Genomic DNA, 113209 nt, shown 5'->3' on the forward strand with positions numbered 1-113209 from the left:
AGGAGGTGCTCGCGCACCCGGTCGCGGTCCTTGCCCGCCGTCCGGCGGACCAGCTCGACCAGCCGCGCGAAGGCGTCCTCGACGTGACCGCCGAGCATGTCGAGGTCGGCGACCATGGTCTGTGCGTCGATGTCGTCGGGGTTCGCCGCCGCGGCCGCCCGGGCCGCGTTGAGGTCGACGCCCTGGGTCCGCTGGAGGACCTTGGCCATCGCCAGCCCGGCTGCGGCCTCGTGGTCGGCGGGGTTGGCGTCGGCGAGCTTCTGGTACTCCGCGACCGCCGCGTCGATGTCGCCGGCGGCCAGCGCCTCCTGCGCGGGCGCGTAGCGCGGGTCGAGGTCGGCCTCGCCGTCCTCGCCCTCGGCGCCGTCGCCCGCAGGCCCGGCACTGCCGAAGGCGTTGGGCTGGTGGCGCCCCGCGATGCCCTGCGCGGTGAGCTGCTGGGCGAGCTGGTTGAACAGCGCCCGGATGTCGTCGATGGGCGCCGCGCCCGGGATGGGCTGGGTGGCCGGGCGACCGTCGAGGATCACCAGCATCAGCGGCACCTGCGGGATCTGCATCGCCTGCGCGATCTGGGGCGCCGCGTCGACGTCGATGGACGCGGCGAGGAACCGGCCGTCGTACTCGTCGGCGACGGTGGCGACGTCGCGCGCCATCTCGGTGCTCTCGGGCGACTGGGTCGGCGAGTGGAAGACCAGCACCACCGGCGCCGTCATCGACGCCTCGAGCACCGACTGGAAGTTCGCCTCGTCCACCGTCACCGAGTACGCCGACCCGGCGTTGCCACCGGTCGGGGCACCTCCGGCGGGCGCGCCGCCGGCGGGGGCGGCGGGCCGCTGCTGCTTCAGTGCGGACAGGTCGATCGCACCGGGGCGGGAGAACGGCTGCTGCGTCATGGGCGCAATCCTACGGATCCGGCGCGCCCCGGCTGCGACGAGGCCGCGGGAGTTTCGCCGGTCGACCGGCGAAACTCGCACCTGACCGATGAAGTTCCGTCGGTCAAGCGTGAGTTTCGTCGGTCCAGTACGACGTCCGCGCGCTAGTTCGGCACGCGGGGACCCCGCAGGCCCGCGCGCTGGACGACGCGCTGGATGGCGAGGTCCCGCTCGTCGGGGCGCCCGACGTACCGGATGTCGCGCAGCCCCTGCTCCTGGGCGGCCGACTCGAAGCAGAAGTGCCCGAAGCCGAGCATCCGCCCGTGCAGCGGCTTCTTGACCGAGATGTCGAGGATCCGGCTCAGCGGCATGGTGGCGAGGCTCTGGGAGAGGACGCCGTGCACCCGGAAGACGCGCATGTTGGTGATCACGAACCGGTCGCGCAGGACGGCGAGCCAGCCCCATCCCGCATGCAGCAGCACGGCGACGGCGACGATGATGAGGAACCAGGCGACCTGGACCGAGACGAACCAGCTGCCCACGAGCAGGGCCAGGGTGAGCCCGAGCTCGAGGGCCGGGCGGGTGTAGGCGAACCAGTGGTGGGTCACCTCGTCGACGACGACCTCCCCCTCCTCGCGGAGCAGGTGCTTGCCGATCTTGGGGTCCCCGAGCCGGCCGAGCAGGTCGGTGACGAACGCCACGGCAGGCGTCCCGTCAGCCCATCGCGCCGACGAAGTCGATGACCCCGCGGAAGGCCTGGGTGGCGAGGTCCCAGCCGCCGCCGGCGGCTTCCTTCGACGTGGTCGCCAGGCCCGAGGGGTCGGTGAACATCCAGAAGCCGAGGAAGACGATCACGACGACACCGATGAGCTTCTTGGCGTCCATGTGCGGGTGTCTCCATCCTGGGTACGAGCGTGCCGGAGGGGCACAGGTCGACACATTGGTACCAAAGTCCCCACCCGTCACCCGGGAGGCGCGCCCGGGAGGAGTCAGCGGCAGGCGCCGCCCAGCCCGTTGTCCGCCGTCCCGGCGGGGGCGCGGCCGCTGCTGAGCCAGGCGCGGAAGAAGGCGTCGAGCGACTCGCCGGAGACCGACTCCGCGAGCGCCACGAACTGCTCCACGGTGGCGTTGCCGCCGCGGTGGTCGCGCACCCAGGTGCGCAGCAGCGTGGTCAGGTCGGCGGCACCGATCCGGTTGCGCAGCGCCGCGATGACCATCGCGCCGCGGTCGTAGACGGCGTCGTCGAAGACCCGGGCGGCACCGGGGTCGGCGATGTCGAGGCGCCAGAACGAGTCCGTGGCGCACGTGGTGCGCCAGCGGTCGGCGAGCCAGGACTCGACGCTCGGCCCGCCGTGCGCGGCGGCGTAGTCGACCTCGAGGTACGACGCGAAGCCCTCGTTGAGCCAGATGTCGCGCCAGCGCCGGACGGCGACGCTGTCGCCGAACCACTGGTGGGCGAGCTCGTGGACCATCACGCTCGGGTAGATCCAGGAGCCGTACGTCGGCCGCGTCTGGTTCTCGAGCGCGAAGCCGACGTCGAGGCCGGTGACCAGGCCGCCGGTCGAGGCGAACGGGTAGGTGCCGAGCCGGCGCTGGAGCCAGTCGGTCATCCCCGCCGTGCGCCGCAGCATCCGCACCGACTGCGCCCGCTGGCCGGCCGGCAGCTGCTTCGAGACCGCGTTGTAGAACGGGATGCCCGCCGCCGAGCGTCCCTTCTCGACCACGAAGTCGCCCGCCGCGAAGAACGCGAGGTAGGTCGCCATCGGGTCGGTCATCCGCCACCGGGTCGTCGCCCGGGCGCCGGCGACCTTGCGCGAGACGCGGAGGCCGTTGCTGACCACCTGCTTGCCGCGCGGCGCGGTCACCCGGATGTCGAAGGTCGCCTTGTCGGACGGGTGGTCGTTCGACGGGAACCACCACGGCGCCATGTGCGGCTGGTTCATGGCGACCACCTCGTGGCGATCGGCCAGCCAGTTGCGCTCGCCCGCGTAGCCGTAGGAGGCGGGGCGCCCGGCGTACTTCACGACGACCTTGAACCGGGCGCCCTTCGCGATCGGGCGCTTCGGGACGACGCGCAGCTCGTGCTTGCTCGGCTTGCGGAACCGCGCCGGGCGTCCGTCGACCTTGACGGAGGTGACCGGCAGCAGGAGGTCGAGCGAGAAGCTCTTCAGGTCCGCGGTGGCGACCATCGTCGCGGCGGTGCGGCCCGTCAGGCGGCCGGTGCCGAAGTCGTAGGCCACCCGGACGTCGTAGTGGCGCGCGTCGGTGCCCCCGTTGCCGTCGAGCGGCCAGTACGGATCGCCGCCGCGGTCGGAGCCGGCGGACGGCGTCCCCTCCGCGGCACGCGCGTCGGCCGCCCGGGCGCCGGGCGCCGCGGTCAGGCCCGGCAGGCAGAGGGCGAGCAGGAGCACCAGCAGGATCCGAGTACGCACCGGCTCAACCTATGTCGCCGGAAAATCGGTTGTCAGCCGATCCCGGCATCCGTCAGGCTGGGCCGGTTCCGTCCGCGACCCGCGCGGACCCCCTCGAGAGGAGCGTGACATGTCGATCGCTGTCGTCGGCCTGCCCTCAGACCGCATCCTCCTCTCGACCTCAAGGAACCACCGTGTCCCAGGAGCACCCCTCCTCCCCTGACCTCACCTCCGACCTCGACGACCGCTTCGTCTTCGACTTCGTCGCCTACGACGACCTCGGCGCCGGGCAGCGCTGGTCCACCTGGCTCTCCGTCGAGCCGCTCTCCCGCGGCCCCGAGCCGCGTCCCGACTGGCTCGTCACGTCCCAGGGCGCGATCGACACCGATCTCGGCGTCCTGAAGACCGGCAAGGAGGCCGACGTCTTCCTGCTCGACCGCACCGACCCCCACGACCCGGCGCAGTCGGTGGTGATGGCGGCCAAGCGCTACCGCTCCACCGAGCACCGCACCTTCCACCGGGCCGCCACCTACACCGAGGGCCGCAGCATGCGCCGCTCCCGCGACGAGCGGGCGCTCAAGCGCAAGAGCACCTTCGGCCGCGAGGTCGCCGCCGGCGAGTGGGCCGTCTCCGAGTGGACGGCGCTCAACCGGTGCTGGTCGCTCGGCCTCCCCGTCCCCTACCCGGTACAGATCGACGGCACCGAGATCCTGATGGAGTGGATCACCGGGCCCGACGGCGAGAGCGCCCCACGCCTCGCCCAGACCCGGCCCGACCCCACGCTGCTGGCGTCGTACTACGAGCAGCTGCGGGAGGCGATGCTGACGCTCGTCCAGTCGGGACTGGTGCACGGCGACCTGTCGCCGTACAACATCCTGGCGGCGGGCGAGCGGCTCGTGATCATCGACCTGCCCCAGCTGGTCGACCTGGTCGGCAACGCCCAGGGCTTCGACTTCCTGCTGCGCGACTGCACCAACATCTGCACGTGGTTCGCGCGGCGGGGGCTCGAGATCGACCCGCAGGAGCTGTTCGGCGAGCTGATGGCGCACGCGTTCTAGCGACGGCGGCGCAGGGCGAGGTGGCCGCCGAGGAAGCCGGCGCCCACCATCACCACGTTGCCGGCCGCGGCGAGCCGGGCGCCGCGGCCGTGCTCGCCGCGCAGGCGTGCGGTCAGCGAGCCGACGAACAGGAAGGTCGCGACGTCCGCGCCGAGCGCGTGGACGGCGACGACGCGACGCTCGGCCCCGGACAGCTCCGCCCCGTCGGCGGCGCCCGCGAGCGCCGTCGGCAGGGAGGCCAGCAGCCCGGCCCCCGCGAGGAGGGTGGCGCCGCGGCGCGACTCCACTCCGCCGGCCAGGTCGAGCAGCGTCGCGCCGAGCCAGCACCCGAGGGTCACGTCGGTGAGCGGCGGGTGCAGCGGGTGGCCGAGGACGTCGGAGTGCAGGGGGCTGCGGCGCACCCGGTCGATCAGCGGTGCGTAGGCGAGCTCCTGGACGCGCGCGACCCGCTCGGCGAGCGGGCTCTCGCCGATGCGGTGGACCGTGCGCTGCGGCAGGGACGCCACCCCTCACACCGTACGCGCGGGCTGCGGCGCCGTCAGCCCACGACGGCGCCCGCCAGCGCACCCACCCCGCTGAGCAGGACGAGCACCACCGTCAGCAGGTCGAACCGGCGCGCGTCCAGGCGTCCGGCCAGGCGCAGCCCGGCGGCGTTGCCGGCGATCCCGGCGACGAGCCAGGCCGCGGTGGCCGCCGAGACCGGGACGACGAGGCCCGCATCGCCGTTCGTGGCCGCGAGGGCGGCGAGGGTGAGGCAGTTGCCCACCGCGAAGAACACGCTGAGGTCGGCCAACCGGGTCCGGACCGTCGCACCGCTGCGGGCCATCAGCACCGCCGGCGGGATGCCGTTGAGGCTCGTGGTGATCCCCATCAGCCCGCTGCAGGCGCCGGTGAGCGCGGTGGCCGGGGCCGAGACGCCCGGGTGGTCCGCGGGCAGCTCCCGGGCGGCGAGCAGGTAGCCGCCGCTCGCCAGCACGAGGACGCCGGCCGCGACCTCCAGCGTGTGCTGCGGCACCGCCCGCGTGGTGACCACGCCCAGGGCGATGCCGGGCACCGAGCCGGCGAGCAGCACCGCTGTTCGTCGTACGTCGACGTGGGAGCGCAGGGCCACGACGGTCGGGAGCCGGGTGACGATCGCCAGCACCAGGTTGAGCGCGACCGCCTCCGGGAGGGGCACGTCGAGCAGGAGCAGCACCGGGAGGAAGAGCAGCGAGCTGGCGAAGCCGACGAGTCCGCCGACGGCGTACGCGAGGAAGGCGCCGGCCGCACCGACGACGAGCGTCACCATGCGGCGGACGCTAGGGGTGCCCGGGTGGGCCGCCCGGGGTGCTTCCCGGTGAGCGGGATCGTGCGAAGAGGCTCGGCGCGCGGCGCTCCTAGCGTGACGCGCAACACACCTCCGGACGCCGTCTCCCGGCGCTCCGGACGAACCCTCTGGAGGATCAGTGCGGAACCGCATCACGACACGGAGCCGGGTCGCCGTCGCTCTCCTGGCGACCACGCTGCTGGCTGCCGGATGCGCCGGCTCGGGCGGCTCGGACGACAAGGACGGCGAGGGCTCCTCGGCGTCGAGCAAGGCGGACATCTACGCGGCAGGCGTGGTCGGCGACCAGAAGGACGCCGGCGACCCCGTCGACGGCGGCACGCTGACGGTCGCCGACTACTCCGAGGCCCGCAGCCTCGACCCCACCAAGACCATCCCCAACGGCGCCGCGGGCGGCAACGCGCTCGCCGCCGTCTACGACGTGCTCATGCGCTACGACCAGCCGACCAACTCCTTCGAGCCGTGGCTCGCGAAGTCGCTGACCACCGACGACAACGTCACCTGGACGCTGGAGCTGCGCGACGGCGTGACGTTCTCGGACGGGACGCCGCTCGACGCCCGCGCGGTCGTCGGCAGCCTCGGCTACTACATGCAGAACGCGGGCTACAACACGCTGCTGCTCGCCACCAACATCAAGGACATGAAGCCGCAGGGCGAGAGCACCGTCGTCTTCACCCTCAACCAGCCGTGGATCACGTTCCCGAACATGCTGGCCAGCGGTCCCGGCATGATCATGGCGCCCGCGGCGTACCAGGGCGGGCCGGACAAGTTCCGCCCGATCGGTGCCGGCCCGTTCTCGCTCGACGAGTACAAGCCCGCCGAGGAGATGATCCTCAAGGCGAATCCCCAGTACTGGGGCGGGAAGCCGCACCTCGAGTCGGTTCGCTTCGTGTGGCTCGGCAGTGACGACGACCGGCTGAAGTCGCTCACCGACGGCTCCGTCGACGTCGCCAACATCCGCGCCCCGCAGACGCTGGAGAAGGCCCGCAAGGACGGCTTCGCCGGCATCATGGCGCCCAGCGGCCTCGGCGGCCTCTACTGGCTCAACAACCGCGAGGGACGCGCGGCGGCCGACGTCCGCGTGCGCCAGGCGATCAACTACGCCATCGACCCGAAGGTCGTCGCCGAGCGCGTCAACGGTGGCGCCGGCCTGCCCGGGCGCAACATCTTCTCCCCCAGTGCGCCGTACTACTCGGACGTCGCGACGTCCGACTACGACCCCGAGAAGGCCAAGGAGCTGCTCAAGGCCGCGAAGGCCGACGGGTACGACGGGACGCTCACCTACATCGGCCAGTCCGACCAGGCCTCCCAGACCCAGGCTGTCACCGTGCAGGCCCTCCTCGAGGCCGTCGGCTTCACCGTGAAGACCGACCTGCTCCGCAACATCGCCGACCAGACCCAGCGGATCTACGTCACCCACGACTACGACCTCGCCGTGTCCGCGATGAGCATCCCCGACGAGGACCCCTACTCCCGCCTCGCCACCAACCTCAACAGCAAGTCCCCGCAGAACCCCTCGGGCTACGCCGACCCGGAGATGGACGACCTGATCGCCCAGCTCCAGGCCGCCTCCGGCGACGACGCCACCGCCCTCCTCAAGCAGATCAACGAGCGCTGGCAGGAGACCGTCCCCGGCGTCGCCATGGGCGCCGGCGCGTTCTTCATGCCGTGGAACGACGACGTGCACGGCGTCGACTCCACCTCCGAGACGCTGCTGCTGCTCGGCAAGGCCTGGAAGAGCTGACCCTTCCCCCTCCCGAGAGCCCCCGTCCGACAGCCGTCGGGCGGGGGCTCGCTCCTGCCTGTGGGGGCGAAGTGCGCGGGTTGCGGGCGCGAAGTGCGCGGGTTGCGGGCGCGAAGTGCGCGGGTTGCGGACGCGAGATGGCGTTCAGCGGCTCCGCGCCCGCCACCGGTACGACGTCCCGGACGGCCCCCGCGCATAACGGCGCCGGTACGACGGCTCGGGCGACCGCGCGGCGAGAGCGCCGTCGAGCTCGCGCAGCCACACGGTCCTCTGCGCCGCCGCCAGGTCACCGCGGCGAAGCACGAGCACGATCCAGCCCGCCGCGTCGAGCGCTGCCCGGCGGGCATCGTCCCGCTCCCGGTCCTCGACGCGCGAGTGGAACTGCTCGCCGTCGTACTCGACGGCGATCCGGAGGTGCTCGTAGGCGTTCTCGAGCCGGGCTTCACCCCACCCGGGCACGACCAGGTCGACCTGTGCGGCCGGCATCGGCAGTCCGTCGTCGTGGATCATGAGGCGCACCCACGACTCCGGCGGCGAGTCCACCCGGTCGGCGGACAGCGCGATGAGCTCGCGGAGCTGGATCACCCCGCGCCGTCCCCGATAGCGCGGCAGGATGGCGTGGAAGTCGGTCACCGTCAGGCCGTAGGAACGACGGAACGCGTCGATCGTCGCGATCGCCCGGTAGCGGCCCCGCAGGCAGCCGACATCGCACGCAGTCCGCAGCGGCCCGGTCGTCCGCACGCCGTTCGGCAGGGTCACCACCTCGTCCGCACGGAGGTCCCGCTTGCCCCCGAGCAGCCCGGTCCGGCTCGACGGCCCCTTGCCTCCAGCAGAGACGACCTCGAGAACCGGCGCGAGGTCGTGCTCCTCCGGATCGAGGACGTCGACACCGAGGAGCCAGGCCGCGCACCGGTCGCTGACCACCGCATGCTCCGGGAGGACGAGGGCGGCCGCCCGCGCGCGGAGGTCCACCGAGTCGGGTGCGGCGGCGCCGACGTACACGCCGTAGAGGACGACGCGGAGCCGGCCGCCCGACACCCAGTCCCGCACCTGGTGCCGGCTGATCCCGCCGGCGCGTGCCATGAGGGAGGTGAACGGCTGGCCGTCGAACGGATCGAAGCTGGACATCGGCCCAGGCTCGCCGCCATGGGCCGGCTCCGTCGCCCAGGTCACGACGACCTGTGGAGGAGCGCGCCGCTCCATCAGACCGGTGGATCACCGACGGACAGTTGTGGGACTCCTGGGGCGTCTCGGACCCGCAACCTCCGCACTTCGCGCGCCGTCACCGGTAGCCCGGCGCCACCCGCTCCCACGGCCGGGCGGCCTCGAGCTGCGCGGCGAGGGCCAGGAGGGTGCCCTCGGCGCCGAGATCGCCGACGAAGTGCGCGCCGAGCGGGAGTCCGGCGGTGTCGAGGCCGCAGGGCACGGACATGGCGGGCATGCCGGTGGCGTTGGCGACGGCGGTGAAGGACGAGTAGTCGCCGCCGCGCTGCCACATCACGGCCGGGTCGGTGGTGTCGAGGACGCCGAGCTCCGGGACGGGCAGCGGGAGGGTGGGCGTCAGCAGCAGGTCGTACGACGTGAACGCCGCCCCGAGCTGCCAGCCCACGGTCTGCACGGCGGCGAGCGCGTCGTACACGTGCACGGGCGTCATGGTGGCGCGGTAGTGGTCGTGGATCATCCGGGTGAACGGCTCGAGGTCGTCGTCGCGCAGGTCGCGGCCGAGCTCGGCGAGGCGGTGCTCGACGTCCGCGAGGAGCGAGACGCCCATCAGGGTGCCGAAACCGCTCATCAGCAGCTCGGCGTCGTACCCCGGCTCGACCTCCTCGACGACGTGCCCGAGCTCCTCGCAGAGCGCGGCCGTCGCGCGGACGGCGGCGACCACCTCCGGCGACACGACGCCGCCGTCGGCGCGCCGGGTGACCAGGCCGATCCGCAGCCGCAGCGGCGCGTGGGCGGCCTGCTCGACGAAGGGCGAGGACGGCGTGGGCGCGGCAAGGGCGTCGCCGTGCCGCGGAGCCGAGGAGAGGTCGAGCAGGAGCGCCGAGTCGCGGACCGACCGGCTCAGCACGTGGTTGGCCGACAGGGGCGCAGCCAGCGTCCCCGCGACCGGGTACGTCGTCACGCGGCCCCGACTGGGCTTGAGCCCGAAGAGCCCGCAGGCCGAGGCGGGGATGCGGATCGAGCCGCCGCCGTCGTTGCCGTGCGCCACCGGCACCAGCCCCGCGGAGACCGCCGCCGCGGCGCCGCCCGACGAGCCGCCGGGCGAGTGCGCGAGCGACCACGGGTTGCGGGTCGGGCCGTGCAGGAGGGGCTCGGTGCTGGCGTTCTTGCCGAGCTCGGGGCTGTTGGTCACGCCGAGCACGACCATGCCGGCCCGCCGGTAGCGCTGCACGAGCTCGCTGTCGACCGTGGAGACGTCCCCCGCCCACAGCCGGCTCCCCCGGGTCAGCGGCAGCCCGGCGACCTGCATGCCGAGGTCCTTCACCAGCGTGGGGACGCCGTGCAGCGGGCCGCCCGGCAGCCCGGCGTCCACCTCGGCCAGGGCCTCGTCGAAGCGCCGTGCGACGACCGCGTTGAGCGCAGGGTCGTGCTTCTCGATCCGGGCGATGGCGTCCTCGACGACCTCGCGCGCGGACACCTCCCCCGACCGTACGGCGGCGGCGGTCGCGATCGCGTCGTCGAACATCAGCTCTCCTCGGGGGCGTCGACGTGGTGGCAGGCGGTGAACTGTCCGGGACGGACCTCGCGCAGCACCGGCTCCTCGATGGTGCACCGCTCGGTGGCGAGCGGGCAACGGGTCCGGAAGCGGCAGCCGGACGGCGGCGCGAGCGGTGACGGAAGCTCACCCACGACCGCCGGAGCGTCGGCCCCACCGGCATCGGCGGCGTCGGGCACCGAGGCCAGCAGCAGCCGCGTGTACGGGTGAAGGGCGGCCTCCAGCGACGCCGACGGCAGCACCTCGCACGTCTTCCCGAGGTACATCACGAGCACCCGGTCGCTGATGTTCTTCACCACGGCGATGTCGTGGGCGATGAAGATCATGCTCAACCGCAGCCGCTCCCGCGCGCGCTCCAGCAGGTTGAGGATCTGCGCCTGCACGGACACGTCGAGGCTCGACACGGGCTCGTCGCAGATCAGCACGTCGGGATCGAGCGCGAGCGAGCGGGCGATGCACACTCGCTGGCACTGCCCGCCGGACAGCTCGTGGGGACGCCGCTCGCGCACGGTCTCCGGGTCGAGGCCCACCGACGACAGCAGCTCGTCGACGAACGTGTCGCGCTCGCGCGTCCCCCAGCCCCAGATCTCCAGACCCTCGACGACGAGGTCCTTCACCCGGCGCCGCGGGTTGAGCGCGGACACCGGGTCCTGCAGCACCAGCTGCATCCGGGAGCGCGCGGCGCGCATCCGCCGCGCCCGCAGCCCGGTCAGCTCGACGTCGCCGAGCCGCACGGAGCCGGACGTCGGCGACGGCAGCTGCATGACGGCCCGCCCGGCGCTCGACTTGCCGCAGCCGGACTCCCCCAGGATGCCGAGGGTCTCCCCCGGCAGCAGGTCGAGGCTGAGCCCCGAGACGGCGTGCACCTTGCCGCGCCCGGCGGGGTACTCGACCACGAGGTCGTCGACGACGACCACGCGCTCCGCATCCGGGCGCAGGTGCGCGGTTCCGCTACCGGCCACGAGAGACCTCCAGGATCGGGTGGTGGCAGGCGACCTCCCGGCCGCCGGGGACGACGGCCGCGACCGGCTGCTCCTCGGCGCACCGCGCGGAGGCGAACCCGCAGCGGGGCGCGAACCGGCAGCCCTCCGGCGGCCGCCCCATGTCGGGCGGGTTCCCCTCGATCGTGCGCAGGAGGGTGTGCGGAGGGTTGCCCAGTCGCGGGATCGACGCGAGCAGCGCGTCGGTGTAGGGGTGGTCGGGTGCGGCGAAGACCGGCCGGGTGGGCCCGGACTCGACGGTGCGGCCGGCGTACATGACCTGCACCCGGTCGGTCCGCCCGGCGACCGCACCCAGATCGTGGCTGACCAGCACCATCGCCATCGTCCGCTCGGCGACGAGCGAGGCGAGCAGGTCGAGGATCTGCTTCTGCACGGTGACGTCGAGCGCGGTGGTCGGCTCGTCGGCGATGAGCAAGCGCGGGTCGCACGCGAGCGCCGTCGCGATGACGACGCGCTGCCGCATGCCGCCGGACAGCTCGTGGGGGTACTGGCGCATCCGCCGCGCCGGCTCGGGGATCCCCACCTGGCGGAGCAGGTCGATCCCCCGCTCCACGGCGTCGGCTCGCGAGCACCGCAGGTGTCGGCGCAGGGTCTCGGTGAGGTGCGTGCCGACCCGCTTGACCGGGTTGAGCGACGTCATCGGGTCCTGGAAGACCATCGCGACCTCGGGCCCCCAGAGCCGGCGCCGCTCGGCCGGCCTCAGGTCGTGGACGGAGCGCCCGCCGAGGAGCACCGATCCCGACACGGTCGTCGTCGCGCCGGAGCCGATCAGGCCCATCACGGTGCGCCCGAGAACGGACTTGCCGGAGCCCGATTCCCCCACCAGGCCGAGGGATTCTCCCGGCGCGAGCGAGAACGAGACGCCGTCGACGGCGTGCACGTCGCCGCGCGGGGTGTGGAAGACGGTACGGAGGTCGGTGACCTCCAGCAGCGGCGTGCTCACAGCTTCGCGCTCCTCGGGTCCCAGCGCTTCTGCGCCTTCTCCCCCAGCAGGTTGAAGGAGAACACGGTCAGGAACAAGCAGATCCCCGGCACCACCACGATGTACGGGTGCTCCTGCATGACGCCGCCCTGCCCCTCGGCGATCATGTTCCCCCAGGTGGGCTGGGGCTGCTCGATGCCGATGCCGAGGAACGACAGCGACGCCTCCGCCACGACGAGCACCGAGATCATCACCACCGACAGCGACAGCACCGGCAGGACGACATTCGGCAGCACCTCGCGCAGCATCAGCCGCACCCGCCCGGCGCCGAGCGCCCGCGCGGCGAGCACGTACTCGCGCTGCGCGACGGTGATGGTGTTCGCCCGCGCGAGCCGCACCATGCTCGGGATCGTCAGCAGGGACAGGGCGAACGCGATGCTGCGCACGCTCGGGTCGAGCACCGTGCCGAGCGCGATGAGCAGGATGAGCGGGGGTACGGCGAGCAGCGCGTTCGCGAGGATGCCGACGACGCGGTCGGTGGTGCCGCGCACGAAGCCCGACACCAGCCCCACCAGGCCGCCCACCGCGGTGCCGATCAGCACGGCCAGGAGCGCGATGACGACCGACGTGCGGGCGCCGTACACGGCGCGGGCGAGGACGTCGAGGCCGTAGTTGTTGGTGCCGAGCGGGTGCGCGGCGCCCAGCCCGCCGGGGGCGGCGAAGACCGGCTGGGTGAGGCCGGCGACGGAGTCGTCGTGGTTGCCCAGCGGGAGCAGCGGCGCGAGCAGCGCCGCGCCGAGGATCAGCGTCAGCCAGGTCATGCCCAGCCAGAAGACGACATCGGGCCGGCGGCGACGGGTCCGGCTAGGCGTGCGCACGGCGGGTCCTCGGGTCGAGCAGCCCGTAGCTGCGGTCGATCAGGGCATTGCTCGCGACGTACACGAGCGCGATGACGAGCACGGCGCCCTGCACGACCGGGTAGTTGCCCTGGTTGGCGGCGTCGATGACGAGCTTGCCCATGCCGGGCAGCGCGAAGAGGTACTCCACGATCACCGTGCTCCCCACCAGCCGGCCGATGCTGAGGCCGAGCACGGTGACGAGCGAGAACGACGAAGGACGGAGCGCGTCGCTGAGCATGATGCGCAGCGGCGACATCCCCCGCGCCCGCGCGGCGAGGATGAAGTCCTCGTGCAGCGTCGTGACGAGGTCTCCGCGCAGGATGCGGGTGAACATCGCCGCCTCCATCAGCGCGATCGTGAGTGCGGGCAGGAAGGCGTGGTGCAGGTTGCCACCGATGCTGTCGCCGATCCGGACCCACTCGTTGCGGGCGAAGAGGCCGAGCCCGTCGACGAGCAGCGCGATGAGCACGATGCCGATCAGGAACGACGGCATCGACAGCAGCCCGAAGGTCGCCGCGCTGATCGCGCGGTCCGCGCGCCCACCCTGGTGGTACGCCGACCACATCGCCAGCGGCAGCGCGATGAGGAGCGCCAGCACCAGGCCGAGCACGGCGAGCTCGAGGCTCACCGGCAGCGCGGAGCCGATCCGCTCCAGGACGCCGGTCTGCGGCGGCACCAGCGACGTGCCGAGGTCACCGTGCAGGACGCCGCCGAGCCAGTCGCCGTACCGGGCGAGGAGGGGCTGGTCGAGCCCGAGCTCGTGGCGCATCGCGGCGTACTCCTGGGGCGTGCGGCCCTCGCCGAGCACGGCCACGGCCGGGTCGCCGGGGACCAGCGACAGGAGCAGGAAGACACCGATGCTGACCAGGAACAGGACCGCGGCCAGCTCCAGCACGGAGAGGAGAAGTCGTCGAGCCACAGGAGGAACCTCGCACCCGTCTCAGCCGGCGCGGTGTGACGCGTCCCACTCACCGGAAGGCTCGGCGGGCGTGCCCGCGTAGCCCTCCGGCTTGCCCCAGCTCGCGCTGCGGGTGGTCCGGCGGTCGACCAGCACGCAGCGGGTCCCGGTGTAGTTGGTGGGCATGCACTTGTTGCAGTGGATGCACAGCGACGTGCGGTCGGCGTCGGCCTGCATCCGGTGGACGAGGTCGGGCTCGCGCAGCAGCGCGCGGGCCATCGCGACGAAGCCGAATCCCTCCGCCATGGCGGTGTCCATGACCGCACGGCTGGTGACGCCGCCGAGGAGGATCATCGGCAGGTCGACGGCGGCGCGGATCTGCTTGGCGTCCTCGAGCAGGAAGCCGTCGGAGTACGGGTAGCTCTTGAGCAGCCGGTGCCCGATCAGCTTGACGCCGGCCTTGACGGGCTGCGGCATGACGCCGGCGAACTCGTCGAGCGGCACGTCGCCCTTGAAGAGGTACATCGGGTTGAGCAGCGAGCTGCCGGAGGTCATCTCCAGCGCGTCGAGCGTGCCGTCGGCCTCCAGCCACTGGGCGACGGGGATCGCCTCGTCGAGCCAGAAGCCGCCGGGGGCGCCGTCGTCCATGTTCATCTTGGCGACGATCGCGATCCGGTCGCCGACGGCGTCGCGGACCGCGCGCATGATCTCCCGCGCGAGCCGGGCCCGGTTGCGCAGGCCGCCGCCGTAGCCGTCCTCGCGGTGGTTGAGCTTGGGGCTGAGGAACGCGCTGGCGAGGTAGTTGTGGCCGAGGTGGACCTCGACCGCGTCGAACCCGGCCTCGACCGCGCGGGCCGCCGCGCGTCCGTGCGCCGCGACGATCCGGTCGAGGTCGGCGACGGTCGCCTCCTGCGACCTGTTCATCGCGATGACGTTGTAGCGCGCGGACGGCGCGAGCGCGGGCGCCCGGTTGCCGCGCGGCTCGGCGACGGGACCGCCGTGGCCGATCTGCGCGCTGACCGCCGCGCCCTCCGCGTGGACGGCGTCGGTGAGCGCGCGCAGGCCGGGCATCGCCTCGTCCGTCCAGAGGACCTGGTGGCGGTCGGTCCGGCCGTCGCGGTCGACCGCGAGGTAGGCGACCGTCGTCATGCCGACCCCGCCCCTGGCGTAGGCGACGTGGAAGTCGATGAGGTCCTGGGTGACCCGGCCGCGGTGGCTCAGCCCCTCGTAGGTCGCCGCCTTGATCGTGCGGTTGCGCAGGGTGACGGGGCCGAGCCGGCCGGGGCTGAAGACGTCGGGGGCGCTCACGGCGCGACCGCCGTCCGGATGACCTTGCCGGTGGCGTTGCGGGGCAGCGGCGCGGAGCCGATCCGCCAGTGCGACGGCACCTTGTAGTGCGCGAGCTCGGTGGCGGCGTGGGCCCGCAGCGTCGCCTCGAGCGCGGCGGCGTCCGCGTCCGGGTCGGCCGGGACGACGACCGCGGCGACCTCCTGGCCGAGGTCGTCGTGCGGCACCCCCAGGACCACGCACTCGCGCACGTCCGGATGGTCGGTGAGGACCGCCTCGACCTCCGCCGGGTAGACGTTCTCGCCGCCCCGGATGATCAGGTCGGTACGCCGCGCGACCAGCCGGATCCGGCCCTTCTCGTCGAAGATGCCGAGGTCGCCGGTGTGCAGCCAGCGCTCGTCGTCGATCGCCGCGGCGGTGGCCTCGGGGTTCTCCCAGTAGCCGAGCATGTTGTACGCGCTGCGGACGCAGATCTCCCCCTCCTCACCGGGTGGGAGGACGTTGCCGAGTGCGTCGCGGACCTCCATCTCGACGCCGACGATCGGCGTCCCGAGGGTGCCCGGCGACTCGGCGAGGTCGAGCGGCGTGGCGAGCGCGACCGCCGTGCAGGACTCGGTCAGCCCGTAGCTGTCGACCAGCGCGCCCGCGAACGGCAGGTGGGCGCGCAGCCGTTCCTTGAACGCGGTGCTCGACGGCGCCGAGGCGAGCGAGAAGGCGTAGAGGGACGACGTGTCGTAGTCGCCGACCCGGTCGAACTCCAGCAGCCGGTTGGCCATCGTCGGCACCGCGCCCCAGTGGGTGACGCGCGCGTCCTGGACGAGCTGCAGCACCCGCGCGGGCTCGAAGGCCCCGACGTGCAGGGCGACCGTGCTGCCGTTGGCGAGGCGCGGCACCGCGAGGTTGTGCAGGCTGCCGACGTGGAAGAGGGGCATCGCCAGCAGGTAGACCTTGTCCTGCGGCGCGACCGGATCGCCGTACTGGGCGGCCATCGCGTCCATGCTGCGGTGGAAGCCGATCACCGAGCAGAGGTTGCGGTGCGTGTGGACTGCGCCCTTGGGGCGGCCCGACGTACCGGACGTGAACAGGATGACCGCGGGGTCGTCCTCGGCGACGTCGGCGCTGGGGAGCGCGGCGTCGGGGTACCGGGCGGCGAGGTCGTTGTCGATGTCGATCGTCGGCGCTGCCGCCACCGTGGGCGTCGCCGGGTCGAGGAGGGCGCGGCGCCGCTCGTCGGCGACCACCAGCACCGGCCGGGTCAGCTCGAGGGCCTGGCGCAGCTCGCGCGCCGACCACCAGGCGTTGCAGCCGACGGCGATCGCGCCGATCGACACGGTCGCCCAGAACGTCTCGATCCAGGCCTGGGAGTTGGCCGCCGCGATCGCGACGCGATCGCCCTTCTCCACCCCGTGCTCGGTGCGGAGCGCGTGGGCGATCGACGAGACGCGACGGGCGTGCTCGGCGAACGTGAGCCGCCCGTCGAGCGTCACGATGTAGGGCCGGTCGCCGTGCGCCAGGGACGCGGCGAGCACCTCGTGCAGCGCGCGGAATCGGTCCGGGAAGACCTGAACGGGCGCGCCCAGAACGGTCTCCACCTGCAGCTCGGTCACTGTCGTCGACGTCATGGCGGGGAGTATTCGGCGGCGTTCTCGGGACGGGCCGCGGAGGCTCCCGGTGACCGGGATGCGACGGCGCCGGGCGGCCGTCGTACCGGTGAGGGTGGCGGCCATGAACGCACTGCAGGGGAAAGTCGCCGTCGTCACCGGAGCCGGCCAGGGGGTGGGCCAGGGCATCGCGCTCGCCCTGGCGACCGAGGGGGTCTCGGTGGCCGTCGTCGGCCGGACCGTGGCCAAGCTCGACGAGACGTGCGCCCTGCTGCGCGAGCGCGGCGTCCGGGCGGAGGCCTACGCCCTCGACCTGCTCGACACCGACGCCATCGCGCCGCTCGTCGACCGGATCGCCGGCGACTTCGGGCGTCTCGACGTCCTCGTCAACAACGCGTACGACGGCGTGATGATGCCCCTGCTCGACATGAGCCAGAAGAACTTCACCAAGGGCTTCGTGACCGGCCCCTTCGCCGCCTTCGCCTTCATGAAGGCCGCCCACCCGCACCTCGTCGCCGCCGGCGGAGGTTCGATCGTCAACCTCGTCACCTCCGCCATGGTCCGCTGGGACCCCACCAACTACGGCGCCTACGCCGCCGCCAAGACCGCCCTGCGCTCCCTCACCCGCACCGCCGCGGTCGAGTGGGCGCCCGACGGCATCCGGGTCAACAGCGTCGCGCCCCACGCCCTCTCCCCCGGCCTGAAGTGGTGGACCGAGACCCACCCCGAGGAGGCCGCCGAGTTCGTCGCCGCCATCCCCATGAAGCGGATCGGCGACCCGGAGGCGGACATCGGCCGCGCCGTCGTCGCACTCGTCGGGCCGGACCTGGCGTACCTGACCGGGGCGACCGTGCCCCTGGACGGCGGGCAGGCGCACTTCTGAGGCCGGGCGGCAGTTTCACCGCCTAGGCGGTGAAACTGCCGTCACCCCGCAGCGGTGAGCGCCGCAGCCCCGCCGTCGACGAACACCACCTGCCCCGCCATGTGCGAGTTCTCCGCCGCCACGAGCCACAGCAGCGCGTGCGCGATCGCCTCGGGCGGTGCGTAGCCGTTGAGCGGCATCGGGACGGCGGCGTCCATCACCCGCTTCCAGTCGGGGTTCGCGACGAGCTCGGCCGTCATGGGCGTCAGGACGACGCCGGGCGCGATCGCGTTCACGGCGATCCCCGCACCGGCGAAGTCGGCGGACACCGCGGCGCCGCGCAGCCACCGGTTGAGCGCGAGCTTCGTCGAGGAGTAGATCTCGTGGGGCCGGCCGGCAGCCACGGCCGCCTCGGCGGCATCGAGTGCGGCGGACTCGTCACCGGCCAGGCAGGCCGCGACGATCGCGGGGTCGCTGGGCTGGGTCGAGGAGATCGAGCTGACCAGCGCCACCCGTGGGGCCGGCGCGGCGGCCAGGAGCGGTCGGAGGCCGAGCACGAGGTCGACCGTGCCGAAGTAGTTGACGCTGACCTGGGGAGCACCGGCGCGGCTCAGCCCGGCGCAGGTGATCAGCCCGTCAAGGGCACCCCCCTCGGGCCCTGCAGGCCCATCGGCCCCATCGGCCCCGGCGAGCGCGGCGATCCCGGCGACGGCCTCGGCGCGTCCGTCGGCCGTCGAGAGGTCGGCGCACACCTCGGCGTCGCGCAGGTCGACGCCGATCACGCGGTCGCCGCGGGCGCGCAGCATCGCGGCGGTGGTCGCGCCTATCCCGGACGCCGAGCCGGTGACGGCGAGCAGCCGGCCGGTCACGACGCGGCTCCCGTGCCGTCGTAGCGCGGGCCGAGCAGGAGGCGCGTGGCCAGCCGGATGTCGGCGTCGGCCTGCTCGGCGGTGATGACGCCGTTGAGGACCGACACCAGGACGCCGTACCAGGTCTGCTCGGTGATCCGGACCATCCGGTAGTCCTCGTCCTCGGGCTCCGGCACGCCGAGCGCGGCGAGCAGCACCCGGTGGAAGGCCGCGTTGGCCTCGGTGTACTCGCGCCCACCCTGCAGCTGGGCGGCGTTGTTGGCCTGCAGCATCGCGGTGGCGAGCTGGGGGCGCTCGAGCATCCGCTGCCCCGCCCCGATCAGGACGTCGGCGACGGCGTCGGCACGGCGCCCCGATCCGACGGGAGCAGCCGAGCCGGCGCCGGCGCCGGCGGCGCTGAGCCGCTGGATCTGGCTGTGCAGGACGCCGACGAAGAGGTCCGTCTTGGACGGGAAGTACCGGTAGAGCGTGGCGATCGCGACGCCGGCCTCCTTGGCCACGTCGTTCATCTGCATGCGCTCGAGGCCGTGCTCGGCGCCGAGCTTGCTGGCGGCGCGGAGGATCCGCCGGTAGCGGTCCTTCTGCTCCGCGGAGGTGGGCTCGGCGGGCTGCCGGGCCTCGGCGATTCGCGGCACGCGTCTCTCCTGATCGTGGGTCGTGGCGCCCGAGTGGCCGGACGGCTCCATCCTGCGACCGCCGGCACCGCGACGCCCCAGCAGGCTACCGCTGAGTGGGACGACGGCCCGCGCGCCGCGCGCCCGGCGGCACAGACTCCGACCATGACGCACAACGACCACGTCCGGCAGATCGAGGTGGACGCGAGCCCGCGCCGGTTCGCCCGCGGATGGCACTGCCTGGGCCTGGCCCGCGACCTCGTCGACGGGCAGCCGCACCAGGTGACCGCGTTCGGCCAGAAGCTCGTCGTCTTCGCCGGCGAGGACGGCGTCGTCAACGTCCTCGACGCGTACTGCCGGCACATGGGGGGCGACCTCTCGCAGGGCACGGTCAAGGGCAACGAGATCGCCTGCCCGTTCCACGACTGGCGCTGGGGCGGCGACGGTCGCTGCAAGCAGATCCCCTATGCGCGGCGCGTCCCCCTCCGTGCCCGGACGGCGTCGTGGCCGACGCTCGTGCAGGACGGCATGGTCTTCGTCTGGAACGACCCCGAGGGCAACCCGCCGCCCGCCGACGTGACGATCCCGCGGATCCCCCAGGTCGACGACGACAGGTGGACCGACTGGCTCTGGTACGAGACGGTGATCGAGGGCGCGAACTGCCGCGAGATCGTCGACAACGTCGTGGACATGGCGCACTTCTTCTACATCCACTACTCGTTCCCGACGTACTTCAAGAACGTCTTCGAGGGCACCAGCGCGTACCAGTACATGAACGGCGACGGCCGCGAGGACGTCCGGCCCGCCAAGCCCTCGACGAGCAACCCCGCCGTGCTGGGCACGACGAGCGTCGCCGCGTACCACGGGCCGAGCTTCATGATCGACGAGGTGACGTACCACTACGAGGACCTCGACGTGGACACCATCCTGATCAACTGCCACTACCCGATCGACGAGAACTCGTTCGTGCTGCAGTACGGGATCATCGTGGAGAAGAAGGACGGCATCTCCGACGAGGACGCCGCCCTGATGGCCGAGAAGACCGGCAGGTTCATCAAGTACGGCTTCGAGCAGGACGTCGCGATCTGGAAGAACAAGGCGCGCATCGACAACCCGCTGCTGTGCGAGGAGGACGGTCCGGTCTACCAGCTGCGCCGGTGGTACCAGCAGTTCTACGTCGACGCCGCCGACGTCACGCCGGAGATGACCGACAGGTTCGAGTTCGAGATCGACACGACGCGGCCCAACGAGGCGTGGCGTGCCGAGGTCGAGCAGAACCTCGTCGCCCGGCGCTCATGATCCGCCCCCGGCCGGACGTCCGGCTCGCGACCGCGCCGATGCAGCCGGTCTCGTGCGGGACGTGCGGCGCCGAGGTGCTCGCCCGCAAGAGCAGCTGGGACCAGACCACCGTGCAGTGGGACGCCGCCGCGCTCGCCGCGTGCGCCGAGCGCCGTATGACGGAGGGCGCCGTGGCGCCGTCCGACCGCCCGAACCGCAACGCCTTCCCCGGCTGCGACGCCCTGCGCGCCTCGCTGCGCGCGGCCGCCGTGGCGGGCACGCTCGACGTGCAGTCCGGTGAGCCGTTGAAGACCAATCACGAGCAGGAGCACCCATGACGACCGACCTCTCCTCCTACGGCCCGTGGGCCGTCATCGCCGGCGGCTCCGAGGGTGTCGGTGCGGAGTTCGCGCGCGCCCTGGCCGCCGCGGGCATCGACCTGGTGCTCGTCGCGCGCAAGCCGGGCCCGCTGGAGGAGACGGCCGCGTCCGTCCGGGAGCTCGGCGTCGAGGTCCGGACCGTCGCGGCCGACCTCACCGACCCCGCCGCGATCGACGCGATCACGGCCGCCACCGCCGACGTCGAGGTCGGCCTGCTGATCTACAACGCCGGTGCCAACACGCACGGCCGTGCCTTCACCCAGGGCACGCTCGCAGGATTCGGGTCGGTGATCGACCTCAACATCACCGCGCTGCTCGCGCTGACCCACCACTACGCCGTCCCGATGCGGGAGCGGGGCCGCGGCGGCATCCTGCTGGTCGGCTCGCTCGCCGGCTACGTCGGCACGTCGACCGAGGCCGTGTACGGCGGCGTGAAGGCGTTCAGCCGGATCTTCGCCGAGGGACTCTGGGCCGAGCTGCGCACGCACGGCGTCGACGTCCTCGAGCTCGTGCTCGGCGTCACCCGCACGCCAGCGATGGAGCGGGCCGGGCTCAACTTCGACGTCCCCGGCATGCACGTCTCCGCGCCCGTGGACGTCGCGCGGGAGGGTCTCGCCGCGCTCGCCCACGGTCCAGTGCACGTGGTCAGCGGCAACGAGGGCATCGTCGCGTCGCGCTCGACCGACGACCGGGCCCGGCTCGTCGCCGGGACCGAGAAGGTCATGCGCCTGCTGCTCAGTCGTCGGTGACGTGCAGCCGCTGGCGGCGCAGGTCGAGGTCCGGGTAGAGGTCCTCGGAGATCCGGCGGGCGGCGTCCACGACCAGCGGAGCGACCCGCTCCAGCGCCGTCCCGACGGCGGCGACCACCGAGAGCGCACCGACCGGTCCCTGCGGCCCGCGGATGGCGGAGGCCAGGCAGGCGATGTCGGGGAAGCACTCGCCGCGCTCGAACGCGAGCCCGCCGCGGGCCCGGATCCGCCCGAGCTCGCCGTGCAGCGCGTCCAGCTCGGCGATGGTGGCGGTGGTGCGGGTGCGCAGCTGGTCCCCGACGAGCTCGTCGACGCGCTCGGGCTCGAGCCAGGCGAGCATCGCCTTGCCGAGGCCGGTGCAGTGCGTCGGCGCGGAGCCGCCGACCCGGGAGGGGACGGTGGCGGCGAACGGGCCGCCGAGCTTGTCGAGGTAGCGCACCCGGGCGCCGTCGAGCACCGCGAGGTGGATCACCGCGCCGGTGCGCAGCAGCAGGTCGTGCAGGTACGGCGACGCGGCCGACCGCAGGTCCGCCTCCCCCGCCGAGCCACCCCCGAGCACGAGCGAGCGGCGGCCGAGGCCGTACCCGCTGGTGCCGTGCTCGAGCCAGTCCAGCCGCACGAGCTGGTCGAGGATCCGGTGTGCGGTGGAGCGCGGGAGCCCGGTGGACCGGGCGATCTCCTCGAGGCTGAGCCAGGTCTGACGGGTGGTGAACCGGTCGAGGATGAGCGTCATCCGCTCGACCATCGACGGCGGCAGCTCCCGTGCCGGACCGGTGGTGACGACGTCCGACTGCTCCATGACCAGCGCCGACATGATTCCTCCCAGGGATGCAAAACTGAAATGAATTCTAGTGACGACGCTAACACCGCGGCGCGGCCCTCGGGAAGAGGTTTTCTGAAATTCATTCTACTTCCGGTCATCGAGACGAGCGCGCGCACGGCGCCGGCCGGGCCGCTTGGATGAGCCGGTCCGCCCAGCGAGAGGAGTCGTCCATGCGCGTCGGCATCACCACCCCGGTCGTCACCGCCCTGCCCGGGTTCTTCTCCCCCTGGGAGCGGGCGGCCGGCGTGGCCGACCTGGTCGCGGTCGCCCGGGCGGCCGACGAGCTCGGCTTCGACCACCTCACCTGCTCCGAGCACGTCGCCGTGCCGGTCGCCGTCGCCGCCGAGCGCGGCGGCACCTACTGGGACCCGCTCGCCACGCTCAGCCACCTCGCCGCGCACACCACGCGGATCCGGCTCGCCACGCAGGTCCTCGTCCTCGGCTACCACCACCCGCTCGCCATCGCGAAGCGCTACGGCACGCTCGACCTGCTCAGCGGCGGTCGGCTCGTGCTCGGCCTGGGCGTCGGCTCGCTCGAGGAGGAGTTCGACCTCCTCGAGGCGGCGTACGACGAGCGGGGCGCCGTCGCCGACGACGCCCTCCCCGCGCTCCGGGCCGCCCTCGGCAGCGCCCGCCCGACGTACGCCGGCGCGCGGTTCGCGTTCGACGACGTCGTCGTCGAGCCGCACGCCGTCCAGCCGCGGGTGCCGCTCTGGATCGGCGGCCACACGGCGCGCAGCCTGCGCCGCGCCCGCGAGCACGGCGACGGCTGGGTGCCGTTCGGGCTCCCCCACGACCGGCTCCGCACGATGCTCGACGGCACCGACCTGCCCGACGACTTCGAGGTCGTCCTCGGCGCCGGCCGTCCCGTCGACCCGCTCGGCGAGCCGGACCGGACCCGCCGCGCCCTCGACCGCACCGTCGCGGCGGGCGCCACCGTCGTCAACGTGCACGTCGCCGCGACGTCCGCGACCCACTACACCGACCAGCTCGCCGCCCTGGCCGACCTGGCCGGGCTCGCCACCACCCCCACCGTCCAGGAGGACGCATGACCACCGTCGAGGAACGCCTGCAGCGCCTGGAGGACATCCAGGAGATCACCCAGCTGATCGCGTCGTACGGCCCGCTGGTCGACGCCGGCGAGGCCGAGCGGGTCGCCGCCATGTGGACTGAGGACGGCGTCTACGACGTCGACGAGATCTACATGGGAGACCGGGCCGCGATCGACGCGATGGTGCGCGGCGACCGGCACCAGGGACTGATCCAGAACGGCTGCTGCCACTTCCTGGGCCCCGCCCACGTCACCGTGGACGGCGACCGCGCGGTCGCCGTCTGCCCGTCGGTGCTGCTCGTGCGCCACGAGGGCCGGAACTTCCCGGCCCGGATCGGCGCCAACCACTTCGACCTGGTCCGCACACCCGAGGGCTGGCGGTTCGCGCACCGCACCATCCGGCAGCTCGACGGTGACGCGGCGGCGCGGGGGCTGTTCGCGCGTGCCGGCAGTTTCACCGCCTAGGCGGTGAAACTGCCGCCACCCGAAGCCTCGAACCGCGACCGCACCTCCGGCCCCGCGACCCTCACCCGCCCCGGCTCGTCCAGGCTCCAGGTCATCTCGAACGTCCGCCGGTAACCCGTTCGCACGATCCGCCACCCGTCCGCACCGCGCACGTAGACGTCCGAGTAGATCGCCCCGCCCTCCAGCGCGAACCGGTGCGCGTCGACGATCACCTTGTCGTGCAGGTACCACGTCCCGCTCGCCCGGTCGGGGTCGTCGGGGTCGAGGTCGATCTCCGGGTGGTGCGCCTGGTGCATCGTCAGCACGCCCGCCCCCATGTTGGCGCGCATGTAGCCGACGAGCGGGCCCGGCGAGTCGAAGACGAGGCCGTTGTAGTCGGCGGTCGCGTCCGGCGCGAAGCAGGCCGCGAAGTCCTCCCACTGCTTGGTGTCGAGGCAGCGCAGGTAGCGGTACTTCAGGCGGGTGATCGCCGCGACGTCGGCGGCCGGGTCGGTTCTCATGGCGCCGAACGTAGGGACGGGCGGCGCCGCGGCGCCGGCCGTCGTACCGGTCACCGGGATCCTCAGTCGAGGAAGGACCGGATCGCCTCGTGGTAGCCGGGTGGCTGCAGCAGGAACGAGTCGTGCCCCCACGGCGAGGCGAGCTCGGTGTGCTCGACGGCGACCCCGCGCGCGGCCAGCTCGTCGCGGATCCGCAGCGAGTGCGCGGTCGGGAACCGCCAGTCGGTGTCGAACGAGATCAGCCGGAACCGGGTCGACGGGACGACGTCCGGGTGGGCGCCGAACGGGTCGAAGTAGTCCATCGGCCGGGTCAGGTGGAGGTACGACAGCGCGTCGAAGCGCTCCAGGAACGAGGTGCCCTGGTGCTGCAGGTAGTGCTCGACCTCGAAGTCGGCGTCCAGCCGCTTGTCACTGCCGGCGGTGTCGCGCCGGTGGCCGAACTTCTCCTCGAGCGAGACCTCGGAGACATAGGTGATGTGGGCCATCATGCGGGCGATCTTCATGCCGTGGCGCGGCGTGACGCCGTGGTCGGCGTACCGGCCGCCGTGGAAGTCGGGGTCCTCGAGGATCGCCGCACGCGCGACCGACGAGAACGCGATGTTCTCGGGCGTGAGCCGCGCGCTGGCCGCGACGACGACCGCGCGGTCGATCCGGTCCGGCTCCTGCAGCGCCCACTCCAGGACCTGCATGCCCCCGAGCGAGCCGCCGACCGCGGCGTGCAGGCGCTCGACGCCGAGGTGGTCGAGCAGGCCGCGCTGGGCGGTGACGAAGTCGGCGATGTCGAGCAGCGGGAAGTCCGGCCCGTAGGGACGTCCGGTCACCGGGTCGAGCGAGGACGGCCCGGTGGTGCCGGAGCAGCCGCCCAGCAGGTTCGACGCGATCACGAAGAAGCGGTCGGTGTCGAGGGCCTTCCCGGGCCCGATCAGGTTGTCCCACCAGCCCGGACGGCGGGCACCCTCGTGCCAACCGGCGGCGTGGGCGTCACCGGTGAGGGCATGGCAGACGACGACGGCGTTGTCCCGCGCGGGGTTCAACGCGCCGTAGGTCTCGTAGGCGACCTCGACGTGGGGCAGCTTCGCCCCGGACGCGAGCACCAGCGGGCCGTTCTCGGTGAGAACGGCCCGCTGGGTCGCGACGATGCCGAGGCCGCCGTCGGCGGCGGTCACGTCGTCGGCGTCACTTCGCGGCGGTCAGCGCCTGGTCGAGGTCGGCGATCAGGTCGTCGACGTGCTCGATGCCGACCGACAGCCGGACCAGCTCCTCGGGCACGCCGGCCGCCTCGAGCTCCTCGGGCGTGAGCTGCGAGTGCGTCGTCGTGGCGTTGTGCACGGCCAGGGACTTCGCGTCGCCGATGTTGACGAGGTGGCTGAACAGCTCGAGCGACTCGATGAACCGCTTGCCGCCGTCCCGGCCGGACTTGAGGCCGAACGACACGAGGCCGCCGTAGCCCCGGCCGGTGAAGTAGCTGTCGGCGACGGCCTTGTAGGGGCTGTCGTCGAGACCCGGGTAGGACACCCAGGCGACCGAGTCGTGGCCCTGGAGGTACTTCGCGATGGCCAGCGCGTTCTGGCTGTGCCGCTCCATCCGCAGGTGCAGCGTCTCGAGGCCCTGCAGGAACAGCCACGAGTTGAGCGGTGCGATCGCGGCGCCGGTGTTGCGCAGCAGCACCGTGCGGGCCCGGATGATGTAGGCCAGGTTGCCGACGGCCTCGGTCCACACGACACCGTGGTAGGCGCTGTCGGGCTGGGTCAGGCCGGGGAACCGCTCGGCGTGCGCGGCCCAGTCGAAGTTGCCGGAGTCGACGATGATGCCGCCTACCGAAGTGCCGTGGCCGCCGATGTACTTGGTCGCGGAGTGCACCGCGACGTCGGCGCCGTGCTCGAAGACGCGCGCCAGCAGCGGCGTCGTGGCCGTGGCGTCGATGATCAGCGGCAGGCCGTGCGCGTGGGCGGCGTCGGCCCAGGCGCGCACGTCGACGACGTTGACCTTCGGGTTGCCGATGGTCTCGGCGAAGACCAGCTTGGTCTTGTCGTCGACCAGCGCGGCCAGGTCCTCGGGGCGGTCGGGGTCGACGAAGCGGACCTCGATGCCGTACTGCGGCAGCGTGTGGGCGAACAGCGCGTACGTGCCGCCGTACAGGGTGGAGACGGCGACGATGTTGTCGCCGGCGTAGGTCAGGTTGAGCACCGAGTAGGTGATCGCGGCCGAGCCCGAGGCCGTCGCAAGCGCGCCGGCGCCGCCCTCGAGCTGGGCCACCCGCTCCTCGAAGACCGACTGGGTCGGGTTCATGATCCGGGTGTAGATGTTTCCCGGCTCGGAGAGGGCGAACAGGTTCGCCGCGTGCTCGGTGTCGTTGAAGACGTACGACGTGGTCTGGTAGATCGGGACCGCGCGGGCGTTGGTCGCGGGGTCGGGCTGCTCCTGGCCGGCGTGGACGGCAAGGGTCTCGGGACGATGGGTCATCGTGCGCTGCTCCTGATTCGGGTGCGTCGCTGGGGGGAAACCCTCAGCCTAATGTCGAGTAACTCGCTTGAGATTGTATATGTCCGCCATGTGGCCGCACTCGCTACCGTGCGATCCGTGAGAAGCAGACGCGGCCGGGTCGTCGTCGTGACCACGCTGGCCGAGTTCGACCGGCGGCGGGCCGACGGCGCGCGCCGGCTCCAGGGGTGGCGGCTGGTCGGCGTCGACCTCACCGAGCGCTCCGAGGCCCTCGCCGCCTCCGACGTCAGCCGGACGACGTTCGTCGGCTGCGCGTTCGCGCCCGGCGACCGCGACCGGGTCGCCGCCCGCGGCGCGCTCGTGCTGCCCGCGATCGGCTCTCCCCCGGTCGACCCGCAGCGCGAGCGGCTCTACACCTGCGACGAGCTCTACGACACCGCTCCCTACGCCGACACCGTCGACGCCCGCGCCTACGCGTGGGCCCAGCGCCGCAACGGCTCGTCCGACGCGCTCGCCCAGACGCTGCACGACGAGTCCGTCGACCGTGCCCTCGCCACCTGGATCCGGGACCGCTCGCTGGTGGGCGTCATGGGCGGCCACGCGGCCGACCGCGGCACGCCGGCGTACACCGACGCGGCCCGGCTGGGCGCCCTGCTCGGCCGAGCTCACGTCGTCGCTACCGGCGGCGGGCCGGGTGCGATGGAGGCGGCCAACCTCGGTGGCCGGATGGCCACCGCTCCCCCGGACGCCCTCGACGAGGCGCTCGCCCGGGTGGCCGCCGTCCCGTCGTTCCGGCCCTCGATCGACGCCTGGGTCGCGACCGCCCACGAGTCCCTCGCCCTCAGCCCCGACCCCCGCCCCTCGCTCGGCGTTCCCACCTGGCACTACGGCCACGAGCCGCCGAACCTCTTCGCCACCGCGATCGCGAAGTACTTCCGCAACGCGCTGCGCGAGGCGATCCTGCTCCAGGTCTGCGACGCCGGCATCGTCTTCCTGCCGGGCGCCGGCGGCACCGTGCAGGAGATCTTCCAGGACGCCTGCGAGAACTACTACGCGACCGAGCAGACCATCGCCCCGATGGTCCTCGTCGGCCGCGCGCACTGGACCGAGGAGCTGCCCGCCTGGCCGCTCCTGCGGGCGCTCTCGCGCGGGCGGCCGATGGAGGCGCACGTGCACCTGGTCGACACCGTCGAGGAGGCGGCCGCGCTCTTCGCCTAGGCGGGCCCTAGGCCGCCCGGAGCCCGGCGCGGGCGCCGATGACCGCGCGGTAGTGCGTCACCAGCTGCTCGTTGATCGCGAACCACGACCGCTCCTGCACGGCCCGCAGCGCGGTCAGCGCCATCGCCCGGCGCAGCTCGACGTCGCTCGCCAGCCGGTCGACCGCGGCCGCCAGCGCGGCGCCGTCACCGGGCCGGTAGAGCAGCCCCGAGGCGCCGTCCGCCACGACGTCGACCGGACCGCCCGCGTTGGGCGCGACCACCGGCACGCCGGACGCGAGCGCCTCCTGCGCCGACTGGCAGTAGGTCTCGTAGCGCCCCGTGTGCACGAAGAGGTCGAGCGACGCGTACGCCCGGCTCAGGTCGGCACCGTGCAGCAGCCCCAGGAACGTCGCCCGGGAGCCCAGGAGCCCGCGGAGCCGCTGCTCCTCCGGGCCCCCGCCGACGAGCACGAGGGCGTACCTCGGGTCGTCGGCGAGGTGCGTGAGGAGGTCCAGCTCCTTCTCGGCGGCCAGCCGGCCGACGTACCCCACGAGGAGACGGCCGTCCGGCGCGATCCGCTGCCGCAGCCCCTCGTCACGGTGCCGCGGGTGGAAGGCCACGAGATCGACCCCGCGCCCCCACCGGTGCACCTCCGGCACCCCCAGCGCCCGCAGCTGCGCGATGCTCGCCGTCGACGGCGCCAGCGTCCGGTCGACGTGGTGGTGAATCCGCCGGGTCAGCCCCGCCGCCGCCCGCGCCCCGCCCGGGACGTCGTACCGCTCGGCGAAGCCGACGAGATCGGTCTGGTAGATCGCCACCGTCGGGATCCCCAGCTCCTCCGCCGCCCGCGACGCCTGGTACCCCAACGTCGCCGGCGACGCGATGTGGACGACGTCCGGCCGGTACTGCGCCATCACCTGGCGCAGCCGCCGCCGCGTCTCCAGGCCCAGCCGGAAGTCCGGGTAGAACGGCAGGTTCGCACCGCGCGCCCGCCGTACCCGGAAGCCGGCGTAGGTGTCCGGCCCCGTCGGCGCCACCAGCTCGGCCTCGTGGCCCTCGGCGGCGAGATGCTCCAGGACCCGGCGCACGGAGTTCGTGACGCCGTTGATCTGCGGGAGGAACGACTCGGCAACCACCAGAACCCGGAGCTTGGTCATGCTCCGGACGCTAGGGACGGCGCGTCAACGCTCCGTCACGGTTGCGGAAGTGTCGGGCGACGGGCGTGTGAACGGCAGGCGGCTCGCTCAGGGCGCTCCCGGCGTCGCCCCCGCCCCGGTCCGGTCCTGCGCCCGCCGGAACGCCTCCTCGAGGGCCTTCACGTTCGGGCAGCCCCCGACGAACCCGTCGCTCGGGAGCGGGGCACGGCCGAGGCGCTCCTGGACCGCCCTGACCTCCGGTCGCTCGAAGAACCTCATCACCTCGGGGCAGTCGGCCAGCGGTGTGCCCAGGTCGGGCCCGGGCTGCCGAGCGGGAGCCGTGGTGCTCGCGGCCGGCGTCGGGGCGACGTCCGGCGCTCGGCCCTCGGCGCCGCCCTTGGCCGACGCGATCGCGAAGCCGACCAGCGCCGCAGTCACTGCCACGACCGCCAGCGCGATCCACCGCCCGTACCGCCTCGACTGCTCCATCTCACTGATGGTCCGCGGCCGCTCGGCGGCGTCAACGGAACCACCCGAACCGTGCGCGAAACGCCGATGATCTCCCCACGTGACCCACCTCACCCCCGCGTCGTTGCCCGTTCGTGGAGATCACTCGCCGAAACCTGGTCCGCAACGCCGTCACCGCCGGAGGCCTCGCCATCGCGGCGACCACGATGCCGGGCGTCCTGCGCTCCGCGACCGCATCCGCGACGCCCGCGCTGGCCGCCGCACCCCTGGCGCCCGTCGCCCCGCCGAGCGGCTCCACACTGGTCCAGACCTTCACCACGGGCACCCCCGGCGCCGGCGGCTACCGGCCGGTGATCTCCGCGTCGGGCGAGCCGCACGTCGTCCGCGAGGGTCTGGGCGTCGCCGCCGAGGCCGGCCGGGCGAGCCGGCGCCAGGCGCTGATCTCGTTCGTCCAGCTCAGCGACGTGCACATCGTCGACGCCCAGTCGCCGCTGCGCCTGGAGTGGACCGACCGCCTCGACGATCCGAGCCCGCTGCCGGCGCTCGGGCTGTTCTCGTCGGCGTACCGGCCGCAGGAGATGCTCACCGGTCACGTCGCCGACTCGATGGTCCGCGCGATCAACCGGATCGGCAGCGGCCCGGTGACCGGCAAGCCGTTCGCGCTCGCCATCCAGACCGGCGACAACTCCGACAACTCGCAGTTCAACGAGGTGCGCTGGAACATCAACGTCCTCAACGGCGGCCAGGTGCGCGTCGACTCCGGCAACCTCACCCGCTGGGAGGGCGTCGCCGACAGCACGCCGCTGACGTACGACACGGCGTACTGGCACCCGCACGGCGCGCCCGCGGGCAAGCCGGTCGACCGTCCGCGCGGGGAGTACGGGTTCCCCGTCGTCCCGGGCCTCCTGGACGCCGCTCGCCGGCCGTTCACCGCGGAGGGCCTCGACATCCCCTGGTACTCGGTCTTCGGCAACCACGACGGCCTCGCCCAGGGCAACTTCCCCGCCAGCACCCTCCAGCTCAACCTGATCGCGCTCGGCGCGCTCAAGATCGTCTCGCCGCCGCTCGGCCTCAACCCGGCGCAGCTCCTCGACGACCTCACCACCGACCCCGCCGCGCTCCTCACCAACCTCCTCGGCGGCGCGCTCAACACCGTCGTCCGGGCCGTCGCCCCCGACCTCAACCGCCGCCTGCTCACCCGCCGCCAGATCGTCGAGCAGCACTTCGCCCTCGGGGGTGCGCCCTTCGGGCACGGCTTCACGGCCACCAACCGCCAGCAGGGGACGGCGTACTACACGTTCGACCAGGGCTCGTTCCGGTTCATCGTGCTCGACACGGTCAACCCCAACGGCTACTCCGACGGCTCCCTCGACAAGCCGCAGTTCACGTGGCTCCAGGAGCTGCTCGCGCGCTCGACCGACAAGGCCGTCCTGGTCTTCAGCCACCACACCTCCGACACGATGGGCAACCCCCTCATCGGGACGGGCGGCCAGATCCAGCAGCGCATCACCGGCGGCGCCGTCCTCGACGCGCTCCTCGCCGCTCCCCAGGTCATCGCCTGGATCAACGGCCACACCCACCGCAACAAGATCACCCCGCGCCCCCGCCCCACCGGCGGCGGCCTCTGGGAGATCACCACCGCCTCCCACATCGACTGGCCCCAGCAGGCGCGGATCATCGAGGTCGCCGACAACGCCGACGGCACCCTGTCGATCTTCACCACCATGGTCGACCACGCCGGCCCGGCGTCGGCCGGCGCCGGCACCACCGACGCTCCCGCCCTTGCCGGCCTCGCCCGTGAGCTCGCCGCCAACGACTGGCACGAGAACCGGGGTGGGCTCGGCACGCTCGACGACCGCAACGTCGAGCTGCTGGTGGTGAACCCGCTGACCTGACCGGGCCCGGTCCCCCTACGCTGGCCCGATGCTGAGACGGGGCCTCATCCGCACGCTGGCGCTGGTGTCGCTGATGACCGCCGCCTCGGCCTGCTCGTCGGCCCCGGACAGTGATGCTCCCACCCGGTTCACGATCCGCCCCGACGACTACCACGTCCCCTACGCCGGTACGGCGGCCGACGGCCGCCGCTTCTTCCTCAGCGAGGAGCTCGGCACGCCCGAGGACCCGGACACCTGGTACGTCGGCCTGTTCCTCTGGCACCCCGACGGCTCCTTCGACGAGGTCGTCGCCGAGCGCGTGGCAACCGCCCCCGCCTCGGACCGCCTCCGCGAGACCTACCTGGCCTCGCTCGGCGACTACGTCCTCGAGCCCGTCGAGGTCACGCCGTTCACGACCGAGATCGACGGCATCACGTTCGGCTGGGCCGTCTCCGAGTACCAGGGCATCTGGTCGATCAACATCGAGCCGGGCGACTTCATCGCCTACAACGAGCCCTGGGACGGCGTCGACTACGACACCTAGGCCGCCGGGTCACTCCTTGGCGGCGAGCTGCCCGCAGGCCCCGTCGATCTCCTGGCCCCGCGTGTCGCGCACCGTGGTCGCGACACCCTTGGCCTCGAGCCGGCGCACGAACTCCCGCTCGTCGGCCGGGTCGGACGCCGTCCACTTCGAGCCCGGGGTCGGGTTGAGCGGGATCAGGTTGACGTGCACCCAGCCGTGCGCGCGCTCGTTGAGCAGGTCGGCGAGGAGGTCGGCACGCCAGGCGTGGTCGTTGATGCCGCGCATCATGGCGTACTCGATCGAGACGCGGCGGCCGGTCTTCGTGAAGTACTCGTACGCCGCGTCGAGCGTCTCGGCCACGGAGAAGCGGGTGTTGATCGGGACGAGCTCGTTGCGCAGCTCGTCGTCCGGCGCGTGCAGCGAGAGGGCGAGCGTGACGGGGATGCCCTCGTCGGCGAGCTGCTTGATCCGCGGGACGAGACCGACGGTCGAGACGGTGATGCCGCGGGCGGACATGCCGTAGCCGTCGGGGGCCGGCTCGGTGAGGCGGCGGACGGCGCCGATCACGGCCTTGTAGTTGGCCATCGGCTCGCCCATGCCCATGAAGACGACGTTGTTGACCCGCCCGGTGCCGCCGGGGATCTCGTCGCGGTCGAGGGCGCGGGCGCCGGCGAGGACCTGCTCGACGATCTCGGCGGTCGACATGTTGCGCTGCAGGCCGCCCTGGCCGGTCGCACAGAAGGGGCAGGCCATGCCGCAGCCGGCCTGGCTCGACACGCACATCGTCGTCCGGCCGGGGTAGCGCATGAGGACGGACTCGACGAGCGCGCCGTCGAACAGCTTCCACAGCGTCTTGCGGGTGGTGCCCTTGTCGGCCTCGAGCTGGCGCAGCGGCGTCATCAGCTCCGGCAGCAGTACGTCGACCAGCTCGGCGCGCTGGGCGGCCGGCAGGTCCGTCATCTGCTCCGGGTCGTCGGCCAGCCGCGAGAAGTAGTGGGTCGCGACCTGCTTGGCCCGGAAGCCCGGGAGACCCATCTCGACGAGCAGGTCCTTGCGCTCGGAGGGGGTCAGGTCGGCCAGGTGCCGGGGAGGCTTCTTGCGTCCTCGCGGTTCGGCGAGGACGAGAGGAAGCGGCTTCGGCTCGGACATCGGGATCGATTCTCCCACCGCGCCGGGCGCTGACCCAATCGCGCGGGTCAGGTGTCCTTCTTGTAGAGGTACAGGCCCACGGCGGCGCCCACCCCCACCACCACGACGACGGTCGACAGCATGCCGATCAGCATGTACTTGCCGAAGCGCCGGGTGTGCTGCGGCACCAGCAGGCCGATCGGGACGACGAGCAGCACGAGGACGAACGGGAACAGCTCCTCGACCCGCTTGTAGCCCGCGATCGACTTGATGATCGCGGCGTACAGGCCCGGGACCACGATGATCGACACCATGCCGGTGAAGAATCCCGCGAGCGGGAAGAACACCGGATGTCCCCGGTGGAACCAGTCGGGGCGCCGCGACCGCTCGTCGCTCGCCTCGCTGTCGCCGACCGGCGCCTCGTCTGCGTCATTCATGTCCGGGCGATCGTAGCGGCCTCGCCACAATGTCGGGTGACGCGACCCACACGAAGGTTTTTCCGGCATCGTGTCGATCCGCACCGTTCCCCGTTCGACCGAAGGGTGAAAGGGTCGCAGCGGGCGGCCCGGCACACCGAGGAGAGCACCGTGAAGTACATGCTGATCATGCGCGCGAACGACGACGCCCAGGCGGCCTGGGAGGCCAGCGAGGTGCCGTTCGAGGAGGTCATGGAGGCGATGGGCCGGTTCAACGACGAGATGGTCCAGGCCGGCGTCCTCCTCGCCGCGGAGGGGCTCGACCCCGACCCGGCCACGGGCGTCGTCGTCGACTACTCGAGCCAGCCGCCGGTCGTCACCGACGGCCCCTACGGCGAGACCAAGGAGCTCTTCGGCGGCTACTGGATCGTCGACGTCGCCTCGCTCGAGGAGGCCGCCGCGTGGGCCGCGCGGGCACCGCTGTCGGGGCCCGGGATGAAGGCCGAGATCCGCCGGATCACCACGATCGACGAGTTTCCCCAGGACAACGAGTGGATCCGCAAGGAGCGGGCCTGGCGCGAGGCCACCGGCCAGCTGTGAGCGCCGCCGCCGTGGAGGGCCGGCGCGCCGTCGAGGCCGTCTGGCGGATCGAGTCCGCCCGGATCGTCGGCGCGCTGGCCCGCTACGTCGGCGACTTCCCGCTCGCCGAGGACCTCGCCCAGGAGGCGTTCGCCGAGGCGCTCGTGGCGTGGCCGCGCGACGGCGTCCCCGAGCGCCCGGCGGGCTGGCTGCTGACCGTGGGACGACGACGCGCGGTCGACGGCTTCCGGCGGCGCGCGGCCCGCGACGACCGGTACGCCGTCCTGGCCCGCGATCTCGCGAGCGCGACCGAGGCCGGCGACGACGGCGACCTCGACCTGCTCGCCGACCCCGACCAGATCGACGACGACCTGCTCGCGCTGGCGTTCATCTCCTGCCACCCGATGCTCTCCCCCGAGGCGCAGGTCGCCCTGACGCTGCGCACGATCGGAGGGCTGACGAGCGACGAGATCGCCCGGGCGTTCCTGGTGCCGACCGCGACCGTGCAGGCCCGGATCACCCGGGCGAAGAAGACGCTGGGCGCGGCGCGCGTGCCGTTCGTCGTCCCGCCTCCCGAGGAGCGGCGTGCGCGGCTGCGGGCGGTGCTGAGCGTCGTCTACGTGATCTTCACCGAGGGCTCCTCGGCGACCTCGGGCACCGCGCAGATCCGGGTCGACCTGGCTCACGAGGCGCTGCGCCTGGCCCGGATCCTGGCCCGGCTGAGCCCGGACGAGCCCGAGGTGCACGGCCTGCTGGCGCTTCTCGAGCTGACCGCCGCCCGGTTCCCGGCCCGGACCGCGCCGGACGGGCGTCCGGTGCTCCTCGAGGACCAGGACCGCCGCCGCTGGGACCGGACGGCGATCCGCCGCGGCCGGGCCGCCCTCGACCGCGCCGAGCGGGTCGGCCGCGGGCTCGGCGCCTACGGCCTGCAGGCCGCCATCGCCGCCTGCCACGCCGAGGCCCCCTCCGTCACGGCGACCGACTGGGACCGCATCGTGCTGCTCTACGAGGCGCTCGGCCGGATCGCGCCCTCCCCCGTCGTCGCGCTCAACCGTGCGGTCGCCGTGTCGATGGCGACCGGGCCCGCCCCCGCGCTCCTCCTGGTCGACGCACTGGCCGCCGACGGCGCCTTCCCCGGCTCGCACCTGCTGCCCAGCGTGCGGGGCGAGCTGCTGCGCCGGCTGGGCCGCACCACCGAGGCGCGCGCCGAGCTGGAGCTCGCGATCGGGCTGTGCGGCAACGAGGCGGAGCGCGCGGTACTGGCAGCGAAGCTGGCCGACCTGTGAGAGTAGGCAGGTGACCGAGCAGAACGCGCCGCACCCGGCGCTGACCTACAGCAGCTACCTCGCCCTCGACGACGTCCTCGCGGCGCAGCACCCCCGCTCCGACGAGCACGACGAGCTCCTCTTCATCGTGATCCACCAGGTCTACGAGCTCTGGTTCAAGCAGATGCTGCACGAGCTGACCGGGCTCCAGGTGCGGCTCGAGGCGGGCGACACCCCGCGGGCACTCCAGACGCTCGGCCGGGTCCGCGCGATCCTCAAGGTCGCCGTCGCCCAGGTCGACGTCCTCGAGACGATGACGCCGCGCCAGTTCACCAGCTTCCGCGGCCGCCTCGATGCCTCCAGCGGCTTCCAGTCCGAGCAGTTCCGCGAGCTGGAGGCCACCCTCGGGCGCCGCGACCGCCGGGTCTTCGAGCACTACCCCGAGGGCAGCGCCGGCCGTGAGCGGATCGCCGCCGCGATGTCCCGCCCCTCCGTGTTCGACTCGTTCCTGCGCTACCTCGCCACCCAGGGGTACGACGTCCCGCGGGTCGCGCTCGACCGCGACCTCACCGTCCCCTGGGAGCCCTCGGCCGAGGTCCAGCGCCTGCTCCTGGCGGCGTACGCCGACGAGAGCGGCGCGTCCCAGGTCGCCGAGCGCCTCGTCGACCTCGACGAGGGCCTGCAGGAGTGGCGCTACCGCCACGTGAAGATGGTCGAGCGCACCATCGGCGCCAAGCCCGGCACGGGTGGGTCGTCCGGCGCGACCTACCTCTGGAGCACCGTCACGCACTCCCTCTTCCCCGACCTGTGGGCCATCCGGAGCGAGATGTGACGCTGGCGGTCCACTACCGGCGCTTCCGGGTCGCCGAGCGGCTGCTGCTCACCGGGCACTCCCACCAGGCCTGGCCGGACGTCGCCCGCGAGGGCGTCCTCGAGGCCTGGGACGACGCCGCGCGCGAGGCCGGCGCCAAGTGGGCCCGCGCCGAGGCCAAGGCCGAGCGGCTGCGCGACGGCGTCCGGGGGCTGCTCGACGACCCGGACGGCACGGTCGCCCTCGGGGCGAGCACCCACGACCTGCTCGTCCGGTTCCTCTCCGCGCTCGACCTGCGCACCCGGCCACGGATCGTCACCACCGACGCGGAGTTCCACTCCGCGCGCCACCTGCTCGACAACCTCGCCACGGCCGGGCTCGACGTGCTGCACGTGCCCGCCCACCCCGTCGCCACGCTCGCCGAGCGCCTCGCGGGCGCCGTCGACGACCGCACCGCGGCGGTGGTCGTCTCGTCGGTCCGCTACGAGACCAGCGAGGTCGTCCCCCACCTCGACGCCGTCGCCGCCGCCTGCGCGCGCGTCGGGGCCGAGCTGCTCGTCGACGCCTACCACCAGCTCGGCGTCGTCCCCCTGGCCCTCGGCGAGGCCGGGCTCGCCGAGGCATGGGTCGTCGGCGGTGGCTACAAGTACCTCCAGCTCGGCGAGGGCTGCTGCTTCCTCCGCATCCCGCCCCATGCCGCGACGCTGCGGCCCGTGCTCTCCGGCTGGTACGCCGACGAGCGCGACCCGTGGGCCGGCGCGACGTACGACCCGACGAGCCACTACCGCGCGGCGCGCGTCCTCGACTTCTTCGCCGAGCAGGGACTCACTCCCCCGCGGCTGCGCGCGATCTCGCTGCACCAGCGCGGGCTCCTCGCCGCGGCCTTCGACGACCTCGACCTGCCGCCCGGCCTCGTCACCCGCGACCGGGAGACGCCGGCCGAGGGGTTCGGCGGCTTCCTCGCACTGCGCTCACCGCACGCGGCGACTCTGCAGGGCGCGCTGGCCGAGCGCGGCGTCACGACGGACTGCCGCGGGACGTACCTGCGGCTCGGCCCGGCGCCCTACCTGGGCGACGACCAGCTCAGCGCCGCGATCGCGGTCCTCGGCGAGGTGGCGCGGGCTCAGAACACCGCGTAGTGCAGCAGCAGCCAGATCGGGGCGATGGTCGCGAGCAGCGAGTCGAGCCGGTCCATCAGGCCGCCGTGGCCGGGGATCACCTGGCTCATGTCCTTGATGCCGAGGTCGCGCTTCATGACGGACTCGCACAGGTCGCCCAGCGTCGCCATGACGACGGCGATCACGCCCAGGGCGATGCCGATCCACCAGTCGGCCTCGAAGAGCCACACGACCAGGCCGATGCCCGCGCCGACCGTGGCGATCGCCGAGCCGGCGAAGCCCTCCCACGACTTCTTCGGGGAGATGACGGGCGCCATGGGGTGCTTGCCGAAGAGCACGCCGGCGACGTAGCCGCCGATGTCGGAGGCGATCGTGACCAGGATGAAGGTGATGATGCCCTTGACGCCGGGGTTGTCGAGGCCGCCGCCGGAGCGACCGCCCTCGGCGAGCATCAGCGCCACGAACGAGCCGAGGAAGGGCACGTAGACGAGCGCGAAGACCGAGGCGGTGGCGTTCTTGACGTAGCCGTCGACGCCGCGGCGCAGCAGCCAGAGCATGATCACCAGCGCGCTGACCGCGGTGGCGGTGACCAGGGCCGGCGCCCCCCACAGGTAGGCGACGACCACCATGACCACGCCGCCCAGCATCAGCGGCTGCTCGGGGATGTCGATGTCCTTGGCGAGGAGGCCCTTGCGGAGCTCCCACATCGCGACCACCACGGCGATCGCGACGATCACCATGAACGCCGGCTTCCAGAACAGCAGGGAGGCGGCGATCGCGGCGAGCAGGACGACGGCCGAGCCGACGGCTGCCTTGAGGTCCCGGCCGGCCCGGCCGTGGTCCTTCGTCGGGGCAGCGTCGGACGGCGTCGGTGTCGTCATCTAAGGAAGTCGGAAGGTGCGCGAGGTCAGACCTCGAGCAGCTCCGCCTCCTTGTTCTTGAGCATCTCGTCGATGGCCTCGGTGTGCTTCTTGGTCAGCCCGTCGAGCCGCTTCTCGGCGCCGGTGACGTCGTCCTTGCCGACCTCGCCGTCCTTCTCGAGCTTCTCCAGGCCCTGCTTGGCCTTCTGGCGGACCTGGCGCACGGCGACCTTGCCGCCCTCGGCCTTCTCCTTGGCGAGCTTGATGAACTCCTTGCGGCGCTCCTCGGTCAGCTCCGGGAAGACGCAGCGCAGCTGCTTGCCGTCGCTGGACGGGTTGACGCCCAGGTCGGAGTCGCGGATCGCCTTCTCGACGTTGTTGATCGCGCCCACGTCGTAGGGGGCGACGATGATGATGCGCGCCTCGGGGGCCGTGAACGACGCGAGCTGCTGCAGCGGCGTCGGCGTGCCGTAGTAGTCGACGAGGATCTTGCTGAACATGCTCGGGTGCGCACGGCCGGCGCGGATCGCCGCGAACTCCTCACGGGTCGCGTCGACCGACTTGCCCATCTTCTGGTCGGCCTCGTTGAGGGTCTCGTTGATCACCGGTTCTCCTTCGTTCGCTGCTGCTCAGCCTGCGCTGACCCGCGTACCGATCTTCTCACCCTGCACGACGCGCAGGATGTTGCCCTCGGGCTCCATGCCGAAGACGATCATCGGCAGCTTGTTCTCGCCGCACAGCGCGAACGCCGTCTGGTCCATGATCCGCAGACCCTCGGCGATCGCCTGGTCGTAGGTCAGCTCGTCGTACTTCGTCGCGGTCGGGTCGACGTTGGGGTCGGCGCTGTAGACGCCGTCGACGCCGTTCTTGGCGACCAGGACGACGTCGCACTTGCTCTCCAGCGCACGCTGGACCGCGACGGTGTCGGTGGAGAAGTAGGGCATGCCCATGCCGGCGCCGAAGATCACGACGCGGCCCTTCTCCATGTGCCGGATGGCGCGGCGCGGGATGTACGGCTCGGCGACCTGGCCCATCGTGATGGCGGTCTGCACGCGCGTCTCGACGCCCTGCTTCTCGAGGAAGTCCTGGAGCGCCAGGCAGTTCATGACGATGCCGAGCATGCCCATGTAGTCGGCACGGACCCGGTCCATGCCGCGCTGCTGGAGCTCGGCGCCGCGGAAGAAGTTGCCGCCGCCGGTGACGACGGCGATCTGCACGCCCGCGTCGACGACCGCCTTGATCTCGTGCGCCACCGCCTGCACCACGTCGGGGTCGACCCCGACCTTGCCGCCGCCGAACACCTCACCGGAGAGCTTCAGGAGGACTCGCTTGTAGCCGGGCACCGGGGTCCTTCCAGTCGTCGTTAGGGGCGGACCCGAGGTTACCGTGTCCGTGGTCCCCGCCGTGAGGCGCGGGCGCCCGCGCCGGGCGCGCCCCGCTCAGCGGACCCGCTGGACCCGCTGCCGGAACTTCCCGCCGTTGTCGCCGTCGATCCCCGAGGCCCGGGTGCGGCCGATGTGGTCGACCTTGTCCTCGCCGCCCTGGACCGGCTGCGCGGCGATGATGGTGTCGCGCTCGAAGGCGTGGGACTTGTCGTTGTTGCGGTAGTAGCGGTAGAAGGCCCAGTACGTCGCCGCGCCGCCCGCCGGACCGGCCGCGAGCAGCCAGATCGGGGAGTCGTCGCCGCTCGAGGACTGCAGGATGAGGTCGATGATCATGCCGTCGCCACCAGGATCGCGCCGGCGATGCCCTCGAGGAAGGTGCCGACAGTGAACGCCGCCAGGAGCAGCTTGGGCTGGGAGACCGGGATGCTGCCCATGGTCTCGCCGGTGCGGGCGTTGACCGCGATGTAGTGGAGCAAGCCGTTGCTCTCCTGTCGGTACGAGTACAGCCAGACCGGGAGGTACATCGACACCCAGCGCGAGCCGCCGACGTCGATCTTCTCCTGCTCCCACCGCACGCCACGGTCGAAGCGGCCGAGCGAGCCTGCCACCTGGGAGCGGCCGATGGAGAGCAGCTGCTCCTCGAAGACCGGCCGGACCGCCTCGACGTTGACGTCGCGCTTCTCGCTGGTGAAGCCGACGAGGTAGCTCGCGTTCCACCTCACCGCGTTCTTCGTGTCGAACGGCAGGATCGTGTTGATGATGTTGTTGGTGTTCGCCGGGCCGAACGACGCCCGCTCGGCGGAGCCCTCGATCGTCAGGTCGTCGACGGTGAAGCTCACCTGGCGCTGGAGCTGGTAGACGTCGGCCGCGTAGTAGGTGACGTTGTTGTCGCCCTGCTTCTCGGTCCAGCGTCGGGTCTGCACCTCGCCCTTGCCCCAGTACTGCGACTCGGCGCGCGCGTCGATGATGAGGTACGGCAGGTAGACCCCCAGCACGTTCTCCGGGACGAACTCCTTCTTGAACCGCTTGTGCGCGAACAGCCGCCGCTTCGACGCGAACGCGCGGATCTTCTCGACCGCCTCGTCCTTGGTCAGCCGGAACGGCAGCACCGCGTCGGGCACCGCGCCGTTGGGGATCTGCTGGTTGACGTTGAGCGTGTGCCGGCACCAGTGGCAGCGCGCGTTGAGCGCGTGGGCGGTGTCGACCACGACCTCGGCCCCGCACGCCTCGCACTTGAACGTGAGCATGTCGGCGGCATCGGCCTGGATGTCGCCGGCACCGCTCGCGATGACCGTGCCCTCGAGCTGGTCGATGCCCTCGCCGAGGCCGAACTCCTCCTCGACCCGCGCCTCCTGCCACTCGTTGCGGCAGAAGAGGCAGACGAGCATGCCCGTCGAGCCGCGCAGCTGGACGTCGGTCGAGCCGCACTTGGGGCAGCGGTTCAGCCCGTCCTTGAGCGACTCGTTGACGGTCTCGATGGTCGGGCCCGGCTCGGGCTCGGCCTTGGCCGCCGCCAGCTCCTCCTCGAGGGACAGCGGCGGCCCGTCGAAGGGTGGCTGCTTCGGCTCAGCGGACTCCTGCGACATGTCAGAGACCGAGCGCCTTCGCCTTTGCCGCGTCGTAGTCGGCCTGCGTGATGAGTCCGGCGTCGAGCATCTCCTTGGCGCGCTTGAGCACCGCCATCGGGTCCTCGGCGGCGGGAGCAGCCGGGGCCGCGGGGGCCTCGGCGGCGGGCGCGGCGGGGGCCGGCGCGGCGGGTGCCGCCTGCTGAGGGACGGGCTGCTGGAGGCCACCCAGACCCATGCCGCCGGTCGCCATCCCCATGCCGATCAGGCCGCCGGGCCCGGCGTTCTCGCCGGCCGACTCGATGCCGGCCGCGACCGACGCCTGGAGGTTGGAGTTGCCGCGCGAGCCGGACAGGGCGTCGGCACGCTGGACGTTCTTGAGCAGCTCGCGGGTGTTGGCGTCGTACTCGATGGAGATGATCGCAGTCTTGACGATCTCGAGGCCGCGGTCGGTGCGCCACTGGTAGTTCTGCTCGACGGCGGCCGAGAGCGACTGCGCGAACCCGATCGAGTCCTGCTGCAGGCGCGCGATCCGGTTCCCCTTGGCGGGGTCGTTGGTGTACATCGAGAACGCCGGCGCGAGCGAGCCGACGACCTCGTTGAAGAGCTGCTCACCGGCCGGGTTGTCGATGTCGGTGAAGTCGAAGTTCGCGCGCCCGCCGATCACCTCGGCCGGCACGAAGTTGCGGATGAAGGTCAGCGGGTCGGTGATCTTCAGCGTGTAGGTGCCGCGCGTGATCGCGCCGACCTGGGTGTTGAGGAAGGCGTCGTCCCAGTAGATCTCGGACTGGGTGCCGAACTTGTTGTTCGGCAGCTCCTTGAGCGTCACGAACACCGCGGTCTGCTGCGCCGACGGGCGGCCGCCGAACTTGAAGCGCTCCCAGCTCTGCTTGATGATCGAGTCGACCAGTCCACCGCCGGAGAACACCGACTGCGAGGCCGGGTCGTCGGAGTTCCAGATGTACGCGCCCGGCTCGGCGGCGAAACCGGTGAAGGCGCCGTCCTCGAGCAGGACCAGTCCGTAGCCCTCGGGCACGATGATCTTCGAGCCGTTGGTGATGACACCCTCGGACCCGCGGGTGTTGCTGCCGCGTCCGGCGTTCTGGCCCTTCGCCACGGCGGGGAAGACCGCCACGGTCGAGGTCACGCCGTCCGGGACGCCGTAGAAGTCGAGCCACTGGTCACCGAGCGTGCCGCCGATCGCGCCGATCGCAGCCTGAATGAGTCCCACTTGACGATCTCCTTCACGTGACACGAGAGTGCGCCCGCAGCGGTGCGCGGCGCAGGTCGACACCTGTCCGTTGGCCGGACCCGTCAAACCTACAACCTGAGCCGTCGGCCGGTAGCCGGAACGGCGACCAAGTCCCGGTCCCCGCCGGCACGCTCCGGAGACGCGGAACGGCCGGTGGTCACCCTGGGGTGACCACCGGCCGTCCGGTGTGCTCAGTGAGCGATCAGGCGCCGACCTCGAAGCGGGCGAACCGCTTCACGGTGGTGTTGGCGGCGTCGAGGACGGCCTTGACCGTCTTCTTGCTCTCCGACACCGACTCCTGCTCGAGCAGGACGAGCTCCTTGAAGAAGCCGCCGAGGCGACCCTCGACGATCTTCGCGACGGCAGCCTCCGGCTTGCCCTCCTCGATCGTCTTCTTCGTCAGGACGTCCTTCTCCGCCGCGACGATGTCCGCGGGGACCTCGTCACGCGTGAGGTACTGCGCCTTGAGCGCCGCCACCTGCATGGCGGCGCCGCGGGCCGCGGCCTCGTCGCCGTCGAACTCGACGATGACACCGACAGCCGGCGGGAGGTCGGCCGCACGCTTGTGCAGGTAGACCGCCACGGGGCCGTCGAAGTAGGCCACGTTGCCGAGCTCGATCTTCTCGCCGATCGTGATCGCGAGCTTCTCGACGACCGCACCGACGGTGCTGTCACCCAGCGGCAGCGCCTTGGCGGACTCGGTGTCGCCGGCCTTGCCCGCGTCGATCGCCTCGACGATCTGCTGGGCGGCCTTGATGAACTCCTCGTTCTTCGCGACGAAGTCCGTCTCCGACTTGAGCTCGATCAGCGCGCCACCGTGGTTGGCGACCAGGCCGGCCGAGGTCTCGCGCTCGGCGCCCCGGGCCGCAGCCTTGGCCGCACCCTTCACGCGGAGCAGCTCGACCGCCTTGTCGAAGTCGCCGTCCGTCTCGTCGAGCGCCTTCTTGCAGTCCATCATCCCGGCGCCGGTCAGCTCGCGGAGCTTCTTGACGTCAGCAGCAGTGAATGCCATGGATCCCTTCTTCGGGTCTGAGGGTCAGGAGGTACGGGGTCTGCTCAGGCCTCGGCCGGCGCGTCGGCCGGAGCCTCGGCAGCAGCCTCGGCGGGAGCCTCGGTCGCCTCGGCGGCGGGCGCCTCGGTGGTCTCGTCCGCGGCGGGGGCCTCGGCCGGAGCCTCGGTCGCCTCGGCGGCGGGCGCCTCGGTGGCGTCGGCGGCCGGAGCGGCGGCGTCACCCTCGAGGAGCTCGCGCTCCCACTGGGCCAGCGGCTCCTCGGCCGGCGTGTTGGCCGAACCGGCGCCCGAGCGAGCCATGAGGCCGTCGGCCGCGGCGTCCGCGATGACGCGGGTCAGCAGACCCACCGCGCGGATCGCGTCGTCGTTGCCCGGGATCGGGAAGTCGACGTCGTCCGGGTCGCAGTTGGAGTCCAGGATCGCGATGATCGGGATGCGCAGCTTGCGCGCCTCCTCCACCGCCAGGTGCTCCTTGTTCGTGTCGACGATCCACACCGCCGAGGGGACCCGGGACATCTCGCGGATGCCGCCCAGGGTCTTCTCGAGCTTGGCGTGCTCCCGCTTCATCTGCAGGAGCTCCTTCTTGGTGCGGTTCGAGCCGGCCACGTCGTCGAAGTCGACGTCGTCGAGCTCCTTGAGGCGGTTGATCCGCTGGTTCATGGTCGAGAAGTTGGTGAGCATGCCGCCCAGCCACCGCTGGTTCACGTAGGGCATGCCGACGCGGGTCGCCTGCTCGGCGATCGACTCCTGCGCCTGCTTCTTCGTGCCGATGAACATGATCGTCCCGCCCTTGGCCACCGTCTCCTTGACGAAGGCGTAGCTGCGGTCGATGTAGGCCAGCGACTGCTGCAGGTCGATGATGTAAATGCCGTTGCGGTCCGTGAGGATGAATCGCTTCATCTTCGGGTTCCAACGACGGGTCTGGTGTCCGAAGTGGACGCCGCTCTCGAGGAGCTGGCGCATGGTCACGACAGCCATGATGAATCTCCTGTTGTTTTCAGTTTGGTCCTGTCGTCTGCACGCGATCCGACCGTTCGGTTCGGCCTGAGCCGGGCCGAACGGACTGAGGATCGACGCCCACGGGCGATCGGGACCGGAGCGGCCCCGTCGTGGTCTGCGGACGAGCGAATTCCGGCCCAGGGCGGACCGGTACGTCCAGCGTACGGCGTGGAGTGCCGTGGGAGCCAATTGTGGGTCGTCGCCGGGGTCGGGTCGGGGTTGGTCGGGGCGGGGCGGGGCGCGCTGGGTCGGGCCGGGTCGGCTTCTCGCGACGACGCCCGTTGCTGCGGGTCCTGCTGGGTGTTGCTCGCTGCTGGGTGCTGCCCGGCGCCTCAGGCGCCTCTCTGGTCACCGTTCCGACCCGCTGTCCTCCACAGGCGGCACTCCCACCCGCCTTCTCCACAGCTCCCCACGGCCCGGCTCCCCGATCCCACCTCTCCCACCCACCCTCTTCCCATGCCCACCCGAACCCGCCTCGGCCTCGGTGCCCGTTCACCTCACCACGCCCCTGACCCCGACCTCATCGACGCTCCCGACGCCTCGCGCCGTCGCGGGGGTGCCTGGCGGCGCGGGGACGTGTGGCGGTGCGGGGCCGTGTGGCGGTGCGGGGCCGTGTGGCGGCGCGGGGTCGTGTGGCGGCGGCTCTCCGCGCGTTGGGATGACCGCCCCGCGGCGGCCGGTCTCCTGCTCCTGGTGCCGGCGCTCGCCCTGGCGCTGCTCCTGGCGCTCGCCGTGGCGCTCGCCCTGCCGGCGCTGGCCCTGGCCGCTGCCGCGCCGGGCAGCGTTCACGCCGTTCCTCCGCCGCGCCCGACTCCCCTGCTCTCGCGTTCCCCGCTCTCGCCTCCCCCGCATTCAGCTCCACCGCGCTCGACTACCGCGCTCCCGGCGGGCACGGCCGCGCCCGGATCGGTGGACCCGGTCGGCACCTGGCCGCTCACCCCGGTCCCCGCGGTGGTCCGCCGGTTCGATCCGCCCGACCTGCCCTACGGCGCCGGCCATCGCGGCGTGGACCTCGCCGGCCGCCCGGGCCAAGAGGTCCGGTCCGCCCTCCCCGGGCAGGTCACCTTCGCCGGGCGGATCGCCGGCCGCGGCGTGGTCGTGGTCGACCACGGGCCGACCCGGACCACCTACGAGCCGGTCGCCGCCTCCGTCTCCGTCGGCACCGCGGTCGCCGCCGGAGCTGTGGTCGGCCGGCTCGAGCTCGCCGGCTCCCACTGCCAGCCCCACGCATGCCTGCACTGGGGCTGGATCGCCGGCCGGACCTACCTCGACCCGCTCCGGCTCGTCGACGCCGCCGGACCGGTGCGCCTACTCCCGCTCACCGGTGAGTTGCCGGCTGAGGTGGGCTCGGGCAGCACCGGACGTCGTACGGGTGGGGTGGGGGCGGCGGTGAGCCGAGGCGTCGGGTCCCTCGCCCGACTCGGCGCCGACGCGATCAGGGCACGTGCGCCCTGAGGGACTCGCGTCGCGCCCCGGCGCGACCCCACGCGCCCTCCCCCGTGCGACGTCCCGCGCCCAGTGCGACGCACAGCGCCGCTGCCACGACCGGCGCAGCGCTCCCCGCGGCCCGGCGAGCGTGCCGCACCGGAGGTCAGGCCCGCGGGTGGGCCTGCTGGTAGGCGCGGCGCAGCCGATCGGTGGTGACGTGGGTGTAGCGCTGGGTCGTGGCCAGTGAGGCGTGGCCGAGCAGCTCCTGGACCGAGCGGAGGTCGGCTCCGCCTTCCAGCAGGTGCGTCGCAGCGGTGTGGCGGAGACCGTGCGGGCCGAGGTCCGGCGCCCCTGGGACGTCGGCCAGGCGGCGGTGGACGAGCGTGCGGACGGCACGCTGGTCGATCCGCCCACCCCGGGCCCCGAGGAAGAGTGCCGGGCCGGAGCCGGGGCGAGCCAGCTGGGGGCGACCGACGGCGAGCCAGCGATCGAGGGCAGCCGCGGCCGGGTGACCGAAGGGCACGGTCCGCTCCTTGCGGCCCTTGCCGAAGACCCGGACGACGTTGCGGTCGCGGTCGAGGTCGTCCACGTCGAGGCCGCACAGCTCCCCCACGCGGACCCCGGTGGCGTACAGCAGCTCGAGCATCGCGACGTCGCGTACACCCACCGGGCTGCCGTCGTCGGCGAGGTCGGTCGCAGCGGCGATGAGCTCAGATGCCTCGTCCACGCGCAGGACGTCGGGCAGCGTCCGGTGCGGCCTCGGTGAGCCGAGCGACGAGCCGACGTCCGTGGGCGTCCGGCCGCTGCGCGCGAGCCAGCCGGTGAAGACCCGTGCTGCCGTGGCCCGGCGGGCGAGTGTGGTGCGGGACAGGCCGAGGGTCTGCTGCTTGGCGAGCCAGCTGCGGAGACTGCGGAGGTCCAGCTCGGTCACGTCCGTGAGCCCCAGCCGACCGGCGTGGTCGAGCAGACCGGCGATGTCGCCCAGGTAGGCCTTCACCGAGTGCGGCGCGAGGTCGCGCTCGGAGACGAGGTGCCGCTCGTACTCGCCCAGCACGCGGGCTAACGCCTCGGGCAGTACCTCCTCCGGCTGGCTGGGGTCGGACGCAGCGTCGGCCGCCGGCGTCGGATCGGCCGGGGTCTCCTGCGCTCCGGCGCTCCCACTCGTCCGCTCTGCCGCCACCTGTCGATCGTAGGGCGCGGGCCTCGTTGCGCCCGCCTGACACGCCTCAGCCGCACGCCCGCCCTGCACACATCGGATGCGCCAGCCGCACGCAGGCGGCAACAGCGACGACCGGCGACCGGCGACGCCCCCGTCGCCTCACCTCCCCAGCTCCCCGAGCCGCCACCCGGCGGGCAGCCGTTCGACGAAGCCGTCGCGCGACATCCCCTGGAGGAGCTGCTCGACCTCTGCCGGCGGCAGTCCGGCGACAAGGGCGACAGACGTGGTGGGGGCGGGGATGGCGACGGGGACGGCGTCCAGGATCTGGCGCGCTCGGATCGTGAGGCGGTCACGGGGTTGGTCGGGACCACGCCGGAGGGGCGCGAGGTCCTCGCCGGCGGGGCCGAGGAGCTCGAGGACGTCCTCGCCACCCGTCACCAGGACGGCGCCCCCGGCGCGCAGCAGGTGGTGAACGCCCTCGGAGGCCGGACTGGTGAGCAGGCCCGGAGTGCCCATGACGACGCGGTTGAGGCGTTCGGCCCACGCGGCGGTGTGGAGGGCTCCGCTGCGCAGGGCGGCCTCGACCACGACGGTGCCGCGGGCGAAACCGGCGATGAGGCGGTTGCGCGCGAGGAAGCGGATCCGGTGGGGAGAGGCTCCCGGGGGCGCCTCGGACACGACGGCGTGGTGCTCTGCGAGGTGGTTGAGGAGACCACGGTGGGCGACCGGGTAGGCCCGGTCGACGCCGCAGGCGAGGACGGCGACGGTGGCTGCGCCGCTGCTCAGTGCACCGCGGTGGGCGGCGTAGTCGACACCGTAGGCAGCACCCGAGACGACCGGACGTCCCGTGGCACCGACGACGGCGGCGAGGTCGGAGGCGATCTGGTCGCCGTACGACGTCGAGGACCGTGAGCCGACCACGGCGACGCTGGAGGCGAGGCGGTCGAGGCGGAGGGGTCCGCGGACCCACAGGCCGACGGGGACGTCGCCGCGCTGCTGGAGGACGCCGCCGCGGGCGAGGTCGTCGAGGGAGGCGGGCCACTCGTCGTCCCCCGGTACGACGAAACGGATGCCGCGCCGGGCGGACTGCTCGAGCACCCGCTCCGGCTCGACCGCCGCGAGTCGGCCGGCCGCGGCAGCGAACTCGGCACGGAGCTCGGGATGGTCGCGCAGGACGTCGAGGAAGGCGACGCCACCGAGCTCCCGGGTGAGGGCGAGGCACCGCACGTCGCCCGGCTCGACGACCAGGCTGATGGTGGCGCGCGCGAGGCGTTCGGCGTCGACAGGGGGCGTCGCGGCGGTGGGCGGCGCGGGCGGCGGCGCAGACCCGGGCGGCGCGGGCGGCGGCGGAGACGCGGGCGGCGCGGCGACGGGCGACGGAGGCGGCGGCGCGGCAACGGGCGGCGGAGGCGGCGGGGGCGGCGGGACGGACCCGGCGGGATCGAGGGCGGTCACCGGATCAGCTCCACGATCTCGGCGCCGGTGTCGGAGTCCGCGTCAGCGCCCGCACCGGAGCCCGCGTCACCCCGCAACGTGCTGACCTCGAGGGGCATCCCGAAGCGCAGCCGGAGCGCGACCTCGACCTCGGCGCGTCCGGGCGTCACGTCGACGCCGGTGCGGACGGCGAGGAGGTCGGCGACGGTCCAGGCGAGGCGCTGGACGCGGACGGCGCCGCGGGCGCTGAGGCGGCCGGCGTACATTTCGGCGTCGACGAGGCGTTGGGCGGGGGCGGTGACGGGCCAGGTGTCCTTGAGACGGGGGCTCGGGACCTGGGAGTTGAGGCGCCAGGGGTGGCCGTCGTAGCGGAGGAGCTGGCGGTCGCGGGCGGCGGCGACGCGGGCGCGGACGACGGCGGAGGTCTCGGGCGGGCGGAAGGGGTCGTGGCTGGCGGGTGAGGCGGGCTGGAGGTGGCGCAGGACGTCGATGCGGTCGGCGATGGGTCCGGCGGTGCGGGCCTGGTAGGCGCGGCGGACGCGTTCGGCGCAGGCGCAGCGGTTGGTGCGGGCGTTGGGGCGCCAATTGCCGCAGGGACAGGGGTTGCTGGCGAGGACGAGCATGCCGGAGGCGGGGAGGGTGACCGACTCGTCGCGGCGGGCGATGGTGATCTCGCCGCTCTCGAGCGGCTGGCGGAGGGCCTCGATGACGTCGCTGCGGAAGAGCGGGAACTCGTCGAGGAAGAGGACGCCGCAGTGGGCCCGGCTGAGGGCGCCGGGGTGCACGCGGCCGAGTCCGCCGCCGATGATGCTGGCCTTGCTGGCGTCGTGGTGGGGCGCGGCGAAGGGTGGGCGGACGACCATCCCCTGGCCCGGGTCGAGGACGCCGGCCAGGGAGTGGAGGGCGGTGAGCTCGAGGGACTCCTCGGCAGTGAGGTCGGGCAGGAGGGTGGGGATCCGCTCGGCGAGGCTGGTCTTGCCGCAGCCCTTCGGTCCGGACAGGAGGAGGGCGTGACCGCCGGCGGCGGCGACCTCGACGGCGTACTTCTCGTCGGCCATGCCGCGCAGGTCGGCGAGGTCGACCTCCTCGAGCCGCTCGTCGCCGCGCCAGCCGATGAGGTGCGCGCCGGAGAGCGCGGCGACCGGTGGGGCGTCCGGGAGGGGGTCGCCGGCGAGGAGGGCGACGACCTGGGCCAGGGAGCGGGCGCCGATCACCTCGACGTCGGGGACCATGGTCGCCTCGGCCACCTGCGGCTCCGGTACGACGACCCGGCGGATGCCGCGCTCGGCCGCCGCGAGCGTCATCGGGAGCACCCCGATGGCCGGCCGCAGTCCGCCGGCGAGGGTCAGCTCGCCGACGAAGACGGTGCCGTGGAGCGCCTCCTGCGCGACCTGGCCGTCGGCGGCGAGCACGCCGAGGGCCATCGCGAGATCGAACTGGGTGCCGGACTTGGGCAGGTCGGCGGGCGAGAGCAGGATCGTGGAGCGCTTGGTCGCGGGCCAGCTGAGGTGGCTGTTGGTGATCGCCATGCGGACCCGGTCGATGCCCTCGCGCAGGGCGGTGTCGGCCCGGCCGACCACGACCACGTTGGCCTGCCCTGGCGACACATCGGCCTGGACGTCGATGAGGTGCCCCAGGGCCCCGTTGAGCGCGACGCAGCGCGCGGTCGCGAACGGCATCAGCACAGCCCCCGCACGTGGTCGACGACGGCCGGACCGCGGGTCGGACGCAGCACGGCGACCAGGTCGATCCGGATGCCGTCGGGGCGCACGCCCCGTTCGCGCGCCCACCGCTCCCCCAGCCGCTGGAGCCGGGCCAGCTTGGCGTCGGTCACCGCCTCGTGCGGCGTGCCGGCGACGAGCGAGGTGCGGGTCTTGACCTCGCACACCACGAGCACCGGCCCGTCGCGCAGGACCAGGTCGAGCTCGCCCTCGTCGCAGCGCCAGTTGCGCTCGAGCACCACGAGCCCGAGCTCGCCGAGGTGGCGGGCCGCCACCTCTTCGCCATATGCCCCGATCGCCTGTCGGGCCTGTGCTGTCGTCATGGGCCCAGCCTCGGCGGCCGGGGCGGAATCGGCGCGGGGAGAGGACGGGGGCTGGGGATGAACTGGCCCCGACCGGCGGCTGTGGAGGACCGGCGGCCGGGTCTGTGGCCGGTGGGAACGGTGGGACGTGTGGCGGGGGAAGGTGACGCGTCAGCCGACGAGCTTGGGGCCGCTGCAGGTCGGCGTCGGCATCGCGAACACGTCGGCGCCGCCGACCTGCAGGCCCAGGAGCTTGCCGAGAGGTCCGATGAGCGCGGTCTGCAACGTGCTCACGATCGGGTTCACCAGCGCGCTCAGCAGCGTGCCGACCAGCGGCCGGAGCACGCTGTCGAAGACCGTGTTGAGCGGATCGGTGATGTGCCGCTCCTTCCAGCTTCCGAGCACCAGGAGCCCGTCCCAGTAGTGCAGGACGAGGTCGGTGTTGACGGCGGGATCGATGCTGACCGGCCCGATCAACGCGCCCGACCCGCTGCCGCTGGGAATCGTGTACCCGCCGGGGATCGGCACGGTGACGGTCTTGCTGTAGCCCGACAGCGCCGGGGATCCGGCATTGATCGCGACCGACGTGTCGAGCGTCAGGTAGGGCGGCTTGAGCAGGCTGTTGAGCCCGAGCAGACCGAGGATGCTGTCGAGCAGACCACCGACCGGGTTGACCCGGGCCTTCACCCCCGCGCTGGCGGAGATGCTGATTCCGCCGACCACGCCCGAGCTCAGCGCCACCTGGATGCTGTCGGGTCCGTTGACGTTGCAGGTGACCTTGGTCAGCCGGGCGATCGCCTTGCCCAGGTCGATGGACACGGCGATGTCGATCGCGCCGACGTCCACTGACGTGTCGAGCACGCCGACGCGCAGCGACTGAGGATTGATGTGTGCGTTGAGGCGCAGCGAGATCTGGGCCGTCTCGGACGTCGTGCCCACCGGGCCGCACTTGGGCTTCGGCGGCTCGATGACCGTCAGGCTGGTCGTCACGCTGGCCACCCCAGGAAGGTTGATCCCGAGGTTGGGGATCTCGACAGCGTGATTCTTGTTGGAGACGAAGGCCGCGGTCGTGATCAGGTCGAGCACGTTGAGGGAGGCGTCCAGTGCCGACGATGCGCCTGGTGCCGCCTGGATCAGGTCGGCGATAGCGATCGTGGGAGTGGCCGCCGAGACCGTGATGGCCCGCAGGATGTTGGCGGCCGCGAGCTTGCCCTGGTTCTCGAGCACCTTGGCGGCGGCGACGAAGATCTTGGCGACCTCGACGCCGTCGAGCTTGAGCAGCTCGTCGACCGACCCGACGCCGAGACCACCCACCTTGACGAGATCGAGCAGCGAGATGTTCGCCCCCGCCAGGCCCTTGTAGCTCACGAGGTCGAGGTTGAGGTTGCTGCCGAGCAAGGCACTCAGGATCGGGTTGAGCAGCGCGCTCTGGGCGCTGTCGAGGGAGGCGATGAAGGAGCCCACACGGAAGCAGGCCGACTCCTCGTTGCGGGCGACCGCCGTCCGAGTCGCACCTCCCGTGCTGACACCGGTGACTCCGCCGAAGACAAGCCCGGTCTGCGACTTTGCGGTCACCTTGATCGCGGTCGGCACCTTGTCGTCGTTCGACGCCACGGTGGTCCACGTGCCGGCGGTGGCGCCCTGCATGACGAACGTCCACGAGACGTCCTCCGGCTTCAGGGCACCGCCGAGGGCGCTGCCGTTGCGCTGGAGGCTCCGCTTCTTGGCGTCGTCGAACGAGACGGTGCTGTAGTCCTTGGCCTTGCGACCGTCGAGCAGTCGCACCATGTCGAGAGCGACCATGTCGGCGACCGCCTGCACGTCCCGCCGTACGACGCGCTGCTGGCCCAGGTCGACGGCGAACGCCGCGGACACCATGAGCACCACCGCCATCAGCGCCGCGATGAGGACGGCGCTCGCGCCGCGCTCGTCGTGAGCGCGCGCAGCCCGGCGCCGCGGCGTCACGTCAGCTCACCCTCGCGACCGCGGTGTACTTCAGCTTGCTGGGCAGGACCAGCCCGAAGCCGGGGATGATCCCCTTGTAGGGGATCTCGACCGTGACGGTCGCGCACTTCTTGCTGGTCTCGCCGACACAGGGGGCGAGGGCGACCGAGCACCCGCTGTCGCAGGACTTCCCCTGCGCGGAGAGCGCGCCGTTGACGGCGCTCATCGCCGCCGTGGTCTTGTCGGTGTCGCTGCCGGTCGTGACGGCGGCGGCGCGCGCGCCCTCGGCGGCAGCCTGGCTGACGGACTGGCGGACGCTGAGCATGTCGCCGTAGTTGATGATGCCGACGACGATGATCATCAGGATCGGGAGGATCAGGGCGAACTCGACCGCCGCCGCGCCCCGGGCGTCACGGCGCGCCGGGACACTCCTTCGCAGCACACAACGCCTCATCGGCCGGCCTCCCCGCGCTCGCTCCCATGACGCCCCCGAGCGGCGTTGGGGACACAGTAGTGGCGAGTTTCACTGCGGGGGAACGAATCCTGGGTCATTCGGCCCGGACGAGCGAGCCTCCCTAGTCCGTTGGGACTACGCGCCCTGTCGCAGCAGACCAGGTGTCCGCTGGGGAGTCAGCCGACGAGGCGGGGCATGCCGCAGGTGACGCCGACGCCGTACACGTCGGCACCGGCCAGACGCAGCCCGATCATCCGCGCGACCGGGCCGATGAACTTCTGGTTGACGTTGTCGACGAGCGGCGTGAGCGACTTGTTGACGAAGCCGCCGCTGGCGACCACGAGCTCGTTGAGGATCGGGTTGGTCAGCGCGGTGACCTGGCTGAGCACCGGCACCACCTTGCCGTTGAGCTTGACGCCGGTGATCGTCGGGACGACCGCACCGACGTCGAGGAAGACCGAGCCACCGGTGGTGACGGGCGTCTTGTCGTTCGGCGGGATCGCCACGGTCACGGTGTTGTGCGACGGCGTCCGGCTGGTGCTGATGGTGAGCTTCACGCCCACCTCGACGGAGATCTTGTTGCCCAGGGTCAGGATGTTGCCGAGCAGGTTGGTGAGCACGCCGGTGAGGTTGAGGCCGATCAGGTCGGTCAGCTTCACGTCCCCGCCGGCGGTCAGGTCCACCGTCATCGAGTACGACGCCAGGCCGGTCGAGACGTCCACGCCGAAGCTCGACGGGTCGGCGAGCGTCCCCGCCCCGCAGCGGATGCTCGGCGGCGCGACGAGCTGCCCCGTGCCGTCGCCGGCGACGATGGCGATCGAGCCGGTCCCCTTGGCGGTCTGGAGCGTCCCGACGCCCGCGACGTTGAGGCTGGGCAGGTTCGTGAACGCGATGTCGACGGTGCCGTCGAGCTGCGCGGTGCGCGCGGTCGCCTGCGTCGTGTTGGGTGCGCCGCAGGCGAGCTCGGCGGCGGAGACGAGCGAGATCCCCCCGCTGAACTGGAAGCCCACCCCGGGCACCTGGGCCTGGATGTTGGGCACGCCGAGGAAGTACTTCCCGTTCGAGAGCCGGGCCGAGCCCACGATGTCGAGGACGCTGAGCGCCACCTCGAGCGCCGCGCGGTCGGTCGGCGCGACGTGCAGGACGTTCGCGAGGCTGATCATCCCGACCGTCGCCGCGGTGCTCGAGGCGGCGAGCTTGTTGAGCGCCTGGACGGCGACCGTGTTGGTCCCGCCGCCCTCGCGGGTGAGCGCCTCGGCCATCGCCCTCAGCAGGTCGGCGTAGGCGATGTTGCCGGTGAGCAGGTGCTCGGGGCTGCCGATGCTGCTGAGGGCGGTCAGCTGCGAGAGGCGGACGTCGGCGTCGGCGAGCGCGCGATAGCTGACCAGGTCGAGGTTCACCCCCAGCAGGTCGTTGAGGGGGCCGAGGACGGTGCTGTCCCCCGACCGGATCGCGGCGACGAACGTCCCGAGCCGGAAGCAGGCCGTCGACGAGCTCGCCGCGACCGCCCGGCGCTGCGCCGATCCGTGGTCGGTGCCCATGACGGAGGCGAACGCGAAGTCGACGTCAGTCCGTGCGGCGACCTGCACGGCGTCCGGGACGCCGGTGGTGCGCTCCTGGAAGCCACCGTCGCTGCCGAGCACCCCGAGCCGGTAGGTCAGCGTCGGCACGTCCCTCCCGAAGACGGCGGTGTTGCGCCGAAGGCTGAGCGGCAGCTGGGCGTCGAGCGCCGGGCGGAGCTGGTCGACCGTCCGGCCGTCGATGCTCCGGGCGAGGTCGAGCGCGACGACGTCCGCGAGCGCCTGCACGTCGGAGCGCGCGACGCGCTGGACTCCGAGGTCGACGGCGAACGCCGAGCTCACCAGGAGCACCGACATCAGCGCGGTCACCAGCAGCGCGACGGCACCGCGCTCGTCCTTGCGTCGCATGGCGCCTCCCCCGTGCCTGCCACGACACAGGCGCCCACCCGAGGACGCCCGTCGACGACACCGTCGGCCGCAGCGGGCCGCACCAGAGGAGTGCGGACGGAAGTCAGGACCAAGGTCCCGGCGGGTCGGGCTAGGTCTTGGGGAGCTCGAGGTCGGAGGTGGCGAGCTCCTCGACGTTGACGTCCTTGAAGGTGAGCACCTTGACGTTCTTGGCGAAGCGCGCGGGGCGGTACATGTCCCAGACCCAGGCGTCGGTGATCGTCACCTCGAAGAAGACGTCGCCGCCCTCGGAGCGGGCCTTCACGTCGACCGTGTTGCAGAGGTAGAAGCGGCGGTCGGTCTCGACGACGTACTTGAAGATGCCGACGACGTCCCGGTACTCCCGGTAGAGGTTCAGCTCCTGCTCGGTCTCGTACTTCTCGAGCTCCTCGGCACTCACGGAGCCAACCCTAGACGATCGGCTCCAGGGGATCGCGGAGGCGAGCGGCGTCCAGCATCTGTGGGGGCAAGGCGCCGTCGCGACGGCGGACCGGGCCGTCCGTCGAGCGTCGGCAACGCCGCCCACGCGGGTGCTGGGCGTCGCTCGGCCCGCGAGGCCCTGGGGCCGGTCGTCTAGCCCTCGTCGCCAGGCAGCGGCTCGAGACCGGCCGCACGTCGCACGTTGACGAACCTCATCCGGTGCACCGGCGAGGGCCCGTGCTCCTCGAGGGCCGCGGTGTGGGTGGCGGTGATGTAGCCCTTGTGCGTCTTGAAGTCGTACGCCGGCCACTGCTCGTCGAGCTCGACCATGAGCCGGTCGCGGGTGACCTTGGCGAGCACCGAGGCCGCGGCGACGCAGGCGGCGACCCGGTCGCCCTTCCAGACCGCGAGCCCGGGCACGCCGAGTCCGTCGACGGGGAACCCGTCGGTCAGCACGTACGACGCGGGCAGGGCCAGCTTGGCGACCGCCCGCCGCAGCGCCTCGACGTTGGCGACGTGCATGCCCAGCCGGTCGCACTCGTCGTGCGGGATCACCACGACCGACCAGGCGAGCGCGCGGCGCACGATCTGGTCGTAGCAGCGCTCCCGGGCGGCCGCGGTGAGCAGCTTGGAGTCGGCCAGGCCGGGCACGATGCCGGCCTTGCCGGCGGGCAGGATGGCCGCACCGGCGACCAGCGGACCGGCGCAGGCGCCGCGACCGGCCTCGTCGACACCGGCGATCGGCTCGAAGCCGTGCCGGCGCAGCGCCCGCTCGTAGCCGTAGATGCCGGCGTCGCGTCGTACGGTCGCGCCCTTGGGCAGCGTGGACATGCCCTCCGTGCCTCCTAGGTCCCGGGGACCGCGTCGGCCTTCTTCGCCTTCTCGAGCAGGTCGGCCGGCGGGCTGTCCGGGATGGCGTCGAAGGTGTCGGGACGGGTGATCCAGCGCCAGCGGTCCTGCGGCCAGATCAGGCTGAAGACCTTGCCGACGACCAGGCTCTTGTCGACCCAGGGGCTCTGCGTGCAGGGGTCGTCGTCCGGCGCGCACAGGTGCACCCGGGAGTCGGCCGAGTGGGCACGGTTGTCGCCGAGCACGAGGAGCTTGTTCTTCGGGATGGGGCCGATCGTCCAGCTGCACGGGCGGGCGAGGGCCGAGCCCTTCTCGGTGAACCAGTCGGTGATCTCGGCGTTGCAGGAGCCCGGATCCTTGTTGAGGTAGGGCTCGTCGAGGGGCTTGCCGTTGATCTTGATCCGGCCCTTCTCGTCGCAGCACTCGATGACGTCGCCCTCCGTGCCGATGACGCGCTTCACGAGGTGGCCGCCGGTCGGGTAGAGCCCGACCTTGGAGAGCAGGTTCGCCAGGCCGGTGGGGCCCTGGCTGTCGGAGGGGCCGAGCCACTGGCCCGGGTCCTCGAAGACGACGACGTCCCCGCGCTGGGGCGAGCCGCCGAACCAGTAGGAGACCTTCTGGACCAGGATCCGGTCGTTCTTGACCAGCCCCGGCTCCATCGACTCGGACGGGATGTAGAACGCCTGGACGAACAGCGCCTTGATCAGGATCGCGAGGCCGAGCGCGACGACGAGCAGCAGGATGCTCTCCTGCCAGACCGGGAGGTGCTTGCGCTCCCGCTTGGCGGTCGACGTGGCCGAGGCCGGGGCCGGCGCCTCGTCGGCGGAGTCCGGTGGCATCTCGTCGCTCGTCACAAGGAGCGAGTGTAGGAGGCTCCCCCAGCAGAACGGACGAAGGCCCGACCTGGAGTCCAGGTCGGGCCTTCGTGGAGGCAGTGCTGAGGCTCAGGCCTCGCCGCCGGGGCGGATCGGGCGTCGCTTCGCTCCGCCGATCATCGTCGCCCCTTTGGCGTGGCTCACGCCTCGCGGCGCTCCTTGATCTTCGCGGCCTTGCCGCGCAGGTTGCGCAGGTAGTAGAGCTTCGCGCGACGGACGTCACCGCGGGTGACGATCTCGATCTGCTCGAAGATCGGCGAGTGGAGCGGGAAGGTCCGCTCGACACCGACGCCGAAGGAGACCTTGCGGACGGTGAAGGTACGGCCGATGCCGGAACCGTGGACGCGGATCACGACGCCCTGGAAGACCTGGACGCGGGACCGGCTGCCCTCGATGACCTTGACGTGGACCTTGACGGTGTCACCGGCGCGGAAGGCGGGGACGTCGTCGCGCTTGACGGCGTTGCCGAGCTCGGTCACCACGGCGGGGCTGGGGTTGCTCATGATTCTCCTCGCGAATGCACACAGGTCAGCCGCGGAACAGTGGGTGGAAACGGATCGAGGCGACACGGTCGGCGGTTCCCCTGTGGCAGAAGCGTCCGCGTCACCGACTGACGATCCTCCCACAGCCGCCCGGGGGCGCGGAAATCAGCGCTCGCGGCGCTTGGTGAGGACGACGGCCCCCGGCGGCGCGGGCAGGTCCGTGCGCAGCCGGAAGCCGGCCTTCTTGTACATCCGCTGGTTGCGGGCGCTCGCCGCCCCCGTGAAGAGGACGTACGACGTCGCCGCGGGCGGCGCGACCGCCTGGATGTGCTCCAGCAGCACCCGGCCGAGCCCGGAGCCCTGCAGGTCGGGGGCGACCATGATCCGGCCGATGTCCCACCGGTCGCCGGCGCTGCCCTCGAGCCGCCCGCGGACGGCGGCGACCAGGCGGCCGGCCCGTCGTACGACGTAGGTGTCCCACTCCCCCAGCCACGCGCGGACGTCGTCGAGCGACTCGTGCAGGGCGGGGATGTCGAGCATGTCGTTGGCGATCGCCTCCTGGACCCAGCACGCGCGCTGCAGCGTCAGCAGCTCGCCGGCGTCGCCGGGGACCGCACGGACGATCGGCGTCCCGTCGTCGAGGACCGAGGGCGTGAGCAGGTCGGGACGACGCTCGGCGGTGCGACGGACCGCCTCGGCGTGGCGCCAGCGGGCGATGGCGCCGTGATCGCCGCTGAGGAGGACGTCGGGGACGTCGCGGCCCTCCCACGAGCGCGGCTTCGTGTAGACCGGGTACTCGAGCAGGCCGCCCTCGGCGTGGGACTCCTCGACGAGCGAGGCGGCATTGCCCATGAACCCCGGCAGCAGGCGGACGACGGCCTCGGTGACGGCCAGCGCGGCCACCTCGCCGCCGTTGAGGACGTAGTCGCCGAGGCTGATCTCGCGGACCTCGGCGATCTCGCGGGCGTGGTCGATCACCCGCTGGTCGATGCCCTCGTAGCGCCCGCACGCGAAGACCAGGTGCTCGCGGGTCGACAGCTCCTCGGCGAGGCGCTGGTCGAAGCGCTCACCGGACGGGGTCGTGAACACGATCGTGCTGCGCTCCCCGGTGTCCGAGCCTGCCGAGAGCACCTCGGCGAACGCCTCGCCCCAGGGCTCGGGCTTCATCACCATGCCGGCGCCGCCGCCGTAGGGGGTGTCGTCGACGGTGCGGTGCCGGTCGTGCGCCCACCGGCGCAGGTCGTGGACGCCGAGGTCGAGCAGCCCGCTCGCGGCGGCCTTGCCGGGCAAGGAGAGCTCGAGCGGCGCGAAGAAGTCCGGGAAGATCGTGAGGTAGTCGAGCCTCACTCGTCGTCCTCCGGGAACGGCGTGACCAGCCCGGGCCGGTCGGCGACGACGACGCGACCGCCGGCCACGTCGACCTCGGGGACCAGTGCGCTCACGAACGGGACGAGCGCCTCGCGGCGGTCGAGCGTCTTGACCCGGAGCAGGTCCTGGGCGCCGTGGGTCAGCCCGGCCACCTCGCCGAGGTGGGTCCCGTCGACGTCGTAGACCGCGAGCCCGACGAGCTGGTGGTCGTAGAACTCCTCGGGGTCCTCGGGCGTCTCGTCGGCGGCCACGACGGCCCGCAGGACGACGCCGCGCGCGGACTCGGCCGCCGTGCGGTCGGTCAGCTCGGCGAACGTCGCGAGCAGCACCCCCTGGTGCCAGCGGGTCCGGCTGACGGTGAGGGTCCGGGACGCGAACGCGGAGCCCCGGGGGGCCTCGACGAGGAGCACCGCGCCGTCGGCGTACCGGCGCTCGGGCTCGTCACTCCGGACGTCGACCGTCACCTCGCCACGGATGCCGTGCGGCTTGCCGATGCGGCCGACCACGACCTCGATGCTCTCCACGCCCCCGAGATTAGGGCTTCGGCCCGGGAACGCCGAACGGGCGCCTCCCCGGAGGGAGACGCCCGTTCGAGCAGTGAAGCGCAGGCTCAGCGCCGGTCGGTGTCGACGAAGTCGATCCGGGTGCCGCCGTTGCCCGCGATCGCGGAGACCACGGTGCGGAACGCGGTGGCCGTGCGGCCGCCCCGTCCGATCACCTTGCCGAGGTCGTCGGGGTGGACCCGGACCTCGAGCACGGACCCGCGACGCAGCTGCTTGTCGCGCACGACCACGTCGTCGGGGTGGTCGACCACTCCGCGGACGAGGTGCTCCAGCGCGTCGGCGAGCATCGGCTCAGGCCTCGGCGGGAGCCTCGGCCTCGGCGGCCGGCTCCTCGGCGGGGGTCTCCTCGGCAGCAGCCTCGGCGGGCTTCTCCTCGGTCTTCTCAGCCTTCTCGGCCTTGTCGGCCTTCTTCTCGGTCTTCTTGGCGGTCACCGCGGAGCCCTTGGGCTCGTTGGCGGCCTCCTTGAGGGCCTCGTTGAAGATCTCGAGCTTGTCGCGCTTGGGCTCCTTGACCTTCAGGGTGCCCTCGGCGCCGTCGGCGCCCTTGAACTTCTGCCAGTCACCGGTGATCTTGAGGATCGCCTCGACGGCCTCGGACGGCTGCGCGCCGACGCCCAGCCAGTACTGCGCCCGCTCGGAGACGACGTCGATGTACGACGGGTCCTCCTTGGGGTGGTACTTGCCGATCTCCTCGATCACCGCGCCGTCGCGCTTCTTGCGCGAGTCGACGATGACGATGCGGTACTGCGGGACCCGGACCTTGCCCAGGCGCTTCAGACGGATCTTGACGGCCACGTTTGTGGTGTCTCCTTGAGAATTCGTGGTGGGTGAGGCACGAGCGACCAGGTGGGGAAACACCGGGGCCCGGACTCGATGGGCGCCGCGCCGACCGGTTGAGAGGGACCGGGAGGCACAGAACTCAAGGATCAAGTCTGCCACGGCCGTGCCGCGGGGTCGAAATCGACCGGAGTCCGAGCGGCCGGAGGCGTCAGGCGACGACCTTGCCGCGCAGCACCACCCGGGCCGGCTCCGCGAGCACCGACAGGTCGTCGAGAGGGTTGCGGGGGTAGACGACGAAGTCGGCCGGGTCGCCCTCGTCGAGCCCCGGGTTCCAGCCGAGCCAGGCGCGCCCGCGCCACGACGCAGCGCCGAGCACGTAGTCGGTGGGCAGGCCCATGGCGGCCATGGCGAGGATCTCCTCGTGGAGGACGCCGTGACGTGACGAGCCGCCGCCGTCGCTGCCGACGTACATCGCGACGCCGGCGTCGTAGGCGCTCATCAGGACCTCGCGGCGGGTGCGGTACAGCTCGTCCATCGTCGCGCTGTACGCCGGGAACTTGTCGCGCGCGGCCGAGACGAACTCGGGGAACTTGCCGGTCTGCAGCACCGTCGGCACCAGGGCCACCCCCTGGGCGACCATCTGGTCGAGGTGGGCCGCGGTGAGGCCGGTGCCGTGCTCGATGCAGTCGATGCCGGCGTCGAGGAGGGGGCCGAGCGAGTCGGCGCCGAAGCAGTGCGCGGTGACCTGGGCGCCCTCGGCGTGGGCGACGCCGATGGCGGCCGCGACCGCGTCGGCCGGGAAGGACGGCGCCAGGTCGCCGTCCTCGCGCGAGATCCAGTCGCCGACGAGCTTGACCCAGCCGTCGCCGTCCCGGGCCTGCTCGCCGAGGGTGTCGGGCAGCGCGTCGGGCTCGACCTCGTGGGCGTAGTTGCGCAGGTAGCGCTTCGTGCGCGCCACGTGCCGCCCGCACCGGATCAGCCGCGGGAGGTCGTCGCGCTCCTGCACCCACCGGGTGTCGGCGGGCGAGCCGCAGTCACGGGTGAGCAGGACGCCGTTGTCGCGGTCGGCGATCGCGGTCCGCTCGATCTCGGCGTCGTCGACCGCGCCGCCGTCCTCGAGGCCGAGGTGGTTGTGGGCGTCGACCAGGCCGGGGACGATCCAGCCCTCCGCGGCGGTCTCGGCGCCGGCCGGGCGCTCGTAGGTGACGTGACCGTCGACGACGTACACCTCCCGGACGTCGCCGTCGGGCAGGACCGGACCGGAGAACCGCAGCGCACTCACCCCGCGACGCTACCAACGGCCGCTCCCCAGCCCCTACCCCCCAAGGGGTGGGGGTTGCGGCGCGACGAGGTGCGCCGGTTGCGGCCACGAAGTGCGCCGGTTGCGGGTTCGAGACTCGCCCCCGCCCATCGCGCGCTCACCTCGGCCCCGCAACCTCCGCACTTCGTGCCCGCAACCTCCCCACTTCGTGGAGGGGTCAGAGTCGCGACAGGAGCCAGGTGGGTGTCAGGGTGGTGGCGCCGACGCCGTGCACGCGGGCGTCGAGGGCGCGGTCGGCGGTCACCACGACGACGCGGCCGCCCTTCTCGGCGGCCTTGGCGGCCTCGGCGACGATCGTCGCGTCCCCGTCCTTGGGGGCGTGGACGGTGCGGACGTGGGCGTCGCGGCCGGCCCGGACGCCGCCCTTGGCCTGCCCCTCGAGCACCAGGACGACGACGTCGTACTCGATGTCGGCGACCAGGAGCTGCTCGTGCAGCCGGGCCGCGGCGCCCGCACGGTCCTTCCACCAGCCGTCCGGGCGCGCACCGACGACGTTGGCGCCGTCGACGATGAGCGTGCTCACTTGAGGAACTTGGAGAAGTCCTTGGGCAGCTCGAGGTTCTCGGCGGCCGCCTCGTAGTCGATGTCCTGGCCGATGCCGAACGGGTTGGGCTTGGCCTCGGCCGCCTTCGCCGCGGCCGCAGCGGCCTCCTGGGCCGCCTTGGCCGGGTTGCCCGACTTGCGCGCGCCCTTGCCCTTGGTCTGCTTGGCCTTCTGCTTGGCGCTGACCCGCTTGCCGCCGCCGGGACCGCCCATGCCGGGCATCCCCGGCATGCCGGGCATCCCGCCGCCCTTGGCCATCTGCATCATCATCTTGCGCGCCTCGAAGAAGCGGTCGACGAGCTGGTTGACGTCGGAGACGGTGCGGCCCGAGCCCTTGGCGATGCGGGCGCGGCGGGAGCCGTCGATGATCTTGGGGTTGGCGCGCTCGGCGGGCGTCATCGAGCGGATGACCGCCTCGACCCGGTCGATCTCGCGCTCGTCGAAGTTCTCGAGCTGCTCGCGGATCTGGCCCATGCCGGGCAGCATCCCGAGGATCTTCTGCATCGAGCCGAGCTTCTTGAGCTGCTGCATCTGCGACAGGAAGTCGTCGAGCGTGAAGTCGCCGCCGGTGAGCTTCTCGGCCGCCTTGAGCGCCTCTTCCTGGTCGAAGGCCTTCTCGGCCTGCTCGATCAGGGTGAGGACGTCGCCCATGTCCAGGATGCGCGAGGCCATCCGGTCGGGGTGGAAGACGTCGAAGTCGGTCATCTTCTCGCCGGAGGAGGCGAACATGACCGGCCGGCCGGTGACCTGGCGGATGGAGAGGGCGGCACCACCGCGGGCGTCGCCGTCGAGCTTGGTGAGGACGACGCCGTCGTACCCGACGCCGTCGAGGAAGGCCTGCGCGGTGACGAGCGCGTCCTGGCCGATCATCGCGTCGACGACGAACAGCACCTCGTCGGGCTGGACGGCGTCGCGGATGCCCGCCGCCTGCGCCATCATCTCGGCGTCGACGCCGAGGCGGCCCGCCGTGTCGACGATGACCACGTCGTGCAGCTTGCGCTTGGCCTCCTCGATGGAGGCCTTCGCGACCGAGACCGGGTCGCCGACGCCGTTGCCCGGCTCGGGCGCGTAGACGGGGACGCCGACCTTCTCGCCGTTGACCTGGAGCTGCTGGACGGCGTTGGGCCGCTGCAGGTCGCAGGCGACGAGCATCGGCGTCTTGCCCTGCTCCTTGAGCCACAGCGCGAGCTTGGCCGCGAGCGTCGTCTTGCCGGCACCCTGGAGGCCCGCGAGCATGATGACGGTCGGGCCGGACTTCGCGTAGCGCAGCCGGCGGGTCTCGCCACCGAGGATGGCGACGAGCTCGTCGTTGACGATCTTGACGACCTGCTGGGCGGGGTTCAGCGCACCGCTGACCTCCTCGCCGCGGGCGCGCTCCTTGATCGCGGCGACGAACTCCTTGACGACGGGCAGCGCGACGTCGGCCTCGAGGAGCGCGATGCGGATCTCCCGGGCGGTCGCGTCGATGTCGGCCTCGGAGAGCCGTCCCTTGCCGCGGAGGTTCTTGAAGGTCGCGGTGAGGCGGTCGGAAAGTGTGGCGAACAAGAGCGTTGCGTCCTCGTCGGAGTCGTCGGTAGAAAAGTGGAGGGTCTCGACCACCGATCGTAGCCGTGCGTGCTCCGAAGCCCGACGTCTGCGGCGGAGGTCCGAGGGTACTGCGCGGGTGCCCGGCACGCTGCGCGGAGGTCGGGAGTGCCACCGGGGGCACCCCGCAGGGGGCAAGGAGGTTCCGCCATGGCGACCACGACACCCGTACGACGACCGGGCGGTCCACGCCGCCGGCCGACCCCCGCGGGGGTCGCGATCTGGGGCGGCATCGCCCTCGTCGGAGCCGTCTGCTGGACGGTGCTGGCGCTCTCCCGCGGCGAGGAGGTGTCGGCGCTCTGGATCCTGTTCGCCGCGCTGGCGTCGTACGCCATCGCCTACCGGTTCTACGCGCGCTTCATCGCCGACCGGGTGCTCCAGGTCGACGACAGCCGCGCCACGCCGGCCGAGCGGCTCGAGAACGGCCAGGACTTCGACGTCACCGACCGCCGGGTGCTCTTCGGGCACCACTTCGCGGCGATCGCGGGCGCCGGGCCGCTCGTCGGTCCGGTGCTGGCCGCCCAGATGGGCTACCTGCCCGGCACGATCTGGATCATCGTCGGCGTCATCCTGGCCGGCGCGGTGCAGGACATGATGGTCCTCTTCTTCTCGATGCGCCGCGACGGCAAGAGCCTGGGCCAGATGGTGCGCGAGGAGATCGGCGTCGTCGGCGGCACCGCGGCCCTGATCGCCGTCTTCGCGATCATGATCATCATCCTGGCGGTGCTCGCGCTGGTCGTCGTCAACGCGCTCGCCGAGTCGCCCTGGGGCGTCTTCTCGATCGGGCTGACCATCCCGATCGCGCTGTTCATGGGCTTCTACCTGCGCTATCTGCGCCCCGGCCGGGTCTCCGAGACGACGGCGATCGGCGTCGCGCTGCTGCTGGCCGCGATCATCGTGGGCGGCTGGATCGACGACACCGGACTCGGCGACACGCTCACGCTCTCCCACGAGACGCTGACCATCTGCCTCATCGTCTACGGCTTCGTCGCCTCGGTGCTGCCGGTGTGGATGCTGCTCACCCCGCGCGACTACCTCTCGACGTTCATGAAGGTCGGCGTGATCGTGCTGCTGGCGGTCGGCCTCGTGCTCGCACGTCCTGTGCTCCAGAACGACGACATCACCAGCTTCGCGATGGACGGCGACGGCCCGGTCTTCGCCGGGAAGCTGTTCCCGTTCGTGTTCATCACGATCGCCTGCGGCGCCCTGTCCGGCTTCCACGCGCTCATCGCGTCAGGCACGACGCCGAAGATGATCGCCAAGGAGAGCCACGTCCGGATGATCGGCTACGGCGGCATGCTGATGGAGTCCTTCGTCGCCATCAGCGCCCTCATCGCGGCCTGCGTGATCGACCAGGGCCTCTACTTCGCGATGAACAGCCCGGCCGGGGCGACCGGCGGCACCGCGTCGAGCGCGGCGGAGTTCGTCGGGACGCTCGGCTTCACGCTCTCCCCCGACACGCTCACCCAGGCCGCGGCCGCCGTCCAGGAGCCCACGCTGGTCTCCCGCACCGGCGGCGCCCCGACGCTCGCGGTCGGGATCTCCCAGATCTTCAGCGACGCGTTCGGCGGCGGGCTGGCCGCGTTCTGGTACCACTTCTCGATCATGTTCGAGGCGCTGTTCATCCTCACCGCCGTCGACGCCGGCACCCGGGTCGGCCGGTTCATGCTCCAGGACACGATCGGCAACGTGTGGCACCGCTTCGGCGACACCTCGTGGAAGCCCGCCGCGTGGAGCGCCAGCGCGATCGTCGTGGCCGCCTGGGGCTACATGCTCTACGTCGGCGTGACCGACCCGCTCGGCGGCATCAACCAGCTGTTCCCGCTGTTCGGCATCTCGAACCAGCTGCTCGCCGCGATCGCGCTGTGCCTGTGCGTGACGCTGATGCTCAAGCACGGCAAGGCCCGGTGGGTGTGGGTGCCGCTGGTCCCCCTGGTCTGGGACCTCGTCACGACGATGACCGCGAGCTGGCAGAAGGTCTTCTCGGACAACCCCGCGATCGGCTACTTCGCCCAGGCCGACCGCTACCGCGAGGCACGCGACGCCGGCCAGGTGCTCGCCCCCGCCAAGGACGGCGGGCAGATGGACCAGATCATCACGAACTCGACCACCAACGGCGTGCTCCAGCTGACGTTCGCGATCCTGGTCATCGTCGTGGTGGCCAACGCCGTCCTGGTCTGGATCCGGGCGATCCGGGCCGGCGGCCTGCCCACCACCGAGGTGCCCGCCGTCCCGTCGCACGTGGTGGCGCCGGCCGACTTCTTCGCGACGGCCGACGAGAAGGCCGCCGTCCGGGAGTGGGAGCAGTCGCGGCTCACGGGGAGCCGGCGATGACCGCGCTGGCGCGCGCCTGGCGCGGCGTCCGCTGGTACGTCCGCGAGCTCACCGGCGAGGCCCGCTGGGACGAGTACGTCGAGCGCTGCGCCCGCGACGACGTCGTCCCGATGTCGCGGCGGGCGTGGGAGCGGCACCGCGCCGACGCGAAGGAGCACGACCCGCAGGCACGCTGCTGCTGACGTGCCTATGCTGACGGGATGACGACCGTCGCGGTGTTCGCCGGAGCAGGGCTGGTCCTGCTCGTGCTGGTCGTCGTGGCCGGGCACCGCACGCTGCGCAACGGCGGCGCCGGCAGCAGCGGCATGGCCGACGGCCTCGGCAGCTTCATCGACGTCTTCGACCCCGCACGGGCGCGGGCCGACCGCGACCTCAAGTCCCACGACAACCAGGGCACCGTCACCCCCAACCCGGACGACGACGACCGGCCCGTCCAGGTCGACCTGAGCAAGGGTGTCGCGAGGATCAGGAAGAGCCTCTGAGCGCACGCCGCACGGCGTGCGCCGCCTCGGCCGCGCGGGTGTCCGACAGCGCGCCCGCAGCCGCCTCCTGGACGTAGAAGACGTCGACCGCCTGGGGGCCGAGCGTCGAGATGTGGGCCGAGCGGACCGTCATCTCCAGCGCCGCCAGCGCCGCGCTCACCTGGTGGACGACGCCGAGCCGGTCGGCCGCCCGGACCTCGATCACGGTCGCGTGGTCGCTCGCCTCCGGCCGCACGACGACCGCCGGGTCGAGGTCGCCGGGCGCCCGGCGGGGCGCGAGTCGCTCGGCCGGGTCGACCCGGCGGGCGACGATGGCGTCGAGCTGGTCGTGCAGCGCGCCGACGTCGAGGTGGTCGGCGTCGACGTCCCAGACCGAGACGGCGTGCTCCCCCTGCGCCCACAGCCGGGCGGCGCGGATCGCGACGCGGCGCAGCGCGAAGAGCGCGGCGACGTCGGCGAGCAGGCCCACCCGGTCGAGGGCGACGACGGTGACCCGGGAGCCGTCGGCGACGGGCTCGACGGCGATCGCGACCTCGCCGTCGGCGACCTCGGGCGGGACGGGCACCTGCTCGTCGCCGAAGGCCGGCGGGGCGCTCCCCCGCTCCAGCACCGCACGGGCCCGGCGGGACAGGTCGAGGACGAGGCCGGCCCGCCACGACGACCAGGCCTTGGGCGAGGCCGCCTTCGCGTCGGCCTCGGTGAGCGCGGTGAGCAGCGCGAGCGCCTCCGGCGTGTCGATGTGCTCGGTGAGCTTCTCGACCGTGGCCGGGTCGTCGGGGTCGCGGGTGGTCGCGACGTCGGCGAGCAGGAGGTGCCAGCGCACGAGCCGGCCGATCAGCTCGGCCTCGTCGGGTCCGAAGCCCATCCGCTCCGCGATGGCCCGGGCGATCGGCGCCCCCGCCACGCTGTGCTCGGTCAGCCCGCCCTTGCCGATGTCGTGGAGCAGCGCCGCGACGACGAGCACGTCGGGGCGCGAGACGTCGCGGATCAGGCCCGCCGCCTCGACGCAGGTCTCGACGACGTGTCGGTCGACCGTGAACCGGTGGATCGCCGAGGCGTGCGGCAGCAGCCGGATCCGCTCCCACTCGGGCAGGATCCGGTCGAGCGCACCGGTCTCGTCGAGCGTCTCCCAGACGCCCAGCAGGCCGGGGCCGGCCGCGAGCAGCCGGACCAGCTGGCGGCGCGCCTCGTCGGGCCACGGCACCGGCAGCGGCGGGCAGTCGCGCACCAGCCGCGCGGCGGTCGGCGGCGCCAGGACGACGTCGCGCACCGCCGCCTCGGCCGCCGCGCGGAGCAGCAGCACCGGGTCGCGCTCGGGGCGGGCGCCCCGCTCGAGCACGACCTCGCCCTGGGACAGCGCGACCCCTGGCGCGAGCCGGGTCAGCTCGGGGCGGCGGGGACGCGCGGCCGGCGTCCGCCGGAGGGCGTCGTCGGTGCGCCGCCAGGCCAGCCGTGAGAGGTGGGTGACCCGGCGCCCGAGCTCACGGACGTAGCGCTGGGCCGCGGCCTCGTCGGGCAGTGCGAGCCCCTCGGCGAGCGCCGCCCAGTGCTCGGGGGCGATCCGGTCGGTGGCCCGGCCGGCCGCGGCGTGGAGCAGGTCGCGGACGTCGAGGAGCTGCTGGCGGCAGCGCTCCAGGTCGGCCGCCGGGACGTCGACCAGCCAGGTCGCCGTGAGGCTCTTGAGCACGGTCGCGTCCCGCAGTCCCCCCTCGGCCTCCTTGAGGTCGGGCAGCGAGAGGTGCGCGAGCTCGCCGACGAGCCGGTGCCGGCTGCGGACCAGCTCGCGCAGCTCGGGCAGCCGCTCCCGGGCCTGGCGCCGCCAGTGGGCCAGGACGGTCGTGCGCAGCCGCAGCGCGAGGCTGTGGTCGCCGGCGACGTGGCGCGCGTCGAGCAGCCCCGACGCGACCCGCACGTCACCCTCGGCCGCGGCCAGCATCTCGGGCAGCGTGCGCACCGAGTGGTCGATCTGGTGGCCCGAGTCCCACAGGGGGTACCAGACGTGCCCGGCGAGCTCGCGCCACTGCTCCTCGGGCAGGCCCTCGTCGGCGACGAGGACCAGGTCGAGGTCCGAGTACGGCGCCAGCTCGCCCCGGCCGTAGCCGCCGACCGCCACCAGCGCGGTCCCGGTGTCGGTGCCGCCCGCGCCGTCGTACGCGCTGCGGGTCAGGGCGTCGGCGGCCTCGGTTCGGGCAGCGCGCTCGGCGGCGGTCATCCAGGTCCTGGGCGGGCTAGACCGCGGCCGGTCCGGTGTCGCCGGTGCGCACCCGGACCACGGACTCGACCGGGGTGACCCAGATCTTGCCGTCGCCGACGCGCCCGGTCTGGGCGGCGGTGGTGATGGTCTCGACGATCCGGTCGACGTCGGCGTCGTCGGCGACGATCTCGATGCGCACCTTGGGCACCATCGCGATGTCGTACTCGGCGCCGCGGTAGACCTCGGTGTGACCCTTCTGCCGGCCGTACCCGCTCACCTCGCTGACGGTCATCCCGGTGACGCCGACGACCTCCAGCGCCTGGCGGACGTCCTCCCACTTGTGCGGCTTGACCACCGCGCTGATCAGCTTCATGGGTGCAGCGTGCCAGTCCCGGGACCGAAATGGGGGCGAGCCCCACCGGTGGCGTGCAGGTCGTACGCCGTCTCGGCGTGGATCACGAGGTCGACCCCGGCCACCTCGTGGTCCGGGTCGACCCGGAAGCCGACCGTGCGCTCCAGGACCCACAAGAGCAGCGCGGTCATCACGAACGAGAACACCAGCGTCGCGCCCGCGGCCACGAGCTGGCGGCCGAGCTGGCCGGTGCCACCGCCGTAGAACAGGCCGTCGACGCCGGTGACCGAGGTCGACGCGAGCAGGCCGATGAGGATCGTCCCGACCAGGCCGCCGACCAGGTGGACGCCGACGACGTCGAGCGAGTCGTCGTACCGGAAGGTGTACTTGAGGCCCACCGCGAGCGCGCAGATCGCGCCCGCCGCGACGCCGACGAGCATCGCGCCGATGGGCGTCACGGCGCCGCACGACGGGGTGATCGCGACCAGGCCGGCGACGACGCCCGAGGCCGCGCCGAACGACGTCGCGTGGCCGTCGCGGAAGCGCTCGACGCCGAGCCAGGCGAGCAGGCCCGTGCACCCGGCGAGCAGCGTGTTCACGAAGACGATCGCCGCCGTGTTGTCCGCGGCGAGCGCGGAGCCGGCGTTGAAGCCGAACCAGCCGAACCACAGCAGCCCCGCACCGACCATGACCAGCGTCAGGTTGTGCGGCTTCATCGGGTCGCGGCCGAAGCCCACCCGCCGGCCGAGGACCAGCGCCGCGGCGAGCCCGGCGGCACCGGAGTTGATCTCGACCGCCGTACCGCCGGCGAAGTCGAGGGCGCCCAGCCGCTCCTGCATCCAGCCGCCGCCGAAGATCCAGTGCGCGACCGGTGCGTAGACCAGCAGGGTCCACAGGCCGGCGAACAGCAGCCAGGTGCCGAACCGGGTCCGGTCGGCGATCGCGCCGGCGATGAGGCCGACGGTGATCACCGCGAACAGGCCCTGGAAGGCGGCGAAGAGGGTGATCGGGTAGTCCGCGTCCGGGTCCGGCGCGAGCATGTCGCGGAAGCCGAGGTACTGGGTCGGGTCGCCCAGCAGGCCGCCGCCGATGTCGTCACCGAAGGCGAGCGAGTAGCCGGCGAGCACCCACACCACCATCACGACGGCGAGCGCTCCGAAGACCATCATCATCATGTTGAGCACGCTCTTGGACCGGACCATCCCGCCGTAGAAGAAGGCGAGACCCGGTGCCATGAGCAGCACCAGCGCCGCGGCGGCGAGCAGCCAGGCGGTGTCGCCGGCAGCGGTCGCCGGCGTCGCGGCGAGAGGGAGCAGATCGGGCATCCGCCCACTGTGCGGGCGCTTTGTTTCACGGGTGTAACAGGTCTTCCCGGGAGCGTTACACATGGGTGAAGCCGGGATCCGCGGTCGCGGATCCCGGCCTCGTGGTTCCCCAGGTCGTCTACAGGGCGGCGACGTCCTTGTCGCCCGTGCGGACCCGGACCACGGTGTCGACCGGGCTGACCCAGACCTTGCCGTCCCCGATCCGGCCGGTGTGCGCGGTCTTGGCGATGATCTCGACCACGTCCGCGGCGTCCGACTCGTCGACGACGATCTCGATCCGGATCTTCGGGACCAGCGCGATGTCGTACTCCGCGCCCCGGTAGACCTCGGTGTGGCCCTTCTGCCGGCCGTAGCCGCTGACCTCGCTGACCGTCATCCCCGCGACGCCGAACGCCTCCAGCGCCTCGCGGACGTCCTCCCACTTGTGCGGCTTGATGACCGCGGTGACGAGCTTCATGCGTTGACCTCCGATGCGGTGGGCGCGGGTGCCGGCGCCGGTGCGCCGGTGCCCAGGAGCGAGGAGGTACGACGGGCGCCGCCCCCGGCGCCGAAGTCGTACGCGGCCTCGCCGTGCTCGACGAAGTCGATGCCCTCGACCTCGGAGTCGTCCTCGAGCCGGAGCCCGATGACCGCCTTGACCAGGAGCCCGACCACCAGCGTGGCGATCGCGGACCAGATGATCGCGAACAGGGCGACCACGACCTGGACGACCAGCTGCTTCGGGCCGCCGCCGGTGAGCAGGCCACCGTCGTTGGAGGCGAGGAAGCCGACGCCGATCGTGCCGACCAGACCGCCGACCAGGTGGACGCCGACGACGTCGAGCGAGTCGTCGTACCCGAGCTTGTACTTGAGGCCGACCGCCAGGGCGCACAGGCCGCCGGCGACCAGGCCGAGCACCATCGCGCTCCAGGGCACGAGGTTGCCGCAGGCCGGGGTGATCGCGACCAGACCGGCGACGACGCCGGAGGCGGCACCGAGCGAGGTGGCGTGACCGTCGCGGAGCTTCTCCACGGCCAGCCAGCCCATCATCGCTGCGCAGGTGGCGAGCGTCGTGTTGAGCCAGACCAGGCCCGTCTCGGTGGTGTAGGCGTCGAGGTTGACGATCGAGCCCACGTTGAACCCGAACCAGCCGAACCAGAGCAGGCCGGCGCCGATCATCGTCAGCGTCAGGTTGTGCGGCTTCATCGGCTCCTTGCCGAAGCCGATCCGCTTGCCCAGCATGAGCGCCAGCACCAGGCCCGCCACACCGGCGTTGATGTGCACCACGGTGCCGCCCGCGTAGTCGATCGGGGCGACCGCCGCGCCGCCGTCACCGGAGAAGAGGAGGTCGGCCAGACCGTTCTCGACCCCGCTGAGGAAGCCCCCGCCCCACACCATGTGGGCCAGCGGGAAGTACGACAGCGTGACCCACAGCGGGAGGAAGACCAGCCACGCCGAGAACTTCATCCGGTCCGCGACGGCACCGCTGATCAGCGCCGCGGTGATCACCGCGAACGTCAGCTGGAACGCCACGAAGACGTAGTTCGCGGGATCGGTGTTCTCCAGGCCGAACTGCGTGAACGGGTTCGAGAAGAGCTTGGCGATCTCCTTGCCCGTGGCCCCGTCGGCGGTGGCGAACGTCGTGCTGTACGACATCGACCACCCCCACAGGGCGTAGACGATGCCGACGACGCCGAGGGCGCTGAACGACATCATCATCATGTTGAGAACCGACTTGGTCCGGCTCATGCCGCCGTAGAAGAGCGCCAGGCCAGGGGCGGTCATCAAGAGGACGAGCGAGGCCGACACCAGCATCCAGGTGTAGTAGCCATTTTCCATGCCCCGACCCTCGGGTCGCGAGGTTTCGGGGCGCGCGGCCGCTTGTTTCGGGCTCGTAACGAGTGCCGCGGCTCCGTTACGGTCCGGTGACGCCTCAGCCCAGCAGCGCGTCGACGAACGCGGCCGCGTCGAACGGCGCCAGGTCGTCGGGGCCCTCGCCGAGACCGACGAGCTTGACCGGGACGCCGAGCTGGCGCTGGACGGCGATCACGATGCCGCCCTTGGCGGAGCCGTCGAGCTTGGTGAGCACGATGCCGGTGACGTCGACGACCTCGGAGAAGACCTTGGCCTGGATCAGGCCGTTCTGGCCGGTGGTGGCGTCGAGGACGAGCAGCACCTCGGTGACCGGGGACTGCTTCTCGATGACGCGCTTGACCTTGCCGAGCTCGTCCATCAGGCCCTGCTTGTTCTGCAGGCGGCCGGCGGTGTCGACGACGACGGTGTCGACGCCGCGGTCCATGCCCTGCTTGACCGCGTCGAAGGCGACGCTGGCGGGGTCGCCGCCCTCGGGGCCGCGGACGACCTCGACGCCGACCCGGTCACCCCAGGTGGCGAGCTGCTCGGTGGCGGCGGCGCGGAAGGTGTCGGCGGCGGCGAGGAGCGCGGTGCGCTCGTCGGCGACGAGGATCCGGGCGAGCTTGCCGACGGTCGTGGTCTTGCCGGTGCCGTTGACGCCGACGACCAGGACGACGCCGGGCGCGTCGCCCTCGCCGCTGACCTTGAGCGCGCGGTCCATCGTCGGGTCGACCAGGTTGATGAGCTCCTCGCGGAGCACGGTGCGGGCGTCGGGGGTCTTGCCGCCCTCGACCCGCAGCCGGGTGCGCAGCCGCTCGACCAGCTCCTGGGTGGGCGCGACACCGATGTCGGCGGCGAGGAGCAGGTCCTCCATCGCCTCCCAGGTGTCCTCGTCGAGCTGGTCCCGGCTCAGCAGGCCGAGCAGACCGCGGCCCAGCGCGTTGGAGCCGGCGAGCCGCTGGCGCAGCCGGACCAGGCGGGACGCCGGCTTCTCGGGGGTCTCGAGGGAGGGCGCCGGAGCGACCTCCGGCTCGGGATCGACCTCGGCCGGCGCCTCGACGACGGGAGCCTCGGCGGTCGCCGGAGGCGTCTCGACCGGGGTGGTGAGGACGTCGGTCGACGTGTCCTCGGGCAGCCGCCCGGAGCGCCGTACCCGGGTGCCGACGAAGCCGGCGATCGCGAGGACGCCGACGACGGCGATCCCGATGACGAGGTAGAGCCATTCCTGCATGGGGTCATCCCATCACGCGCGCGCCCCGGCGCCGGAATCGGCCGGGACCGGCCGCCGCGTCGGCAGGCGGCTACTGCAGGCGCAGGACGTCGCGCTCCTCGTCCTCGATCACCGGGGCGGCGTCGGCCGCCTTCGCCATCGCGTCGCCCAGCCACGGGACGCCGGGCACCTGCTCACCGCGGTGCGGGTAGGCGACGTACAGGACCACGACCCCCGCGACCGCGAGGCTGACCAGGACCGCCAGTACGACGAACAGCACTTCGACTCCTCCGAGTAGGGATCTCCGTCGCTCCCCATCCTGCCTCGGCGGTCCACGCCGCTCGGCCTCGGCTCGCCCGCAGGCAGCGCCGGAGAGGCCGAGGTCACACCACGAGCGGCGCGAGCGCCTCGCGGATGACGTCGGGCACCGGCGTCGGCCGGCGCGCGGGATCGGTGTCGTCGACGTACACGTGCACGAAGCGGCCCTCGGCGCACGCCAGCGCACCCTCGCCGTCGGCGTCGCCCTGGAACAGACCGACCCGGTAGATCACCGACGACGTGCCGAGCCGCTCGACGGCCAGGCCCATCTCGATCGGGCGCGGGTAGCCCATCTCGGCGAAGTAGCGGCAGGACACCTCGGCCACCACGCCGATCGCGGGCAGCCGCCGGATGTCGGTGCCGGTGGCGTCGTGCAGGTGCGCGTTGACCGCGGTGTCGATCAGGTCGAAGTAGCGCGCGTTGTTGAGGTGGCCGTAGACGTCGTCGTCGGACCAGCGGGTGGTCGCCGTCCGCCAGGCGCGGTAGGCCGACCGGTCGGGCCGGCTGCGGTCGGGTGCGCTCACGCCGACTCGTCCCGCAGCCGCTGGCTGATGACAGCCGAGACGCCGTCGCCACGCATGGTGACGCCGTAGAGCGCGTCGCCGACCTCCATGGTCCGCTTCTGGTGGGTGATGACGAGCAGCTGGGAGTTCTCGCGCAGCTCCTCGTAGATCTCGAGCAGCCGGCCGAGGTTGGTGTCGTCGAGCGCGGCCTCGACCTCGTCGAGGATGTAGAAGGGCGAGGGCCGAGCCTTGAACAGGGCGACGAGGAAGGCGACCGCGACGAGCGAGCGCTCGCCGCCGGAGAGCAGCGAGAGCCGCTTGACCTTCTTGCCCGGCGGGCGGGCCTCGACCTCGATGCCGGTGGTGAGCATGTTGGCCGGGTCGGTGAGGACCAGCCGGCCCTCGCCGCCCGGGAACAGGCGGGCGAAGGTCTGGTCGAAGGCCTTGGTCACGTCGGCGTAGGCCTCGGTGAAGACCGCCTCGACCCGGGCGTCGACGTCCTTGACGATGTCGAGGAGGTCCTTGCGGGTCTGGCGCAGGTCCTCGAGCTGCTCGGAGAGGAACTGGTGGCGCTCCTCCATCGCGGAGAACTCCTCGAGCGCGAGCGGGTTGACCTTGCCGAGCATCGACAGCGCCTTCTCGGCGGACTTGAGGCGCTTGACCTGCTCGTCGCGGACGTAGGGCACGGTCCGCGGGACGGCGACGGCCGGCTCGAGCACGGGGACGGGCTGGTCGGGGCCGTAGTCGGCGATGAGCCCGTCGGGCTCGAGGCCGAGCTCCTCGAGGGCCTTGGTCTCGATCTGCTCGATCCGCATCCGCTGCTGGGCGCGGGCCATCTCGTCGCGGTGCACCGAGCTGATCAGCTCGCCGTGCTCCTTGCCGAGGTCGCGCAGCGCCTGGCGCACGCCCATGAGCTCGTGCTCGCGGCCGCGGCGCGAGTCCTCGACCGACGTACGACGTGCGGTGGCCTCGTCGATCGAGGCCTCCAGGCGCGCCAGCACGAAGGTGACCGCGGTGGCGACCGCCTGGCCGGCCCGGCCCTCGGCGAGCAGCCGCTCGCGGCGCTCGGCGGCGCGGGCCCGGGAGACCCGCTCGGCCTCGGCGGCCTTGCGCATCTGGTCGACCCGGCCGTGCAGCGCGCGGCCGCGCTCCTCGGAGGTGCGCAGCGCGAGGCGGGCCTCCATCTCGGTCTGCCGGGCGGCGCGGGTGGCCTCGACCAACCGCTCCTGCTCGGTGGTGTCGGGCTCCTCGTCGGAGTCCTGCTCGGCGCTCGCGAGGCGCTGCTCGAGCTCGGCGAGGCCGACCAGGGCCTGCTCGCGGGAGGTCTCGGCCTGGGCGATCGCCTCGGTCATCCGCTCGGCCTCGGCGCGCGCGGCGCGGGCGAGCGAGCCGTGCTGGCCGAGCTCCTCGGCGACGGCGGCGAGCGTGGCGTCGGACTCGTGGAGCTTGGCGAGCGCCACGTCGACCCGCTGCTTGGCCTCGGCCCGCTCGTTCTCGATCCGGGCCAGGTCGAAGGAGAGCCGCTCGGCGTCGGCGACGGCCGTGGCGAGCGCCTCGGTGGCCTCGTCGACCGCGGCCTGGATCTCGATCAGGCTCTGCGTCGCGTGCGAGCCGCCGGAGGCGAAGTGCGCGCCGAACAGGTCGCCGTCACGGGTGACCGCGACGACGTCGGCCAGGTCGGCCACCAGCGCCCGGGCGGCGGGGAGGTCGTCGACGACGGCGACCTTGCGCAGCAGCCGGTTGAGCGCCGGGCGGACCGGGGCCGGGCACTCGACCACGGTGGCGGCGTAGGCCACCCCGGCGGGCAGTGCGGGCCACGAGGCGGGCGTCTCGGACTCTCCCCCGCCGAGCAGCAGCCCGGCGCGGCCGAGGTCTTCGGTCTTGAGGTGGTCGATGGCCGCGACAGCCGTGTCGGCGTCGGTGACGGCGACCGCGTCGGCGGCCGCACCGAGGGCGGCGGCGACGGCGCCCTCGTACCCGGAGCGCACCGTGACCAGCGCGGCGACCGAGCCGAGCAGGCCGGAGATCTCGTCGCTGGCGGCCAGGAGTGCGCCGGCGCCGTCCTTGCGGGCGAGGCCGAGCTCGAGCGCCTCCTTGCGGGCCGTGAGGCCGGCCTTGTCGCGGTCGGCCTGCTGCGCCTCCTCGCGGACCTTGGCGAGGCGCTCCTCGAGGTCGTCGAACGACGCGACGGCGGCCTCGTGCTCGGCGTCGAGCCCCTCCTCGCCGGCGTCGAGACCGGCGACGCGGGTCTCGAGGGCGGTGAAGTCGCGCTGGGAGCGGTCGGCGCGCGCGATCGCGTCGGTGCGCGCGGCCTCGAGGCGCCCGATCTCCTCCTCGGCGGCGGTGGCGCGCGAGCGCAGCGTGTTGACCTGGCCGTGCAGCCGGGCCAGGCCCTCGCGGCGGTCGGCGGCGGCCCGGAGCAGCCCGGCGACCCGGCGCTCCTCGGCGGCGGCGGCGTCCTCGGACGCCCGGCGGGCTGCGACGGCGGCCTCGAGCGCGGCCTGCTGCTCGGCGACGAGGGCGGCGATCTCGGCCTCGTGGGCGGCGAGCCGCGCCGCCTCGGCGTCGAGCTCGTCGGGGTCGCGACCGGTCTCGACCTCGGCCTCGGCGACGCCGGCCGCGTTGCGGACCCGCTCGGCGGCGAGGCTCTGCGTTCCGCGGAAGCGCTCGCGCAGCGCCTGGAGCGACGACAGCGTCTCCTGGGCCGCGGAGAGGGCCGGGAGGTCCTCGCGCAGCGCGGCCTCGAGCGTGGCCTCCTGCTCGCGCGCGGCGGTGATCGCGGCCTCGACCTCCTCGCGGCGCTGGAGGAGCACGCTCTCGTCGGCGAGCTCCTGCTCGAGCGACGTCCGCGCGGTCACCAGGTCGTCGGCCAGCAGCCGCGCCCTGGCGTCGCGGACGTCGGCCTGGACCGTCGCCGCGCGGCGGGCCACCTCGGCCTGCCGGCCCAGCGGCTTGAGCTGGCGGCGGATCTCGCTGAGCAGGTCGTTGAGCCGGTTGAGGTTGCCCTCGGTGGAGTCGAGCTTGCGGAGCGCCTTCTCCTTGCGCTTGCGGTGCTTGAGGACGCCGGCGGCCTCCTCGATGAAGCCGCGCCGGTCCTCCGGCGTCGCGTGCAGGATCTGGTCGAGCTGGCCCTGGCCGACGATGACGTGCATCTCGCGGCCGATGCCGGAGTCGCTGAGCAGCTCCTGGACGTCGAGCAGCCGGCAGGTGGTGCCGTTGATGGCGTACTCGGAGCCGCCGGTGCGGAACATCGTCCGGCTGATGGTGACCTCGGAGTACTCGATCGGCAGCGCGCCGTCGGAGTTGTCGATGGTCAGCACGACCTCGGCCCGGCCCAGCGGGGGGCGGCCCGACGTACCGGCGAAGATGACGTCGTCCATCTTGCCGCCGCGCAGGCTCTTGGCGCTCGCCTCGCCCATCACCCAGGCGAGGGCGTCGACGACATTGGACTTGCCGGAGCCGTTGGGGCCGACGATGCAGGTGATGCCGGGCTCGAGCTGCAGGGTGGTCGCGGACGCGAAGGACTTGAACCCCTTGAGGGTCAGGCTCTTCAGATACACGCAGTCTCCCTTCGGGGTCGGTCAGGTCGGGTCCGACGCGGGGGAAGCTCGGCGGGTCTCAGGCTACCCCGCGGGGCCGACGGAACGCTGCACCCCGGAGCCGCCGTCGTCGGCGTGCGCGATGTGGCCCAGCTGGCGCCACACGAGCGCCAGGGTCACCCCCGAGCCCACGAAGGCGAACCAGAACGGCGCCAGCACTCCCCCGTGCTGCGCGATCAGCCCGCCCAGCCCGCTGCCGATGACGGTGCCGCCGTAGATCGCGACGCTGTAGACCGAGCCGACCCTCCCCTGGAACTCCAGCGGCACGGCCCGCTGCCGGATGGCCTGCGAGAGCGTCCCCCAGAACAGTGCGTAGACCCCGAAGCCGAACATGATGAGCAGCGCCACCCACGGCACCCGGGTGAGCGCGAACGCCAGGTGCATGAGCACCTCGAGCCCCAGGCACGTGCGCATCAGCGTGGCCATCGAGACGCGCCGCTCCAGCGGGCCGTAGAGGAAGGCCGCGACCAGCCCGCCGGCCGCCGAGGCCGTGGTGAGCAGGCCGTAGCCGATCGGCCCCATGTCGAGGACGTCGAGCGAGTAGAGCACCAGCACCGACCACGCCGCGGCCCAGGTGATGTTGAAGGTGACGATGACCAGCGCGAGCGTCCGCACCGGCGGGTGGCCGAGCATCCAGCGCAGGCCCTCGCCGATGTCGCGCAGCACGTGGGTGTCGACCTCACCGCGGACCGGTCCCGGCGGCAGCGCGATCCGGGTCGCCAGCACCACCCCCAGCAGCCCGCACACGATCTGGGCCCCGAACGGCACCGCCATCCCCACCGCGAACAGCGCCGCCCCCAGCGGCGCGCCCGCGAACTGGTTGAGCAGGATGAACCCGACCTGCAGCCGCGCGTTCGCGATGCCCAGGTCGCTCTTGCGGACCAGCATCGGCAGGAACGTCCGGTACGCCGTGTCGGCGAACACCTCCGCCGTCCCCAGCAGGAACATCGCGCCCAGCACCAGCGCGATGTCGACGACGCCCGTCACGATCGTCGCGCACAGCAGCGCCAGCACCACCGCCCGCAGCAGGTTCGCGACGACCACCATCCGCAGCCGGTCAACCCGGTCGGCGACCGCCCCCGCGAGCAGCCCGAACAGCAGCCACGGCAGCCCCACCAGCAGCATCGCCATCGACACCAGCGCCGGCGAGCGCGTCTGCGAGGCCACCAGCAGCGGCCCCGCCGCCAGCGCGATCCCGTCGCCCAGGTTGCTCACCCACGCCGACGCCACGAGGTGCCGGAAGCCCGGGCCGAGCCGGGCCGGCGCGACAGCTTCGATCACCCGGGCCACAAGGTCGAGACGCTAGGCCTGCGGGGGCGGCGGCGCCAGTGGTTTTGGGTGGGGGGCTCAGTGGTGCAGGAGTCAGTGGTGCAGGAGCGCGCGCAGGTCGACGGCGACCTCGCCCCAGGTGCCGACGACGACCGAACCGGCCGGGTGCTCGTCGTCGAGGTCGAGGAGGCGGTCCCAGCCGTCGCCGGCGTTGCTGTCGACGCTCAGGGTGCGCCGGGCCCGGTCGATCATCCAGTACTGGGCGACGCCCGCGCGCTGGTACTCCCGGGACTTGCGGACCTTGTCCTCGCCTGCGGTGGACGGGGAGAGGACCTCGACGACGAGGATCGGGACGAGGTCGGCCCAGACGACCTCGTCGTCGCGCAGCTCGAACACGGCGATGTCGGGCACCCGGTACCGGCCCTGGTGGCGCCACCCCGCGTCGGTACGGACGTCGACCTCGGGCGCGAGAGCCGTCTCGATCAGGTTGGCGAGGCGGCGCTGGACGGCGTTGTGTCCGCTGACTGCCGGCGGCATCAGGATCGCCTCGCCGTCGACGTACTCGGCCTTGGACTTCTCGGGGAGCGCGAGGAACTCGGCCGGCGACATCCGCACGCGCTCGAGCCGGAAGGGCCACGGCGGCGGAGACAGGGCGGACATCGGTGCTCCCTCGGCGGTCGACACATCCAGGATCCTCATCGTCACACGCTGTCGCCCGATACGACAGCGGGTAGCGACGATGGTGCGCGAAATGAGGACCGGGCGCGAACGGCTCTCCACAGGCCCACCTCGCGACCCGAAAAACGGTGGGACCACCCGACGCCGTACGGCGAGGGTGGTCCGTTCGTGGTGCACCTGGGCGACGACGGGAGCTCGTCGTCGGAGTCCGCGGTCAGGCCGGCTGCATCTCCTGCGCGTCGCCGGTCAGGATCTCGGCCGCACGGGCCGACATCAGCTTGTCGTTCTCCTCCGAGAGGCGAAGGACGAGGGACTCCAGCTCGGCGACCCGGTTGCGCAGCCGAGCATTCTCGACGGCGAGTCGGGGGTCGCGGAGGTCGCTGTTCAGGTGGCCGATCAGCGCCTTGGCCATGAAGTGAGCCTTCCGGTTCGACAGGGTGTCAGCCCGTTGGGGGCCGTCTCCAAGAGACCCACTTCGGCTCGCCAGGGTCAAACCTCCGACGCCCGGCTAGCCGCGGCGGCGCCGCGGCACCGGCTGGCACCGCGGGCAGAAGTACGACGAGCGGTTCATGAACGCCACCCGGCGGATCGTCGTCCCGCACCGGTCGCAGGGCTCGTCCTCGCGCCCGTAGGCGTGGAGCGAGCGGTCGAAGTAGCCGGACTCGCCGTTGACGTTGACGTAGAGCGCGTCGAACGACGTCCCGCCCTGGGCGAGCGCGGCCGTCATGACGTCGCGAGCGTGGCCGAGCAGCGCGACAGCCTGGCCCCGGGTGAGCCGGTCGCCGGGCCGCTCGCCGTGCAGGCCCGCGCGCCAGAGCGCCTCGTCGGCGTAGATGTTGCCGACGCCGGAGATGAGGCCCTGGTCGAGCAGCAGCCGCTTGACGCCCGACGTGCGCTTGCGGAGCCGGGCGACGAAGGCGTCGTCGTCGAACTCCGGGTCGAGCGGGTCGCGGGCGATGTGGGCGATCTCGGGCGGCAGCTCGGCGCCGCCGAGCGAGACGGACAGGCCGCCGAACATCCGCTGGTCGACGAAGCGCAGCTCGCGCCCGTGCTCGGTGCCGGTGAGGGCGAAGCGGACGCGCAGGTGCCGCTCGGCGGGCGTGTCGACCGGCTGGACCAGCATCTGGCCGCTCATCCCGAGGTGCCCGAGGATCGCGTTGCCGTCGTCGAGGGGAAGCCAGAGGTACTTGCCGCGGCGCCGGGCGCCGTCGATCCGGCGTCCGGTCAGTGCGGCGGCGAAGCCGAGCGGGCCGCCGGGGTGGCGGCGCACGGGCCGTTCGTGGAGGACGTCGACCGCGGCGATCGTGGCGCCACTGACGTGGCGCTCGAGGCCGGCGCGGACGACCTCGACCTCGGGGAGCTCGGGCACGACGCCCTGCTCAGCTGCCGGAGCCGACCGGCCGGCCGTTGGTGTCGAGGCCGAGCGCGGCGGCGATCTCGCCGAACGCGGTCTGGGCGGCGCCCTGCTCGGCCTCCTTCTTGGAGCGGCCGACGCCGTTGCCGTAGAGCTTGTCGCCCACGCGCACCTGGGCGGTGAAGGTCTTCATGTGGTCCGGGCCGTCGTCCTCGATGACGTACTCGGGGACGCCGAGCGTCTGGTCGGCGGCGAGCTCCTGGAGGGAGGTCTTCCAGTCCAGGCCCGCGCCGAGCGCCGAGGCCGCCTCGATGAGCGGGTCGAACAGCCGGTGCACGACGGCCGAGGAGACCTCGATGCCGCCGGTGAGGTGGATCGCCCCGATCACGGCCTCGACCGTGTCGGAGAGGATGGACGCCTTGTCGCGTCCGCCGGTCGCCTCTTCGCCGCGGCCCAGCTTGATGTGGGCGCCGAGCCCGATCTCGCGGGCCACGCCGGCCAGCGCGCGGGCGTTGACGACGGCCGCGCGCAGCTTGGCGAGACGGCCCTCGGAGAGGTCCGGGTGGGTCAGGTACAGCGTCTCGGTGACCACGACTCCGAGCACCGAGTCACCGAGGAACTCCAGCCTCTCGTTGGTCGGAAGACCACCGTTCTCGTAGGCGTAGGAGCGGTGCGTCAGCGCGAGGTCGAGCAGCTCGGGGGTCAGCGAGGGATCCCCGAGCGCTCGACGCAGCTCGTCGTACGCGGTGATGCTGGTGTACCTGACGTCGTCCGGTCGCCGGCTCAGAGAACCTGGCGACGCTCGGCGCGGGCGCCGTACTGACCGCAGGTGCCGCAGGCGCGGTGCGGGAGGTGCTTGGCGCCGCAGGCCGGGTTGGCACAGGTCACCAGCGACGGGGCGACAGCCTTCCACTGCGAGCGACGGTGCCGCGTGTTGCTGCGCGACATCTTCCGCTTCGGAACAGCCACTGTCTTCTCCTTGGTTCGGGTGCGCTCGGGGCGAGCGCCTCTTCAGTCCGTGGGTTCTTGCTCGAGCTTGGTCAGCGCCGCCCAGCGGGGGTCGATCGCAGCCTCGTGCGTGTGGTCCGGCTCGTCCGCGAGCCGCACCCCACACTCGGGGCACAACCCGGGACAGTCGTCCTGGCACAGCGGCTGGAACGGCAGTGCGAGCACCACCGCGTCCCGCAGCACGGTCTCCAGGTCGAGCAGGTCGTCCTGGAGCATGCTGACCTCGTCGTCCTCCTCGGCTCCCTCGGAGTCACGGATGTCGTCGTAGACGAACAGCTCCTGGAACGTCACCTCGAGGTCTTCTCGGATCGGCTCCAGGCACCGCACGCACTCACCCTCGAGGCCGGCCTTCGCCGTCCCGGTGACGAGCACGCCTTCCATGACCGCCTCCAGGCGCAGGTCGAGCTCGACCGGCGCGCCCTCGGGGACGGAGAGGACTTCGATGCCCAGATCTGCTGGTGCCGGAGCTGTCCGTGACACCTGACGCTGGGACCCCGGGCGGCGTCCGAGCTCGCGAGTGTCGAGCACGAGCGGCGCTCTCGGGTCCAGATGGTTCAGGGGTTCACTTCCAGGTCCGGGCACAACAGATCGGTTCAATGTTAGGGGGGCGGGTCGGACAGAGCCAATTCAGGGGTCGTCCGCCCCGCCGTTCACTCCCGTTCAGCGAGCTTCTTGGTGAGCCGGGTGAGCACCGCGGGCGGCACGAACGCCGAGATGTCGCCGCCGAGCGAGGCGACCTCCTTGACCAGGCTGGACGACACGTACCCCAGGCTCGCCGTGGTCGGCACGAAGACCGTCTCGACGCCGGTGAGGTGGGCGTTCATCTGGGCCATCGGCAGCTCGTACTCGTAGTCGTTGCCGCCGCGCAGGCCCTTGACGATCGCGTGGGCGTCGATGTCCTTGCAGAAGTCGACGATGAGGCCGGTGAAGCCCATCACGGTCACGTTCGGGAGGTCGGCGCAGGCCTCGCGGAGCATCTCGAGGCGCTCGTCGGGGTCGAAGAGCCGCGACTTCGAGATGTTGGTGCCGGTCGCGACGACGAGCTCGTCGAAGAGCGCCGAGGCCCTCCGGAAGATGTCGAGGTGGCCGTAGGTGACCGGGTCGAAGGAGCCGGGGCACACCGCGCGGGTCATGGAGCGAGGCTAGTGGTTGCGGGGTGCTCGGCGAGCCACAGGGTGGTCTCGCCGTACTTGCGCTGGCCGCGCTTGCCGGCGAGCGGCACGAGCGCGGCCGGCCAGTCCGGGGCCGGGCTGCGGCGGGAGCGCTCGACGATGACGAGCGCGTCGGGCGCGAGCCAGCCCTGGGCGACGAGGGCGGCGAGGTCGGCGGCGACCGCCTCGTCGGCAAGCGGGTACGGCGGGTCGGCGACGACGAGGTCGTAGGGCTCCCCCGCCGGCGGCTCGGCGAGCACGGCCGCGACCGAGCGGGCGAGGACCTGGGCGACGTCGCAGCCGACCGAGCGGGCGTTGGCCCGGACCAGGTCGGCCGTCCGGCGGTCGGCCTCGACGAGGGTCACGGCGGCCGCACCGCGCGACCAGGCCTCGAGGCCGAGGGCGCCGGAGCCGGCGTACAGGTCGAGGACGCGCAGCCCCTGGAGCGAGCCGGCCCATGCCTCGACCGCGGAGAACAGCGCCTCGCGGACCCGGTCGCTGGTGGGCCGGGTCTGGTCGCCCTTGGGGGTCTGCAGGCGGCGGCCCCCGGCGGCCCCGGCGATGATCCGGGTCACGACTTGTCCACGAAGTCGGCGAGCACGGAGCGCTCCAGCTCGCGGACGGCGGCCCCCAGCCCCGGCGCCTGCCCGAGGTCGGCGTCGGCGTCGAGCAGGCCCTCGGCGGCCTGGCGGGCGGCGACGATGGTGTCCTCGTCGCGCAGCACGCGGAGGTTCTCGAGACTGGTCCGCCCGCCGGCCTGGGAGGCGCCGAGGACGTCGCCCTCGCGGCGCATCTCGAGGTCGATCCGGCTGAGCACGAAGCCGTCGGTGGTGGCGGCGACCGCCTCGAGCCGCTCCCGGGCCGGCGAGCCGGCGTCGGTGTGGGTGACGAGGAGGCACAGGCCGGGCAGGCCACCCCGGCCGACCCGGCCGCGGAGCTGGTGGAGCTGCGAGACGCCGAACCGGTCGGCGTCGAGGATGACCATGCCGGTCGCGTTGGCGACGTCGACGCCGACCTCGATGACCGTCGTCGAGACGAGGACGTCGAGGTCACCCGCCGCGAAGGCGCGCATCACGGCGTCCTTCTCGTCGGCGGGCAGGCGGCCGTGCAGGCGGCCGATCCGCAGCCCCTCGAGCGGGCCGTCGGCGAGCCGGGCGACGACCTCCTCGACCGCGGCGGCGGGCGGCTTGGGCGCCGTCTCCTCCTCGACCCCCTCGTCCTCGGGGTCGCGGACGTCGACCGCGTCGACCTGGCCCGCCTCGTGCTCGTCGCCGGAGATCCGCGGGCACACGACGTAGACCTGGTGGCCCTTGCCGACCTCCTCGCGCACCCGCTCCCAGACCCGGCCGAACCAGGACGGCTGCTCGGCCAGCGGGACGACGTTCGACTGGATGGGGGCGCGGCCGGCGGGCAGCTCGCTGAGGGTCGAGGTCTCGAGGTCGCCGAAGACGGTCATCGCGACCGTCCGCGGGATCGGGGTCGCCGTCATCACCAGGAGGTGCGGCGGCGCGGCGGCCTTGTCGGTGAGCGCGGCGCGCTGCTCGACGCCGAAGCGGTGCTGCTCGTCGACGACGACGAGGCCGAGGTCGGCGAACATGACCTGGTCCTGGAGCAGCGCGTGGGTGCCGATGACGATCCCGGCCTCGCCGCTGGCGATCCGCGAGAGCGGACCGGTGCGCTGGGTCTTGTTCATCGAGCCGGTGAGCAGCTCGACGCGCGTCCCCTCGCCGGAGCCGAAGATGGTGCCGCCGTCGGCGAGGTCGCCGAGCATCGTGACGATCGAGCGGTAGTGCTGCTGGGCGAGCACCTCGGTCGGCGCGAGGAGCGCGGCCTGGCCACCCGAGTCGACCACCCGGAGCATCGCCCGGAGCGCGACGAGCGTCTTTCCGGAGCCGACCTCGCCCTGCAGGAGCCGGTTCATCGGGTGCGGCTGCGCCAGGTCGGCCTCGAGCTGCGCGCCGACCTCGACCTGACCGGCGGTGAGCTGGAACGGCAGCCGCTCGTCGAAGGCCCGCAGCAGGGCGCCGTCGCCGCCGGTCCGGGCGGTCGCGCCCTCGGCCTGCCGCGCGCGGCGGCGCCGGCCGAGGACGAGCTGGGTGACGAGCGCCTCCTCGAACCGGAAGCGGTGGTGCGCGCGCTCGACCTGGTCGCGGTCGTCGGGCTGGTGCACCCAGTCGTAGGCGTCCTGGATGCCGAGCACGTCGTACTCGTCGCGGAGGGGGTCGGGGAGGAGCTCGGGGACGGGCTCCATCACCTTGCGGGCGAACGTGACCGCGCGGGTGACGTCCCAGGTCTCGACGCCCTTCGTGAGCGGGTAGATCGGGAACAGCGGGCCGAAGTCGAGGACGTCCTCGACGCCGCTCCCCTCGCCGTCGCCCTCGGCCTCGTCGCCCATGCCGAAGATCGTCATCGCCGGGTTGACCAGCTGCCACTGGTCGCGGAACCGGTCGGCCTTGCCGAGGAAGACGCCGCGGTTGCCCTGGGCGACGCGGCGCGCGTGCCAGCCGGCCGTGCCCTGGTTCTTGGCGAAGAAGGTCATCTTCAGCTGCGGCCCGCCGGTGCGCAGCATGGCCTCGACCCGGTACGCCGGCCGGCCGGTGCGGCGGTCGTTGTAGGTCTTGATGTCGCAGGCGGCGATCTCGCCGACGACGCAGAGCAGCTGGCCGATGCGCAGGTTGTCGATCCGGGTCAGCGAGCCGGTCTCGAGGTAGCGCCGCGGGAAGTGCCGCAGGAGGTCGCCGACGGTCTCGATGCCGAGCCCCTCGATGAACCGCTTGCGCTTGGCGGGCGTGGTCGCCCCCAGGACCGCGGTCACGGACGATGCGAAGTCGATAGCCACCAGAACCTCATTCGACGGACATGAGGAGCGGGTACCGCTCCTGCCCACCGTCGTACACCACGACATCGACATGGGGGTGGAACTCCTCCACCCAGGCGGTCGCCCGCTCGGCGAGGCCGGCGCTGTCGGCACCGCTGACGATCGTGACCAGCTCGCCGCCCGCGGCGAGCAGCCGGTCGAGGACGACGAGCGCGACGCCGCCGAGCTCCTCCCCCACGACGGCGAAGTCGCCCGCGATCACCCCGAGCGCGTCGCCGGGCTCGCACGGGCCGGCCATCGTCATCGCCTGCCGGGCCGCGATGGTGACCGCGCCGTGGCGCACGTGGCGCGCGGTGGCGGTCATCTCGGTGACGTCCTGGTCGAAGGTCCGGCCCGGCTCGTGCACCGCGACCGCGGCCAGGCCCTGGACCTGGGTGTGGGTCGGGATCACCGCGACCCGCAGCCCGCGGGCGCCGTGGTCGGCCTCGGCCGTCGACGCGGCCGCCAGCGCGGCGCGGACGCTCGGCTCGTCGTTGGGCAGGATCACGACCTCCTTGGCCCCGCACGCCGTGATCGCCTCGAGCAGCTCGCCGGTCGAGGGACGCCGTCCCGGGCCGCCGCGGACGACGACCGCGCCGGCCTCCTCGAACAGCTCGGCCAGCCCGGGGCCGGCCGCGACCGCGACCACCCGGCGTCCGGCGAGGGTGGGCAGCGCGGGCGCCTCCGCGGCCGCGGCCTTGGCCGCGATCTGCTCGGCGAAGTGGGTGACCCGGATCCGGTGCGGACGGCCGACCTCGAGCCCGGCCTCGATCGCGGCGCCGACGTCGTCGGTGTGCACGTGCACGTTCCACAGTCCCTCGCGGCCGACGACGACCACCGAGTCGCCCAGCTCGCCGAGCCGGCCGCGGAGGCCGGGTGCGGCGTCGTCGTCGGCGTCGAGGAGGTACATCACCTCGTACGCCGGTCCGTCGGCGCTCAGCTCGTCGGCGGCAGGCTCGAGGTGGGGCACCGGGATGACGTGGCTGCCGAGCGGCGCGGTGACCGGGATCGGCCGGCGTCCGGTCAGCACGGTCTCGGCCGCGTCGAGGATCACCGAGACCCCCCGCCCGCCCGCGTCGACGACGCCGGCCTGGGCGAGCACGTCGAGCTGCTCGGGCGTGTGGCCCAGCGCCTCGCGCGCGGCAGCCGCCGCGGCGGTGAGGACATCGGCACTGCGCGCGCCGTCGGCGGCCGCCGCCTCCGCCCCGGCCTCAGCCGCGGCCCGCAGGACGGTGAGCATCGTGCCCTCGACCGGCTCCCCCACCGCGGCATAGCTCGCCACGGACGCCTCGCGCAGCGCCTCGGCCATCACGGTCGCATTGCGCTGCTCGGGCGTCGCGGCCGCGATCCGCCGCGCGGCGGCACCGAGCATCTCGCTGAGGATCACGCCCGAGTTGCCCCGCGCCCCCAGCAGCGCACCACGGGCCAGCGCGGGCAGCGGCTCGGCCTCGTCGTCCAGGGCGGCGCGGATGGCGTCGCGCGCGGCGACGACGGTGAGGTACATGTTCGTCCCCGTGTCGCCGTCCGGCACCGGGTAGACGTTGAGCGCGTCGACCTCCTCGCGCGCCTCCGCGAGCGCGTCGACCGCGATGTCGACGAAGCGGACCACGGACGCCAGTGCGATCCCGCTCCGCTCGCGCGCCGTCCCCTCGTCCATCGGGCACACCCTAGGGCAGGGGCGGGGACCTGCGCCGATTTCGGCCGACGCGTCGCCGTCGGCTATTCTCTTCCGGTTGCCCGAAGCGCCCTCTGCGCGCGGGCGTGACACGACTTAGTACGAGCAATCTCCCAGGAGTGACAACCATGGCCGCCGTGTGCGACATCTGCGACAAGAAGCCGACCTTCGGCAACAACCGGCCGTGGTCGCGCAAGATCACCAAGCGCCGCTTCGACCCGAACATCCAGCGCGTGCGCGCCGTGGTCAACGGCACCCCGAAGCGCCTCAACGTCTGCACCGGCTGCATCAAGGCCGGCAAGGTCACGCGCTGACCTGACGTCTTCGTTCGAAGGCCGTCACCCCTCGGGGTGGCGGCCTTCGGCGGTTTTGGGGCGCCGGTCGCGGCGGCAGTTTCACCGCCTAAGCGGTGAAACTGCCGGTGGGCACACGGAACTCCGTCGGCCAAGCGGGAGTTTCACCGCTTAGGCGGTGAAACTGCCACTGGGCTCAGAAGTGCGTCCACCCCGTCGGCCCCTCATAGGCACCCCCGTCGACCGTCACCGGCAGCTCACCGCGCGCCCCGACCGTCCCGATCCGCACCCACCCCTCGGGCAGCGCGACACCGCCCGGGAACGTGGCGAGCAGCGAGTGGTCCTCGCCGCCGCCCAGGATGAACTGCATCGGGTCGGCGCCGAGCGCCTGCCCGACGGCCACGAGCGGCTCGGGGACGTCGAAGGCGGCGGTCTCGACATCGATCGTGACGCCGGAGCCCTCGGCGAGGTGCCGGGCCTCGGCGAGCAGGCCGTCGGAGACGTCGATCATCGCGGTGGCGCCGGCCTCCGCGGCACCCGGCCCCGCGTCGTACGGCGGCTCCGGGCGCCGGTAGGCCTCGACCAGGACCCGGGGCGAGCGGAAGCCGCGACCGAGCACCGCGAGCCCGCCGGCGGCCCAGCCCTGGCGCCCGCAGAGGGCGAGGACGTCGCCGGGGACGGCGCCGGTGCGCAGCACGGGCGAGACGATGCAGGCGCCGAGGACGGTCACCGAGATCATCACCTGGTCGGCCCGGCTGATGTCCCCGCCGACGAGGCCGGCGCCGACCGTGGCGCACTCTTCGGCGAAGCCGCGGGTGAAGTCCAGGGCCCACTGCGCCGGCAGGTCGGCCGGGGCGGCGAGGCCGACGGTGAGCCACTGCGCCCGGCCGCCCATCGCGTTGATGTCGGAGAGGTTCTGGGCGGCGGCGCGGTGACCGACGTCGACGGCCTCGGCCCAGTCGCGGCGGAAGTGCCGGCCCTCGACCATCACGTCGGTGGAGACCACGACATGGCCCTTGCGCACGCGCAGCACGGCGGCGTCGTCCCCGGGGCCGACGAGGACGTCGGTGCCGGGCGCGGTCGCCGTCACCACCTCGTTGATCCGCCCGATCAACCCGAACTCCCCCAGGTCCGCCACGGTCCTGTCCTGGTCGATCGCGTCTGCCATGGCTCCATCCCACCAGACCCCGGTGGCGTACCCGCGAGTAGGGCGGACGCCTCGCGAGTTCTGCTCCCGCGCGCCGGCGGGGTAGGTTGAACCGTTCCGGCAATCACGTCGACGGGAGCAGACCCATGGTGGTTCAGGCCTACATCCTCATCCAGACCGACGTCGGCAAGGCCGCCGAGGTGGCGCGCGAGGTCGGCCAGATCAGCGGCGTGACGCTCGCTGAGGACGTCACCGGCCCCTACGACGTGATCGTCCGCGCCGAGGCGCGCAACGTCGACGAGCTCGGCAAGCTGGTCGTCTCCAAGGTGCAGAACCTCGAGGGCATCACCCGCACCCTCACCTGCCCTGTCGTCCACATCTGACGGTGCCCTCCCCACGCCGCCGGCGGCTCGTGCCGCTCCCGGCTCTCGTCACGCTGCCCCTGACCCTGGTCCTGACCGCGTGCGGCGGACCCGTCGAGGTCGACGTGCCGAAGCTCTCCGCGGCCGAACGGGCCGTGTGCGACGCCTTCGTCGACGACCTGGGTGACACGTTCGCCGAGCAGGAGCGCGTCGAGACCGATCCGGCCGACGCCCCCGCTGCGGCGTACGGCGATCCGGCGATCGTCGTCACCTGCGGCGTCGGCAAGCCCCCGGGCTTCGACCTGACCGCGTCGTGCGAGCAGGCCAACGGCGTCGGCTACTACATCCCGGACGAGCAGTACCAGGACCAGGACAGCGACGTCACGCTCTTCGCCGCCGGCTACCGGCCGCGGATCGAGGTCGCGATCCCCGCGGAGTACCGGCCCAACGCCATCGCCGCCGCCATGTCGGTGCTCGCGCCGCTCGTCGAGAAGCACCTCGAGCTGGTCGAGCCCTGCGACGACGGCGGCCAGAGCTAGCGGCCAGGGCTAGCGCAGGCCCGTCGGGCGCTGCAGCGCCAGCATCAGCAGCCGGTCGACCAGGTCGCCGTACTCGAGGCCGGTCGCGGCCCACATCTGCGGGAACATCGACAGCGGCGTGAAGCCGGGCATCGTGTTGAGCTCGTTGACGACGAGCGAGCCGTCGGGCATCAGGAAGAAGTCGACGCGCGCCAGGCCCTCGCAGCCGACCGCCGTGAACGCGGCGGCGGCCATGGCACGCATCCGCTCCTGGACGCCGTCGGGCAGGTGCGCCGGGACGTCGAGCTCGGTGTGCTCCTCGGGCAGGTACTTGGCCTCGAAGTCGTAGAACTCGTGCTCGCCGGTGATCCGGATCTCGGCCGGCAGGCTGGTGTCGACGCCGCCGTCGAGCGCCTCGAGGACGCCGCACTCGACCTCGCGGGCGCCCTCGGCCGAGACCTCGACGAGGACCTTCGGGTCGTGCGCGAGCGCCACCTCGAGCGCGCCGTCGAGCTCGTCGGCGCTGTGCGCCTTGGCGATCCCGATGCTGGAGCCACCACGGGCGGGCTTGACGAAGAGGGGGTACCCGAGCGCCCCGGCGCGGTCGCGGACGGCCTGCGGGTCGGTCTTCCACTCGCGGGCGGTGACGGTCTCGCTCGGCATCACGGGCAGGCCGGCGTCCTTCAGCACGACCTTCATGAACGCCTTGTCCATGCTGACCGCGGACGCGAGCACGCCGGAGCCGACGTACCGGACGTCGGACATCTCGAAGAGGCCCTGGATGGTGCCGTCCTCGCCCCAGGGGCCGTGCAGGAGCGGGAAGACGACGTCGACCTCACCCAGCGCCCGCGGCGTCGCCGACGGCTCGCTGACGACGAGACCGGTGCCGTCGCTCGTGGGAGTGAGGCTGACCGGCGTCCGGGCGCCGTCGACGGAGGGCAGCTGCCCAGGCCCGGTGATCCGGTGCCGCTGCGGGTCGTCGGCCTCGAGGACCCAGCGGCCGTCGGTCGCGATGCCGACCGGGACGACGTCGTACTTGTCGCGGTCGATGGCCTGCAGCACGCTGCCCGCGGTCACGCACGAGATGGCGTGCTCGCTGGAGCGGCCGCCGAAGACGACAGCGACGCGGATACGGCGGCCGGTGGGAGCGTTCATCGCGGATGACCCTACCTTTGGGACATGACCGGTCCCACGTTGCGCCCCGCCACCATCGCCGTGACCGCCGGACGTCCCCCGCACGATCCGGACCAGCCGCTCAACGTGCCGATCACGATGACGTCGACGTACGTCGCGACCGGCGACCTGGAGTACGGCCGCTTCGGCAACCCCACGTGGACGGCCTTCGAGGAGGCCCTCGGCGCCCTCGAGGGCGGCCGCGCGCTCGCGTTCGCCTCCGGCATGGCGGCGGTCACCACCCTCCTCGACCTGGTCGGCCAGGGCAGCAGCGTGATCGCGCCCCAGCACGCCTACAACGGCACCGTCGCCGCCCTCGCGGACGCCGAGTCGCGCGGCCGCCTGAAGGCGCACCTGGTCGACATCACCGACACCGCCGCCGTCATCCAGGCGATGCACGACGACGAGGACTGTGCCTTCCTCTGGCTCGAGTCCCCCACCAACCCGGCGCTCGAGATCGCCGACGTCCCGGCCCTCAGCGCCGCCGCGCGCGAGCTCGGCATCCGGGTCGTCGTCGACAACACCTTCGCCACTCCCCTGCTCCAGCAGCCCCTCTCGGACGGCGCCGACATCGTCCTCCACTCGGCCACCAAGTACATCGCCGGCCACAGCGACGTCCTGATGGGCGCCCTGGTCGTCGCCGACGACGAGGTCCACGACGCCCTCAAGGCCCGCCGCGGCCTCGCCGGCTCCACCCCCGGCCCCTTCGAGACCTGGCTCGCCCTCCGCGGCCTCCGCACCCTCCACGTCCGCCTCGAGCGCGCCGCCGCCAACGCCGCCGAGCTCGCCCGCCGCCTGGCCGACCACCCCGCCGTCGCCGAGGTCCGCTACCCCGGCTTCGGCGCCATCGTCGCCCCCGTCCTCGCCGGCGGCGCGGACGCCGGCGACTTCCTCGTCCGCGCCACCTCCCTGTGGGTGCACGCGACGTCCCTGGGCGGCGTCGAGTCGACGTTCGAGCGGCGCCGGCGCTGGAAGCTCGAGGCCGCCACGATCCCCGAGGGCCTGGTGCGGATGTCGGTCGGCATCGAGGACGTCGACGACCTGTGGGACGACCTCGTCCAGGCGCTCGACCGGATCAACGCCTAGCCGCGGCCGCGCCTCCGCCGCCAGCCGCCGCCAGCCGCCGCCGGCCCGCGCCGGCGAGCACCACGAGGCTGCGGCGGGAACGCCGGCCAGGCGGCGCAGCGAGCGAGGCACGAGCGACCGGAGCCGCCGGCGCCGGTGGCTACCGCCGCGCCGGCCGCTGGCCACCGGACGCCGCTACCAGCGCCGGCCTCGACTGTGCGCGCGGCAGCACGGCAGCGCGGCAGGGCGGCAGCACCGCGACGACGTGCCCGCGCCGGCGAGCACCACGAGGCTGCGGCGGGAACGCCGGCCAGGCGGCGCAGCGAGCGAGGCACGAGCGACCGGAGCCGCCGGCGCCGGTGGCTACCGCCGCGCCGGCCGCTGGCCACCGGACGGCCGCTACCAGCGCCGGCCTCGACCGTGCGCGCGGCAGCGCGGCGGAGCGCAGCGTCGACGCGCTCGCGCCCTCCGACTCAGCGGCTCAGCTCAGCTCGGCCTTGGTGTCCCGGCTGATGAACGCGTCCATCAGCTGCGCCGTCGTCAGCCTCCCGAGCACGACCTCGTCGACCGCGTCCACGATGGGCGTCTCGACGCCGGTGGCGACGGCGAGGGCGCGGAGGGAGGAGCAGGACTTGGCGCCCTCGGCGACCTGGCGGGTGGAGGCGTAGATCTGCTCGACGCTCATGCCCTGGCCGAGCTTCTCGCCGAAGGTCCGGTTGCGCGAGAGCGGTGAGGAGCAGGTGGCGACGAGGTCGCCGAGGCCGGCGAGGCCCATCAGGGTGAGAGGGTTGGCGCCCTGGTTCATGGCGAGGCGGGCGGTCTCGGCGAGGCCACGGGTGATGAGGGAGGCGGTGGTGTTGTCGCCGAAGCCGAGGCCGACGGCCATGCCGACGCAGAGGGCGACGACGTTCTTGTAGGCGCCGCCGAACTCGCAGCCGAGGACGTCGATGCTCGTGTAGGGGCGGAAGGCGGGCGAGTGGACGCGGGCCTGGAGGAGGTTGGCGACGTCCTCGTCGGTGCAGGCGACGACGGAGGCGGCGGGCTCGCGGCGGGCGATCTCGCGGGCCAGGTTGGGTCCGCTGACGACGGCGATCCGGTCGGGGCTGATGTCGCCGACCTCGGCGACGACCTCCGACATCCGCTTCAGGGTGCCGAGCTCGACGCCCTTCATGAGGGAGACGAAGACGGCGTCCTTCTCGACGAAGGGCAGGAAGGTGGGCAGGTTCTCGCGCAGCGACTGCGACGGCACCGCCAGGACGACGACGTCCGCGCCAGCGAGCGCCCGCTCGGGGTCGTGCGTGGAGGTGATGGTGCGTGGGAGCTCGATGCCCGGCAGGTAGTCGACGTTCTCGTGCCGCTCGTTGATCGCCGTGGCGACCTCCTCGCGGCGCGCCCACACGGAGACGTCGTTGCCCGCGTCGGCGAGGACGATCGAGAACGCCGTCCCCCAGGAGCCGGCGCCGAGCACCGCGATCTTGCTGCCACTGCCACCCATCAGTTCGCCTTCTTCTTCTTGAACCGGTCGCCGCGCACGGCCATGTCGTAGCGCTCCGCCGGCGCTGTCTCGCCCCGGACCAGCTCGAGCTGGTGGGTGATGGCGGCCATGATCCGGTCGGTCGCCTGGTTGACGATCGCGGAGGTGCGCGGCTGGGCGCGCAGGTCCTCGAGCTCGACGGGCGGGCCGACCCGCATGACGACCCGGTGGCGGGGCACCAGGTGCGGGCGCTTCGTGTACGGCGCCAGGATCTCCTGCGCCCCCCACTGGCCCACGGGGATCACCGGGCAGCCGGTCTCGAGGGCGATCCGGGCGGCGCCGGACTTGCCCTTCATCGGCCACATGTCGGGGTCGCGAGTGATCGTCGCCTCCGGGTAGATGACGACGCACTGCCCCGCGCGGACGGCGTCCACGGCGGCCGCGTAGGCGCCGACGGCGTCCTTGGTCTCGCGCTTGACCGGGATCTGGCCGGCGCCGCGCAGGAAGAAGCCGAGCGCCTTGTTGTCGAAGAGCCCCGACTTGGCGAGGTAGCGGGGCTTGTAGCCGTGGTCGTAGACGAGGTGCGCGGCGATCAGCGGGTCGGCGTGGGAGATGTGGTTGAGCGCGATGATGAAGCCGCCCGACTCCGGGATGTTCTCGCCGCCGATCCACTCGCGCCGGGTCGTCGCGAGCAGGGTGGGCTTGAGGGGGGGCACCGCGATGTTGAAGGCCCAGCCTCGCTTCTCCTGCAACTTCCGAACCGTCACGAGGATGCAGGTTACCTGTCAGTGACCCCGACCACTTGGGGGCACGGCATTGTTTGCCTGGGAGGATTCGAGGGTGTTCACGCGTTCAGGCGGCTTCGCGGTGCTGCTGCCGGTGAAGTCACCCGGCACCGGCAAGTCCCGGCTGACCGCGCTCAGCCCCGTCGAGCGCGGCCGGCTGGCCGCGGCGTTCGCCGTCGACGTGGTCGACGCATGCCTCGCGACGCCCGGTGTGGCGGGCGTCCTCGTGATCAGCGACGACGACGCGTTCGCCGCGACGCTCGCGGCTCGGGGCGCCGAGACCTGCACCGATCCGGGCGGCGGCCTCAACGCGGCGCTGCGGCACGGCGCGGACGTCGTACGGCGGGCGCGGCCGGACCTGCGACCCGTCGCCCTGTGCGCCGACCTGCCGGCCCTGCGTCCGGACGATCTCGCGGCGGCACTGACGTTCGTCGACTCCCTCGCCGGCTCGGCCTGCTTCGTGCGCGATGCCGACGGCACCGGGACCAGCCTCTACACCGCACGGCACGAAGACTTCGACCCCCGCTTCGGGTCGGGGTCCGCGGCAGCCCACACGAGCGCGGGCGCCCAGCCCGTGCCGGGCCAGCTGACCACGTTGCGTCACGACGTCGACGACGCCGACGGGCTCAGCGCGGCCGTGGCCATCGGCCTGGGTGCCGCGTCGCGGGAGGTCGTCTCCGAAATGGCGATCGGGCCGCACTCCCGAGGGAGTACGGCCCGATCGTGAGAACGGAGGAGGCGTCAGGCCTTCTTCGCGGTCTTCTTGGCCGGAGCCTTCTTGGCGGGGGCCTTCTTGGCCGGAGCCGCCTTCTTCGCGGCGGGAGCCTTCTTCGCGGGCGCCTTCTTGGCCGGAGCCGCCTTCTTCGCGGCGGGAGCCTTCTTCGCGGGCGCCTTCTTGGCCGGAGCCGCCTTCTTCGCGGCGGGAGCCTTCTTCGCGGGCGCCTTCTTGGCCGGAGCTGCCTTCTTGGCAGCGGTGGCGGCCTTCTTGGCCGGAGCGGCGGCCTTCTTGGCCACGGTCGTCGCGGCCTTCTTGGCCGGAGCAGCCGCCTTCTTGGCGGGCTTCGGCAGCGCCGGAAGCTTCTTCGCACCGGAGACCACGTTCTTCAGGTCAGCGCCGGCGCTGAACTTCGGAACCGACTTCTTCTTGGTCTTGACCCGCTCGCCCGTCTGGGGGTTGCGGACCCAACGCGCGTTGCGCACGGCCTTCTCGAACGAGCCGAAGCCGGTGATGGCGACCTTCTCGCCCTTGGCGACCTGTCGCGTGATGGTGTCGAGAACCGCGTCGAGAGCGTGGGCCGCGTCCTTGCGGCTGCCCTCGAATCGGTCAGCCAGCGTGTCGATCAACTGAGACTTGTTCACTACCTGTCCTTCCGAAACGCACCGCCTGCGCGTCCCTGGATGATGCGACTGGGCCCACGCCCAGTCGTCCTTCATGGGAACGCTAGGCACTAGCACGCACACTCACAATCACCACGCCGATGTTCTTGCGTGTTTTTTCGCGAATTCGGGGCTATTTGGCCGGATTCAGGGCTTTTTGACCACTGCGCCCGGCCACATGCGGTCCACGGCCCGGCGATCACCGATGGAGAAGTCGAACTGCACGAGACGCAGATCCGCCAGAAGTTGGGCGGTTTCGTCGTCCAGGTCGGACTCCTCGACGCGCTCGCCGGACGGGTCCAGCATGCGTCCCTGCTGCAGTGCGGTGACGTGCTCGTGGAGCTTGCCGAGCAGAGCGAGGTACGGCGGCACCGGCGCGTCCGCGACGTCGTACAGCAGGGGCAGGAAGAACGCCGGACTGGTGGTGGGGATCGTGCGGGGGCGGTTGTGCCCCGGCTCGCTGCTCCAGATGAAGAAGGGCGTGCGGTAGAGCGAGATCCCTGCGTTCTCGTGCTTGATCGTCGAGTCGTAGATTCCGGGAAGATGGTCGCCGTAGAAGAGGACGATCGTCTTCTCGGGCTTCTTCTCGAGGGTGTCGAGGAACTCGTCCAATGCCTCGTCGGTGTGCTCGAGACCCCGTGCGTACTGGCCGATCCGCTTGTCGCCGGTTCCCGAGACGCCGATCGGGTCGTCGTAGTTGTCGTCGACCGGGATGTGGTTCTGCATCGTCACGAGATTCACCATCAACGGGCGCTCGTGCTCGTCGATCTGCGTGATCACCTCGTCGAAAGCCGAATCGTCCGAGATGTAGGGGTTGTCGTCGATCGTGTCGGTCTCGCCGATCGTCGTGTCGTGGATGAACGACTGGAAGCCGAAGCGCTCGTACACCTGCTCCCGCTTGTACATCCCCACGCGGTAGGGGTGGATCGCGATGGCGTCGTGCCCCTGGCCGCGGAACCAGCCGACGGCCGACGGGTAGTCGGCCTGCTCCGGCACGAGCATCTGGTAAGGCGAGAGCATCTGCGGCCGGAACAGCCCCAGGGACTGGCCGGTCAGGGTCTCGAACTCCATGTTGGCCGTGCCGCCGCCGTACATCTGGGAGAGCATGTGGCCCGACGTCGTGCCCGCCATCCGGGCGCGGGTGCGCGGGATCGGGTCGTGCTCGAGGTCGAAGCCCTGCAGCTCGGTGGGATCGGAGAACGACTCACTGAGCACGATCACCACGTTGGTGTCGGCGAGCGATCCGGTGCGCCCGGCGTTGGTGCGCGCGGCCAGTCGCTCGTAGCGGTCGGCGATCTCGTCCATCCGCGCGGCGTCGTAGTCCTTCGGCTTCGCCATCGCGTCGACCGGCATGTTGAAGAGGAAGCCGCCGATGAAGCCGTTGGAGCGGTAGTTGGTCTTCTGGTTCCAGTAGCGCCAGTGCTCGCCGCGCACCTCGTACATGCTGCGCCACAGGTTGCCCGGCTGGTTGAAGTGACCGGCCTGGGCGAGCAGCAGCAGCGCGACGACGCCCACCAGGACGCGGCTTCCGGCCAGGAGCCAGGCATGCGGCCGGCGCAGGTCGCGCCAGCGCGGCCGCGGGTAGCGGCGCGCCATCCGGCGACCGAGCAGCACTCCCCCTACGACCACGCCGACGACGGCAGCCACGGCGACCACCAGCAGCGTCGGCGAGACCATCGACGTGAGGAAGCCGGGCTCGCGCAGGAAGTCGACGTCGCTGGGGTAGACCGGCTCCTCGCGGAACTGGATCTTGACCAGCGTCGCGACACCCACGGCGAGGACGAGCGCGAACACCACGCCGATCGACCACCACAGCCGGCCCAGCACGGCCCACAGCAGGCCGAGGAACAGCCAGATCACGAGGGTGTCGACGTAGAAGCCGACGCCGAAGATCAGCTGGTCGCCCAGCCAGCGGATGCTGAACAGGCCGAGCGTCGAGGCCTGCAGGAGGACCGAGGCGACCACGGCGGCGAGGAGGCTCCCGAGGAAGCCGCGGCGCAGCACCTCACGCGGCGGAGCGGGTGCAGCAGGTTCGACGACCGTGCCCTCAGGGGGCTCCTCGTCCGCGCGGCGCGCCCGAACGAGAAGGGACACGAGATGAACAGTAGCTGTCCACCTCGTGTCCCTACATCGGGTTTGTCCCCTAGGGGACGGAGATCACGCGTGCTGGGTGACCGGCTTCCACGACGGCCGGCCCGACTCGTACGCCGCGATGTCGGCATCGTGGCCGAGCGTGATGCCGATGTCGTCGAGCCCCTCGAGCAGGCGCCAGCGCGTGTAGTCGCCGATCTGGAAGGTGGCCTCGATGTCGCCGGCCTTCACCGTGCGGGCCTCGAGATCGACGGAGACCTCGGCGCCCGGGTCGGCCTCGAGGTAGGCCCAGATCCGCTCCACGTCGGCCTCGTCGAGCTGGCCCGCGACCAGCCCGGCCTTGCCGGAGTTGCCGCGGAAGATGTCGGCGAAGCGGGCCGAGAGGACGACCTTGAAGCCGTAGTTCTGCAGCGCCCAGACGGCGTGCTCGCGCGAGGAGCCGGTGCCGAAGTCGGGGCCGGCGACGAGCACCGAGCCCGCGGCGTACGGCTCCTGGTTGAGCACGAACTCGGGGTCGTTGCGCCAGGCCGCGAAGAGCCCGTCCTCGAAGCCCGTGCGGGTCACGCGCTTGAGGTAGACCGCCGGGATGATCTGGTCGGTGTCGACGTTGCTGCGTCGCAGCGGGACGCCGACGCCGGTGTGGGTGGTGAACTTCTCCATGGTCAGGCTCCCTTTCAGACCGTGGCGGGCACGAGGTCGGCGGGCGAGGACAGGGTGCCGCGGACGGCGGTCGCGGCGGCGACGGGCACCGACACCAGGTGGGTGCGACCGCCCTTGCCCTGGCGTCCCTCGAAGTTGCGGTTGGACGTCGAGGCGCTGCGCTCCTGGGGGGCGAGCGTGTCGGGGTTCATGCCCAGACACATCGAGCAGCCCGCGCCGCGCCACTCGGCGCCGGCCTCGATGAAGACCTTGTCGAGGCCCTCCTCCATGGCCTGGTTGCGCACGCGCACCGAGCCCGGGACGACGAGCAGGCGGGTGCCCTCGGCGACGTGGTGGCCCTTGATGATGTCGGCGGCGAGCCGCAGGTCCTCGATCCGGCCGTTGGTGCAGGAGCCGACGAAGACCGTGTCGACCTTGACCTCGCGCATCGGCGTGCCGGCGGTCAGACCCATGTACTCGAGGGCCTTCTCGGTCGCGATCTTGTCGGTCGGGTCGGCGTAGTCGTCGGGGCTCGGCACGTTCGCGCCCAGCGGGACGCCCTGCCCGGGGTTGGTGCCCCAGGTGACGAACGGCGTGACGTCGGCGGCCTCGATCACGAGCTCGCGGTCGAAGGTCGCGTCGGCGTCGGTGACCAGCGTCTTCCAGTGCGCGACGGCGGCGTTCCAGTCGGCGCCCTTCGGGGCCTCGGGCTTGCCCTCGATGTAGTCGAAGGTGGTCTGGTCCGGCGCGATCATGCCGGCCTTGGCGCCCCACTCGATGGACATGTTGCAGACCGTCATCCGGCCCTCCATCGAGAGCTCCTCGATGGCCTGGCCGCGGTACTCGACGATGTAGCCCTGGCCGCCGCCGGTGCCGGTCTGGGCGATCAGGTAGAGGATCAGGTCCTTGGCGGTCACACCCTCGGGCAGCGTGCCGTTGACGGTGACGGCCATCGTCCTCGGCTTGGCCTGGGGCAGCGTCTGGGTGGCGAGCACGTGCTCGACCTCCGACGTACCGATGCCGAAGGCGATCGAGCCGAACGCCCCGTGGGTGCTGGTGTGCGAGTCACCGCAGACGATCGTCATGCCGGGCTGGGTCAGGCCGAGCTGCGGGCCGACGACGTGGACGATGCCCTGCTCGATGTCGCCGAGCGGGTGCAGCCGGACGCCGAACTCCTCGGCGTTCTTGCGCAGCGTGTCGACCTGGGTCTTGCTCACCGGGTCGGCGATCGGCTTGTCCCAGTCGAGCGTCGGGACGTTGTGGTCCTCGGTGGCGAGCGTCAGGTCGGGACGGCGTACCTTGCGACCAGCGAGGCGCAGTCCGTCGAAGGCCTGCGGGCTGGTGACCTCGTGGATGAGGTGAAGATCGATGTAGAGGAGGTCCGGCTCCCCCGGGGTCGAACGGACGACGTGCTCGTCCCACACCTTCTCCGCCAGGGTCTTGCCCATGACTCGCTCCTCCTCGTTCGTGTCATCGACGGCACCACTGCCGTCAACCAAGTGGGAGCCTACTCTTGCATCCCAGGATCCGAGACGGCAGTATTGCCATATGGACAACTCGAGCGGCGTCGGCGTACTCGACAAGGCGGCTCTGGTGCTCACCGCACTGGAGTCCGGCCCGGCCACCCTGGCAGGCCTCGTGGCCGGCACGGGCCTGGCCCGCCCGACGGCGCACCGGCTGGCCGTCGCCCTCGAGCACCACCGTCTCGTGGCCCGCGACATGCAGGGCCGCTTCGTCCTCGGCCCGCGTCTCGCCGAGCTGTCCGCCGCCGCCGGCGAGGACCGTCTCCTCGCCACCGCCGGCCCGGTGCTCGCCCGCCTGCGCGACATCACCGGCGAGTCCGCCCAGCTGTGGCGGCGCCAGGGCGACCACCGCGTCTGCGTGGCCGCCGCCGAGCGCCCCTCCGGCCTGCGCGACACCATCCCCGTCGGCTCCCAGCTGACCATGCGCGCCGGCTCCGCCGCCCAGGTCCTGCTCGCCTGGGACGACCCGGAGCGCATCCACCGCGGCCTGCAGAACTCCGCCTTCTCCGCCGCCGAGCTCTCCGCCATCCGCCGTCGCGGCTGGGCGCAGTCGGTCGGCGAGCGCGAGCAGGGCGTCGCCTCGGTCTCGGCCCCCGTCCGCTCCCCCGGCGGCAAGGTGATCGCCGCCGTGTCGGTGTCCGGGCCGCTCGAGCGGCTCTCGCGGCAGCCGGGACGGATGCACGCGCCCGCGGTGCTCGCGGCGGCCGAGCGGCTGTCGGAGTCGCTGCGGCGGGCGGCTGCGGAGTAGTTCACTTCTGTCGCGCTGGTGCGTGAGTTTCGCCGGTCGACCGGCGAAACTCACGCTTGACCGATGAAGTTCCGTCGGTCCAGCGTGAGTTTCAGCGGTCAGGTTCGGGCGGTGGACGGGTGCTGCGCGGCCGGCACGGGTGCGCGGACGACGAGCGCACGGCGGGCGGCGATCTGCGAGCATCCCCGCGGCGGGCACGCCGTCCCAGACCGTCGCGCGCTGGCCAGATCTCGCGGCTGAGCCGACGAAACCGCCGGTTGGCGCACGGAATTCCCTATGCCCACCGGCAGTTTCACCGCCTAGGCGGTGAAACTGCCCGCGCCCGCGCCGCAGAACGACGCTCCGCGGCGGGTGCGCTACTGGGCCGACGAAACTGGCGGTGAGCGCACGGAACTCCCTATGCCCACCGGCAGTTTCACCGCCTAGGCGGTGAAACTGCCCGCAAGGCCGCAGCCTAGAACAACGCGTCCTGCAGCGGCTCCGACTCCAGCTCGAGCAGCAGCTGCTTGCGGTCCAGCCCGCCGGCGTAGCCGGTGAGGGTCCCGTTGGCGCCGATCACCCGGTGGCACGGGATGACGATGGGGATCGGGTTGGCGCCGTTGGCGGTGCCGACCGCGCGCGAGGCGGCGTTGGTCTTGCCGAGGCGCGCCGCGATGTCGCCGTACGACGCGGTCTCGCCGTAGCCGATGCCCAGCAGCTGGGCCCACACCGAGCGCTGCCAGGCGCTGCCGGCGGGCGCGAGGGGGAGGTCGAACTCGTGGCGGTCGCCGGCGAAGTACTCGGTGAGCTGGCGCGCGGCCGCGACGAGCACCGGCGTGTCGGGGTCCTCGGGGCCGATCGGGCGGGCGCCGTCGCGGAAGGGGGAGAACTCGATGGCGGTGATCGCGCCGTCCTGCTCGACCAGGCGCAGCGGTCCGATGGGCGATTCGATGACGGTCCACATGGTTGTGCTCATCCTTCCAACGACGTCCAGAGGTGCAGGAGGGCGTAGGAGCGCCACGGCGCCCATGCCTCCGGATCGATGACCGCGCCCTCGTGCCGGGCCAGCGCGTGGCGGACGCCGACGTCGGTCGGCAGCCAGATGTCGGGGTGGCCGAGGGCGCGCAGGGCGATGTAGTCGGCCGTCCACGGGCCGATGCCGGGCAGCGCGATCAGGTCACGGCGGACGTCGCCGCGGTCGGGGCCGCGGTCGAGCGCCAGGTCGCCGGCGGCGAGCGCCGCGGACAGCCCGATCAGTGCCCGGCCGCGGGCGCGCGGCATCTTGAAGTCGGTCGGGTCGAGTGCCGCGACGGTCGCCGCCGACGGGAACAGGTGGGTCAGGCCCTCGACCGTCGTCGTGACGGGCCGGCCGTGGGCGGCGACGAGGCGGGCGGCGGCGGTGCGGGCGGCGACGACGGTGACCTGCTGGCCCAGCACCGCGCGGACGGCGATCTCGGCGCCGTCGACGTGTCCCGGGACGCGCAGGCCCGGCCGCGCCGCGACGAGCGGTCGCAGCACGGGATCGGCGGACAGGTGCCCGTCGACGGCGACTGGGTCGGCGTCCGCGTCGAGCATCGCGCGCATCCGCGCGAGTGCCGCCGCCGTGTCGCGCAGGTCGTCGAGCACCAGCCGCAGCGGCACGTACGACGTCCCGACGTCGTCCAGGTCGGTGAGGTCGACACGCGCGACGCCGGGCCCGTGCGGCAGGTCGATCGTCCGCGCGTACCAGCCGCTGCCGTCGGCACCGACCTCGGCGACCTCGATGCCCGGGATCGCCCGCGCGGCGAGGAAGCGCAGCAGCGCACTTCCCCGGAACGGCGTCCGGACGGCGATCCGCAGGTCGATCGCGCCGGGGACCGGGCCGGGCGCGGGTGTCTTGCGCCCGCGCAGCTGGCTGGGCGTCGCGTCGTACACCTCGAGCATGGTGTCGTTGAACTGCCGCACGCTCGAGAAGCCCGCCGCGAACGCGACGTCGGCGAGGCTGAGCGTCGTGCTCTCGACGAGCGCCCGCGCGGTCTGGGCGCGCTGCGTGCGCGCGAGCGCGAGCGGCCCGGCCCCGAGCTCGGTCGTGAGCAGCCGGCCCAGGTGGCGCGACGTGTAGCCGAGCCGCGTCGCGAGCCCCTCGACGCCCTCGCGGTCGACGACGCCGTCGGCGATGAGGCGCATGGCCCGCCCGGCGACGGTGGCGGCGAGGTTCCACTCGGGGCTGCCCGGCGTCGCGTCGGGCAGGCAGCGCTTGCACGCGCGGTAACCGGCGGTCTGGGCGGCAGCGGCCGTGCGGTGGAAGGAGACGTTGCGGGAGGCCGGCGTCCGGGCCGGGCAGGACGGGCGGCAGTAGATGCCCGTCGTGCGGACCGCGGTGTAGAAGACCCCGTCGAAGCGGCGGTCGCGCGACTGCACGGCGGTGTAGCAGCGCTCGAAGTCGAGGCTCTCGGCGGTCGTCATGCGTCCATCCTGCCCGGGCGCACCGACACTCTCTCGCGGAAATCGGACATGACAGCCGAGCGCCCCGCGACAGCCGCGAGCGCGGAGCCGCCGGATCTGCGACGCTGGGCGGCATGGCGGATGCTCCCCTGAACCCGATCGACCTGCTGCTGAAGTCTCAGCAGGCCGCGCTCAAGCTCACCAGCGACGTGCTGCGGACCGTGCGCGACACCGCCGTCACCGGCATCACCCAGCCCGACGAGCTCGCCCAGCAGGTCGGCGACCTGGCCGGCGCCGTCGCCGGGCTGGCCACCGGCATCACCGGCCTCGCCGGCGCGACGGCCCAGCCGCTCCAGGACTTCATCGTCCGCCAGCGCGAGCTCGCCGACACCGTCCACACGCTCGCCGAGGCCCAGGCCGAGCTCGCCGGCGTCGTCGCCTCGCTCGCCGAGCGCCATGCCGAGGCCGTCGCCGCGCTGGAGAGGCTCACCGCTCCGGTGTTCGCGGTCGTGGGCACCGACCCGACGCCGCCGCGGACGCGGGCGGCCAAGCAGAGCGCCGCGGCGCGGTCGAAGAACCGGACGGACTAGTCCGCGGGAGCGCCGCCGGCCGGCGGGACCGGACCGATCGGATCGACCGGGTCGGCGTCGCCGGGGACGGCGTGCCTCGGCGCACCGGGGATGGCAACGTAGCTGTCGTCGCGCCGGACCGCGACGGCGACGCCCTCGATGCCGCTCGCCGCGACCGGTCCGAGAACGCGTGAGTCGACCGCCCGGGCGCGGTTGTCACTGAGCACGAACACGTCGCCCGCCGGCACGTCGACCGCCGCGAACGGCTCCGACGGCAGCGCGGCGAGGTAGTCGTCGGTACTGGGTCGGCCGTCGACGAGCACCCCTGCGCACGTTCCGTCAGGGCGAGCCGGGCAGCTCACCGTCGTACCGCCGACCGCGATGACCCGGGTCAGCAGCGGCACGGGCACCCCCGGCACCGAGATCCGCACGACATCGCCCTGCTCGGCGGCGAGGTCGCGGTGGAACGTCACCGACTCCCCCATGGCGATCGTCGGCGCCATGCCCGCGCTCGGCTGGAGCTCGTCGTAGTAGGGACCGGCGCCGATCCGCCCGGCGCCCCAGGAGACCCCCAGGCCGACGGCGACCACCCCCGCCGCGATCGCCGGACGCCGCCGGCGGGTGCGGCGCGCCCCGCGCAGAGCCCGGGCCGCGAGGTCGACCGGCGTGCTGGTGTCGCGCCCCGCGACGGCGGCGAGCGTGCGGATCTCGTTCTCGACCGACGTGGTCATGACATCGCCTCCAATGAGTCGCCGAGGCGGTCGCGCAGGCTGCCCAGGGCACGCGAGAGGTTGCTGCGGACAGTGCCGGCGGCGCAGCCCATGATGCGCGCGGTCTCGGCCTCGCTGAGGTCCTCCACGACGCGCAGCACGACCGTCGCCCGCTGCTTCGGCGGCAGGCTGGCCAGCAGTACGTCGAGCCGGCGCCGCGCCGCGAGGGCGTCGGCCGGGTCCGGAGCGGGTGCCCCGCGCTCGGGCTCGACGTCCTCGGCCGGGGTGGGCACGAGGTGGCGGCGGCGCCCGCGGTCCCGGGCGAGGTTGACCAGGATGGTGCGGGTGTAGGCCTCGGGCGTCTCGGTCCGGTGCCAGTGCCGGGCGAGCCGGGTCAGCGCCTCCTGCAGCGCGTCCTCGGCCTCACCGTGGTCGAGGACCAGCAGCCGGGCGAACCGGAGGAGCCGATCGCCCGAAGTGGCCACGAACGCGGTGAACGCGGCCTCGTCCTGGTCTCTCACACCCAGGTAGACGAGAGCCACGACGGAATCGTTGCAAAGGAGCGGCCGACGACCGTCACGACCGGGCCCCGAGGTCTCCGGTCGTGACGGCGTCGGCCGCCCGCTACCTGTTCGACGAGATCAGCGGCGGACCACCTTCAACCTCGTCGTCGTCGACGACCGCGTGAGGTTCGCGCTGCCCAGGTAGGTCACCTGCACCGTGTGCTTGCCCCGACGCAGCTTCGGCAGGAACAGCGTCACCTTGCCGTTGGCGGCGACGGCGCGCGAGGCGACCAGGCGGCCGTCGACCCGGACCAGCACGGTGCCGGAGATCTTGGCGCCGGGCGCCGCGACCACGACCTTGAGCTTGGCCCGCTTCTTCGGGGTCACCGTGGCCGTCTTGACCTGGGCGGTGACCGTCGACGCGGCCTTGACCACCTTGAGGACGGCGCCCGGCGAGACGCTGGGCGCGAAGGCGGCGTCGCCGCCGTACTCGGCGGTCAGCACCTTGGTGCCGGCCTTGGGGAAGGCGCCGACCGGGATCGAGGCGACACCGCTGTCGTCGATCTCGCCCGAGCCGACCACGACGTCGCCGTCGCGCAGGGTGACGACGCCGGAGGGCGCCGGCTGGTCGCCGGCTCCGGTGGCCGTCACCTCGACCTGCGCGGTGACGCCGCGCGCGCCGACCTTGACGGTCGCCGGGCTCAGGCTGAGGGACGTCGCGCTGGACGCGAGCGGCTCCTCGTACCCGACCTCGGCCTTCCAGGTGCGGTAGTTGCGGTCCTTGCCCGGCACGAAGTGCCGCTCGACGTTGCCGCGGCTGTCGACGGTGATCCAGCGGACCTCGGCGCCGGCGTCGACCTTCAGCCGCTCACCGAGCGTGTTGCGGAGACCGTCGGCGTCGTAGCGCTCCGAGCCGAGGTTGGGCACGGTGCCGTCGAGCGTGTAGAACACGGCCGCCGGCTCGTTCGTCTCGAACCGGACGTTGACCTTGCCCGGTGCGGACGGCGCCGCGGTCACCGCGACCGTCGAGACCGGCGGCACGTCGTCCCGCTCGTGGTCGAGCGCGACCCGGGCCATCTCGACGAGGCCGTTGGCGAACTCCTGGCTCTCCGCGTGGGCGGAGGCTCCGTTGGGGTTCTCGAGGTTCTCGAACGGCGGCTGGAAGGTCGTGCCGACCTCGAAGTCCCAGGCGTAGATGCCGTACTTGTACCAGAGCATGTCGCCGGAGTTCCCGGCTGCCGAGTAGAGCACGTCGACGACCTGGCCGGTCCGGGCGGGCGTGACGCTCAGGCCACGGTGGCGCTTGATGGCGGTCAGGATCCGCGAGGAGGCGCCCCAGAACAGGCCTTCCTCCTCGAGGGTGGGCACCGGCGCGGTCTCGCGACCGGCCGCCTTGTAGGACGCCGGCGACCACATGAAGTAGTTGCCGGAGCTGTGCACGTTCATCGAGAACGTCATGTTGGGGTGCGCCGCGACCCAGTCGACGTTGTTCGCCTCGGGCTCCGAGAGCTCGGCCGGGCCGGCCGACGTCCCGCTGGTGCAGCTCGTGGTGGACGCGCCGCTGTAGCCGTCGAACGCGCTGTAGAGGTCGTAGTTGCGGTTGACGTCGACGCCCCACGAGTTGCGCGAGCCGAAGTCGCCGGTGCTCTCGACGCCGCAGTAGCGCGTCATGTTCTTGCGCTGGCTGGCGAAGTCGTAGAAGGAGTAGTGGCCGCCGTCGGGGTTGACCGACGGGAGGATCCAGATCTCCAGGTTGTCGACGAGGTCACGGGTGCCCGCGTGGGTGGCGTAGTTGCGGAGCAGCCGCTCGGCGGTCTCGATCGTCACCAGCGGCGGCACCCACTCGCGCGCGTGCTCCTGTGCGTAGTAGAAGACGCCGGGCTTCGAGCCGTCGCGCACCTTGCCGATCTTGATGGCGTAGACCTGCTGCGGGTCGCGGGAGATGGACGCCGGCGCGTTGAGGCCGTCGGACAGTGCCACCGGGGCGGTCGCCGGGACGACGCCCGCTCCGGCGTCGCCGCGGTAGGTGTAGGCCTTGACCAGTGCGGCCGCGGCGGGGGTGGCGTTGATCGCCGCGACGATCTGGGCGGACGTGCTCGTGGCGACGCTGCCGGCGTCGGTGGCCGACGAGACGGTGATCGCCTTGTCGCTGACACCGATGCTCAGCAGGGCGTTCGACGCCGCCGGGTGGACGACCTCGACGGTGATTCCGTTGCCGCCCTCGTGCCCCCAGGCCACCGAGTCGAGGCCGAAGCGCTGCGAGATCGCCGTGGGGTTGTTCGCCGTCGGGCCGACCATCGCCTGCGCGAGGCGCCGGTAGCCGTTGGTCTTGTAGGGCAGCTCGACGATCTCGGCGAGCTCGGGGTAGGTCAGCGCGAGCTGCTTGATCCGGTCGTAGAGCTGGGTCGGGTCGAGGTAGGACTGGATGAAGTCCTGCTGGTAGCCGGGGCCCTTGAACGGGTCCGGCTCGCCCTCGGTGGTGGGCAGCCAGTCACGGACCTTGAGGATCGCGACGTCGCCGCTGGCGCTGGTGATCCGCACCCGGTCGGGCCGCGTCGTCAGGCCAGTCGAGCTGGCGCCGGTGTGGTACATGTACACGCCCGCGTCGACGAACCGGGAGATGTTCTGCGTGCCGCCGCTGCCGAAGGCCGTGCCGGGACCGCTGTCGCGCTCGACGGTGAGAGTGGTGACGTTCGCGCCGTTGGCGACCTGCGCCTCGACGGCGAGGACCGGCGTCCCGAACGAGGTGTAGTAGTCGGCGCGGAGGATCTTGACGTCGCTGGTGTCGGGGTCGGTCGCCTCGTCGTCCAGCGCGTCGGCCGTCTGCTGGTGGGCCGCGATGGTGGCGTCGCGCTCGGCGACCGCGGCCTCGCTGTCCTCGGCGGCGAGCAGCGTCCCGCCGACCGCGAAGCCGAGCGCCTTGAGCTGCTTGACCTCGCCGGGCGTGACGACGGCGTGGACGGCGAGGCCGTCCTCCTCCTGGTGGACGCCGTGGTCGAGGTCGACGCCGGTCGCGACGAGCCGGTCGAGCTCAGCCGTTCCGGGCACGACGATCTCGACGACCTCGGGCGTCTCGTCGGCGCTGCGCTCGAGGACCGGGTCGTCCGGCGCCGCCTGGGCGCGGGGCCCGGTCGCGGCCGTCGACTCGCTCGGCATGACGCCGACCACGAGCCCGAACAACGCCAGTCCGGCAGCGGACGCCGCCCAGCGCTTCCTTCTCAGATGTGTGGATGCAGACACGATCAACCCTCGGGGTGGGGGACGGGGGGTCGCACTCCTCAGGACGTGAGAGACATCACAAGAAGTGTGCGCTCACCTAAGCGGCAGCCCTTCGCGGGCGTCAACCACGAGATCCGAAAACCGCCTTACGACTGGACGGATGGCGCACGAGAGCCCGGTCGAGAGGACAAGGAGTCCAGCACAGGGCCCCGATTCGCCGGTCGGTCGAGACGATTGGCCGGAAAACGCATTCGGGCCCGGTCCTGAGGACCGGGCCCGACTCTGTACCCCCGACCGGATTCGAACCGGCGCTACCTACGTGAGAGGCAGGCGTGCTAGGCCGCTACACAACGGGGGCATGTCGCCGGATCTCCCCGAGGGGGTCTCTCAGCGACCTGCGGAACTCTAGCGATCTCGCCTCCCGGACTCCAAATCGGCGTCCGTCTCGGCCTTCTCGCGAGAACTCGCTGGTCTACTAGGACTCGAACCTAGACTAACTGGACCAGAACCAGTCGTGCTGCCAATTACACCATAGACCACTGCTGCATCGGCCCGATCCCGAAGGACCCGGCCGACGAGGAACACTACACGCGGCCCCGCCGCGCCTCCAAAATGGCCCCACTGGTGGCGGGATCCGTGCGGTCCGCGACGCCCAGCCGGCGGGCCGCGAGCACCGCCAGGAGCAGGTAGCTCAGCGACTGCGTGAGGGTCACCGGAATGGCCCACCAGGTGCCGCCGGTGGGGTTCAGGGCGCTGGTCATGTCGCCGAACGCGAGGGCCAGCCCGAACGCGAAGAAGTTGTTGAGGACGTGCATCGCGATGCCGGCCTCGAGGCCGCCGGTGAGCAGCACGAGCAGGCCGGCGACGAGACCGAAGGCGAGCCGGTCGAAGAAGATCGGGACGTCCTGGCCGAGGCCGTGCGCGAGCGCGAACAGCACCGCCGGGACGACGACCGCGACCGCCGCTCCCGTCCGGGCGCCGAAGCCGGCGGCGAGCCCGCCGAAGGCCTGCGCGAGGTAGCCCCGGAACACGAACTCCTCCCCCGCCGCCTGGAGCGGGGTGAGCAGCACGATGACGAGCAGGAAGTCGCGCACGGTCGACGTCCAGGGGTTGAGCTGGTCGCCGACGTCGACGGAGCCGGCGCCCTGGTCGGGCAGCACGGTCGAGACGAGCAGGGTCAGCGCGAGCGAGACCACCGCGATGCCCAGGCACGCGGCGAACCAGCGCCAGCGGAAGGCGCCGACCACCGACGCGACCCACCCCGGCCGCTGCTCGTGCAGGGCGCGAGCGACCAGCCACACCATCGGGATCGCCACCGCCCAGCCGAGGTTGACGAGAGCGAGGAAGGCGGGCGTCGTGGGATCACCGGAGAGGTGGTCGACCGCCTCCTTCGAGGTGTCGCCCCCGGCCACCAGGATCGTCGTCACGACGACGCTGAGGACCACCTGGCCCATGAAGAAGAGCACCACCAGGGCGGGGATCCCGGCGAACGGGCGCCAGGCCCCCGCCGGCCCGAGCCGGTGGAGCTCGTCGTACCGCAGGCGCAGCGCGCCGTCAGCCGAGGGCACGCTGCAGTCGTCCGAGGCTGCGGTCGCGACCGAGCAGCTCGAGCGACTCGAACAGCGGCGGCGAGATGCGCTTGCCGGTCACCGCGACCCGGACCGGGCCGAAGGCGTTGCGGGGCTTGAGGCCCAGGCCCTCGACGAGCGCGTCCTGGAGCGCGGTCTGGATCGCGTCGGTCGACCACGTGGTCAGCGCGGCGAGCGCGTCGTGGGCGGCCTGGACGACGGGCCGGCCGGTCTCGCCGAGCTGCTTCGCGGCGTCCTCGGGGTCGACGGCGAAGTCGGCCTCGTCGACGAACAGGAACGCGAGCAGGCCGCTGGCCTCGGCCAGCTTGTTGATCCGCTCGGCCACCAGCGGCATCGCGAGCTCGAGGAGCTGGGCGTCGGCGTCGCTGACCGGGTCGCTGACGACGCCGTCGCGCTTGAGGAAGGGCAGCACCCGGTGGGTGATCTCGTCGGTCGAGAGCCGGCGCATGTGCGCGGCGTTGATCGCGTCGCACTTCTTCAGGTCGAAGCGCGCGGGGTTGGGGACGACGTCGGTGACGTCGAACGCCTCGACCATCTCGTCGAGCGTGAACACGTCGCGGTCGGCCGCGATCGCCCAGCCCAGCAGGGCGAGGTAGTTGAGCAGGCCCTCGGGCAGGTAGCCCTGGTCGCGGTAGGCCAGCGCGTGCGCCTCGGGGTCGCGCTTGGAGAGCTTCTTGTTGCCCTCGCCCATCACGTAGGGGAGGTGGCCGAACTGCGGCGTCGCCTTCGCGATGCCGACCTCCTCGAGCGCCGCGTAGAGCGCGATCTGGCGCGGGGTCGACGACAGGAGGTCCTCGCCGCGCAGGACGTGGGTGATCTCCATCAGCGCGTCGTCGACCGGGTTGACGAGCGTGTAGAGCGGGTCGCCGTTGGCACGGGCCAGCGCGAAGTCCGGCACGAACTCGGTCTCGAAGCTCACCTCGCCGCGGACCAGGTCGTTCCAGGTGATCGAGCCGTCGGGCATCCGGAACCGGACGACGGGCTTGCGACCCTCGGCCACGAAGGCGTCGACCTGCTCCGGGGTGAGCTCGCGGCAGAAGCCGTCGTACCCCTGGACCTTGGAGCCGGCGGCCTTGCGGCGCGCGGTCGCCTCGTCGGTGGTGCAGTAGCAGTCGTAGGTGTGGCTGCTCTCCTTGAGCCGCGCGAGGGCGTCAACGTAGAGGTCGCTGCGCTCGCTCTGGAAGTACGGCGCGTGGGGGCCGCCGACCTCGGGGCCCTCGTCCCAGTCGAGACCCAGCCAGCGCATCAGGTCGAGGATCGAGCGGAGCGACTCGTCGGTGCTGCGCTCCTTGTCGGTGTCCTCGATGCGGAACACGAACGTGCCGCCGTGGTGGCGGGCGAACGCCCAGTTGAAGAGGGCGGTGCGGATCATGCCGACGTGGGGGCTGCCCGTCGGGGACGGGGCCATCCGGACTCGGACGTTGCTCATGCGCGTGCTTCCACCTTGTTCGTGAGGGTTCCGAGGCCCGCGATCGAGATCTCGACCTCGTCACCGACCTCCATGGGTCCGACACCCTCGGGGGTACCGGTGAGGATGACGTCGCCCGGCAGCAGCGTCATCACGCTCGACACGTGGGCGACGAGCGCGGGGACGTCGAAGATCATGTCGGCCGTCGTGCCGTCCTGGACGACGTCGCCGTTGAGGAAGGTCTGCACCCGGCGGCCCTGGGCGAAGTCGTTCGGGTCGAGATCGGTCTCGATCCACGGGCCCAGCGGGCAGAACGTGTCGAAGCCCTTGGCCCGGGTGAACTGACCGTCGGCCTTCTGCAGGTCGCGCGCCGTCACGTCGTTGGCGATCGTGTAGCCGTGGATGACGTCGGTGGCCTGCTCGACCGGGACGTCGCGGCAGATCCGCCCGATGACGACGGCGAGCTCGCCCTCGTAGTGGACGTTCGACGACTGCGCCGGGTAGCGGATGACGTCGCCGGGGCCGACCACGCTCGTGTTCGGCTTGAGGAACATCATCGGCTCGGACGGCACCTCGTTGCCGAGCTCGGCCGCGTGGGCCGCGTAGTTGCGGCCGATGCCGACGACCTTGCTGCGCGGCAGGACCGGCGCCAGCAGGCGGATGTCGTCGAGCCGGTACTCCTTCTCGAGCAGCTTGATGCCGACGTAGAGCGGGTCGCCGGCGAGGCCGACGACCACGGCGTCGTCCCCGGGCTGGCCGTACTCGTCGAGGTCGCCGGTGAGGACGCCGTACGACGGCTCCTCCCCTGTGGTGAAACGGACGATGCGCACGCCGCGAGCCTATCGGGCGCGGCGTGCGCCACCGTCATCGTCAGCCGGCGCTCACGGCAGGATCGTCACCGGGACCAGGCTTCCCGCGTTCACGCCGCCGGTGCCGAGCTGGCCCTGGAAGTTGTTGCCCCACGCGCGCTGGGTTCCGTCGTCCTTGAGGGCGTAGGTCATGGTGCCGCCGGTGGCCACCTGGGCCCAGTCGGAGTCGGTCCCGACCCGGACCGGCGTCGCCCTGGCGACGGTGTCGCCGGTGCCCAGCTCCCCGTCGTTGTTGTGGCCCCAGCACCAGAGCTGGCCGCTGGTCCTGACCCCGCAGGCGTGGTTGCCCTGGCCGCTGCCGCCGGTGGCGGAGACGAACTCCCAGTCGTTGGCGGAGCCGACCTGGGTCGGGACCAGCCGGTCGGTGCCGGGGCTGCCGGTGCCCGTCTCGCCGTGGGCGTTGTAGCCCCAGCACCACAGCGTTGCGTCGCTCTTCAGGGCGCAGCTGGTGCCGGCGCTGACCGAGACGCCGGTCCACGTCGTCCCGTCGGAGTCCTCGCGCACGGGGACGTCGGAGCCGCCCGTGGTGCCGTCGCCGAGCTGGCCGCGCGAGTTGAACCCCCAGCACCACAGCTCACCGCCGGTGGTCGTGGCACAGGTGTGGGTGTAGCCGGCCGAGACGGTCGACCAGTCGCTGCGCGTGCCGACCTGGGCCGGCGCGGCGTCGCCGGTCCGGCCGAGCTGGCCGAAGGTGTCGTTGCCCCAGCACCACAGCTGGCGGTCGGTGGTGATCGCGCAGGTGTGGGCGTAGCCCGAGCTCACGCTCGCCCAGTTGCGGCCGGCGTCCACGCGCTTCGGCACGAACTCCGTGCCGGTGCCGGGCTGGCCGAGCTCGCCGTCCACGTTCGAACCCCAGCACCACAGGCTGCGGTCGGCGCGGATCCCGCACGTGTGCGCCCACTGGGCCGCGCCGCCGGCCGAGATCTCGACCCAGTCGCTGGCGCTGCCGACCTGGGTGGGCGTGGGGTTGCGGGGCACCTGGAGGTTGAGCTGCTGGCCGATCTGCTGGGCGAAGTTGTAGCCCCAGCAGTCGACCGTGTGATCGGCCTT

Annotated in this window: 113 protein-coding genes, 2 tRNA genes and 1 pseudogene (2 of these 116 only partly in view); 26 read left to right on the forward strand and 90 right to left on the reverse strand. The window is 72.5% G+C overall.

Annotation, left to right across the window (positions count from 1 at the left end):
• The 4 genes from BM223_RS25320 to BM223_RS25330 all read right to left on the reverse strand — a co-directional run.
• On the reverse strand, positions 1-893 hold the 5' portion of the coding sequence (locus tag BM223_RS25320) for a co-chaperone YbbN (RefSeq protein WP_038680184.1). Its footprint begins 79 nt before the window's first position; the window shows 893 of its 972 coding nt (coding positions 1-893); it begins with the start codon at positions 891-893; its stop codon lies off the left edge, out of view.
• A 143-nt stretch (positions 894-1036) separates the two neighbouring features.
• The gene (locus BM223_RS25325) at positions 1037-1573 is read right to left on the reverse strand and encodes a PH domain-containing protein (RefSeq protein WP_038680186.1); all 537 of its coding nucleotides are present in this window, start codon (positions 1571-1573) and stop codon (positions 1037-1039) included.
• Between the two features lie 13 nt (positions 1574-1586).
• A complete protein-coding gene (locus BM223_RS29390; protein ID WP_158510214.1) occupies positions 1587-1757 on the reverse strand; it encodes a hypothetical protein in 171 nt (56 codons plus the stop codon).
• 104 nt (positions 1758-1861) lie between these two features.
• Complete coding sequence (locus tag BM223_RS25330; RefSeq protein WP_052138825.1) at positions 1862-3304, reverse strand: M1 family metallopeptidase; 1443 nt, start codon at positions 3302-3304, stop codon at positions 1862-1864.
• 173 nt (positions 3305-3477) lie between these two features.
• Here BM223_RS25330 and BM223_RS25335 point away from each other — a divergent pair, with 173 nt between their 5' ends.
• Positions 3478-4341, forward strand: a complete 864-nt coding sequence (locus tag BM223_RS25335; RefSeq protein WP_038680187.1) for a serine protein kinase RIO — start codon at positions 3478-3480, stop codon at positions 4339-4341.
• Here BM223_RS25335 and BM223_RS25340 read toward each other — a convergent pair.
• Positions 4338-4847: a DUF2231 domain-containing protein gene (locus tag BM223_RS25340; RefSeq protein WP_052138826.1), complete on the reverse strand. Its 510-nt coding sequence runs from the start codon at positions 4845-4847 to the stop codon at positions 4338-4340. The two genes, BM223_RS25335 and BM223_RS25340, sit on opposite strands and share 4 nt — an antisense overlap.
• 32 nt (positions 4848-4879) lie before the next feature.
• A complete protein-coding gene (locus tag BM223_RS25345; protein ID WP_038680189.1) occupies positions 4880-5629 on the reverse strand; it encodes a TSUP family transporter in 750 nt (249 codons plus the stop codon).
• Positions 5630-5786: 157 nt separating this feature from the next.
• On the opposite strand from BM223_RS25345, the gene BM223_RS25350 reads away from it, so the two are divergent.
• Positions 5787-7409: an ABC transporter substrate-binding protein gene (locus tag BM223_RS25350; RefSeq protein ID WP_082003711.1), complete on the forward strand. Its 1623-nt coding sequence runs from the start codon at positions 5787-5789 to the stop codon at positions 7407-7409.
• Positions 7410-7553: 144 nt separating this feature from the next.
• On the opposite strand, the gene BM223_RS25355 is transcribed toward BM223_RS25350, so the two are convergent.
• From BM223_RS25355 to casG, 8 genes are all read right to left on the reverse strand, one after another.
• Positions 7554-8537 carry a hypothetical protein gene (locus tag BM223_RS25355; RefSeq protein WP_052138827.1) on the reverse strand — a complete coding sequence of 328 codons (984 nt, stop codon included), beginning with the start codon at positions 8535-8537 and terminating at the stop codon, positions 7554-7556.
• Positions 8538-8691: 154 nt separating this feature from the next.
• A complete protein-coding gene (locus BM223_RS25360) occupies positions 8692-10098 on the reverse strand; it encodes an amidase (RefSeq protein WP_038680190.1) in 1407 nt (468 codons plus the stop codon).
• Complete coding sequence (locus BM223_RS25365; RefSeq protein WP_038680193.1) at positions 10098-11090, reverse strand: oligopeptide/dipeptide ABC transporter ATP-binding protein; 993 nt, start codon at positions 11088-11090, stop codon at positions 10098-10100. Before BM223_RS25365 ends, BM223_RS25360 begins: the two co-directional genes overlap by 1 nt.
• Positions 11080-12072 carry an ABC transporter ATP-binding protein gene (locus BM223_RS25370; protein WP_235318948.1) on the reverse strand — a complete coding sequence of 331 codons (993 nt, stop codon included), beginning with the start codon at positions 12070-12072 and terminating at the stop codon, positions 11080-11082. Before BM223_RS25370 ends, BM223_RS25365 begins: the two co-directional genes overlap by 11 nt.
• The gene (locus tag BM223_RS25375; RefSeq protein ID WP_052138828.1) at positions 12069-12929 is read right to left on the reverse strand and encodes an ABC transporter permease; all 861 of its coding nucleotides are present in this window, start codon (positions 12927-12929) and stop codon (positions 12069-12071) included. Before BM223_RS25375 ends, BM223_RS25370 begins: the two co-directional genes overlap by 4 nt.
• Complete coding sequence (locus BM223_RS25380; RefSeq protein ID WP_038680196.1) at positions 12916-13869, reverse strand: ABC transporter permease; 954 nt, start codon at positions 13867-13869, stop codon at positions 12916-12918. Before BM223_RS25380 ends, BM223_RS25375 begins: the two co-directional genes overlap by 14 nt.
• A 21-nt stretch (positions 13870-13890) precedes the next feature.
• Positions 13891-15156 (reverse strand): NADH:flavin oxidoreductase, encoded by a 1266-nt coding sequence (locus BM223_RS25385; protein ID WP_052138829.1) that lies wholly within the window; start codon positions 15154-15156, stop codon positions 13891-13893.
• Positions 15153-16757 carry a steroid-24-oyl-CoA synthetase gene (gene casG, locus BM223_RS25390; RefSeq protein WP_052138830.1) on the reverse strand — a complete coding sequence of 535 codons (1605 nt, stop codon included), beginning with the start codon at positions 16755-16757 and terminating at the stop codon, positions 15153-15155. The genes BM223_RS25385 and casG overlap by 4 nt, the downstream gene beginning before the upstream one ends.
• A gap of 103 nt (positions 16758-16860) precedes the next feature.
• On the opposite strand from casG, the gene BM223_RS25395 reads away from it, so the two are divergent.
• Entirely contained in the window at positions 16861-17619 is a 759-nt protein-coding gene (locus BM223_RS25395; protein WP_038680199.1) for an SDR family NAD(P)-dependent oxidoreductase, read from the forward strand.
• 41 nt (positions 17620-17660) lie between these two features.
• On the opposite strand, the gene BM223_RS25400 is transcribed toward BM223_RS25395, so the two are convergent.
• Both BM223_RS25400 and BM223_RS25405 read right to left on the reverse strand, forming a co-directional pair.
• Positions 17661-18467, reverse strand: a complete 807-nt coding sequence (locus tag BM223_RS25400) for an SDR family oxidoreductase (RefSeq protein WP_218030680.1) — start codon at positions 18465-18467, stop codon at positions 17661-17663.
• A complete protein-coding gene (locus BM223_RS25405; RefSeq protein WP_038680201.1) occupies positions 18464-19102 on the reverse strand; it encodes a TetR/AcrR family transcriptional regulator in 639 nt (212 codons plus the stop codon). The genes BM223_RS25400 and BM223_RS25405 overlap by 4 nt, the downstream gene beginning before the upstream one ends.
• A 144-nt stretch (positions 19103-19246) precedes the next feature.
• Here BM223_RS25405 and BM223_RS25410 point away from each other — a divergent pair, with 144 nt between their 5' ends.
• The 3 genes from BM223_RS25410 to BM223_RS25420 are packed head-to-tail and all read left to right on the forward strand — an operon-like array spanning position 19247 to position 21488.
• On the forward strand, positions 19247-20380 hold the full coding sequence (locus tag BM223_RS25410; protein WP_038680203.1) for a 3-ketosteroid-9-alpha-monooxygenase, oxygenase component: 1134 nt from the start codon (positions 19247-19249) through the stop codon (positions 20378-20380).
• Positions 20377-20697: a hypothetical protein gene (locus BM223_RS25415; RefSeq protein ID WP_038680204.1), complete on the forward strand. Its 321-nt coding sequence runs from the start codon at positions 20377-20379 to the stop codon at positions 20695-20697. The genes BM223_RS25410 and BM223_RS25415 overlap by 4 nt, the downstream gene beginning before the upstream one ends.
• The gene (locus BM223_RS25420; protein WP_038680206.1) at positions 20694-21488 is read left to right on the forward strand and encodes an SDR family NAD(P)-dependent oxidoreductase; all 795 of its coding nucleotides are present in this window, start codon (positions 20694-20696) and stop codon (positions 21486-21488) included. Before BM223_RS25415 ends, BM223_RS25420 begins: the two co-directional genes overlap by 4 nt.
• Here the strand turns inward: BM223_RS25420 and BM223_RS25425 are convergent.
• Positions 21475-22302: an IclR family transcriptional regulator gene (locus tag BM223_RS25425; RefSeq protein WP_052138831.1), complete on the reverse strand. Its 828-nt coding sequence runs from the start codon at positions 22300-22302 to the stop codon at positions 21475-21477. The two genes, BM223_RS25420 and BM223_RS25425, sit on opposite strands and share 14 nt — an antisense overlap.
• A gap of 179 nt (positions 22303-22481) precedes the next feature.
• Here BM223_RS25425 and BM223_RS25430 point away from each other — a divergent pair, with 179 nt between their 5' ends.
• Together BM223_RS25430 and BM223_RS25435 are read left to right on the forward strand one after the other, a co-directional pair.
• On the forward strand, positions 22482-23363 hold the full coding sequence (locus BM223_RS25430) for a TIGR03619 family F420-dependent LLM class oxidoreductase (protein ID WP_038680208.1): 882 nt from the start codon (positions 22482-22484) through the stop codon (positions 23361-23363).
• Positions 23360-23827: a nuclear transport factor 2 family protein gene (locus tag BM223_RS25435; RefSeq protein ID WP_038680210.1), complete on the forward strand. Its 468-nt coding sequence runs from the start codon at positions 23360-23362 to the stop codon at positions 23825-23827. Before BM223_RS25430 ends, BM223_RS25435 begins: the two co-directional genes overlap by 4 nt.
• Here BM223_RS25435 and BM223_RS25440 read toward each other — a convergent pair.
• The 3 genes from BM223_RS25440 to BM223_RS25450 all read right to left on the reverse strand — a co-directional run bounded on the left by BM223_RS25440 (position 23824) and on the right by BM223_RS25450 (position 26790).
• Positions 23824-24327 carry a nuclear transport factor 2 family protein gene (locus tag BM223_RS25440; protein WP_052139352.1) on the reverse strand — a complete coding sequence of 168 codons (504 nt, stop codon included), beginning with the start codon at positions 24325-24327 and terminating at the stop codon, positions 23824-23826. The genes BM223_RS25435 and BM223_RS25440 overlap by 4 nt on opposite strands.
• A gap of 62 nt (positions 24328-24389) precedes the next feature.
• A complete protein-coding gene (metX, locus tag BM223_RS25445; RefSeq protein ID WP_038680212.1) occupies positions 24390-25493 on the reverse strand; it encodes a homoserine O-acetyltransferase MetX in 1104 nt (367 codons plus the stop codon).
• Between the two features lie 10 nt (positions 25494-25503).
• Positions 25504-26790, reverse strand: coding sequence for an O-acetylhomoserine aminocarboxypropyltransferase/cysteine synthase family protein (locus BM223_RS25450; RefSeq protein ID WP_038680215.1), 1287 nt, complete (start codon positions 26788-26790; stop codon positions 25504-25506).
• A 117-nt stretch (positions 26791-26907) separates the two neighbouring features.
• On the opposite strand from BM223_RS25450, the gene BM223_RS25455 reads away from it, so the two are divergent.
• The gene (locus BM223_RS25455; protein WP_038680217.1) at positions 26908-27987 is read left to right on the forward strand and encodes an LOG family protein; all 1080 of its coding nucleotides are present in this window, start codon (positions 26908-26910) and stop codon (positions 27985-27987) included.
• A gap of 7 nt (positions 27988-27994) precedes the next feature.
• Here BM223_RS25455 and BM223_RS25460 read toward each other — a convergent pair whose 3' ends face one another.
• Both BM223_RS25460 and BM223_RS25465 read right to left on the reverse strand, forming a co-directional pair.
• Complete coding sequence (locus BM223_RS25460; RefSeq protein WP_038680218.1) at positions 27995-29125, reverse strand: glycosyltransferase family 4 protein; 1131 nt, start codon at positions 29123-29125, stop codon at positions 27995-27997.
• Positions 29126-29212: 87 nt separating this feature from the next.
• Complete coding sequence (locus BM223_RS25465) at positions 29213-29593, reverse strand: hypothetical protein (protein WP_141267495.1); 381 nt, start codon at positions 29591-29593, stop codon at positions 29213-29215.
• A 113-nt stretch (positions 29594-29706) separates the two neighbouring features.
• Here BM223_RS25465 and BM223_RS25470 point away from each other — a divergent pair, with 113 nt between their 5' ends.
• Positions 29707-31467 (forward strand): TIGR03767 family metallophosphoesterase, encoded by a 1761-nt coding sequence (locus BM223_RS25470; RefSeq protein WP_038680222.1) that lies wholly within the window; start codon positions 29707-29709, stop codon positions 31465-31467.
• Positions 31468-31495: 28 nt separating this feature from the next.
• Positions 31496-31990, forward strand: coding sequence for a hypothetical protein (locus BM223_RS25475; protein ID WP_038680224.1), 495 nt, complete (start codon positions 31496-31498; stop codon positions 31988-31990).
• Positions 31991-31999: 9 nt separating this feature from the next.
• On the opposite strand, the gene rlmN is transcribed toward BM223_RS25475, so the two are convergent.
• Both rlmN and BM223_RS25485 read right to left on the reverse strand, forming a co-directional pair.
• A complete protein-coding gene (gene rlmN / locus BM223_RS25480; RefSeq protein ID WP_038680225.1) occupies positions 32000-33118 on the reverse strand; it encodes a dual-specificity RNA methyltransferase RlmN in 1119 nt (372 codons plus the stop codon).
• 47 nt (positions 33119-33165) lie between these two features.
• Positions 33166-33534, reverse strand: a complete 369-nt coding sequence (locus BM223_RS25485; RefSeq protein ID WP_038680227.1) for a hypothetical protein — start codon at positions 33532-33534, stop codon at positions 33166-33168.
• Positions 33535-33693: 159 nt separating this feature from the next.
• Between BM223_RS25485 and BM223_RS29585 the strand changes: the two genes are divergently transcribed.
• The 4 genes from BM223_RS29585 to BM223_RS25505 are packed head-to-tail and all read left to right on the forward strand — an operon-like array spanning position 33694 to position 37307.
• The gene (locus BM223_RS29585) at positions 33694-34113 is read left to right on the forward strand and encodes a YciI family protein (protein WP_200887182.1); all 420 of its coding nucleotides are present in this window, start codon (positions 33694-33696) and stop codon (positions 34111-34113) included.
• Positions 34110-35378, forward strand: coding sequence for an RNA polymerase sigma factor (locus BM223_RS25495; RefSeq protein WP_038680231.1), 1269 nt, complete (start codon positions 34110-34112; stop codon positions 35376-35378). The genes BM223_RS29585 and BM223_RS25495 overlap by 4 nt, the downstream gene beginning before the upstream one ends.
• 10 nt (positions 35379-35388) lie before the next feature.
• Complete coding sequence (locus BM223_RS25500; RefSeq protein WP_038680233.1) at positions 35389-36189, forward strand: tryptophan 2,3-dioxygenase; 801 nt, start codon at positions 35389-35391, stop codon at positions 36187-36189.
• A complete protein-coding gene (locus tag BM223_RS25505) occupies positions 36186-37307 on the forward strand; it encodes an aminotransferase class V-fold PLP-dependent enzyme (RefSeq protein ID WP_200886993.1) in 1122 nt (373 codons plus the stop codon). The genes BM223_RS25500 and BM223_RS25505 overlap by 4 nt, the downstream gene beginning before the upstream one ends.
• Here the strand turns inward: BM223_RS25505 and BM223_RS25510 are convergent.
• The 8 genes from BM223_RS25510 to rpsB form a co-directional block, all read right to left on the reverse strand.
• On the reverse strand, positions 37292-38167 hold the full coding sequence (locus BM223_RS25510; protein ID WP_038680238.1) for a phosphatidate cytidylyltransferase: 876 nt from the start codon (positions 38165-38167) through the stop codon (positions 37292-37294). The genes BM223_RS25505 and BM223_RS25510 overlap by 16 nt on opposite strands.
• 26 nt (positions 38168-38193) lie before the next feature.
• Positions 38194-38748 (reverse strand): ribosome recycling factor, encoded by a 555-nt coding sequence (gene frr / locus BM223_RS25515; RefSeq protein WP_075018772.1) that lies wholly within the window; start codon positions 38746-38748, stop codon positions 38194-38196.
• Positions 38749-38775: 27 nt separating this feature from the next.
• Complete coding sequence (pyrH, locus tag BM223_RS25520) at positions 38776-39489, reverse strand: UMP kinase (protein WP_038680241.1); 714 nt, start codon at positions 39487-39489, stop codon at positions 38776-38778.
• 96 nt (positions 39490-39585) lie between these two features.
• Positions 39586-39864, reverse strand: coding sequence for a hypothetical protein (locus tag BM223_RS25525; RefSeq protein ID WP_052138832.1), 279 nt, complete (start codon positions 39862-39864; stop codon positions 39586-39588).
• Entirely contained in the window at positions 39861-41117 is a 1257-nt protein-coding gene (locus tag BM223_RS25530; protein ID WP_038680242.1) for a TFIIB-type zinc ribbon-containing protein, read from the reverse strand. Before BM223_RS25530 ends, BM223_RS25525 begins: the two co-directional genes overlap by 4 nt.
• Before the next feature lies 1 nt (position 41118).
• The gene (locus tag BM223_RS25535; protein ID WP_038680244.1) at positions 41119-42327 is read right to left on the reverse strand and encodes an SPFH domain-containing protein; all 1209 of its coding nucleotides are present in this window, start codon (positions 42325-42327) and stop codon (positions 41119-41121) included.
• Between the two features lie 223 nt (positions 42328-42550).
• A complete protein-coding gene (tsf, locus tag BM223_RS25540) occupies positions 42551-43360 on the reverse strand; it encodes a translation elongation factor Ts (protein ID WP_038680246.1) in 810 nt (269 codons plus the stop codon).
• Positions 43361-43404: 44 nt separating this feature from the next.
• A complete protein-coding gene (rpsB, locus tag BM223_RS25545) occupies positions 43405-44337 on the reverse strand; it encodes a 30S ribosomal protein S2 (protein ID WP_038680249.1) in 933 nt (310 codons plus the stop codon).
• 714 nt (positions 44338-45051) lie between these two features.
• Here rpsB and BM223_RS25555 point away from each other — a divergent pair.
• Positions 45052-45813 (forward strand): murein hydrolase activator EnvC family protein, encoded by a 762-nt coding sequence (locus BM223_RS25555; RefSeq protein WP_235318949.1) that lies wholly within the window; start codon positions 45052-45054, stop codon positions 45811-45813.
• Between the two features lie 136 nt (positions 45814-45949).
• Here BM223_RS25555 and BM223_RS25560 read toward each other — a convergent pair whose 3' ends face one another.
• From BM223_RS25560 to ffh, 19 genes and pseudogenes are all read right to left on the reverse strand, one after another.
• Positions 45950-46861 (reverse strand): tyrosine recombinase XerC, encoded by a 912-nt coding sequence (locus BM223_RS25560; protein ID WP_038684832.1) that lies wholly within the window; start codon positions 46859-46861, stop codon positions 45950-45952.
• Between the two features lie 243 nt (positions 46862-47104).
• Complete coding sequence (dprA, locus tag BM223_RS25565; RefSeq protein WP_235318956.1) at positions 47105-48400, reverse strand: DNA-processing protein DprA; 1296 nt, start codon at positions 48398-48400, stop codon at positions 47105-47107.
• The gene (locus BM223_RS25570; RefSeq protein WP_075018774.1) at positions 48397-50058 is read right to left on the reverse strand and encodes a YifB family Mg chelatase-like AAA ATPase; all 1662 of its coding nucleotides are present in this window, start codon (positions 50056-50058) and stop codon (positions 48397-48399) included. Before BM223_RS25570 ends, dprA begins: the two co-directional genes overlap by 4 nt.
• Positions 50058-50423: a YraN family protein gene (locus BM223_RS25575; RefSeq protein ID WP_038680251.1), complete on the reverse strand. Its 366-nt coding sequence runs from the start codon at positions 50421-50423 to the stop codon at positions 50058-50060. The genes BM223_RS25570 and BM223_RS25575 overlap by 1 nt, the downstream gene beginning before the upstream one ends.
• Before the next feature lie 150 nt (positions 50424-50573).
• Positions 50574-52367: a Tad domain-containing protein gene (locus tag BM223_RS25580; RefSeq protein ID WP_038680253.1), complete on the reverse strand. Its 1794-nt coding sequence runs from the start codon at positions 52365-52367 to the stop codon at positions 50574-50576.
• 1 nt (position 52368) lies between these two features.
• Positions 52369-52788 (reverse strand): TadE family protein, encoded by a 420-nt coding sequence (locus BM223_RS25585; protein ID WP_052138833.1) that lies wholly within the window; start codon positions 52786-52788, stop codon positions 52369-52371.
• 188 nt (positions 52789-52976) lie between these two features.
• The gene (locus BM223_RS25590; RefSeq protein WP_038680255.1) at positions 52977-54728 is read right to left on the reverse strand and encodes a Tad domain-containing protein; all 1752 of its coding nucleotides are present in this window, start codon (positions 54726-54728) and stop codon (positions 52977-52979) included.
• 130 nt (positions 54729-54858) lie between these two features.
• Positions 54859-55167, reverse strand: coding sequence for a DUF2469 domain-containing protein (locus tag BM223_RS25595; protein ID WP_038680256.1), 309 nt, complete (start codon positions 55165-55167; stop codon positions 54859-54861).
• Positions 55168-55340: 173 nt separating this feature from the next.
• On the reverse strand, positions 55341-56018 hold the full coding sequence (locus BM223_RS25600) for a ribonuclease HII (RefSeq protein WP_038680259.1): 678 nt from the start codon (positions 56016-56018) through the stop codon (positions 55341-55343).
• A gap of 14 nt (positions 56019-56032) precedes the next feature.
• Complete coding sequence (gene lepB, locus BM223_RS25605; RefSeq protein WP_075018761.1) at positions 56033-56890, reverse strand: signal peptidase I; 858 nt, start codon at positions 56888-56890, stop codon at positions 56033-56035.
• A 161-nt stretch (positions 56891-57051) separates the two neighbouring features.
• Positions 57052-57414: a 50S ribosomal protein L19 gene (gene rplS / locus BM223_RS25610; RefSeq protein ID WP_038680261.1), complete on the reverse strand. Its 363-nt coding sequence runs from the start codon at positions 57412-57414 to the stop codon at positions 57052-57054.
• Between the two features lie 144 nt (positions 57415-57558).
• The gene (locus BM223_RS29965) at positions 57559-57933 is read right to left on the reverse strand and encodes a GNAT family N-acetyltransferase (protein ID WP_235319295.1); all 375 of its coding nucleotides are present in this window, start codon (positions 57931-57933) and stop codon (positions 57559-57561) included.
• A gap of 117 nt (positions 57934-58050) precedes the next feature.
• A pseudogene (gene trmD / locus BM223_RS29970) lies at positions 58051-58740 on the reverse strand (tRNA (guanosine(37)-N1)-methyltransferase TrmD); the annotation flags it as partial.
• Entirely contained in the window at positions 58737-59285 is a 549-nt protein-coding gene (gene rimM / locus BM223_RS25620) for a ribosome maturation factor RimM (protein WP_200886994.1), read from the reverse strand. The gene rimM and the pseudogene trmD, both read right to left, overlap by 4 nt.
• 86 nt (positions 59286-59371) lie before the next feature.
• Positions 59372-59611, reverse strand: coding sequence for an RNA-binding protein (locus tag BM223_RS25625; protein ID WP_038680265.1), 240 nt, complete (start codon positions 59609-59611; stop codon positions 59372-59374).
• A 4-nt stretch (positions 59612-59615) separates the two neighbouring features.
• On the reverse strand, positions 59616-60119 hold the full coding sequence (rpsP, locus tag BM223_RS25630) for a 30S ribosomal protein S16 (RefSeq protein WP_038680267.1): 504 nt from the start codon (positions 60117-60119) through the stop codon (positions 59616-59618).
• A gap of 193 nt (positions 60120-60312) precedes the next feature.
• On the reverse strand, positions 60313-61386 hold the full coding sequence (locus tag BM223_RS25635) for an amidohydrolase family protein (protein WP_038680268.1): 1074 nt from the start codon (positions 61384-61386) through the stop codon (positions 60313-60315).
• A 196-nt stretch (positions 61387-61582) separates the two neighbouring features.
• The gene (locus BM223_RS25640; RefSeq protein ID WP_038680271.1) at positions 61583-61948 is read right to left on the reverse strand and encodes an NYN domain-containing protein; all 366 of its coding nucleotides are present in this window, start codon (positions 61946-61948) and stop codon (positions 61583-61585) included.
• Positions 61945-63513 carry a signal recognition particle protein gene (gene ffh / locus BM223_RS25645; protein WP_038680273.1) on the reverse strand — a complete coding sequence of 523 codons (1569 nt, stop codon included), beginning with the start codon at positions 63511-63513 and terminating at the stop codon, positions 61945-61947. The genes BM223_RS25640 and ffh overlap by 4 nt, the downstream gene beginning before the upstream one ends.
• Positions 63514-63702: 189 nt before the next feature.
• On the opposite strand from ffh, the gene BM223_RS25650 reads away from it, so the two are divergent.
• Genes BM223_RS25650 through BM223_RS25660 form a run of 3 tightly spaced genes read left to right on the forward strand, consistent with a single transcriptional unit; the run spans position 63703 to position 66368 of the window.
• A complete protein-coding gene (locus BM223_RS25650) occupies positions 63703-65886 on the forward strand; it encodes a carbon starvation CstA family protein (protein WP_038680275.1) in 2184 nt (727 codons plus the stop codon).
• Positions 65883-66068, forward strand: a complete 186-nt coding sequence (locus BM223_RS25655) for a YbdD/YjiX family protein (protein ID WP_038680277.1) — start codon at positions 65883-65885, stop codon at positions 66066-66068. Before BM223_RS25650 ends, BM223_RS25655 begins: the two co-directional genes overlap by 4 nt.
• Before the next feature lie 18 nt (positions 66069-66086).
• Entirely contained in the window at positions 66087-66368 is a 282-nt protein-coding gene (locus BM223_RS25660) for a hypothetical protein (protein ID WP_038680279.1), read from the forward strand.
• On the opposite strand, the gene BM223_RS25665 is transcribed toward BM223_RS25660, so the two are convergent.
• From BM223_RS25665 to BM223_RS25760, 20 genes are all read right to left on the reverse strand, one after another.
• Positions 66352-68580: a [protein-PII] uridylyltransferase gene (locus BM223_RS25665; RefSeq protein ID WP_052138834.1), complete on the reverse strand. Its 2229-nt coding sequence runs from the start codon at positions 68578-68580 to the stop codon at positions 66352-66354. The two genes, BM223_RS25660 and BM223_RS25665, sit on opposite strands and share 17 nt — an antisense overlap.
• Before the next feature lie 16 nt (positions 68581-68596).
• The gene (locus BM223_RS25670) at positions 68597-68935 is read right to left on the reverse strand and encodes a P-II family nitrogen regulator (RefSeq protein WP_038680281.1); all 339 of its coding nucleotides are present in this window, start codon (positions 68933-68935) and stop codon (positions 68597-68599) included.
• Entirely contained in the window at positions 68932-70239 is a 1308-nt protein-coding gene (locus tag BM223_RS25675; protein WP_075018762.1) for an ammonium transporter, read from the reverse strand. Before BM223_RS25675 ends, BM223_RS25670 begins: the two co-directional genes overlap by 4 nt.
• 118 nt (positions 70240-70357) lie before the next feature.
• On the reverse strand, positions 70358-70696 hold the full coding sequence (locus tag BM223_RS25680; RefSeq protein WP_038680283.1) for a P-II family nitrogen regulator: 339 nt from the start codon (positions 70694-70696) through the stop codon (positions 70358-70360).
• A complete protein-coding gene (locus tag BM223_RS25685) occupies positions 70693-72057 on the reverse strand; it encodes an ammonium transporter (RefSeq protein ID WP_052138835.1) in 1365 nt (454 codons plus the stop codon). Before BM223_RS25685 ends, BM223_RS25680 begins: the two co-directional genes overlap by 4 nt.
• Before the next feature lie 94 nt (positions 72058-72151).
• Positions 72152-73303: a signal recognition particle-docking protein FtsY gene (gene ftsY / locus BM223_RS25690; RefSeq protein WP_038680285.1), complete on the reverse strand. Its 1152-nt coding sequence runs from the start codon at positions 73301-73303 to the stop codon at positions 72152-72154.
• Between the two features lie 70 nt (positions 73304-73373).
• Positions 73374-73562: a hypothetical protein gene (locus BM223_RS25695; RefSeq protein ID WP_038680287.1), complete on the reverse strand. Its 189-nt coding sequence runs from the start codon at positions 73560-73562 to the stop codon at positions 73374-73376.
• Between the two features lie 103 nt (positions 73563-73665).
• The gene (locus BM223_RS25700; RefSeq protein WP_038680289.1) at positions 73666-74124 is read right to left on the reverse strand and encodes an acyl-CoA thioesterase; all 459 of its coding nucleotides are present in this window, start codon (positions 74122-74124) and stop codon (positions 73666-73668) included.
• A complete protein-coding gene (gene smc / locus BM223_RS25705; protein ID WP_038680292.1) occupies positions 74121-77663 on the reverse strand; it encodes a chromosome segregation protein SMC in 3543 nt (1180 codons plus the stop codon). Before smc ends, BM223_RS25700 begins: the two co-directional genes overlap by 4 nt.
• A 63-nt stretch (positions 77664-77726) precedes the next feature.
• Positions 77727-78983 (reverse strand): MFS transporter, encoded by a 1257-nt coding sequence (locus BM223_RS25710; RefSeq protein ID WP_038684850.1) that lies wholly within the window; start codon positions 78981-78983, stop codon positions 77727-77729.
• An 81-nt stretch (positions 78984-79064) separates the two neighbouring features.
• On the reverse strand, positions 79065-79631 hold the full coding sequence (locus BM223_RS25715) for a Uma2 family endonuclease (RefSeq protein ID WP_158510215.1): 567 nt from the start codon (positions 79629-79631) through the stop codon (positions 79065-79067).
• A 232-nt stretch (positions 79632-79863) separates the two neighbouring features.
• Entirely contained in the window at positions 79864-80061 is a 198-nt protein-coding gene (locus BM223_RS25720) for a hypothetical protein (RefSeq protein ID WP_038680294.1), read from the reverse strand.
• A 96-nt stretch (positions 80062-80157) separates the two neighbouring features.
• Complete coding sequence (gene mutM / locus BM223_RS25725; RefSeq protein WP_038680296.1) at positions 80158-81018, reverse strand: bifunctional DNA-formamidopyrimidine glycosylase/DNA-(apurinic or apyrimidinic site) lyase; 861 nt, start codon at positions 81016-81018, stop codon at positions 80158-80160.
• A 10-nt stretch (positions 81019-81028) separates the two neighbouring features.
• A complete protein-coding gene (gene rnc / locus BM223_RS25730) occupies positions 81029-81790 on the reverse strand; it encodes a ribonuclease III (protein ID WP_052139360.1) in 762 nt (253 codons plus the stop codon).
• Entirely contained in the window at positions 81787-81972 is a 186-nt protein-coding gene (gene rpmF, locus BM223_RS25735; RefSeq protein WP_038680298.1) for a 50S ribosomal protein L32, read from the reverse strand. Before rpmF ends, rnc begins: the two co-directional genes overlap by 4 nt.
• Positions 81973-82014: 42 nt before the next feature.
• On the reverse strand, positions 82015-82569 hold the full coding sequence (locus tag BM223_RS25740; protein WP_038684856.1) for a YceD family protein: 555 nt from the start codon (positions 82567-82569) through the stop codon (positions 82015-82017).
• Positions 82570-82661: 92 nt separating this feature from the next.
• Positions 82662-83144, reverse strand: a complete 483-nt coding sequence (gene coaD / locus BM223_RS25745) for a pantetheine-phosphate adenylyltransferase (protein WP_038680301.1) — start codon at positions 83142-83144, stop codon at positions 82662-82664.
• A complete protein-coding gene (rsmD, locus tag BM223_RS25750) occupies positions 83141-83737 on the reverse strand; it encodes a 16S rRNA (guanine(966)-N(2))-methyltransferase RsmD (RefSeq protein ID WP_038680303.1) in 597 nt (198 codons plus the stop codon). The genes coaD and rsmD overlap by 4 nt, the downstream gene beginning before the upstream one ends.
• Complete coding sequence (locus tag BM223_RS25755; RefSeq protein WP_235318959.1) at positions 83734-86001, reverse strand: ATP-dependent DNA helicase RecG; 2268 nt, start codon at positions 85999-86001, stop codon at positions 83734-83736. The genes rsmD and BM223_RS25755 overlap by 4 nt, the downstream gene beginning before the upstream one ends.
• 7 nt (positions 86002-86008) lie before the next feature.
• Positions 86009-87676, reverse strand: a complete 1668-nt coding sequence (locus BM223_RS25760) for a DAK2 domain-containing protein (RefSeq protein ID WP_038680306.1) — start codon at positions 87674-87676, stop codon at positions 86009-86011.
• A gap of 146 nt (positions 87677-87822) precedes the next feature.
• Between BM223_RS25760 and rpmB the strand changes: the two genes are divergently transcribed.
• Positions 87823-88008 (forward strand): 50S ribosomal protein L28, encoded by a 186-nt coding sequence (gene rpmB / locus BM223_RS25765; protein ID WP_038680308.1) that lies wholly within the window; start codon positions 87823-87825, stop codon positions 88006-88008.
• A 175-nt stretch (positions 88009-88183) separates the two neighbouring features.
• Here rpmB and BM223_RS25770 read toward each other — a convergent pair whose 3' ends face one another.
• Positions 88184-89155: a thiamine-phosphate kinase gene (locus BM223_RS25770; protein ID WP_052138839.1), complete on the reverse strand. Its 972-nt coding sequence runs from the start codon at positions 89153-89155 to the stop codon at positions 88184-88186.
• A 125-nt stretch (positions 89156-89280) separates the two neighbouring features.
• On the opposite strand from BM223_RS25770, the gene BM223_RS25775 reads away from it, so the two are divergent.
• Both BM223_RS25775 and BM223_RS25780 read left to right on the forward strand, forming a co-directional pair.
• Entirely contained in the window at positions 89281-89517 is a 237-nt protein-coding gene (locus BM223_RS25775; protein ID WP_038680310.1) for an Lrp/AsnC family transcriptional regulator, read from the forward strand.
• Positions 89518-89519: 2 nt separating this feature from the next.
• A complete protein-coding gene (locus BM223_RS25780) occupies positions 89520-90035 on the forward strand; it encodes a DUF3515 family protein (RefSeq protein ID WP_158510216.1) in 516 nt (171 codons plus the stop codon).
• Between the two features lie 9 nt (positions 90036-90044).
• Here the strand turns inward: BM223_RS25780 and BM223_RS25785 are convergent, their stop codons facing one another.
• Positions 90045-91169, reverse strand: coding sequence for a D-alanine--D-alanine ligase family protein (locus BM223_RS25785; RefSeq protein ID WP_038680314.1), 1125 nt, complete (start codon positions 91167-91169; stop codon positions 90045-90047).
• A 24-nt stretch (positions 91170-91193) separates the two neighbouring features.
• Between BM223_RS25785 and BM223_RS25790 the strand changes: the two genes are divergently transcribed.
• Positions 91194-92273, forward strand: coding sequence for a trans-sulfuration enzyme family protein (locus BM223_RS25790; RefSeq protein WP_038680316.1), 1080 nt, complete (start codon positions 91194-91196; stop codon positions 92271-92273).
• A 460-nt stretch (positions 92274-92733) separates the two neighbouring features.
• On the opposite strand, the gene BM223_RS25795 is transcribed toward BM223_RS25790, so the two are convergent.
• Complete coding sequence (locus BM223_RS25795) at positions 92734-93747, reverse strand: NAD(P)H-dependent glycerol-3-phosphate dehydrogenase (protein ID WP_038680318.1); 1014 nt, start codon at positions 93745-93747, stop codon at positions 92734-92736.
• A complete protein-coding gene (locus BM223_RS25800) occupies positions 93747-94478 on the reverse strand; it encodes a lysophospholipid acyltransferase family protein (protein ID WP_235318961.1) in 732 nt (243 codons plus the stop codon). Before BM223_RS25800 ends, BM223_RS25795 begins: the two co-directional genes overlap by 1 nt.
• An 88-nt stretch (positions 94479-94566) precedes the next feature.
• Between BM223_RS25800 and cofC the strand changes: the two genes are divergently transcribed.
• The gene (cofC, locus tag BM223_RS25805) at positions 94567-95238 is read left to right on the forward strand and encodes a 2-phospho-L-lactate guanylyltransferase (protein WP_075018763.1); all 672 of its coding nucleotides are present in this window, start codon (positions 94567-94569) and stop codon (positions 95236-95238) included.
• Positions 95239-95252: 14 nt separating this feature from the next.
• On the opposite strand, the gene BM223_RS25810 is transcribed toward cofC, so the two are convergent.
• The 4 genes from BM223_RS25810 to leuC form a co-directional block, all read right to left on the reverse strand.
• Positions 95253-95870: an HU family DNA-binding protein gene (locus BM223_RS25810; RefSeq protein WP_038680322.1), complete on the reverse strand. Its 618-nt coding sequence runs from the start codon at positions 95868-95870 to the stop codon at positions 95253-95255.
• Between the two features lie 165 nt (positions 95871-96035).
• The gene (locus BM223_RS25815) at positions 96036-97982 is read right to left on the reverse strand and encodes an LTA synthase family protein (protein WP_141267503.1); all 1947 of its coding nucleotides are present in this window, start codon (positions 97980-97982) and stop codon (positions 96036-96038) included.
• Positions 97983-98045: 63 nt separating this feature from the next.
• Positions 98046-98639, reverse strand: coding sequence for a 3-isopropylmalate dehydratase small subunit (gene leuD, locus BM223_RS25820; RefSeq protein WP_038680325.1), 594 nt, complete (start codon positions 98637-98639; stop codon positions 98046-98048).
• Between the two features lie 14 nt (positions 98640-98653).
• The gene (gene leuC / locus BM223_RS25825; RefSeq protein ID WP_038680327.1) at positions 98654-100066 is read right to left on the reverse strand and encodes a 3-isopropylmalate dehydratase large subunit; all 1413 of its coding nucleotides are present in this window, start codon (positions 100064-100066) and stop codon (positions 98654-98656) included.
• 100 nt (positions 100067-100166) lie between these two features.
• Here leuC and BM223_RS25830 point away from each other — a divergent pair, with 100 nt between their 5' ends.
• Positions 100167-100889, forward strand: a complete 723-nt coding sequence (locus tag BM223_RS25830) for an IclR family transcriptional regulator (RefSeq protein WP_038680330.1) — start codon at positions 100167-100169, stop codon at positions 100887-100889.
• Positions 100890-101343: 454 nt separating this feature from the next.
• Here the strand turns inward: BM223_RS25830 and BM223_RS25835 are convergent, their stop codons facing one another.
• Positions 101344-101832, reverse strand: coding sequence for a methylated-DNA--[protein]-cysteine S-methyltransferase (locus tag BM223_RS25835; RefSeq protein ID WP_052138840.1), 489 nt, complete (start codon positions 101830-101832; stop codon positions 101344-101346).
• 8 nt (positions 101833-101840) lie between these two features.
• Positions 101841-103313 (reverse strand): DNA-3-methyladenine glycosylase 2 family protein, encoded by a 1473-nt coding sequence (locus tag BM223_RS25840; protein WP_038680333.1) that lies wholly within the window; start codon positions 103311-103313, stop codon positions 101841-101843.
• A 113-nt stretch (positions 103314-103426) separates the two neighbouring features.
• Between BM223_RS25840 and BM223_RS25845 the strand changes: the two genes are divergently transcribed.
• Positions 103427-103882, forward strand: a complete 456-nt coding sequence (locus BM223_RS25845) for a hypothetical protein (RefSeq protein WP_052138841.1) — start codon at positions 103427-103429, stop codon at positions 103880-103882.
• On the opposite strand, the gene lepB (BM223_RS25850) is transcribed toward BM223_RS25845, so the two are convergent.
• The 9 genes from lepB (BM223_RS25850) to BM223_RS25890 all read right to left on the reverse strand — a co-directional run.
• Entirely contained in the window at positions 103879-104592 is a 714-nt protein-coding gene (gene lepB / locus BM223_RS25850; protein WP_038680336.1) for a signal peptidase I, read from the reverse strand. The genes BM223_RS25845 and lepB (BM223_RS25850) overlap by 4 nt on opposite strands.
• Positions 104589-105113: an RNA polymerase sigma factor gene (locus tag BM223_RS25855; RefSeq protein WP_235318962.1), complete on the reverse strand. Its 525-nt coding sequence runs from the start codon at positions 105111-105113 to the stop codon at positions 104589-104591. The genes lepB (BM223_RS25850) and BM223_RS25855 overlap by 4 nt, the downstream gene beginning before the upstream one ends.
• Before the next feature lie 99 nt (positions 105114-105212).
• Positions 105213-108314, reverse strand: a complete 3102-nt coding sequence (locus tag BM223_RS25860; protein WP_141267504.1) for a M14 family zinc carboxypeptidase — start codon at positions 108312-108314, stop codon at positions 105213-105215.
• Positions 108315-108578: 264 nt separating this feature from the next.
• Positions 108579-108651 (reverse strand) — tRNA-Glu (locus BM223_RS25865).
• Positions 108652-108760: 109 nt separating this feature from the next.
• Positions 108761-108832 (reverse strand) — tRNA-Gln (locus BM223_RS25870).
• Between the two features lie 45 nt (positions 108833-108877).
• Entirely contained in the window at positions 108878-109861 is a 984-nt protein-coding gene (locus BM223_RS25875; protein ID WP_038680338.1) for a CPBP family glutamic-type intramembrane protease, read from the reverse strand.
• Positions 109848-111311 carry a glutamate--tRNA ligase gene (gene gltX / locus BM223_RS25880; protein WP_038680340.1) on the reverse strand — a complete coding sequence of 488 codons (1464 nt, stop codon included), beginning with the start codon at positions 111309-111311 and terminating at the stop codon, positions 109848-109850. The genes BM223_RS25875 and gltX overlap by 14 nt, the downstream gene beginning before the upstream one ends.
• Positions 111308-112120, reverse strand: a complete 813-nt coding sequence (locus tag BM223_RS25885) for a fumarylacetoacetate hydrolase family protein (protein WP_038680342.1) — start codon at positions 112118-112120, stop codon at positions 111308-111310. Before BM223_RS25885 ends, gltX begins: the two co-directional genes overlap by 4 nt.
• Positions 112121-112171: 51 nt before the next feature.
• Positions 112172-113209, reverse strand: the 3' portion of a protein-coding gene (locus BM223_RS25890; protein WP_052138843.1) for a putative Ig domain-containing protein. It continues 1524 nt past the right edge of the window; the window shows 1038 of its 2562 coding nt (coding positions 1525-2562); the start codon falls outside the window, past its right edge — the gene reads right to left on this strand; its stop codon occupies positions 112172-112174.

Source organism: Pimelobacter simplex, assembly GCF_900114845.1.
GTDB lineage: Bacteria > Actinomycetota > Actinomycetes > Propionibacteriales > Nocardioidaceae > Nocardioides > Nocardioides simplex.

Bases quoted from the DNA above. Each gene is read 5' to 3' on its own strand.
- BM223_RS29390 (WP_158510214.1), bottom strand. From the start codon at position 1,757: ATGGACGCCAAGAAGCTCATCGGTGTCGTCGTGATCGTCTTCCTCGGC.
- BM223_RS25345 (WP_038680189.1), bottom strand. From the start codon at position 5,629: ATGGTGACGCTCGTCGTCGGTGCGGCCGGCGCCTTCCTCGCGTACGCC.
- BM223_RS25355 (WP_052138827.1), bottom strand. From the start codon at position 8,537: ATGTCCAGCTTCGATCCGTTCGACGGCCAGCCGTTCACCTCCCTCATG.
- BM223_RS25360 (WP_038680190.1), bottom strand. From the start codon at position 10,098: ATGTTCGACGACGCGATCGCGACCGCCGCCGCCGTACGGTCGGGGGAG.
- casG (WP_052138830.1), bottom strand. From the start codon at position 16,757: ATGACGTCGACGACAGTGACCGAGCTGCAGGTGGAGACCGTTCTGGGC.
- BM223_RS25395 (WP_038680199.1), top strand. From the start codon at position 16,861: ATGAACGCACTGCAGGGGAAAGTCGCCGTCGTCACCGGAGCCGGCCAG.
- BM223_RS25410 (WP_038680203.1), top strand. From the start codon at position 19,247: ATGACGCACAACGACCACGTCCGGCAGATCGAGGTGGACGCGAGCCCG.
- BM223_RS25415 (WP_038680204.1), top strand. From the start codon at position 20,377: ATGATCCGCCCCCGGCCGGACGTCCGGCTCGCGACCGCGCCGATGCAG.
- BM223_RS25420 (WP_038680206.1), top strand. From the start codon at position 20,694: ATGACGACCGACCTCTCCTCCTACGGCCCGTGGGCCGTCATCGCCGGC.
- BM223_RS25425 (WP_052138831.1), bottom strand. From the start codon at position 22,302: ATGTCGGCGCTGGTCATGGAGCAGTCGGACGTCGTCACCACCGGTCCG.
- BM223_RS25430 (WP_038680208.1), top strand. From the start codon at position 22,482: ATGCGCGTCGGCATCACCACCCCGGTCGTCACCGCCCTGCCCGGGTTC.
- BM223_RS25435 (WP_038680210.1), top strand. From the start codon at position 23,360: ATGACCACCGTCGAGGAACGCCTGCAGCGCCTGGAGGACATCCAGGAG.
- BM223_RS25440 (WP_052139352.1), bottom strand. From the start codon at position 24,327: ATGAGAACCGACCCGGCCGCCGACGTCGCGGCGATCACCCGCCTGAAG.
- BM223_RS25450 (WP_038680215.1), bottom strand. From the start codon at position 26,790: ATGACCCATCGTCCCGAGACCCTTGCCGTCCACGCCGGCCAGGAGCAG.
- BM223_RS25460 (WP_038680218.1), bottom strand. From the start codon at position 29,125: ATGACCAAGCTCCGGGTTCTGGTGGTTGCCGAGTCGTTCCTCCCGCAG.
- BM223_RS25465 (WP_141267495.1), bottom strand. From the start codon at position 29,593: ATGGAGCAGTCGAGGCGGTACGGGCGGTGGATCGCGCTGGCGGTCGTG.
- BM223_RS25475 (WP_038680224.1), top strand. From the start codon at position 31,496: ATGCTGAGACGGGGCCTCATCCGCACGCTGGCGCTGGTGTCGCTGATG.
- rlmN (WP_038680225.1), bottom strand. From the start codon at position 33,118: ATGTCCGAGCCGAAGCCGCTTCCTCTCGTCCTCGCCGAACCGCGAGGA.
- BM223_RS25485 (WP_038680227.1), bottom strand. From the start codon at position 33,534: ATGAATGACGCAGACGAGGCGCCGGTCGGCGACAGCGAGGCGAGCGAC.
- BM223_RS29585 (WP_200887182.1), top strand. From the start codon at position 33,694: ATGCTGATCATGCGCGCGAACGACGACGCCCAGGCGGCCTGGGAGGCC.
- BM223_RS25510 (WP_038680238.1), bottom strand. From the start codon at position 38,167: ATGACGACACCGACGCCGTCCGACGCTGCCCCGACGAAGGACCACGGC.
- BM223_RS25525 (WP_052138832.1), bottom strand. From the start codon at position 39,864: ATGATCATCGACCTCATCCTGCAGTCCTCGAGCGGCGACGACTCCCCG.
- BM223_RS25530 (WP_038680242.1), bottom strand. From the start codon at position 41,117: ATGTCGCAGGAGTCCGCTGAGCCGAAGCAGCCACCCTTCGACGGGCCG.
- tsf (WP_038680246.1), bottom strand. From the start codon at position 43,360: ATGGCATTCACTGCTGCTGACGTCAAGAAGCTCCGCGAGCTGACCGGC.
- rpsB (WP_038680249.1), bottom strand. From the start codon at position 44,337: ATGGCTGTCGTGACCATGCGCCAGCTCCTCGAGAGCGGCGTCCACTTC.
- BM223_RS25570 (WP_075018774.1), bottom strand. From the start codon at position 50,058: ATGCCGTTCGCGACCGCGCGCTGCGTCGCGCTCAACGGGGCCCTGGGG.
- BM223_RS25575 (WP_038680251.1), bottom strand. From the start codon at position 50,423: ATGACGACAGCACAGGCCCGACAGGCGATCGGGGCATATGGCGAAGAG.
- BM223_RS25590 (WP_038680255.1), bottom strand. From the start codon at position 54,728: ATGCGACGCAAGGACGAGCGCGGTGCCGTCGCGCTGCTGGTGACCGCG.
- BM223_RS25600 (WP_038680259.1), bottom strand. From the start codon at position 56,018: ATGTCCACGCTGCCCAAGGGCGCGACCGTACGACGCGACGCCGGCATC.
- rplS (WP_038680261.1), bottom strand. From the start codon at position 57,414: ATGAGCAACCCCAGCCCCGCCGTGGTGACCGAGCTCGGCAACGCCGTC.
- BM223_RS29965 (WP_235319295.1), bottom strand. From the start codon at position 57,933: ATGCTCGACATCCCCGCCCTGCACGAGTCGCTCGACGACGTCCGCGCG.
- BM223_RS25625 (WP_038680265.1), bottom strand. From the start codon at position 59,611: ATGCTCGCCGACGCGCTGGAGCACCTCGTCCGCGGAGTGGTCGACCAC.
- BM223_RS25650 (WP_038680275.1), top strand. From the start codon at position 63,703: ATGGCGACCACGACACCCGTACGACGACCGGGCGGTCCACGCCGCCGG.
- BM223_RS25655 (WP_038680277.1), top strand. From the start codon at position 65,883: ATGACCGCGCTGGCGCGCGCCTGGCGCGGCGTCCGCTGGTACGTCCGC.
- BM223_RS25660 (WP_038680279.1), top strand. From the start codon at position 66,087: ATGACGACCGTCGCGGTGTTCGCCGGAGCAGGGCTGGTCCTGCTCGTG.
- BM223_RS25665 (WP_052138834.1), bottom strand. From the start codon at position 68,580: ATGACCGCCGCCGAGCGCGCTGCCCGAACCGAGGCCGCCGACGCCCTG.
- BM223_RS25670 (WP_038680281.1), bottom strand. From the start codon at position 68,935: ATGAAGCTGATCAGCGCGGTGGTCAAGCCGCACAAGTGGGAGGACGTC.
- BM223_RS25675 (WP_075018762.1), bottom strand. From the start codon at position 70,239: ATGCCCGATCTGCTCCCTCTCGCCGCGACGCCGGCGACCGCTGCCGGC.
- BM223_RS25680 (WP_038680283.1), bottom strand. From the start codon at position 70,696: ATGAAGCTCGTCACCGCGGTCATCAAGCCGCACAAGTGGGAGGACGTC.
- BM223_RS25685 (WP_052138835.1), bottom strand. From the start codon at position 72,057: ATGGAAAATGGCTACTACACCTGGATGCTGGTGTCGGCCTCGCTCGTC.
- ftsY (WP_038680285.1), bottom strand. From the start codon at position 73,303: ATGCAGGAATGGCTCTACCTCGTCATCGGGATCGCCGTCGTCGGCGTC.
- BM223_RS25715 (WP_158510215.1), bottom strand. From the start codon at position 79,631: ATGTCCGCCCTGTCTCCGCCGCCGTGGCCCTTCCGGCTCGAGCGCGTG.
- BM223_RS25720 (WP_038680294.1), bottom strand. From the start codon at position 80,061: ATGGCCAAGGCGCTGATCGGCCACCTGAACAGCGACCTCCGCGACCCC.
- coaD (WP_038680301.1), bottom strand. From the start codon at position 83,144: ATGACCCGCGCGGTGTGCCCCGGCTCCTTCGACCCGGTCACCTACGGC.
- BM223_RS25760 (WP_038680306.1), bottom strand. From the start codon at position 87,676: ATGGACGAGGGGACGGCGCGCGAGCGGAGCGGGATCGCACTGGCGTCC.
- rpmB (WP_038680308.1), top strand. From the start codon at position 87,823: ATGGCCGCCGTGTGCGACATCTGCGACAAGAAGCCGACCTTCGGCAAC.
- BM223_RS25770 (WP_052138839.1), bottom strand. From the start codon at position 89,155: ATGGCAGACGCGATCGACCAGGACAGGACCGTGGCGGACCTGGGGGAG.
- BM223_RS25775 (WP_038680310.1), top strand. From the start codon at position 89,281: ATGGTGGTTCAGGCCTACATCCTCATCCAGACCGACGTCGGCAAGGCC.
- BM223_RS25785 (WP_038680314.1), bottom strand. From the start codon at position 91,169: ATGAACGCTCCCACCGGCCGCCGTATCCGCGTCGCTGTCGTCTTCGGC.
- BM223_RS25790 (WP_038680316.1), top strand. From the start codon at position 91,194: ATGACCGGTCCCACGTTGCGCCCCGCCACCATCGCCGTGACCGCCGGA.
- BM223_RS25795 (WP_038680318.1), bottom strand. From the start codon at position 93,747: ATGGGTGGCAGTGGCAGCAAGATCGCGGTGCTCGGCGCCGGCTCCTGG.
- leuD (WP_038680325.1), bottom strand. From the start codon at position 98,639: ATGGAGAAGTTCACCACCCACACCGGCGTCGGCGTCCCGCTGCGACGC.
- leuC (WP_038680327.1), bottom strand. From the start codon at position 100,066: ATGGGCAAGACCCTGGCGGAGAAGGTGTGGGACGAGCACGTCGTCCGT.
- BM223_RS25830 (WP_038680330.1), top strand. From the start codon at position 100,167: ATGGACAACTCGAGCGGCGTCGGCGTACTCGACAAGGCGGCTCTGGTG.
- BM223_RS25835 (WP_052138840.1), bottom strand. From the start codon at position 101,832: ATGTGGACCGTCATCGAATCGCCCATCGGACCGCTGCGCCTGGTCGAG.
- BM223_RS25840 (WP_038680333.1), bottom strand. From the start codon at position 103,313: ATGACGACCGCCGAGAGCCTCGACTTCGAGCGCTGCTACACCGCCGTG.
- BM223_RS25845 (WP_052138841.1), top strand. From the start codon at position 103,427: ATGGCGGATGCTCCCCTGAACCCGATCGACCTGCTGCTGAAGTCTCAG.
- lepB (WP_038680336.1), bottom strand. From the start codon at position 104,592: ATGACCACGTCGGTCGAGAACGAGATCCGCACGCTCGCCGCCGTCGCG.
- gltX (WP_038680340.1), bottom strand. From the start codon at position 111,311: ATGAGCAACGTCCGAGTCCGGATGGCCCCGTCCCCGACGGGCAGCCCC.